104 protein-coding genes, 1 tRNA gene and 1 pseudogene are annotated in these 105,842 nt (G+C 32.2%); 41 read left to right on the top strand and 65 right to left on the bottom strand.

Annotated features, from left to right (window positions below):
- Positions 1-42: 42 nt before the first annotated feature.
- A tRNA-Asn gene (locus tag AC15TD_RS02195) sits at positions 43-116 on the bottom strand.
- Between the two features lie 166 nt (positions 117-282).
- On the bottom strand, positions 283-1,629 hold the full coding sequence (gene rseP, locus AC15TD_RS02190; protein ID WP_484450499.1) for an RIP metalloprotease RseP: 1,347 nt from the start codon (positions 1,627-1,629) through the stop codon (positions 283-285).
- Positions 1,630-1,795: 166 nt separating this feature from the next.
- On the opposite strand from rseP, the gene AC15TD_RS02185 reads away from it, so the two are divergent.
- The 4 genes from AC15TD_RS02185 (at position 1,796) to AC15TD_RS02170 (ending at position 5,052) form a co-directional block, all read left to right on the top strand.
- Positions 1,796-2,470, top strand: a complete 675-nt coding sequence (locus AC15TD_RS02185; RefSeq protein ID WP_484450498.1) for an SCO family protein — start codon at positions 1,796-1,798, stop codon at positions 2,468-2,470.
- Positions 2,471-2,542: 72 nt separating this feature from the next.
- On the top strand, positions 2,543-2,779 hold the full coding sequence (locus AC15TD_RS02180; RefSeq protein WP_484450497.1) for a FeoA family protein: 237 nt from the start codon (positions 2,543-2,545) through the stop codon (positions 2,777-2,779).
- Positions 2,772-4,871, top strand: a complete 2,100-nt coding sequence (feoB, locus tag AC15TD_RS02175) for a ferrous iron transport protein B (RefSeq protein ID WP_484450496.1) — start codon at positions 2,772-2,774, stop codon at positions 4,869-4,871. Before AC15TD_RS02180 ends, feoB (AC15TD_RS02175) begins: the two co-directional genes overlap by 8 nt.
- A gap of 43 nt (positions 4,872-4,914) precedes the next feature.
- Positions 4,915-5,052, top strand: coding sequence for a FeoB-associated Cys-rich membrane protein (locus tag AC15TD_RS02170; RefSeq protein ID WP_484450495.1), 138 nt, complete (start codon positions 4,915-4,917; stop codon positions 5,050-5,052).
- 183 nt (positions 5,053-5,235) lie between these two features.
- Here AC15TD_RS02170 and AC15TD_RS02165 read toward each other — a convergent pair whose 3' ends face one another.
- A complete protein-coding gene (locus tag AC15TD_RS02165) occupies positions 5,236-5,418 on the bottom strand; it encodes a hypothetical protein (protein WP_484450503.1) in 183 nt (60 codons plus the stop codon).
- A 168-nt stretch (positions 5,419-5,586) separates the two neighbouring features.
- Positions 5,587-5,697, bottom strand: a complete 111-nt coding sequence (locus AC15TD_RS02160) for a hypothetical protein (RefSeq protein ID WP_484450502.1) — start codon at positions 5,695-5,697, stop codon at positions 5,587-5,589.
- Between the two features lie 133 nt (positions 5,698-5,830).
- Here AC15TD_RS02160 and AC15TD_RS02155 point away from each other — a divergent pair, with 133 nt between their 5' ends.
- A complete protein-coding gene (locus tag AC15TD_RS02155) occupies positions 5,831-8,077 on the top strand; it encodes a TonB-dependent receptor (protein WP_484450494.1) in 2,247 nt (748 codons plus the stop codon).
- A 98-nt stretch (positions 8,078-8,175) separates the two neighbouring features.
- Here AC15TD_RS02155 and feoB (AC15TD_RS02150) read toward each other — a convergent pair.
- The 3 genes and pseudogenes from feoB (AC15TD_RS02150) to AC15TD_RS02140 all read right to left on the bottom strand — a co-directional run bounded on the left by feoB (AC15TD_RS02150) (position 8,176) and on the right by AC15TD_RS02140 (position 12,049).
- Positions 8,176-10,375 (bottom strand): annotated as a pseudogene (gene feoB, locus AC15TD_RS02150) (ferrous iron transport protein B).
- 1 nt (position 10,376) lies between these two features.
- On the bottom strand, positions 10,377-11,399 hold the full coding sequence (locus tag AC15TD_RS02145; RefSeq protein WP_484450493.1) for a metal-dependent transcriptional regulator: 1,023 nt from the start codon (positions 11,397-11,399) through the stop codon (positions 10,377-10,379).
- Positions 11,396-12,049, bottom strand: coding sequence for a metal-dependent transcriptional regulator (locus AC15TD_RS02140; RefSeq protein ID WP_484450492.1), 654 nt, complete (start codon positions 12,047-12,049; stop codon positions 11,396-11,398). Before AC15TD_RS02140 ends, AC15TD_RS02145 begins: the two co-directional genes overlap by 4 nt.
- A gap of 135 nt (positions 12,050-12,184) precedes the next feature.
- Between AC15TD_RS02140 and AC15TD_RS02135 the strand changes: the two genes are divergently transcribed.
- Positions 12,185-12,544 carry a YraN family protein gene (locus AC15TD_RS02135; RefSeq protein ID WP_484450491.1) on the top strand — a complete coding sequence of 120 codons (360 nt, stop codon included), beginning with the start codon at positions 12,185-12,187 and terminating at the stop codon, positions 12,542-12,544.
- A 134-nt stretch (positions 12,545-12,678) separates the two neighbouring features.
- Positions 12,679-13,251 carry a hypothetical protein gene (locus AC15TD_RS02130; RefSeq protein ID WP_484450490.1) on the top strand — a complete coding sequence of 191 codons (573 nt, stop codon included), beginning with the start codon at positions 12,679-12,681 and terminating at the stop codon, positions 13,249-13,251.
- An 80-nt stretch (positions 13,252-13,331) separates the two neighbouring features.
- Here AC15TD_RS02130 and AC15TD_RS02125 read toward each other — a convergent pair whose 3' ends face one another.
- Genes AC15TD_RS02125 through mfd form a run of 3 tightly spaced genes read right to left on the bottom strand, consistent with a single transcriptional unit; the run spans position 13,332 to position 18,445 of the window.
- Positions 13,332-14,648, bottom strand: a complete 1,317-nt coding sequence (locus AC15TD_RS02125) for a peroxiredoxin family protein (protein ID WP_484450489.1) — start codon at positions 14,646-14,648, stop codon at positions 13,332-13,334.
- 50 nt (positions 14,649-14,698) lie between these two features.
- On the bottom strand, positions 14,699-15,067 hold the full coding sequence (locus AC15TD_RS02120; protein ID WP_484450488.1) for a hypothetical protein: 369 nt from the start codon (positions 15,065-15,067) through the stop codon (positions 14,699-14,701).
- 3 nt (positions 15,068-15,070) lie between these two features.
- The gene (gene mfd, locus AC15TD_RS02115; RefSeq protein ID WP_484450487.1) at positions 15,071-18,445 is read right to left on the bottom strand and encodes a transcription-repair coupling factor; all 3,375 of its coding nucleotides are present in this window, start codon (positions 18,443-18,445) and stop codon (positions 15,071-15,073) included.
- A 280-nt stretch (positions 18,446-18,725) separates the two neighbouring features.
- On the opposite strand from mfd, the gene AC15TD_RS02110 reads away from it, so the two are divergent.
- Positions 18,726-19,157: a tellurite resistance TerB family protein gene (locus AC15TD_RS02110; protein ID WP_484450486.1), complete on the top strand. Its 432-nt coding sequence runs from the start codon at positions 18,726-18,728 to the stop codon at positions 19,155-19,157.
- Positions 19,158-19,905: 748 nt separating this feature from the next.
- Here the strand turns inward: AC15TD_RS02110 and AC15TD_RS02105 are convergent.
- The 6 genes from AC15TD_RS02105 to metG all read right to left on the bottom strand — a co-directional run bounded on the left by AC15TD_RS02105 (position 19,906) and on the right by metG (position 27,171).
- A complete protein-coding gene (locus AC15TD_RS02105) occupies positions 19,906-22,029 on the bottom strand; it encodes a Tex family protein (protein WP_484450485.1) in 2,124 nt (707 codons plus the stop codon).
- Positions 22,030-22,279: 250 nt separating this feature from the next.
- Complete coding sequence (locus tag AC15TD_RS02100) at positions 22,280-22,801, bottom strand: ferritin (protein ID WP_484450484.1); 522 nt, start codon at positions 22,799-22,801, stop codon at positions 22,280-22,282.
- A gap of 101 nt (positions 22,802-22,902) precedes the next feature.
- On the bottom strand, positions 22,903-23,532 hold the full coding sequence (locus tag AC15TD_RS02095; RefSeq protein ID WP_484450483.1) for a class I SAM-dependent methyltransferase: 630 nt from the start codon (positions 23,530-23,532) through the stop codon (positions 22,903-22,905).
- 110 nt (positions 23,533-23,642) lie between these two features.
- Entirely contained in the window at positions 23,643-24,347 is a 705-nt protein-coding gene (locus AC15TD_RS02090; protein WP_484450482.1) for a YiaD family glycine zipper/OmpA-like lipoprotein, read from the bottom strand.
- A 22-nt stretch (positions 24,348-24,369) separates the two neighbouring features.
- On the bottom strand, positions 24,370-24,840 hold the full coding sequence (locus AC15TD_RS02085) for a lipocalin family protein (RefSeq protein ID WP_484450481.1): 471 nt from the start codon (positions 24,838-24,840) through the stop codon (positions 24,370-24,372).
- A 201-nt stretch (positions 24,841-25,041) separates the two neighbouring features.
- Positions 25,042-27,171 (bottom strand): methionine--tRNA ligase, encoded by a 2,130-nt coding sequence (gene metG / locus AC15TD_RS02080; RefSeq protein ID WP_484450480.1) that lies wholly within the window; start codon positions 27,169-27,171, stop codon positions 25,042-25,044.
- A 126-nt stretch (positions 27,172-27,297) separates the two neighbouring features.
- Here metG and AC15TD_RS02075 point away from each other — a divergent pair, with 126 nt between their 5' ends.
- Complete coding sequence (locus tag AC15TD_RS02075; protein ID WP_484450479.1) at positions 27,298-28,278, top strand: S66 peptidase family protein; 981 nt, start codon at positions 27,298-27,300, stop codon at positions 28,276-28,278.
- Between the two features lie 19 nt (positions 28,279-28,297).
- Here the strand turns inward: AC15TD_RS02075 and AC15TD_RS02070 are convergent, their stop codons facing one another.
- From AC15TD_RS02070 to AC15TD_RS02060, 3 genes are all read right to left on the bottom strand, one after another.
- Positions 28,298-30,052, bottom strand: coding sequence for an energy transducer TonB (locus tag AC15TD_RS02070; protein ID WP_484450478.1), 1,755 nt, complete (start codon positions 30,050-30,052; stop codon positions 28,298-28,300).
- A gap of 11 nt (positions 30,053-30,063) precedes the next feature.
- Positions 30,064-30,603 (bottom strand): RNA polymerase sigma factor, encoded by a 540-nt coding sequence (locus AC15TD_RS02065; RefSeq protein WP_484450477.1) that lies wholly within the window; start codon positions 30,601-30,603, stop codon positions 30,064-30,066.
- 72 nt (positions 30,604-30,675) lie between these two features.
- Positions 30,676-31,419, bottom strand: a complete 744-nt coding sequence (locus tag AC15TD_RS02060) for a TerB family tellurite resistance protein (protein WP_484450476.1) — start codon at positions 31,417-31,419, stop codon at positions 30,676-30,678.
- Between the two features lie 209 nt (positions 31,420-31,628).
- Between AC15TD_RS02060 and AC15TD_RS02055 the strand changes: the two genes are divergently transcribed.
- The 5 genes from AC15TD_RS02055 (at position 31,629) to AC15TD_RS02035 (ending at position 35,020) form a co-directional block, all read left to right on the top strand.
- Positions 31,629-32,039, top strand: coding sequence for a BrxA/BrxB family bacilliredoxin (locus tag AC15TD_RS02055; protein ID WP_484450475.1), 411 nt, complete (start codon positions 31,629-31,631; stop codon positions 32,037-32,039).
- Between the two features lie 104 nt (positions 32,040-32,143).
- Positions 32,144-32,542: a hypothetical protein gene (locus AC15TD_RS02050; protein WP_484450474.1), complete on the top strand. Its 399-nt coding sequence runs from the start codon at positions 32,144-32,146 to the stop codon at positions 32,540-32,542.
- Positions 32,543-32,568: 26 nt separating this feature from the next.
- The gene (locus AC15TD_RS02045) at positions 32,569-33,306 is read left to right on the top strand and encodes a lysophospholipid acyltransferase family protein (protein ID WP_484450473.1); all 738 of its coding nucleotides are present in this window, start codon (positions 32,569-32,571) and stop codon (positions 33,304-33,306) included.
- A gap of 9 nt (positions 33,307-33,315) precedes the next feature.
- Entirely contained in the window at positions 33,316-34,308 is a 993-nt protein-coding gene (locus tag AC15TD_RS02040) for an acyl-ACP desaturase (protein ID WP_484450472.1), read from the top strand.
- Between the two features lie 58 nt (positions 34,309-34,366).
- Positions 34,367-35,020 (top strand): HD domain-containing protein, encoded by a 654-nt coding sequence (locus AC15TD_RS02035; RefSeq protein ID WP_484450501.1) that lies wholly within the window; start codon positions 34,367-34,369, stop codon positions 35,018-35,020.
- Here AC15TD_RS02035 and AC15TD_RS02030 read toward each other — a convergent pair.
- Positions 35,017-35,904 (bottom strand): AraC family transcriptional regulator, encoded by an 888-nt coding sequence (locus tag AC15TD_RS02030; protein WP_484450471.1) that lies wholly within the window; start codon positions 35,902-35,904, stop codon positions 35,017-35,019. The two genes, AC15TD_RS02035 and AC15TD_RS02030, sit on opposite strands and share 4 nt — an antisense overlap.
- Before the next feature lie 197 nt (positions 35,905-36,101).
- Here AC15TD_RS02030 and AC15TD_RS02025 point away from each other — a divergent pair, with 197 nt between their 5' ends.
- The 3 genes from AC15TD_RS02025 to AC15TD_RS02015 all read left to right on the top strand — a co-directional run bounded on the left by AC15TD_RS02025 (position 36,102) and on the right by AC15TD_RS02015 (position 37,969).
- The gene (locus AC15TD_RS02025) at positions 36,102-36,707 is read left to right on the top strand and encodes a hypothetical protein (RefSeq protein ID WP_484450470.1); all 606 of its coding nucleotides are present in this window, start codon (positions 36,102-36,104) and stop codon (positions 36,705-36,707) included.
- A gap of 287 nt (positions 36,708-36,994) precedes the next feature.
- The gene (locus AC15TD_RS02020) at positions 36,995-37,594 is read left to right on the top strand and encodes a hypothetical protein (RefSeq protein WP_484450469.1); all 600 of its coding nucleotides are present in this window, start codon (positions 36,995-36,997) and stop codon (positions 37,592-37,594) included.
- Positions 37,595-37,696: 102 nt separating this feature from the next.
- Positions 37,697-37,969 (top strand): hypothetical protein, encoded by a 273-nt coding sequence (locus AC15TD_RS02015; protein WP_484450468.1) that lies wholly within the window; start codon positions 37,697-37,699, stop codon positions 37,967-37,969.
- A gap of 267 nt (positions 37,970-38,236) precedes the next feature.
- On the opposite strand, the gene AC15TD_RS02010 is transcribed toward AC15TD_RS02015, so the two are convergent.
- The 9 genes from AC15TD_RS02010 to AC15TD_RS01970 all read right to left on the bottom strand — a co-directional run bounded on the left by AC15TD_RS02010 (position 38,237) and on the right by AC15TD_RS01970 (position 46,558).
- Positions 38,237-39,019 (bottom strand): enoyl-CoA hydratase/isomerase family protein, encoded by a 783-nt coding sequence (locus AC15TD_RS02010; protein ID WP_484450467.1) that lies wholly within the window; start codon positions 39,017-39,019, stop codon positions 38,237-38,239.
- A 44-nt stretch (positions 39,020-39,063) separates the two neighbouring features.
- Positions 39,064-40,194 (bottom strand): Gfo/Idh/MocA family protein, encoded by a 1,131-nt coding sequence (locus AC15TD_RS02005; RefSeq protein WP_484450466.1) that lies wholly within the window; start codon positions 40,192-40,194, stop codon positions 39,064-39,066.
- Positions 40,195-40,258: 64 nt separating this feature from the next.
- Positions 40,259-41,713: a sensor histidine kinase gene (locus AC15TD_RS02000; RefSeq protein WP_484450465.1), complete on the bottom strand. Its 1,455-nt coding sequence runs from the start codon at positions 41,711-41,713 to the stop codon at positions 40,259-40,261.
- A 61-nt stretch (positions 41,714-41,774) separates the two neighbouring features.
- Positions 41,775-42,323, bottom strand: coding sequence for a CopD family protein (locus AC15TD_RS01995; RefSeq protein WP_484450500.1), 549 nt, complete (start codon positions 42,321-42,323; stop codon positions 41,775-41,777).
- A 24-nt stretch (positions 42,324-42,347) separates the two neighbouring features.
- Positions 42,348-43,697: an MATE family efflux transporter gene (locus AC15TD_RS01990; RefSeq protein ID WP_484450464.1), complete on the bottom strand. Its 1,350-nt coding sequence runs from the start codon at positions 43,695-43,697 to the stop codon at positions 42,348-42,350.
- 11 nt (positions 43,698-43,708) lie between these two features.
- Positions 43,709-44,722 carry a ferrochelatase gene (gene hemH / locus AC15TD_RS01985; protein ID WP_484450463.1) on the bottom strand — a complete coding sequence of 338 codons (1,014 nt, stop codon included), beginning with the start codon at positions 44,720-44,722 and terminating at the stop codon, positions 43,709-43,711.
- 9 nt (positions 44,723-44,731) lie between these two features.
- Positions 44,732-45,442 carry a ThuA domain-containing protein gene (locus AC15TD_RS01980; RefSeq protein WP_484450462.1) on the bottom strand — a complete coding sequence of 237 codons (711 nt, stop codon included), beginning with the start codon at positions 45,440-45,442 and terminating at the stop codon, positions 44,732-44,734.
- 3 nt (positions 45,443-45,445) lie between these two features.
- Complete coding sequence (locus AC15TD_RS01975) at positions 45,446-45,607, bottom strand: hypothetical protein (RefSeq protein WP_484450461.1); 162 nt, start codon at positions 45,605-45,607, stop codon at positions 45,446-45,448.
- 30 nt (positions 45,608-45,637) lie between these two features.
- Positions 45,638-46,558 carry a helix-turn-helix transcriptional regulator gene (locus AC15TD_RS01970; protein ID WP_484450460.1) on the bottom strand — a complete coding sequence of 307 codons (921 nt, stop codon included), beginning with the start codon at positions 46,556-46,558 and terminating at the stop codon, positions 45,638-45,640.
- A gap of 172 nt (positions 46,559-46,730) precedes the next feature.
- Here AC15TD_RS01970 and hemA point away from each other — a divergent pair, with 172 nt between their 5' ends.
- The 11 genes from hemA (at position 46,731) to AC15TD_RS01915 (ending at position 59,256) form a co-directional block, all read left to right on the top strand.
- On the top strand, positions 46,731-47,990 hold the full coding sequence (gene hemA / locus AC15TD_RS01965; protein ID WP_484450459.1) for a glutamyl-tRNA reductase: 1,260 nt from the start codon (positions 46,731-46,733) through the stop codon (positions 47,988-47,990).
- Positions 47,983-49,560, top strand: a complete 1,578-nt coding sequence (hemC, locus tag AC15TD_RS01960) for a hydroxymethylbilane synthase (RefSeq protein ID WP_484450458.1) — start codon at positions 47,983-47,985, stop codon at positions 49,558-49,560. The genes hemA and hemC overlap by 8 nt, the downstream gene beginning before the upstream one ends.
- A 15-nt stretch (positions 49,561-49,575) precedes the next feature.
- Positions 49,576-50,607, top strand: a complete 1,032-nt coding sequence (gene hemE, locus AC15TD_RS01955; protein ID WP_484450457.1) for a uroporphyrinogen decarboxylase — start codon at positions 49,576-49,578, stop codon at positions 50,605-50,607.
- 98 nt (positions 50,608-50,705) lie between these two features.
- On the top strand, positions 50,706-51,281 hold the full coding sequence (locus tag AC15TD_RS01950) for a GNAT family N-acetyltransferase (protein WP_484450456.1): 576 nt from the start codon (positions 50,706-50,708) through the stop codon (positions 51,279-51,281).
- A gap of 40 nt (positions 51,282-51,321) precedes the next feature.
- Complete coding sequence (hemF, locus tag AC15TD_RS01945; protein ID WP_484450455.1) at positions 51,322-52,224, top strand: oxygen-dependent coproporphyrinogen oxidase; 903 nt, start codon at positions 51,322-51,324, stop codon at positions 52,222-52,224.
- Between the two features lie 64 nt (positions 52,225-52,288).
- Positions 52,289-53,281, top strand: coding sequence for a porphobilinogen synthase (hemB, locus tag AC15TD_RS01940; RefSeq protein ID WP_484450454.1), 993 nt, complete (start codon positions 52,289-52,291; stop codon positions 53,279-53,281).
- Between the two features lie 100 nt (positions 53,282-53,381).
- Positions 53,382-54,467, top strand: a complete 1,086-nt coding sequence (locus AC15TD_RS01935; RefSeq protein WP_484450453.1) for a CNNM domain-containing protein — start codon at positions 53,382-53,384, stop codon at positions 54,465-54,467.
- Entirely contained in the window at positions 54,468-54,941 is a 474-nt protein-coding gene (locus AC15TD_RS01930) for a methylated-DNA--[protein]-cysteine S-methyltransferase (RefSeq protein ID WP_484450452.1), read from the top strand.
- A 78-nt stretch (positions 54,942-55,019) separates the two neighbouring features.
- On the top strand, positions 55,020-56,162 hold the full coding sequence (locus AC15TD_RS01925; RefSeq protein WP_484450451.1) for a serine hydrolase domain-containing protein: 1,143 nt from the start codon (positions 55,020-55,022) through the stop codon (positions 56,160-56,162).
- Entirely contained in the window at positions 56,159-56,872 is a 714-nt protein-coding gene (locus AC15TD_RS01920) for a 3'-5' exonuclease (protein ID WP_484450450.1), read from the top strand. Before AC15TD_RS01925 ends, AC15TD_RS01920 begins: the two co-directional genes overlap by 4 nt.
- Positions 56,873-57,291: 419 nt before the next feature.
- Positions 57,292-59,256 (top strand): acetoacetate--CoA ligase, encoded by a 1,965-nt coding sequence (locus AC15TD_RS01915; RefSeq protein WP_484450449.1) that lies wholly within the window; start codon positions 57,292-57,294, stop codon positions 59,254-59,256.
- On the opposite strand, the gene AC15TD_RS01910 is transcribed toward AC15TD_RS01915, so the two are convergent.
- The 6 genes from AC15TD_RS01910 to trhO all read right to left on the bottom strand — a co-directional run bounded on the left by AC15TD_RS01910 (position 59,253) and on the right by trhO (position 66,011).
- The gene (locus AC15TD_RS01910) at positions 59,253-61,583 is read right to left on the bottom strand and encodes a penicillin-binding protein 1A (protein ID WP_484450448.1); all 2,331 of its coding nucleotides are present in this window, start codon (positions 61,581-61,583) and stop codon (positions 59,253-59,255) included. The genes AC15TD_RS01915 and AC15TD_RS01910 overlap by 4 nt on opposite strands.
- 72 nt (positions 61,584-61,655) lie before the next feature.
- The gene (locus AC15TD_RS01905) at positions 61,656-62,147 is read right to left on the bottom strand and encodes a gliding motility lipoprotein GldH (protein ID WP_484450447.1); all 492 of its coding nucleotides are present in this window, start codon (positions 62,145-62,147) and stop codon (positions 61,656-61,658) included.
- A complete protein-coding gene (locus AC15TD_RS01900) occupies positions 62,137-63,309 on the bottom strand; it encodes a PSP1 domain-containing protein (RefSeq protein ID WP_484450446.1) in 1,173 nt (390 codons plus the stop codon). Before AC15TD_RS01900 ends, AC15TD_RS01905 begins: the two co-directional genes overlap by 11 nt.
- Before the next feature lie 143 nt (positions 63,310-63,452).
- Positions 63,453-63,683, bottom strand: a complete 231-nt coding sequence (locus AC15TD_RS01895) for a ferredoxin (RefSeq protein ID WP_484450445.1) — start codon at positions 63,681-63,683, stop codon at positions 63,453-63,455.
- Entirely contained in the window at positions 63,683-64,927 is a 1,245-nt protein-coding gene (locus AC15TD_RS01890) for a peptidase U32 family protein (protein WP_484450444.1), read from the bottom strand. Before AC15TD_RS01890 ends, AC15TD_RS01895 begins: the two co-directional genes overlap by 1 nt.
- Positions 64,914-66,011, bottom strand: coding sequence for an oxygen-dependent tRNA uridine(34) hydroxylase TrhO (gene trhO / locus AC15TD_RS01885; protein WP_484450443.1), 1,098 nt, complete (start codon positions 66,009-66,011; stop codon positions 64,914-64,916). Before trhO ends, AC15TD_RS01890 begins: the two co-directional genes overlap by 14 nt.
- Before the next feature lie 336 nt (positions 66,012-66,347).
- Between trhO and recA the strand changes: the two genes are divergently transcribed.
- From recA to AC15TD_RS01865, 4 genes are all read left to right on the top strand, one after another.
- A complete protein-coding gene (recA, locus tag AC15TD_RS01880) occupies positions 66,348-67,352 on the top strand; it encodes a recombinase RecA (RefSeq protein WP_484450442.1) in 1,005 nt (334 codons plus the stop codon).
- A gap of 86 nt (positions 67,353-67,438) precedes the next feature.
- The gene (locus tag AC15TD_RS01875) at positions 67,439-67,855 is read left to right on the top strand and encodes a hypothetical protein (protein ID WP_484450441.1); all 417 of its coding nucleotides are present in this window, start codon (positions 67,439-67,441) and stop codon (positions 67,853-67,855) included.
- A 30-nt stretch (positions 67,856-67,885) separates the two neighbouring features.
- Positions 67,886-68,431, top strand: a complete 546-nt coding sequence (locus tag AC15TD_RS01870) for an RNA polymerase sigma factor (protein WP_484450440.1) — start codon at positions 67,886-67,888, stop codon at positions 68,429-68,431.
- Positions 68,428-69,885, top strand: a complete 1,458-nt coding sequence (locus AC15TD_RS01865) for an outer membrane beta-barrel protein (RefSeq protein WP_484450439.1) — start codon at positions 68,428-68,430, stop codon at positions 69,883-69,885. The genes AC15TD_RS01870 and AC15TD_RS01865 overlap by 4 nt, the downstream gene beginning before the upstream one ends.
- An 87-nt stretch (positions 69,886-69,972) precedes the next feature.
- Here AC15TD_RS01865 and AC15TD_RS01860 read toward each other — a convergent pair whose 3' ends face one another.
- Positions 69,973-70,701, bottom strand: coding sequence for a lysophospholipid acyltransferase family protein (locus AC15TD_RS01860; RefSeq protein WP_484450438.1), 729 nt, complete (start codon positions 70,699-70,701; stop codon positions 69,973-69,975).
- Between the two features lie 64 nt (positions 70,702-70,765).
- On the opposite strand from AC15TD_RS01860, the gene AC15TD_RS01855 reads away from it, so the two are divergent.
- Together AC15TD_RS01855 and trpS are read left to right on the top strand one after the other, a co-directional pair.
- Positions 70,766-71,008 carry a GlsB/YeaQ/YmgE family stress response membrane protein gene (locus AC15TD_RS01855; RefSeq protein WP_484450437.1) on the top strand — a complete coding sequence of 81 codons (243 nt, stop codon included), beginning with the start codon at positions 70,766-70,768 and terminating at the stop codon, positions 71,006-71,008.
- A gap of 87 nt (positions 71,009-71,095) precedes the next feature.
- The gene (trpS, locus tag AC15TD_RS01850) at positions 71,096-72,064 is read left to right on the top strand and encodes a tryptophan--tRNA ligase (RefSeq protein WP_484450436.1); all 969 of its coding nucleotides are present in this window, start codon (positions 71,096-71,098) and stop codon (positions 72,062-72,064) included.
- Positions 72,065-72,209: 145 nt separating this feature from the next.
- Here trpS and dprA read toward each other — a convergent pair whose 3' ends face one another.
- Complete coding sequence (gene dprA / locus AC15TD_RS01845) at positions 72,210-73,313, bottom strand: DNA-processing protein DprA (protein WP_484450435.1); 1,104 nt, start codon at positions 73,311-73,313, stop codon at positions 72,210-72,212.
- 104 nt (positions 73,314-73,417) lie between these two features.
- Between dprA and AC15TD_RS01840 the strand changes: the two genes are divergently transcribed.
- The 3 genes from AC15TD_RS01840 to AC15TD_RS01830 all read left to right on the top strand — a co-directional run bounded on the left by AC15TD_RS01840 (position 73,418) and on the right by AC15TD_RS01830 (position 75,190).
- Entirely contained in the window at positions 73,418-74,356 is a 939-nt protein-coding gene (locus tag AC15TD_RS01840; protein WP_484450434.1) for an HU domain-containing protein, read from the top strand.
- Positions 74,357-74,425: 69 nt separating this feature from the next.
- Positions 74,426-74,935, top strand: coding sequence for an acyl-CoA thioesterase (locus tag AC15TD_RS01835; RefSeq protein WP_484450433.1), 510 nt, complete (start codon positions 74,426-74,428; stop codon positions 74,933-74,935).
- 54 nt (positions 74,936-74,989) lie between these two features.
- Complete coding sequence (locus AC15TD_RS01830; protein ID WP_484450432.1) at positions 74,990-75,190, top strand: DUF6515 family protein; 201 nt, start codon at positions 74,990-74,992, stop codon at positions 75,188-75,190.
- A gap of 31 nt (positions 75,191-75,221) precedes the next feature.
- On the opposite strand, the gene AC15TD_RS01825 is transcribed toward AC15TD_RS01830, so the two are convergent.
- The 20 genes from AC15TD_RS01825 to AC15TD_RS01730 form a co-directional block, all read right to left on the bottom strand.
- Positions 75,222-76,451, bottom strand: a complete 1,230-nt coding sequence (locus AC15TD_RS01825) for a murein hydrolase activator EnvC family protein (RefSeq protein WP_484450431.1) — start codon at positions 76,449-76,451, stop codon at positions 75,222-75,224.
- Positions 76,451-77,230 carry a lipoprotein insertase outer membrane protein LolB1 gene (lolB1, locus tag AC15TD_RS01820; RefSeq protein WP_484450430.1) on the bottom strand — a complete coding sequence of 260 codons (780 nt, stop codon included), beginning with the start codon at positions 77,228-77,230 and terminating at the stop codon, positions 76,451-76,453. The genes AC15TD_RS01825 and lolB1 overlap by 1 nt, the downstream gene beginning before the upstream one ends.
- 9 nt (positions 77,231-77,239) lie before the next feature.
- Positions 77,240-78,601 carry a tetratricopeptide repeat protein gene (locus AC15TD_RS01815; protein WP_484450429.1) on the bottom strand — a complete coding sequence of 454 codons (1,362 nt, stop codon included), beginning with the start codon at positions 78,599-78,601 and terminating at the stop codon, positions 77,240-77,242.
- A gap of 56 nt (positions 78,602-78,657) precedes the next feature.
- A complete protein-coding gene (locus AC15TD_RS01810; protein ID WP_484450428.1) occupies positions 78,658-79,677 on the bottom strand; it encodes a sugar phosphate nucleotidyltransferase in 1,020 nt (339 codons plus the stop codon).
- A 97-nt stretch (positions 79,678-79,774) separates the two neighbouring features.
- A complete protein-coding gene (gene dut, locus AC15TD_RS01805; RefSeq protein WP_484450427.1) occupies positions 79,775-80,209 on the bottom strand; it encodes a dUTP diphosphatase in 435 nt (144 codons plus the stop codon).
- Positions 80,210-80,258: 49 nt separating this feature from the next.
- Positions 80,259-81,722, bottom strand: a complete 1,464-nt coding sequence (locus tag AC15TD_RS01800; protein ID WP_484450426.1) for an oligosaccharide flippase family protein — start codon at positions 81,720-81,722, stop codon at positions 80,259-80,261.
- 58 nt (positions 81,723-81,780) lie between these two features.
- Positions 81,781-82,290, bottom strand: a complete 510-nt coding sequence (locus AC15TD_RS01795; RefSeq protein ID WP_484450425.1) for a hypothetical protein — start codon at positions 82,288-82,290, stop codon at positions 81,781-81,783.
- Positions 82,291-82,393: 103 nt separating this feature from the next.
- The gene (gene atpG, locus AC15TD_RS01790; protein ID WP_484450424.1) at positions 82,394-83,254 is read right to left on the bottom strand and encodes an ATP synthase F1 subunit gamma; all 861 of its coding nucleotides are present in this window, start codon (positions 83,252-83,254) and stop codon (positions 82,394-82,396) included.
- 68 nt (positions 83,255-83,322) lie between these two features.
- Positions 83,323-84,903 carry a F0F1 ATP synthase subunit alpha gene (gene atpA / locus AC15TD_RS01785; protein ID WP_484450423.1) on the bottom strand — a complete coding sequence of 527 codons (1,581 nt, stop codon included), beginning with the start codon at positions 84,901-84,903 and terminating at the stop codon, positions 83,323-83,325.
- A 7-nt stretch (positions 84,904-84,910) separates the two neighbouring features.
- A complete protein-coding gene (atpH, locus tag AC15TD_RS01780; RefSeq protein WP_484450422.1) occupies positions 84,911-85,447 on the bottom strand; it encodes an ATP synthase F1 subunit delta in 537 nt (178 codons plus the stop codon).
- A 6-nt stretch (positions 85,448-85,453) separates the two neighbouring features.
- Positions 85,454-85,954 (bottom strand): F0F1 ATP synthase subunit B, encoded by a 501-nt coding sequence (locus AC15TD_RS01775; protein WP_484450421.1) that lies wholly within the window; start codon positions 85,952-85,954, stop codon positions 85,454-85,456.
- Positions 85,955-86,038: 84 nt separating this feature from the next.
- Entirely contained in the window at positions 86,039-86,233 is a 195-nt protein-coding gene (gene atpE, locus AC15TD_RS01770) for an ATP synthase F0 subunit C (RefSeq protein ID WP_166960070.1), read from the bottom strand.
- Between the two features lie 36 nt (positions 86,234-86,269).
- Positions 86,270-87,373: a F0F1 ATP synthase subunit A gene (gene atpB / locus AC15TD_RS01765; protein WP_484450420.1), complete on the bottom strand. Its 1,104-nt coding sequence runs from the start codon at positions 87,371-87,373 to the stop codon at positions 86,270-86,272.
- Between the two features lie 116 nt (positions 87,374-87,489).
- A complete protein-coding gene (locus AC15TD_RS01760) occupies positions 87,490-87,876 on the bottom strand; it encodes a DUF6168 family protein (protein WP_484450419.1) in 387 nt (128 codons plus the stop codon).
- Positions 87,876-88,106 (bottom strand): AtpZ/AtpI family protein, encoded by a 231-nt coding sequence (locus AC15TD_RS01755; protein ID WP_484450418.1) that lies wholly within the window; start codon positions 88,104-88,106, stop codon positions 87,876-87,878. The genes AC15TD_RS01760 and AC15TD_RS01755 overlap by 1 nt, the downstream gene beginning before the upstream one ends.
- A complete protein-coding gene (locus tag AC15TD_RS01750; protein ID WP_484450417.1) occupies positions 88,066-88,485 on the bottom strand; it encodes a bactofilin family protein in 420 nt (139 codons plus the stop codon). Before AC15TD_RS01750 ends, AC15TD_RS01755 begins: the two co-directional genes overlap by 41 nt.
- 13 nt (positions 88,486-88,498) lie before the next feature.
- A complete protein-coding gene (gene porW / locus AC15TD_RS01745; RefSeq protein WP_484450416.1) occupies positions 88,499-91,057 on the bottom strand; it encodes a type IX secretion system periplasmic lipoprotein PorW/SprE in 2,559 nt (852 codons plus the stop codon).
- A gap of 118 nt (positions 91,058-91,175) precedes the next feature.
- Complete coding sequence (locus AC15TD_RS01740) at positions 91,176-91,871, bottom strand: ABC transporter ATP-binding protein (RefSeq protein ID WP_484450415.1); 696 nt, start codon at positions 91,869-91,871, stop codon at positions 91,176-91,178.
- A 12-nt stretch (positions 91,872-91,883) separates the two neighbouring features.
- The gene (locus AC15TD_RS01735; RefSeq protein ID WP_484450414.1) at positions 91,884-93,362 is read right to left on the bottom strand and encodes a DUF5687 family protein; all 1,479 of its coding nucleotides are present in this window, start codon (positions 93,360-93,362) and stop codon (positions 91,884-91,886) included.
- Positions 93,363-93,370: 8 nt separating this feature from the next.
- The gene (locus AC15TD_RS01730; RefSeq protein ID WP_484450413.1) at positions 93,371-93,772 is read right to left on the bottom strand and encodes a DUF2059 domain-containing protein; all 402 of its coding nucleotides are present in this window, start codon (positions 93,770-93,772) and stop codon (positions 93,371-93,373) included.
- Positions 93,773-93,890: 118 nt separating this feature from the next.
- Between AC15TD_RS01730 and AC15TD_RS01725 the strand changes: the two genes are divergently transcribed.
- Entirely contained in the window at positions 93,891-94,949 is a 1,059-nt protein-coding gene (locus tag AC15TD_RS01725) for a 2Fe-2S iron-sulfur cluster-binding protein (protein WP_484450412.1), read from the top strand.
- Positions 94,950-94,975: 26 nt separating this feature from the next.
- Here the strand turns inward: AC15TD_RS01725 and AC15TD_RS01720 are convergent, their stop codons facing one another.
- Together AC15TD_RS01720 and AC15TD_RS01715 are read right to left on the bottom strand one after the other, a co-directional pair.
- A complete protein-coding gene (locus AC15TD_RS01720; protein WP_484450411.1) occupies positions 94,976-95,998 on the bottom strand; it encodes a glycosyltransferase family 9 protein in 1,023 nt (340 codons plus the stop codon).
- Positions 95,999-96,037: 39 nt separating this feature from the next.
- Positions 96,038-96,643: a DUF4254 domain-containing protein gene (locus tag AC15TD_RS01715; protein ID WP_484450410.1), complete on the bottom strand. Its 606-nt coding sequence runs from the start codon at positions 96,641-96,643 to the stop codon at positions 96,038-96,040.
- A 161-nt stretch (positions 96,644-96,804) separates the two neighbouring features.
- On the opposite strand from AC15TD_RS01715, the gene upp reads away from it, so the two are divergent.
- Positions 96,805-97,464 (top strand): uracil phosphoribosyltransferase, encoded by a 660-nt coding sequence (upp, locus tag AC15TD_RS01710; protein ID WP_484450409.1) that lies wholly within the window; start codon positions 96,805-96,807, stop codon positions 97,462-97,464.
- Here upp and AC15TD_RS01705 read toward each other — a convergent pair.
- Positions 97,453-98,376, bottom strand: a complete 924-nt coding sequence (locus AC15TD_RS01705) for a DUF6427 family protein (protein WP_484450408.1) — start codon at positions 98,374-98,376, stop codon at positions 97,453-97,455. The genes upp and AC15TD_RS01705 overlap by 12 nt on opposite strands.
- An 82-nt stretch (positions 98,377-98,458) precedes the next feature.
- Here AC15TD_RS01705 and AC15TD_RS01700 point away from each other — a divergent pair, with 82 nt between their 5' ends.
- Entirely contained in the window at positions 98,459-98,686 is a 228-nt protein-coding gene (locus tag AC15TD_RS01700; protein ID WP_484450407.1) for a DUF6341 family protein, read from the top strand.
- On the opposite strand, the gene purD is transcribed toward AC15TD_RS01700, so the two are convergent.
- The gene (gene purD, locus AC15TD_RS01695; RefSeq protein WP_484450406.1) at positions 98,681-99,952 is read right to left on the bottom strand and encodes a phosphoribosylamine--glycine ligase; all 1,272 of its coding nucleotides are present in this window, start codon (positions 99,950-99,952) and stop codon (positions 98,681-98,683) included. The two genes, AC15TD_RS01700 and purD, sit on opposite strands and share 6 nt — an antisense overlap.
- 38 nt (positions 99,953-99,990) lie before the next feature.
- Here purD and AC15TD_RS01690 point away from each other — a divergent pair, with 38 nt between their 5' ends.
- The gene (locus tag AC15TD_RS01690; protein WP_484450405.1) at positions 99,991-101,352 is read left to right on the top strand and encodes a phenylacetate--CoA ligase family protein; all 1,362 of its coding nucleotides are present in this window, start codon (positions 99,991-99,993) and stop codon (positions 101,350-101,352) included.
- On the opposite strand, the gene AC15TD_RS01685 is transcribed toward AC15TD_RS01690, so the two are convergent.
- Genes AC15TD_RS01685 through AC15TD_RS01670 form a run of 4 tightly spaced genes read right to left on the bottom strand, consistent with a single transcriptional unit; the run spans position 101,336 to position 105,834 of the window.
- Complete coding sequence (locus tag AC15TD_RS01685; protein ID WP_484450404.1) at positions 101,336-102,115, bottom strand: glycosyltransferase family 2 protein; 780 nt, start codon at positions 102,113-102,115, stop codon at positions 101,336-101,338. The two genes, AC15TD_RS01690 and AC15TD_RS01685, sit on opposite strands and share 17 nt — an antisense overlap.
- Before the next feature lie 9 nt (positions 102,116-102,124).
- Positions 102,125-103,534: an exopolysaccharide biosynthesis polyprenyl glycosylphosphotransferase gene (locus AC15TD_RS01680; RefSeq protein ID WP_484450403.1), complete on the bottom strand. Its 1,410-nt coding sequence runs from the start codon at positions 103,532-103,534 to the stop codon at positions 102,125-102,127.
- A gap of 3 nt (positions 103,535-103,537) precedes the next feature.
- Positions 103,538-104,524, bottom strand: coding sequence for a UDP-glucuronic acid decarboxylase family protein (locus tag AC15TD_RS01675; protein ID WP_484450402.1), 987 nt, complete (start codon positions 104,522-104,524; stop codon positions 103,538-103,540).
- On the bottom strand, positions 104,521-105,834 hold the full coding sequence (locus AC15TD_RS01670; RefSeq protein WP_484450401.1) for a UDP-glucose dehydrogenase family protein: 1,314 nt from the start codon (positions 105,832-105,834) through the stop codon (positions 104,521-104,523). Before AC15TD_RS01670 ends, AC15TD_RS01675 begins: the two co-directional genes overlap by 4 nt.
- Between the last annotated feature and the right edge of the window lie 8 nt (positions 105,835-105,842).

Here is a 105,842-nt window from a genome sequence, read left to right as displayed (position 1 = left end):
GCACAAAAAAAGCCATCATTTCTGATGGCTTGTCTAATTTTGCTCCTCCTCTTGGGCTCGAACCAAGGACCCTCTGATTAACAGTCAGATGCTCTAACCAACTGAGCTAAGGAGGAGTGTTATCTTTTCGCTTTTGCGAGCGCAAATATATATATATTTTTATTTACTGCAAAAGGACTTTTACTTTTTAATTAATATTTTTTTTAAAAGTAAAATAAAGTCTTATTCTGGCTTTAATAACCCGTTTTAATTAAAAGCATAAATATAATATTTAAAAAACTTTTAATTAAAAATAGCTTTAAAAATATCGTTGCCATTAGCAAATAAGACTAATGCAATTAATATAATAAACCCAACCATTTGTGCATACTCCAAAAATTTGTCTCCTGGCTTTCTGCCAGATACCATTTCATATAATAAAAACACAACATGACCACCATCAAGTGCTGGAATTGGTAATAGATTTAAAACCCCTAACATAATTGATAAAAAGGCGGTTATACTCCAAAATACTTGCCAGCTCCAAAAGCTCGGAAATATATCATAAATAGCTTTAAACCCACCAACACCTTTATAAGCCCCTGTACTTGGTGTAAAAATAGCTTTAAATTGTGTGATGTAAGAATCTACTTTTTCATAAGCTTTATCTAATCCGACGGGTATGGATTCAAAAAAACCATATTCCTTGGTTTCAAATTTATAATAGCCTAAAGCTTCTAATGTTTCTGGTGTCGATCCGGATGCATATACTAAACCTAATTTACCCTCATTGTTTATAGTTAAAGGAGCTTCTATCTCACTTCCATCTCTTAATATGGCTGCCTTTACACGTTCTCCTTTGGATTGCTCTAAGAACGTTTTTACCTCATCAGCATATTTTGTTTTCGTATCATTAAGTCCAATTATGATATCGCCCTTTCTAATACCACTTCCTATATTATGAGAAGAATCAGGTACTTCAACAATAGCAAATGGTGTTCTTAATTCTATAATACCTCTTTCCTTCGAATCAATTAATTGTGATAAAAAATCTTCAGGCATCTTTACTATTGACTGTTCTCCATTTCTTTCAATAGTAATATCCTTTCCAAAAAGAACTTTTTCAGGAATTTCCCTAAAGGTTTCGATTTTATCGCCATCAACAGCAATAATCTTATCTCCAGTGTATAAACCAGCTTTATTGGCGACCGTACTTTCAATTAATAGACCATCTTTAATATTATCATTTGGTAAAACCTTATCACCATAATAATAACTCATTCCGATATAAATCAATATGGCAAGTAAAAAGTTAACCGTAACACCACCTAACATAATGATTAAACGCTGCCATGCCGGTTTAGAACGAAACTCCCATGGTTGTGGTGGTTTTGCCATTTGCTCAGTATCCATACTTTCATCAATCATTCCGGAAATCTTCACATAACCTCCAAGAGGTAACCAGCCAATTCCATATACAGTATCCCCTATTTTCTTTTTAAACAAAGAAAATTTTACATCAAAAAATAAGTAAAACTTTTCTACCCTTGTTTTAAATGCTTTTGCAGGTAAAAAATGTCCAAACTCATGTAATATAATAAGTAAAGAAAGGCTCAATAAAAATTGAGATATTTTAATAACAAACTCCATATATCTTTGATCAAATTTTTATAATCGCACAAAAGTAAGCTTTTAAAGCAACTTTAAAAAGACAATTGTATTTTGGTGGCCCATTTAACAATATTTTAAGTATGAATAATATTCTATGTGTATGAAATTCATTGTATTTTTGTTATCATCTAAATTTCATCATAACATGTTATCATTTTTCAAGAGCTATAAAACGTTCGGCATTGTTTTTTTAATTATTTCAATCGTTATTCTTTCTATTATTTATAAAAAACTAAATGTGTATCAACCATTACCCATTTATCAGCCTGCAATGGTAAGTAATGAATTGGTAGACAGCACCATTCAATATCAAAAAAAATATCATAAAATAGCCAATTTTAAACTTATAAATCAAAATGGAAAAACCATTACCCAAGATGATTATATAAATAAAATTTATGTTGCCGATTTCTTTTTTACAACCTGCCAGACCATATGCCCAATCATGACAAATCATATGGTTGAAATACAAAAAGAAATTATAAATGATGATGATGTTATGCTGCTATCGCATTCGGTGACGCCACAAATAGATACGGTTGCTCAACTTAAACGATACGCTATTAAAAAAGGTGTTAACGATAAGAAGTGGAATTTAGTAACGGGTGATAAAAAACAAATTTATGAATTAGCACGTAAAAGTTATTTAGCTGTTAAAACGGCTGGTGACGGTGGTCCTTTTGATATGGTGCATACCGAAAATTTTATGCTGATAGACAAAAAACGCCAAATAAGAGGGTTTTATGATGGCACCAATCCTGAAGATATTGACCGCCTACTGGACGAAATAAAAATTCTAAAAGAAGAATACACACAATAGTTTTTTGTTAACTATTTTTTTAGCCTAAAATTTTACATTACTTTTGCTTCTTTAAAATCAATCTAAATAAGCTTGGAAGATAATTTAGCAAATTTAAAACGAGGAGAACGTTGCATAATTACTGATGTATCGTCCATTCACATTCCGCTAAAACTTTTAGAAATGGGGTGTTTGCCTGGAAATTATGTAGAACTTGTTCAAGTTGCGCCTTTTCAAGACCCCATGTACTTAAACATAAACGGGACGCATTTAGCTATTAGAAAAGAAACCGCCATGCATGTTTTAATAAAAAAAATAGCGCATGAGTAAGCAATTAAATGTTGCCTTAATAGGAAATCCAAATACCGGAAAGACTTCGGTTTTTAATGCTTTAACAGGTTTAAACCAAAAGGTTGGTAATTATCCGGGCATTACGGTCGAAAAAAAAGAAGGTATTTGCAAATTACCTCGTGGCGTAAAAGCCCATATTATTGATTTACCTGGAACGTATAGCCTCAACGCCTCTTCTCTTGATGAAAATGTGGTTATTGAATTGCTTTTGAATAAAAACGATAAAGATTTCCCAGATGTTGCTGTTGTAGTTAGTGATGTTGAAAATTTAAAACGAAATCTACTTCTTTACACCCAAATTAAAGACCTAGAAATACCTACCATTTTAGTTATTAATATGGCCGATAGAATGGCTTATAAGGGCATTTCTCTCGATATAGATTATCTTGAAAAACGCCTAAAAACTAAAATTGCGTTAGTAAGTACCAGAAAAAATCAAGGCATTGATGAACTTAAAAGTTTAATTTTTAACTTTAAAGATCTTCCGATTAATCAATGCATTAATCTCTCAGAAATTGACCCTGCTTACTTTGAAAATCTAAAAAAAGCATTCCCAAATCAACTGCTTTACAAACTATGGCTTGTAATTACACAAGATGTAAACTTTGGTAAAGCAGATAGAAACGAAATAGATGCCGTTGCTAATTTTAAGACTAAAAGTAAGGCAGATTTAAAACGATTACAGCAAAAAGAAACTATAAAGCGCTATCAGTTTATTAATGATGTTCTTAAAATAGGGCAGACAATTGATATTGCCAATGCTAAAGATTTGAGAATGAAATTCGATAGAATCATCACTCATAAAATTTGGGGTTATGCCATATTTTTCGTGATTCTATTAACTATATTTCAAGCCATTTATGACTGGTCAAGTGTTCCAATGGATTTTATTGATAGTACGTTTGCTGCATTAAGCGAATGGACAAAAACCCAATTGCCAGAAGGCGCTTTTACCAATTTACTTGCAGAAGGTATTATTCCCGGACTTGGTGGCATCATTATATTTATACCACAAATTGCATTCTTATTTCTATTTATTTCTGTGCTTGAAGAAAGTGGCTATATGAGTCGCGTGGTTTTTCTAATGGATAGAATTATGCGCCGTTTTGGATTAAGCGGAAAAAGTATTGTGCCCCTTATTTCGGGTACTGCTTGCGCTATTCCAGCCATTATGGCCACAAGGAATATAGAAAGTTGGAAAGAACGCCTTATAACAATATTGGTAACGCCTTTTATAACCTGTTCAGCAAGACTTCCCGTTTACTTAATAATCATTTCTTTGGTGATACCAGAAGGACGTATTCTTGGTCTTGGCTATCAGGCATTAACTTTAATGTTTTTATACCTTGTTGGGTTTTTAGCAGCTATCATATCGGCTTATATTTTAAATAAAATATTGAAAATAAAAAATAAAACGTTTTTTGTTGTTGAAATGCCCAATTACAAACTACCATTATTAAAAAATGTAATTATTACAGTTTTAGAGAAAACAAAAGCCTTTGTTTTTGGTGCTGGAAAGATCATTCTAGCCATCTCTATTGTGCTATGGTTTTTAGCATCTTATGGACCAGGTGAAGCATTTAATAATGCAGAAGAGATTACCAAAAAAGAGTACGCAAATCAAAATTTAAGTCAAGACGAACTAAATCAGAAAATAGCCTCTCATAAACTGGAGCATTCTTATATTGGATTAACGGGAAGAGCTATTGAGCCAGCTATAAGACCATTAGGTTACGATTGGAAAATAGGCATTGCTATTGTAAGTAGTTTTGCTGCACGTGAAGTATTTGTTGGTACGCTTGCAACCATTTACAGTGTAGGAAGTGATGAAGAAGAAACCATTAAGAATAGAATGGCTGGTGAGGTAAACCCAATCCTTGGCGGACCCTTATTTAATTTTGCCTCTGGGATTTCTCTTTTGCTATTTTACGCATTTGCTATGCAATGTATGAGCACATTAGCGGTTGTTAAAAAAGAAACCAATAGCTGGAAATGGCCGGCACTTCAATTAATTATTATGAGTGCGTTCGCCTATATCGTAGCGCTTATTGCATTTCAATTGTTGAAATAGCATCTTTTTTGTAAATAAATTCAATTAACTCGACTATATAATTATGAATCCAGTTATTCAAAATGTATTAGCAATTACGGCATTAATTATAGCGCTTGGATTTCTAATCACAAAATTCTTTTTTAAAAAAAAAGCATCAAAAAAAGAATGCGGTGGTGATGACGATTGTGGTTGCCATTAAAATAACATCAATTATTCCTTAATCAGAGTATAACTTTTACAAATAAGTTGTTTGCAATTATATTTTATACTATAAATTCTTTAGTACCAACTTATATGGTTATCGAATTATCAAAAATTTCTTTTTGAAGAATATTTAATTTGATTCCTAAAGCAATATTATTTTTATCTAAATATTTTAAAATTAAGATGATGAATCTTGAACACTTACACATATACAAAAATCTCCTATTAGTCCTTGTGATGATAGTATTTTGTAGATTTTCTTAATATTTCCTGTAGCATCAGATATAGGATCTCTATTTGAATCATGAGTTGGAAACTTTAAAAAAGTATCTAATTGCCTTATCAGCTTTTCTGATTTTATATGTTCTAATTGTTCTGCAACATCATGTATTTCATCCCAATAGAAATTTATTTTTTAGGTAAAAAAACTTCCCATAGCCTATGTCTTATGACTATGCTTATCGTTGCTTCTTTTCCTATTTCGATAAGAGAAACACCCTGATACTTTTTATAATCTACGTAACCTTTATCAGATAATTTTTATTACCATATCTGTTACAGATGACGCTTTTGTTTCAATATTATTTGCAATATCATTGGGGCTAACATTATTTACACCTAGTTTATCTAAGTGATAAATGGCTTTAATATAATTTTATTCTGTAGGGGTAACCATATTTTAGTTATAGATGAACAAAAAATATATAACCTATATAATATTAAAATAATTTTTAGGTAAGACTAAAAATTATTTTATATTTACAAAAAAATAAATGAAGATTTTAATATTAGGTTTTTTAAGTATATTTTCTTTAGGAATAAATGCTCAAACCATATCAGGAAAAATAACGTCTAATAATACCAAATTACCTTATGTTAATATTTATTTAAAAGGCACTCAAAAAGGTGCAGTATCAAAAGAAGATGGGTCGTTTGAAATTTCGAATATAAAAACTGGAACTTATAGCATAATTGCATCATTTACAGGATATCAAACTCAAAAAAAAATAATCACCATAGATTCAGAGAGTCAAATAGTTAACTTTGATTTAACTGAATCTGAAATACTTAACGAGGTAATTGTTACTGGAACGCTCAAGGCTGTCTCTAGATTAGAAAGTCCCGTTCCAGTTGAAATATATTCTTCCACTTTTTTTAAAAAAAATCCAACTGCAAATATTTTCGATGCGCTGCAAAATGTAAATGGTGTAAGACCTCAACTTAACTGTAATGTTTGCAACACAGGAGATATTCATATTAACGGTTTAGAAGGTCCTTATACTTTAGTTTTAATAGATGGGATGCCAATTGTTAGTGGTTTATCAACCGTATATGGTTTATCTGGAATTCCAAATTCCTTAATTGAACGGGTTGAAGTTGTTAAAGGACCTGCTTCATCACTTTATGGCAGTGAAGCTGTTGGTGGTTTAATTAATGTCATTACTAAATTTCCAGAACATGCGCCGCTATTATTTGCAGATGGTTTTGTTAATGGTTGGGGCGAGGCTAATTTAGATATTAGTTTTAAGGCTAAAATTGGTAAAAAAGCAGATATGTTATTGGGAGTGAATTATTTCAATTATTCAAACCCTATTGATAATAATAACGACAATTTTACCGATGTTACATTACAAGACAGAATTTCGATATTTCAAAAATGGAATTTTATACAAAAAGAAAATCGCATATTTTCTCTTGCTGTACGTTATTTTTATGAAGACCGTTGGGGTGGTGAAATGCAATGGAATAAAAGCTTTAGAGGTGGAACCGATGTTTATGGCGAAAGTATTTATACTTCACGTTATGAATTAGTTGGAAACTATCAACTACCTATTAATGAAAAAGTTAATTTTATATTTTCTTACTCAGACCATGACCAAGATTCTTTTTATGGAGATATAGAATATAAAGCACAACAACGCATTGGTTTCGGGCAATTAATTTGGGATAAGCCTCATCTAAATCATGATTTGCTATTCGGGTTGGCCACTAGATATAACTTTTACAACGACAATACCACGGCTACCGAGCAACCAGATGAAATTACTATTCCTTCCATTTTTGTTCAAGATGAAATCACTTTAACAGAAAAACAACGATTATTATTAGGTATGAGATATGACTATGATGACAGGCATGGTTCTATTTTTACTCCAAGGATTGCCTATCGGTTTAAACCAACAGAGAACGATATTATAAGAGTAAATGCTGGTACTGGATTTCGAGTTGTAAATTTATTTACAGAAGAGCATGCTGCATTAACTGGAGCCCGCGAAGTAATTATTACAGAAGCTTTAGAACCAGAACAATCTTATAACATCAACCTTAATTATTTAAAAAAGTTTTACACCAAAAATGGATTAATATTTACGTTTGATGCTTCGATCTGGTATACCTATTTTACAAATGCCATTATTCCAGATTATGATACTAACCCAAATCAAATCATTTATGATAATTTAAATGGAAATTCAATCTCTAAAGGGGCTAGCCTAAACTTAGACGCCATTTTTGGTAGTGGCATAAGTGCTTCGTTAGGAATGACTTTTCAGGATGTTTCTCTAACTGAAAATAACGTAAAAACTAGACAAATTTTAACAGAGCGTTTTACTGGTGTTTGGTCGTTTTCTTATAAACACTATCCTACAAACTTAAAAGTTGATTATACTGGAAATATATACGGACCCATGCGACTTCCATTACTTGGAGAATTAGACCCAAGAGCAGAATTTTCACCAACTTGGAGTATTCAAAACATTCAATTCACTTTTGATGGATTCAATAATTTTGAAATCTATACAGGTGTAAAAAATCTATTAAATTGGACTCCGAATAGAGGTAATCCATTCATTATAGCAAGAGCAAATGACCCTTTTGATAAGGATGTTACTTTTGATGCAGAGGGTAATGCGGTTGCAACTACAGACAATCCTTATACTTTAACTTTCGACCCCACCTATGTTTATGGGCCAAATCAAGGGATACGTTTATTTTTTGGATTACGATATACACTAAACTAAACTAAGAGGGTAAAAAAATGAAAAGCACATTATAGCTAAAAGACACTTATTGTCTTAGAATATTTTTACCTTAAACTACGACTCAATAATGGTATAATTTAAACTATTATTCTCCAAATTTGGGCTACTAAAAACGTAACAATAAAACCTAAAACAACTGGCATTATAGACGCAAAAACAGTCCACTTGACACTTTTTGTTTCTTTATAAATAGTATAAATAGTTGTGCTGCACGGGTTGTGTAGTAAACTGAACAACATTAAATTAATAGCCGTTAATAATGTCCATCCTCCAGCTCTTAAAATATCTGCAGTCGCTGAAACAGAATCAAGTTCAAACATAACACCGGCACCAGCCCCACCAGCAATTCCAGTAACTAAAACAGTTAACATTAAAATAGTTGGAATCACAATTTCATTGGCTGGAATCGCCACAATATAAGCCACTAAAATAACACCATTTAAGCCTAAAAGCCATCCGAAACCATCCAAAGAACTTATCGTCCAAGTGGCAATACTTTCATTACCAATATAAATGTTCGAAATTAACCAGATTACGGCTCCAGCTGGTGCTGCAAAAACTACGGCACGCCATAATACTATTAAGGTTCTATCAATTAAAGACGTATAAATAGTTTTCCAAAAACGTGGTGGTCTGTAAGGCGGTAATTCCAAATTAAAGGTAGACACTTCGCCTTTTAAAACCGATTTAGACAAAACCCATGATACGGTAAACATAAATGCCATACCCAAAACAGCTATTCCAATAACGGCTAATAACGATGCTAAACTTGAAAAAGATTCAGGAACAACGGCACCTATAAAAATAGTAGCTATTAATATTTGAGTTGGCCATCTCCCATTACATAATGAAAAATTGTTTGTAATGATAGCTATTAAGCGTTCTCTAGGGCTGTCTATAATTCTGGTTGCCACGACACCTGCTGCGTTACAGCCAAAACCCATACTCATCGTTAAGGCTTGTTTGCCATGGGCTCCAGATTTTTTAAATAAACTATCTAAATTAAAAGCCACTCGAGGTAAATATCCAAAGTCCTCTAATAAGGTAAACAAAGGGAAAAATATAGCCATAGGAGGCAACATAACGGCGATTACCCAAGCGACTGATAAATACACGCCATCAATTAAAAATCCATCAAGCCACCAAGGCAATCCAATACTTGACGCACCTTGTTTTAAAGCCGGATGAAGCGTATCTAAAAATAAATTCGCCAATAATGATGATGGATAATTAGCTCCAACAATGGTTAACCATAAAACAGTTGCCAAAACGAGAAACATAATAGGAAACCCGAATGCTTTACTCGTTACAATCTTGTCTATTTGAGTATCTAAACGAAAGCGTTTTTTGCTGCTATCAACGTGTACAGAATCTTTCACAATATCGGCAGCATCAGCATAAATGCCTTCGGTTAAATTATCATGAAAATCATCGCCAATTTGCCAACGCAATTCGTTTGATAATTCAATAATATTAGCAATATTTTTTTCTTTACTCATATGAAAATTATGGTTAAACTAACTCTCCTGCTTTTAAAGCATTAATGATACTAGTGTCTCCTTCTAATAATCTGAACGCAATCCAACGGCTATTAGGAATATTCGGAAATTCTTTTTCTATTTCTTTTGAAAGCGAATTCACGGCACTTTCAATATTTTTAGGCACATTTTTTATGCGATGTGGTTTACAGATAATCGTTCCTTTGGCAATCTCACTAATGGTTTGAATTAATTCAGGAATTCCCTGATTAAAACGTGCGCTTGTTGGTACTACTGGGATTCCCAAATCCCTTGCCAACGTGCGTTCATCAATGGTGATATGATTTCGTTTTGCTTCATCCATTAAATTTAAACACAGTACCGCTTTATCTGTAATTTCTAATATCTGAAGCACCAAATTAAGGTTGCGCTCCAATCGGTTTGCATCTGCCACAATCACCGTAACATCTGGTTTTCCGAAAAGGATAAAATCTCTTGCAGCTTCTTCATCTTCTGAGGTTGAAAGCAGTGAATACGTTCCAGGTAAATCCACCAACTTATAAGTTTCTTTATTATACTCAAAACCACCTTCAGCTCTGGTTACTGTTTTTCCTGGCCAATTTCCAGTATGCTGTTTTAAACCTGTTAATGAATTGAAAACGGTACTTTTACCCGTATTTGGATTTCCTGCCAAGGCTACAACAAAATCAAAATTATCCGTTTTAATACCTAATTTTTTTAATCCGTCTGCATTAAAATGAGCACATGTTTCGCAGGCACTTTTTACTTTCGGGTCCATATTAATCTTTTTTAATTAGAATTTTTGCCGCCTGATTTTTACGCAATGCTATTGAAGTCCCTTTAATTAAATACGCATGTGGTTCGCCTAAAGGGTTTAATAAATCTATTTTAACCGTGGCGCCTTTTACAAAACCTAAATCCAATAAACGCCTTCTGCTTTCGCCTCTACTTTCTTTAGATATACCAATAATATGCGCATTTTCATCGGTATTCAAACTGGATAATCTGGTAATATTATCCTCTAGAACAACCTCTTTCTCAAGTAAAGCAACTGTTAAATTGGACGCTACAATTGGAGCTAGCTTAAACTGTTCACCTTCCGATAGAAATACAATTCTGGTAGCATTGTTTTCAATCACTTTTATGAATGACCCTATGTGAATATTTTCAGCTAATATCTGTTTATAGATAATTTCGGGTTCGTCTTCAATATGCGTTATTCTCCCCACTGAATTTACAGGCAATAACGGCAATTCTACACCGTGTACTTTTGCTATTTTACCCGTTTTTGTTGGTATGGGATCACCATGCGGATCAAATTTTGGATTTCCCAATCGGGCTGCTAATTGTTCAGCATCTTCATGGGTTAATTGATGTTCCATCATCTCTGCCCTATCGTGCCACTCTTCCCTTTTAAAGCCTGTTTTATCTGCTAGATACCGCTCCCACAAACGATGTACTCTCACAATTCTAAGCGCATAATCTCTACCGGCATCGGTGAGTTTCAAAACTTCACTATCGAAATAAATTAAGTTATTAATGGTCATTTCTTTTACCGCTTCAATAATGCTTTTATTACTGAAGTTTAAAACCTGAACTAGCGTTTTTGTATCGACTCTACTACCAGAATTCTCAAAGTGATAGAGCTGTTTTAAGACGTCTTCGATAATGGTTTTTTTATTACTCGAAAAATTATTTTTTAATACCCAAAACCATCCTCTTGTTGGTCTAAAAAGAAAAAACAAGAGTCCCGAAATTGCAAAAAAGATAATGAGCGCTGTTACAGGATTATAAGACATCATAAACTTAGATATAAATTTTGTGCGACTTCTTTTGAAATAATCATTTTCTGAGTTTTCGTTTGAATGGTTAAAGAGTTATCAAACGGTTCGAAATCTAAAACCTTTATAGCATCTCCAAGAGCCAGATTATTTTTATTTAAATACTTTAGAAATATATCTGAAGCATCTTTAACAAATGACAAAACGCCTTCTTTTCCAGCTTCGATATCCATAATATTCACACTTTTAACAGGGGAATAATTGCCGTCTTTATCAGGTATAGGATCGCCGTGCGGATCGTGCGTTGGATTTCCTAAAAAATCGTCCAATTCGTTTACTAATTTTAGAGATTTTATATGTTCTAACTGTTCGGCTACATCATGAACCTCATCCCATGAAAAATTTAGATTTTCTACTAAAAACACTTCCCATAGTCTATGTTTTCTAATTACTATAGCAGCGGCTAAACGTCCTTTTTCAGTTAAACTTACACCTTGATATTTTACATAATTAGCTAAGTTTTTTTCAGCCAATTTTTTAATCATATCGGTTACTGATGATGCTTTTGATTCAATTTTTTCTGCAATAGCATTGGTGCTTACGGCAACCATTCCCTGCTTCCCCAAATGATAAATAGCTTTTAAATAATTTTCTTCCGATAAGGTAACCATACTAGAAACTTTTATACAAAGATAGTGTATTTTACTCAGAGGTAAATATTTTTTTAGATAAGACTAAATATATGAATAATATAATGAATAAATTATGTATTTTTAAAGGGCTAAATTGAAGACTAATCATTCTATATGGCACAACACAACGAACTCGGCAAAAAAGGCGAACAACTTGCGGTAGATTTTCTGTTAAAAGAAGGTTACAACATTATTGAACGCAACTATCGTTTTGATAAAGCCGAAGTTGATATTATCGCTCAAAAAGAAGATGTTCTTGCTATTATTGAGGTAAAAACTCGCTCTACTGCAGATTTTGGGAATCCGCAAGATTTTGTAAAACCTAAACAAATACAACGACTCGTTAAAGCTGTTGATGAGTATGTTACTGCAAACTGTTTAGATGTTGAAGTGCGTTTTGATATTATTGCTATTGTAAAAGAAAAAAACCAATTTCACATTGAGCATTTGGAAAATGCGTTTTACCACTTTTAATAATGTAGCTCATCGATTTACGTAAGAATTAACTTTAAATATCTGCCAATTTGTGTCACTCATCGGAAATATGGTGTTTTTATCGTAATATTTTTTAAATTCATACTGATTAACCCCCCCCAAATCATTTAGCTATGAAAAAATTTACTTTTATCTTTTTCATTGCCTTTACCCTGGTATTATCTGGTTGTCATATAGAAAATATTGATAAAAACGCAGCGATGAATCTTAATTCAGATACAAATTCTCAAATTTCAATTGACTTAGATTATCTTGGTGAGGAATGCGTTTCTGTCAATTTAATAGCAGGACAACATCATGTTGCAGGAAGTGTAACGGTTTATAATGATGGTGATAATCTAATTATTGTTTACACTACAAATGATGATTGGACAATTGACCTCACACATTTAAGTATTGGAAATTGTGATGATGACCGGGCTCTACTTACTAGCTCAGGAAACCCAAAAATAGGTAAATTTGAATTTACAGATCCTTATTCTATTAGCGATAATGAAGTAATCTATGTTATACCTTTAGCTGATTTAGATGACTCCTATTGTTTCGCTGCTCACGCTGTAGTGCAAGGGCCGACTGGTGGAGAAACTGCTTGGGCTGATGGCACAGAATTTCCTGGAAATAGTTGGGCAATGTTTGTAGAAGGATTACTATCGAATTGCAGTAGTGACATAGGAAATCCATCCTAATTGTTTAATATAAAAGCAACAAAAGGTGTATTTATTAATGCCCCTTTTGTTGCTATAACGTTTTGTCAATTCTAATATCTTTAATTTTCAAAATATTCTTTTAACTCATTTATATCATCTGGTTTTGCAATAATTTTTTTGTTTTTATCCAGCACAAAATAGGTTGGTGTCGATGACACATTATAACTATTACCAATAGCATTATCCCACTTGCCTAAAGCAAGAACATGGATAAAATCGGGGAGTTCCAATTTCTTTTTATTAAATAACCCATCGTCGTCTTCTAAAGCAATAGCAACAACTTGAATTTTTTCTTTTGATAATGATTTTACATAGGTTTCTAATTCCGGAATTTCATTTAAACAATGCGAACATGTTGTGCTCCAAAACACCACTACATAATATTCTGAAGTTTTTAAATCGCTCAGCCTCTTGCCATTTTCATTGCCATCTAAACTAAAATCTGGCGCCGCACTTTGCAACGAAATCTGTTTAAATTGTATGAGCCCATCAATAAGTACTTGATCTTTTAAAGTCTTTCCTATATTGATTAAATGGTTCTCTGAAATGTAATTAGCAACATCATCGAAACTTGAGTCTGCCATACTTTGCCATAACTGAAGCAATAAACTACTTTGTATTTCTAAAGGAGCGTCTTTCATTGCTAAACAAAATACATCAATATTTTTCTTGTAATTAGCAACAATATCTACTTCGCCCCGACCCATTCCCAACACATAATTATACATGCGTTCGACTAAAAAATCTGAACTTTGTAATGTTGTATTGTTAAAATCAACATAATCGAAAAAATGGCCTTCTAAATTATTAATGTATGTTTCTATATCTTCAAAATGTTCCGGAACATAGGGCTTATTGGCCTTAATAAATGCGAGTGCGATGGTTTCGCTGGCTGCTGCTTCAAAAGATTTTTGAGTGTCTCTTTGCGTTTTAAAAATGTTCATTAACGCTAGCGTATCTGTACTTTTTTGTCTAAAATAATTTCCTATACTTTGACTTATCATCGCCATGCTGCTTGTATAACCTGTAAACAATTTATTCTCTAAAGACTCTTTATAGGTGATACCTGTTTCAGAGTCAAAAGTAAATTCAATATCTTCTTTGGCGTTATAAATAATATCGAAATTGTACTCTTCTTTTGGCATCGCATAGACAATTTTATACATGCCTGCTGTCGCAGCAGAATCTAATCGTATTTCAAAACTCCCACCTTTTTTAATTTCAGAATTTGAAATGTATTCCGAAGAAAGTGGCTTTATTTTATAAAGCAATGCATATTTATAATCATCAGCATGAGTAAATGTTCCTTTTATAGTATGCTGAGAAAAAAGAATACTAGGGAAAAAGAAAACTAAAAAAATAATTCGTTCAAGCATGATATAAATTTATTTAATTCTTGACAATTATTAAGCCAAATTATTATTATTTACAATTTAGATTCAAGTCCCTCTTGCCACTCATCTAGAAACTCTTCAATTTCTTCAATAAATTCATTAGGTTTTTGCGTTCTGCTGATTGTACAATGTAATACTACTTTATTTATTTGTGGTGGATACCCATATGTTATGGTCCAACTTAAAGCATTAGGACAATCCAGCAAACTAAATCTTACGCCTCCTTTAATTTTATTGAAACCAATTATAAACTCTCCCCAAAGCGTCATTCCTTTAAATTCGTGATCATCACCATCAATAAACAGCATAGTATCTGTAAATTCGCTCACAGATTTAGGTGTAATACGCTTTTGGATAATACCTTCTGAAACTTGTTTATTTATACTTCTAAAAAATTCCATTTTTTAAATAATTTGTTGTAGTCTTGATAACGCCTTTTCAATAGTTTTTATGTTTTCAAATGAAAGTAATAAACGCAATCCATTACGCGTTTGAGTCTCTTTCATTTTACAATTATTTGGGTTTGATTTTACAAACTGTAATACTTTTGTAAACGCTTTACTTTGATAAAAACGGCTTTGTTGATCGTTAATAAAATAGCCAACTAGTTTACCATGTTTCATGATTATTTTTTCAAAACCAATCTTGCTGGCAATCCATTTAATTCTTACGCTATTTAATAAATCTATAACTTGAACAGGTAATTCACCAAAACGATCAATAAGCTGCGCCTCGAAGGCTTTAAGCCCTTCCTCATCTTTAATCGTGTTAAGTTGTGAATACAAACTCAAACGTTCTGAAATGTTATTGATATAATTATCAGGAAATAATAATTCAAAATCGGAATCAATGGTAATGTCTTTTACATATTCCTTTTCTACCGAATCATCCTGATATAAATCTTTAAACTCATTTTCTTTTAATTCTTCAATAGCTTCATTTAGTATTTTCTGATAGGTGTCAAAACCAATTTCATTAATGAATCCACTTTGCTCACCTCCAAGTAAATCACCTGCACCACGAATCTCCAAATCTTTCATAGCGATATTAAAACCACTACCAAGTTCTGTAAACTGCTCTAAAGCAGTAATACGTTTTCTGGCGTCATCAGTCATTGCTGAATATTCTGGTGTAATAAAATAACAAAACGCCTTTTTATTGCTTCTACCAACGCGACCACGCATTTGATGTAAATCACTCAACCCAAAATTATTGGCATTATTAATAAAAATGGTGTTTGCATTGGGAACATCAAGTCCGCTTTCAACAATGGTGGTACTAACCAATACATCAAAAGCGCCATTCATAAACGCCAACATAAGTTGTTCTAATTTTTTACCATCTAATTGTCCATGACCAATACCTATTTTAGCATCGGGCACCAAACGCTGGATCATACCGGCAACTTCTTTGATATTTTCTATACGATTATGAATAAAGAAGATTTGTCCGCCGCGCTCAATCTCATAGCTCACGGCATCACGAATAGTTTCTTCATTAAAACGAATGACATGACTTTCAATAGGGTATCTGTTTGGTGGTGGCGTGGTGATAACCGATAAATCACGAGCTGCCATTAAGCTAAATTGCAGTGTTCTTGGGATTGGCGTTGCGGTTAAGGTAAGTACGTCTACATTTTCTTTTAATGTCTTGAGTTTCTCTTTTACAGCAACGCCAAATTTTTGTTCTTCATCAACAATAAGGAGTCCTAAATCTTTAAACTTTACATTTTTATTTACCAATTGGTGGGTCCCTATAATGATATCAACCTTACCGTTTTCAAGATTTTCTAAAGTTTCTCTTTTTTCCTTTGTTGTTCTAAAACGGTTTAAGTAATCTACCGTTACTGGAAAATCTTTTAATCGTTCTGAAATGGTTCTGGAGTGCTGATAGGCAAGAATAGTAGTAGGCACTAAAATTGCTACTTGTTTTCCGTTATCTACAGCTTTAAAAGCGGCACGAATAGCCACTTCGGTCTTACCAAAACCAACATCGCCACAAACTAATCGATCCATGGGACGCTCACTTTCCATATCGGATTTAATATCTGCTGTTGCCGTACTTTGGTCTGGCGTATCTTCATAAATAAAAGATGCTTCCAGCTCATGTTGCATATAACTATCCTGATTATACTGGTAGCCTTTTTCGGTTTTACGTTTTGCGTAGAGCTTAATTAAATTAAACGCCACATGTTTTACGCGGGCTTTAGTTTTGGCTTTTAAGGTTTTCCAGGCATTACTACCTAGTTTATATATTTTCGGTGGCTTCCCGTCTTTACCATTAAACTTGGTGATTTTATGGAGTGAATGGATACTTAGGTATAACACATCGCGCTCTCCATAAACCAATTTAATAGCTTCTTGTTTTTTGCCTTCAACATCTATTTTTTGAAGACCTCCAAAACGACCAATCCCATGATCTATATGCGTGACGTAATCACCAATATCTAAATTAGTGAGTTCTTTTAGCGTAATAGCTTGCTTTTTGGCATAACCATTTTTAAGTTGAAATTTATGATAGCGTTCAAAAATTTGATGATCGGTATAACAAACCAACTTATTTTCATAATCTACAAACCCTTGGTACAAGGATAGTACGATGGTTTTATATGGTTTTACTTCTAAGTGAGAATCGTCAAAAATATCATGAAATCGTTTGGCTTGTTGCTCACTTACGCAAGCAATATAATTGGTAAAACCGTTATCATAATTGGCATTTAAATTTTCAATAAGTAAATTGAATTGCTTGTTAAAAGCAGGTTGAGGCACAGTATTGAAAATAATTTCATAGGGTGGAATATATTGCTTCGTTTCACTCGCAATAACATTATTATTAAAATAGGATGTAGAACCAAACTCAACCAAATTAAAATCTGATAATTGCTTTTTTAGCAGCACAGAATCACAAAATAACTCATTGGGTTCTGCATGTTTAATATCTGAAGACAATGTTTTAAAAGCGTCTTCAGCCTTTGAATAAAAATCATCTATTCTTGAAAAGAACAAGTCGGCATTCTTAAAAAAGACGACAGTTTTTTGCTTACTGTATTTTAAAAAACTCTCTCGTTGTTCATCTAAAAATTTATTCTCAACATTAGGAATAACACCAATTTTTTTAATTTGCTCAAGAGATAATTGCGTCTCAACATCAAATGTTCTAATACTATCAACCTCATCTCCAAAAAATTCTATTCTATAAGGCTCATCATGCGAAAAAGAAAATACATCCACAATACCGCCTCGTACTGAGAATTCGCCAGGTTCTGTTACAAAATCAACTCTTTTAAATTGATATTCAAAGAGCACTTCGTTTACAAAATCAATGGATAGATTATCACTAACCGCTATTTTTAAAGTATTACGCTCAAGTTCTTTTCTGGTGACTACTTTCTCAAAAAGCGCATCTGGGTAAGTGACTATAATGGCTGGCTTTTTACGTGAGTTTATTCTATTTAAAACTTCCGCTCTTAATAATACATTAGCATTGTCTGTTTCTTCAATTTGGTAAGGTCTGCGGTAACTTCCCGGATAAAAAAATACGTCTTTATCACCACATAATTGTTCTAGATCATTCAGATAAAAGGCAGCCTCTTCCTTATCATTAAAAATAAGTAAGAATGGTTTTTCCGCTTGTTTAAAAACACTTGAAATAACAAAGGAAAGTGATGAACCTACTAATCCCTTAAGATGCGTGTTCCCATGGATTTTGGCAATAGCAGTTTGAAGATTTTGCGTTTGCAAAACCCGTGCATAAGTTTGTAACAGAACTGTTTTACTCAACTAATTACGTTTGTTGTGATTAGTATCAATTAATTTTTATTGCTATAGTGGTGCAAATATAGCTTAAGAATTACTAAAAATGAATTTAGATTTGTTATTTTTATAGAAACAATGCGTTAGCGATTGGACCATTTGTTTAAACTCTTTATGTGCTTTAATAAGCATATAAAAGCGAGTGATAAAAGCGTGACATTTTGCTAACAAAATGAAAAGCCCAAAAATATTTTTTGCAAAAAAACGAAAAAAATATGTAGGTTTGCAGCACTAAAAATTAAAGTACATGTCAATTTCAGATTTATTTGATAGCGGATTTAAAAAACGAAATGAAGACCATTTTGCCGCTATTGTGAGAGTAGCCATGGATGATGGTATTATTACTGAAGATGAAAAAGCATTTTTGAATAGATTAGCTCAAAACTTAAATATTAGTGAAGCTGAATATAAAACTATTTTAAAAGATTATCAATGTCATCCTATAAATCCACCGGTGTCTTACGACCTCCGCTTAGAACGTTTATATGATTTAGTGAGAATGGTTCATGTAGATCAGATTCATGGGGATTCAGAACACAGGCTTTTAAATAAAATTGGTGTTGGTCTTGGGTTTCATGCCGTAAACGTAAAATATATAGTTGACAAGGCTTTAACACTTGTGAAAAATGGTGTAGACTTAGATACTTTTATAGAGCAAATAAAGAACATGAATAAATAATATCACATTATTCATATTAAAAAAAGCAATTACAACACTAACAATTAATCCAATATTAACTTTACCTCAATCTTTAGCAATAATAATAATATACGTGTATTTTATATTTTTTTATTTAATAAATATGTTATCGCCAATTCTCTACCAGCGAGAATACCAACAAAAACCCAGTTGAAAACCATTGGCCACTAGCCAATAATGTTTTCTTTTATGCTTATCTAATTTATCGAGTGAAACCACAGACTCTAACTTTTTAGACAAAATGAGGTAAACTAAAATTGAGAAAACAAATGCTAAAGCATAACCATAAACAGACTTTAAAATCATTTTCTCGATAATTACACTCGACGAAAAAACACTCAAAATCATAAATATTGTACTAACAGGTATTCCAAATCGCGTAATAAGTAATAATGTTATTGGAGCTAAGATATACCACCAATTAAGTTGACTAGGTAATGGAATATTATTAAGCCTGCCATAAGATACGTCTCCAGAATAAGAAAACCATCCATAATAAAATGTTACCGTTAAAATACTAGCAGCAAATAGCCATAAAAAATACCATTTAATTTTATGATTAGAAGATATAAATGTACCCAGGATCTGAATTACATCGTTAGCGATAACCGCATAAACAGAAATTAAAAACCCTAATTACCCTATCACCTGTTCCATTTCAAAATTTTATAAAAGTTTTTAACTGTAAAGTGATTTCTAGCAAAAACGTATCTTCATAATAATATTTTTATTTATACAACTTCAATTGAATACGCTTTCGTGGAATATCTACTTCTAACACTCTTACTATAATTTGTTGATGCAAACTTACATGCTCATTCACATCGCTTACAAAAGCATCTGCTATGTTTGATACATGAATAAGTCCGCTTTCTTTTATGCCCACATCCACAAAACAACCAAAGTTAGTGATGTTATTTACAATCCCAGGAAGTAATTGTCCTTCGCGTAAATCATTAATAGTTTTTATGTTTTGATTAAAAGTAAATACTTTGGCTTGCTCACGAATATCGAGACCTGGTTTTTCTAATTCTTTAACAATATCTTCAAGGGTAAGTAGTCCCGCAGCTTCTGAACTATATTTTTTTAAATCTATTTTTTTAAGAAGCTCTGAGCTTCCTATTAATTCTTCAATGGTTTTACTTAAGTCTTTTGCCATTTTCTTAACAATGGGATAACTTTCAGGATGTACTGCCGAATTGTCTAACGGATTCTTAGCATTCTTAATTCGTAAAAATGCAGTACCTTGTTCAAAGGCTTTGTCTCCTAGACGTGGTACTTTTTTAATCTCTTCTCTTGAAGAAAATGCACCATGTTCATTTCTGTATTCAAAAATATTTTCAGCTAGTTTCGGACCAATGCCAGACACATAACTCAACAAACTTTTACTGGCTGTATTAATGTTAACACCAACAGAATTCACACAATTTTCAACGACCATATCTAATGATTTTTGAAGTTTTGTTTGATCGACGTCATGCTGATATTGACCAACACCTATAGATTTAGCATCAATTTTTACTAATTCTGCCAATGGATCTTGTAAGCGCCTTCCAATAGATACCGATCCTCTTACCGTCACATCATAATTAGGGAATTCTTCTCTTGCGATTTTTGATGCCGAATAAATACTAGCGCCTGCTTCGCTCACCACAAATACCTGCATATCGTTTTTAAAACGAATTTTTCTAATTAAGGCTTCGGTTTCTCGTGATGCAGTTCCATTTCCAATGGCTATAGCCTCAATTTTATAAGCATCGGCTAACGAGCTTATTTTTTTCATAGCGCCAATAGCATCACTTTTGGGAGGGTGCGGATAAATGGTTTCGTTATATTTTAACTGCCCTTGTGCATCTAAACACACTACTTTACAACCAGTTCTAAATCCAGGGTCGATTGCCAATACTCGTTTTTCCCCAATAGGTGCCCCTAATAATAATTGTTTTAAGTTTTTGGCAAATACATTAATAGCAGACTCATCGGCATTTTCTTTCGCATTCTGAAGGGCTTCATTTGATAACGACGGAAACACTAAACGCTTGTAAGCGTCTTGAATAGCTAATTCAATTTGCTCCGTACAGGCATTATTAGAACGAATGATTCTGTCTTCAATTTTCGCTAAGGCTTTCTCATGATCAATCTCAATTTTAACTTTAATGAATCCTTCATTTTCCGCTCTTAAAATAGCTAATAATCTATGCGAAGGAATGCGGCCTAACGATTCAGACCAATCAAAATAATCTCTAAATTTTTGAGCGTTTTCATCTTCTATTTTTACTTTTACTACTTTTGTAGAAATGATGGCAAAACGTTCTAATTGGAGTCGAATGTTGTTTCTAACATCGGTACGTTCATTCACCCATTCGGCAATAATATGACGTGCGCCTTCTAAAGCATCTTCAGCAGAATTTACGTCTCCTTTTGCATATTTAAAAGCAATAGATTCAACATCATTGGCATTTTGGCTCATGATGATTTTTGCCAAAGGTTCTAATCCATTTTTTCTAGCCGTTTCTGCTTTTGTTTTTCGACTTTTTTTGAAGGGTAGATATAAATCTTCAAGTGTTATAATATCCTGAGACGATTCAATATTTTGTTTTAATTTGGCGGTTAATACGGCTTGCTCTTCTAAGGCTTTTAAAATAGTTTTTTTGCGTTTTTCTAAGACTTCAAATTGTTCTTTATATTTAACAATATCACCAATTTGAACCTCATCTAGATTACCGGTACGCTCTTTTCGGTAACGAGAAATAAAAGGTATCGTGCAATCATTATTTAATAATTCAACCGTGTTTAAAACAGAACTTGCTGGAAGTTGGGTTTGTTTGACAATAAAAGGTATAAGTTGCATTAACAAAAAAATTAAATCATCTGCAAGTTAGAAAAGTATCTAACTTTAAAGCTTGTTTTTAAAAATTCTTAGGCTACTTTTTTTATCAAATCAAAACAGGGGCACTTAGCGCATCGGTGTCCTTTCTTCTTTTTGTATTTATTACAGCAATCTTTTTTGGTTTTATCTGAGATGATAACTCCAAGTTCTTTTAACTTTTTGATTGCTATCTTTTTCTTTTTTTTTCCCAAAATCCAGTTAAAATTACAATTTAAATACCTGCTTGTGGAGAAGCCGCACTTACAACTGTTAATTGTTGAATATCTCTGTCAAATAAGTATAAACCGCCTTTATCGTTTCCAATGAGATTAATTTTATCTAGAATAGTTCTGGCTACTGCTTCTTCTTCAATTTGTTCAGATACATACCACTGTAAAAAGTTATGAGTCGCATAATCTTTTTCTTTTAATGTAATATCAACTAAATCATTTATGCTTGTAGACACAAAAATCTCATGTTTTAAAAGCAGTTCAAACATATTCTTAATGGTGTCAAATTCTATTTTAGGCTCGGCAAGTTGAGAAATTTTAGCATGTCCGCCACGTTCATTCACAAACTTAATCAGTTTAAGCATATGGTCCCTTTCTTCCTGAGATTGGGTATACATAAAATTAGCAATCCCTTCTAGCCCCTTTACTTCCGACCAGCAAGCCATAGCTAAATAAATTTGAGAAGATTCTGCTTCTATTCTAATTTGATTGTTAAGTGCCTTTTCAATAATTTTTGATAACATATTTTTGTTTTTTTTTATTTAGTAAAATTCATTGTACGCTTTTCTGTTGCTGTGGCTAAAAGTAATACCTTGTTTTTATTTATAACATGATATAAATCAGATTATTGTTTTTGGAAAAGTGTGTAAACATAAGGTCGTTCTCCTCCAGAAGGATTGATAAAGTTATAATTAAAGGTTTTTATTAACTTAAAATCTCCTCCCAATTTATCCTTAAGAATCTCTGCATTGTATCGCTTTAACTGTAAACCGGAACATTTTTCAGCCCCATGTAATGCGAAAACAGCAATAAGAACAAAGCCTTTTTTAGAAACAATTTGTTGAATTAAATTGAAATAAGCCTTTTGTTCTTCTTCCTTTAAAAAGAAATGTAAAACTGCTCTGTCAATCCATAAATCAACTTTTTTAACCTGATTTAATGTTGTTGGATTCGTCAAATCATCCACAATAGTATTTAGTTGATGATTAAACCTTTTTTGGATACGTTTTTTTAGCTTTTCTAATGCAATGTCACTCAAATCATTTGCAGTAATATTGGTATATCCTAAATCTAAAAGTTTATCTATTAATGTTGTTGTTCCTGCTCCCACATTCAAAATTGCGGCATCTTTAGGCAGATTAGTTATAGTAATTAATGAAAGTGTTTTCTTTGGATTAGGTTCATACCAACCAAGTTTTTCATCTTCTTTTTGATAGACTGCATCCCAGTGCCCTTTCAAATTTTGAGTTTCCATACTTAATTCAAATGAAATATATGAAGTAAAGTTACGTTATTTAAATAAAAAATCTCCTTTTCAAAGTAAGATTGAAAACGAGATTTAAAGAATTATTATATTATAATTTTTTAATTTCCAGATTGCGTCTTAGCATCTTCAATCATTTTTTCATTAGGTAAAATAGCCACATTTACGCGTCTGTTTTTAGCACGACCTTCGGCTGTAGCATTATCATGAAGCGGTTGCGCTTCGCCAAACCAGTTGGTTGTTAAACGACCTTGACTAATCCCGTTTTGAGATAAATAATTACTTACCGCATAAGCTCTGTTTTTAGAAAGCGTCATGTTATAATCTTCTGCACCTTGGCTATCTGTATGTCCAACAACAAGAATATTAGTGTCTGGGTATTCTTTAAAAACGCCAATTAATTTATTTAATGTGGTTTGAGATGCTGTATTGATATTATACTTATTAGTATCAAAATATACACCGCTAGTTTCATCAAACGTTACTACGATTCCATTATCAACACGTTCTACTTGAGCCCCTGGAATTTCTTCTTCAATTTTTTGGGCTTGTTTGTCCATTTTGTTTCCAATAAGGACACCAGCAGTACCACCTACAACACCCCCAATAACAGCGCCTAATTCACCATTCCCACCTTTACCAACATTGTTTCCTATAATAGCACCTAAAATAGCACCACCTGTAGCACCAATTACTGCGCCTTTTTGTTTGTTATTTGCATTTTGAACAGCTTTACAATTCGTTAAACTAACCGACAAAATAAGGGCTAAAACGATAATTCCAATTTTATTTATAAGTGTTTTCATGTATATATATTTATTCTTTTTTTTAAAGTTTATTAAAATTCATAGTAATAGTAAATGGTTTTCCATCAACTGATACTGTTTGTTGCCATTGCATGGCTGCCTCAGACAACGATTTTAAGCTCAATCTGAATCCTTGATTGGTATCAGATTTATTCTTTTCGTTAGTAGGTTTTAATAAAAAATCATAAAGTCCTGTTTGCGGATCAATTTCCTGAATTGTAAATACAAAATTACGAACTCCCGTAGAACAACTAGCTTTATTAATAGTATATACGCCTGTATTGTTATTAGGAATAAACTGCCACGAACTTCCTTCAAAACATGTTTTTGATGCATCGTTAAGTAAGGTGACATTGTAGGTTCCTGTTTCGCTATAAGATATAGAGCTTAATGTCCACTCCCCTTTAATGACTTTTTTTGATTCTCTAACGGTTTTTGAAGTTCCACAACTGAATAATCCGATTGCTAAAAAAATTAGTAATATTTTTTTCATAATTATTATGGTTATATTATGTTACAAAGTTCTAAAATTTTTGATGAGTTTACTTTATAAGATTATCTAATTAGTTTATATCATTTCCATTTAGAATCAGCATTATTATCTTTGAAATAATGTAAAAACATATAATCGTTATCGTATATGTTTTAATATACGAATATTATTTCCTGTTAGATGCTAAAAATAATTTTAAGGTTAACTTATCTGCAATCCATTAGCTGTAGATCCATCATCTGGATTTACGAATACTAGTTTACCTTCGGGATTTTCAGTCATTAAAATCATGCCTTGACTTTCAACACCTCGTAAAGTTCTTGGTGCTAAATTAACTAAGACGGTCACTTTTTTTCCAATAACCTCTTCGGCAGTAAAACTTTCAGCAATACCTGATACAATGGTACGCACATCGATGCCTGTATCTACTTTTAAAACCAGCAGTTTTTTCGCCTTGGGCATTTTTTCGGCTTCAAGAATAGTCCCTACTCGAATATCTAATTTCGTAAAATCGTCAAACGTAATCGTATCTTTTTGAGGATCTACGGTTTTATTTTCGGCTTCGTTTGCTTTTTTACTTGCTATGAGTTTATCCATTTGCCTTTGAATGGCGTCATCTTCAATTTTAGAAAATAACAATTCTGCTTCGCCAATTTGATGACCTGAAGGAATTAAAATTTCTTTTGTGGTTACATCGTCCCAACTTAAATCGTCAATGTGAGACTCATTTTTATAAGTCTTGGCATTCTGCTCCATTGAAGAGATCACCACGTCGCTTTGCTCCCCATTATAACGTAAACCAAGAATCTTTTTAAGTTTCGTTGACGTAAATGGCAAAAATGGTTCGCTTAAAGTTGCTAAAGCACTTGCTATTTGTAAGGCGACATACATGATGGTTTGCACTCTTAACGCATCAACTTTAATGACTTTCCACGGTTCTTCATCGGCTAAATACTTGTTTCCTAATCTCGCCAAATTCATTAATTCCTGTTGAGCTTCTCTAAAACGATAACGCTCTATAGAACTTGAAATCATATTTGGATACGTTTTGACAGCAGCCAAGGTGTCTTCATCTACTTGACACAATTCACCTGGTTCTGGAACAATACCCTTGTAATATTTATTGGTTAAGACCACCACACGATTAATGAAATTTCCAAAAATAGCTACTAGTTCATTGTTATTTCTGGCTTGAAAATCTTTCCAAGTAAAATCATTATCCTTAGCTTCAGGAGCATTGGCTGTTAAAGCGTAGCGCAATACATCTTGCTGATTTGGAAAATCTATTAAATAATTTGGTAACCAAACGGCCCAATTTTTTGAAGTTGATAGCTTGTTACCTTCCAAATTTAAAAACTCGTTAGCTGGCACATTTTCTGGTAAAATATAAGAACCTTCTGCTTTTAAAACCGCAGGGAAGATAATACAATGAAATACGATGTTATCTTTCCCAATAAAATGAACCAGTTTTGTGTCTTTGTCTTTCCAATAAGGTTCCCAGTCTTTCCCAACGCGTTTTGCCCATTCTTTAGTTGAAGAAATATAACCAATAGGGGCATCAAACCATACATAAAGTACTTTGCCTTCTGCGCCATCAACGGGCACAGGAATTCCCCAATCTAAATCTCTGGTTACAGCGCGAGGGCGCAAGCCATCATCAATCCAAGATTTTACCTGTCCGTACACATTAGGCTTCCAATCCTTTTTATGACCTTCTAAAATCCATTCTTTTAAAAATGCTTCATATTTATCTAAAGGAAGGAACCAGTGTTTCGTTTGTTTTAAGGTGGGTACATTTCCTGTAATGGCGGACTTCGGGTTAATTAAATCGGTAGCATTCAAACTTGTTCCGCAGTTTTCACATTGGTCACCATAGGCTTCTTCATTGCCGCATTTTGGACATGTTCCTGTTACAAAACGATCTGCTAAAAACTGATTAGCTTCTATGTCATATAATTGTTCTGAAGTTTCCTCAATAAATTCGCCTTTATCATAGAGTGCTTTAAATATTTCGGAAGCTGTTTCATGATGAATTTTTGCTGAAGTACGCGAATAATTATCAAAAGAAATTCCGAAATCTTCAAATGATTGTTTGATAATGGCGTGGTATTTATCAACAACATCTTGAGGTGATACACCTTCCTTTTTTGCCTTAATAGTAATAGGTACACCATGTTCGTCACTCCCGCAAATGAAAGCAACATCATTTCCTGTTAATCTTAAATAACGTGAATAAATATCAGCAGGCACATATACACCCGCCAAATGGCCAATATGAATGGGTCCGTTTGTATAAGGTAAAGCTGCTGTAATAGTATATCTTTTAGACATTGTTGAATATTTTGAAGCCACAAAAGTACACATTTTGAGGGCTATTTAGAAAAAAAATGTACATTTACCAAAGACTAAAAAACCTACTTGTTTTCTATAAATTTTATTCTAATAAAATATTAAAGCATGATATTTAAACGCCTTTTATGTATTCTTTTATGTATAATAACTTCTGAAACGTTTTCACAAGATAAAATGACACAGCCACCCTATTTAAAAGTAGGCGATACTATTGCCATTGTAGCGCCTTCTGGAGTATTAATAAATAAAGACAATAAAATTGAACAAGCCATTACCCTTTTAAAAAGCTGGGGTCTGCATGTTGTTATTGGTGATCATGTTTTTAACGTAAATAATCATTTTGCAGGCACTGATGATGAACGTTGTGAGGATTATCAAAAAGCTTTAGATAGCCCTACAATTAGTGCTATTTTATGTGCAAGAGGTGGATACGGAACTGTAAGGCTTTTAGATAAATTAAATTATTCTGAATTTAAAAAACACCCTAAATGGCTGATTGGGTATTCTGATATTACTGCGCTACATAATCAATTACAAAATGAAGGATTTGAAAGCATTCATGGTTTGATGTGCATGAGCATGCAAGAGGACTTAAGTGAGATTAAAGAAACAATTTCTTCCTTTAAAAATGCGCTTTTTGGGAGGCCTTTAACTTATACTTTAGAAGGTTCTGAATATAATAAAACGGGGACCTCTTCAGGCAAATTAATTGGTGGTAACTTAACCTTATTACACACCATGTTAGGTTCTAAAACGACTATAGATACGTCTGGAAAAATATTATTTATTGAAGAAGTTGGTGAATATAAATACCACATAGATCGTATGCTGCAAAGTTTAAAACGTGCCGGTTATTTTGATAATTGCAAAGGTCTTATTGTTGGAGATATTTCTAATATACGGAAAAACACTACAGAATGGGGTTCTTCAATAGAACAACTTATCATAGACGCACTCTCTGAATATGATTTCCCAATAGCATTTAATATGCATGCCGGTCATGAAGATGATAACAGAGCCATGATTTTTGGAAGAACGGTTGATTTAACTGTTGGTAAAAATCAATCTACAGTTGTGTTTGAGTAGTAAATTATAAACCAGACTATTAATCTAAAATTTTTAATTGCCTTTTTAATTCTTCAATGTTTACCTCCTTAAAATGAAACTCTACACTTGGCTTTGGTTGCGTTTTAGTTTCTACAATATCAACATATAATTTTCCATGATCCTTTTTTATTGCAACGAGTACTATTTCCTCTCCATTCGGTACATTTTTAAAATAAAATTCCCCGTTTATTTTCCTACTTGGAATCACACCAAATATTGACTTGAAAACCATATTTATAATAGTTCCTCGATAATCGTTTATTTTTAGTAAATACTTTATATTGTTACTGCTGTTTACAAATCTATCGCAGTTTATCCAACCTAAATTCGAACTTCTTAAAATGTAATTATTTACGTCGTTAACGCTCACATTAGCGTTATTCTTAGACGTAAAACTTTCTTCAAAGTTTATATTAACGACGGAATCTTGAATGGGATTCGTACCAATAAGCATTGCATTATCACTATTTAGAACTTTTCCGGTGGTTCCATGTACTTGAAAAATAATGGGCAATGAATATAGAACCATTACCCGTTTTCCACGTTGTTTTCCTGGTTGCATTTTTGGTAATAATGAAATCACTCTACTTGCTTCACGCTCTAAATCTGAATAATTTGCTCTAGTTCGAATATTTACGACTTCACCATCTTTGTTAATTTTGAAAATGACATTTATTCGTTGCCTTCCTCTTAAACCAAGATTTGTTATAATTTTCAAATTAAAATTTCTTTGAACAAATTTACTAATAGCTTCAGACATACATCTTTTGCCAGAGGCATTATATAAATTTTCGCAACCAGGATATACGGGAATTTGCTCTATAACAGCAAAAGGCACTTCAATATCTTCTTCAACGACTTCATTTTCAACTATCGGAACGTTTTGTTTTTCTAAAGTCCAATTTATGACTCCTTCTTTCCATTCGCCTGAAAACAGTTGCATATTTTCCTTTTTAACTTTTGAAGGAAATACAATTTCAATACGCGCGCTTTCTTTTAGTTTTAAAATGGCTTCGTTCTGCTTCACTTCAATATGCAGCATGCCGCCAGTCTCTAATAAATTCCCATTAGACGTGGTTGTTAAATTGGCCAACAATATATCTGAAAGATTATAAAATTCGGTAACATTCAGTTCTAAATTACCATGTACTTCGATATTATTACTATTTATAAACGAATTGGCTTTAATCATTAACTTGGTGCCTTCTTTACAAATTAAAGTGGTGTCCTTTTTAGAATTAATAATATATGTTTGAGCTGTTTTTTTAGGAATTACAACCTCAGATAATTCTTCCTTTATCTCTATTTTGCTAGATATAACTTGTTCTTCATCCTTTACTTTTTCTGTTTTTAAAGTATTTTTAACCGCCATTGTGTCTTTCATAACAGGTTCTGGTAACACAGAATCTAAAACTATTTCGGTAGTCGTAATGTTATTTGGTTTCGCTTTGGGTTTTGTAATGGTATCCGTTTTTAAATTGATATAAATCAATACTGAAACAGTTAAAACTAACACCGAAATTCCTAAATATTTAAACCATATATTTCTAACATAAATTTGCTTTGCTTTTTTAATTTCGGTCTTTAAGGTTCGTCGTTTTAAGCCTTCTAAAAAATGAATGTGGTCTTCATACAAACTATTAAATTCGGCATCTGTTTTTAATCGATTTTTAAAGTCTTGATTGTCACTTTTAGATAGTGTTCTATTTAAATAGTTATTAATTAATTCTATATTTTGAATGTAATGTTCCATAATGTTTCGAATTAAGATTGTACAATGTTACTTGTTTGATAGATGTCTTTTGCTTTGGCTAAGCACTTATACTTCTGGTTTTTCGCAATCTTTTCAGATTTAAAATTCATCACGTTTGCAATGTCTTTAAAAGACAATGCTTTGTGATAAAACAGTTGTAAAAGTTGTTGACATCGTTGTCCTAATTCGAGAAATGCACGCTCTGCGCGTTGGTACTTTTTTTCTTCTAAAACGCTATGGAAATATTCTATTTCTGTATCACTAAAATTTTTCAGTTCCTCCTTTGAAAATTTCCTTTGGGAATCTTTCCAAAGAAATCGAGATACTGAATATAAATAGGTATAAAATGAAGAAGTAAGTTTAAATTCTGATTTCTCAAGATTTCTATTGAGGATAATTAAGGCTTCCTGAAACACATCTGAGGCATCTTGTTTTTGTCCACCTTTGGAAATAACTAAAGACTCTATTTTTGGATATAAGGTGTATAATTTACAAAAAGCTTTTTCCCGATGACCTTCTTTAAAAAGTTCTAGAATTTTTTTATCGTTCACAAAACTGGTTTCTTACTTAATGGTCAAACTACGAAAAGGTCTCCTTATTTATTTCAAAATTTTTAAATTTAATTAAAACCCACGTTCCTTCTGTAACTTTTCATAAGCAACTTGTACTTGTCTGAATTTTTCTTCGGCACCTTTCTGGTGCTCTTTGCCTAAGTGAATCACTTTATCAGGATGATATTTTTTAGCCATGGTTCTATAGGCTTTTTTAATCTCGTCGTTAGTGGCGGTTTTATCAATCTCTAGAATTTTATAAGCATTATCTGTGCTATCATAAAACATGGCTTTTATGCTTTCATAATCTCTAGAATTTATGCCCAAATACCCTGCAATAGTATAAATTTGATTGACTTCGTCTTCGGTAACAAAACCATCGGCCTTAGCGATTCCGAATAAAAAATGTACTAATTGCAAACGCGACGCATGTTGCATCATTTGCCTAATCTGAAGACACACTTGCCTAGTGGAAATATTTTTTAGTTTGTTTATTTCTTTAAATAATTTAAAAGCATGATTGGCCCGTTCTTTACCATACATGCCTACAAACTGGTGGCGAACATAGTCTAGTTCGCGTTGGTCTTGTTTACCATCGGCTTTTATAACAATAGAGGCTAATATTAGTAGGCTTACCTCAAAATCTCCTGGCTGTGTTTGCGCTCTTTTTATTGATTGTTGTTCCTTATAAACCGTATTGGAATTTCCATTAGACATTCCATCGACAACACTTCCTAGGGCCAATCCTAAAATAGCACCAATAGGTCCGCCAAACGACCATCCTAACGCAGCCCCTATCCATTTTGAAAAACTCATGTAAGTAAAAAATTTATTTAACGTCAAACCTACATATAAATTCATTCTTGTAAAAGAAGAAATTATATTAACTAGGTTCACTCTAGACAATTTATTAAAATATCAATAATTAAGAGTAAATTAATATTTGTTAGTTGATTGCATGTTGGTTTTGTTACACAATTGATATATTTGCAATCATAATTAGTTAATTTTAAAAATATAAAAATATGTATCCAGCAGAATTAGTAAAGCCAATGCGCGAAGATTTAACCAAAGTTGGTTTTGAAGAATTACATAGTGCCGAAGCTGTAGATGCAGCTTTAGCAAAAGATGGAACAACCTTAGTGGTTGTAAATTCAGTTTGTGGTTGCGCCGCAGCCAATGCACGTCCAGGAGCAAGAATGAGTTTACAAAACGTTAAAAAACCAGAACATATAGTAACTGTTTTTGCAGGTGTTGATAAAGAAGCTGTTGATCAGGCCAGACAACATATGGTTCCTTTTCCTCCAAGCTCTCCATGTATCGCTTTGTTTAAAGATGGTGAATTGGTTCATATGTTAGAGCGTCACCATATTGAAGGTAGGCCAGCTGAAATTATTGCTGAAAACCTCATGGATGCTTATAATGCGCATTGCTAATATCTCAAACTTAAAAAATAAGAACCACGATTTATTCGTGGTTTTTTTATTGTTTAACACAACCATTATAAAAATATCACATCTAACAAATAAATTGTTAAAAGATGAAGAAATCAATCTCCAAATTTATTTTAGTACCACTATGTTTGTTTTTGTTTTCTACACAATGTGACGATGATATTGAACCTTTTACACAAGAACAAGAAACGCAAGAATTATCCTTATTAAGACAATCTATTGAAAACTTAGCCTCTCAATCTGTTTGTAATGAATCTACAGAATGTGCTTATATTGCTTTTGGTAGTAAACCCTGCGGAGGCCCTTGGAGTTATTTAGTTTATTCTAATTCTATTAATACCGAAGAACTAGAAAGTATGGTTGAAGGTTATAACCAAAAAGAAGCCCTTTACAACACAAGTTGGAATATTATCTCTGAATGCTCTATTGTAAATCCACCTTCAAGTTTGATATGCGAAAATAACACCTGTATTGCTGTATATTAAAACTAAGTTTTTACTTATTTTTGAACATGTTAAAATTATTATCATACCCACTTACGGTTATATATTATGCCCTTTTTTTATTGACCCTTGTCATTTTTCATCCTATTCAATGGGTTTGTTTTAATGTATTTGGTTATCAAACTCACAAATTAAGTGTGGATGTTTTACAATTGTGCTTAATGCGTTGCGCCAATATTTTAGGAACCCGTTTTACCTTTACAAATATCCATAATATTGATACCAATCAACCCTTAATTATCGTTGCCAATCACCAAAGCTTTCACGATATCTATCCGCTTACCTGGTATATGCGCAAATATCACCCTAAATTTATTAGTAAAATAGAATTAGGAAAAGGCATACCTAGCGTCTCTTATAATTTACGTCATGGTGGTGCCGCATTAATAGATAGAAAAAACCCAAGACAATCTTTGCCTGCACTCATGAAGTTTGGTGAATATATTGAATCTAATAAGCGAAGTGCTGTTATTTTTCCGGAAGGAACAAGAAGTAAAAACGGTGTTCCAAAACCATTTCAAACGAAAGGATTGGAAATTTTAATTAAAAAAATACCGTCTGCTTTAATCGTTCCAATTTCTATAAATAATTCGTGGAAAATGTTTCGTTATGGGAAATTTCCTATGGGTTTAGGCACCCATATTACATTTACTGTTCATAAGCCCATAAAAGTTAGTACCTTTACAAATAAAGAAGAGCTTATTCATACAGTAGAAGCTACTATCAAAAAAAATATACAACCATAAATAATATATATGTCATTAAAAAATGTCCGTTTAGAAGTCATGAAGTTTTTGGAAAAAGATGTCGATTCCTTAATTGATAAATACTTAATTCCAATTGAAAAAATATGGCAGCCAACAGATTTTCTACCAAACTCAGAAAAACATACTTTTTTTGAGGATGTTAAGGAAATAAGAGAATTGTCAAAAGAGTTGCCCTATGATTTTTGGGTGGTGTTGGTAGGTGATATGATTACTGAAGAAGCCTTACCAACTTATGAATCTTGGCTCATGGATGTTGAAGGAATTGATCAAGTTGAAGGTCAGAATGGATGGTCTAAATGGATACGTCATTGGACCGCCGAAGAAAATAGACATGGCGATGTGCTTAATAAATACTTATACTTGTCGGGTCGTGTAAATATGCGCGAAATTGAAATAACCACCCAACACCTTATTGCCGATGGTTTTGATATTGGTACCGATAGAGATCCTTACAAAAATTTTGTGTATACCAGTTTTCAAGAATTAGCAACCTATATTTCTCATAACAGAGTGGCTAAAATTGCTAATAAAAATGGTAATAAGCAATTGGGGAAAATGTGTAAAATTATTTCTGGGGATGAAATGAGACATCATCATGCCTATTCAGAATTTGTTGAGCGTATTTTTAAAGTTGATCCAAGCCAGATGATGATGGCTTTTCATTACATGATGAAACAAAAAATCACTATGCCAGCGCACTTCTTAAGAGAATCTGGTGATAAAATAAGTACCGCATTTGAAGAATTTTCTAATACAGCACAGCGAATCGGGGTTTATACATCAAGAGATTACGTAGATATTTTACAAAAACTAATTGTGCGATGGGAAATTGATAAGATTACAGATCTTAACGATGAAGCTGAAAAAGCAAGAGATTATCTTATGAAATTACCAGACAGAATGTTACGAATAGCAGACAGAATGAAAATTCCTGAAAATTCATTTCAATTTAAATGGGTTGAACCAGCAGTTATTAGGTAATTTGAAATATTAAAAAATTCCTTTCCAAAACGAAAGGAATTTTTATTTTTATACCATGATGACTCCGCAGGAACAAATAAATAAAACAAAGGCTTTTGTAAAAGAACAATTAGCAAATGCCGAAGGCGGTCATGACTGGTTTCATATAGAACGTGTTTATAATAATGCTTTACTTATTTCTAAAAATGAAGCAGTAGATGCATTTATTGTTGCCCTTGGAGCCTTATTACATGATATTGCCGATAGTAAATTTCACAATGGTAATGAAACCATTGGCCCTAAGATTGCTCGTGAGTTTTTATTCAAACTGAATGTAGATTCAACCGCAATCGAGCACGTTATTAACATTATTAAAAACATTTCTTTTAAAGGTGGAAACGAGGCTCAAAAATTTCACTCACCAGAATTAAGTGTGATACAAGATGCTGATAGATTAGATGCTATTGGTGCCATTGGTATCGCGCGCTGTTTTAATTACGGAGGTTTTAAAAACAGGCCACTTTATAACCCGGATATTAAACCAAACTTGAATATGACTAAAGCGGAATATAAAGCTTCAACGGCACCTACCATAAATCATTTTTACGAAAAATTACTTCTTCTAAAAGATAGAATGAATACTCAAACTGGTTATAAAATAGCCTTAGAAAGACACCAATATATGGAAAGCTTTTTAAAGGAATTTTATAAAGAATGGCATGGTATTAATTAAACAAGTGTTGTCTGTTCAATAATTTTTTTAATTTCTTTTCTGTAGTTAGAAGCGCTTTTTCCAGTAATCTCGTTAAACTGTTTATTAAAATGAGAAAAGTTATTAAAGCCACACTCGTAACAAATATCTGCAATACTTAATTGGCTTTCATTCAACAATTTCGTTGCATGTACCACCCGATATTCATTCACAATCTCTGTAAATGTTTTCCCGGTAGCTTTTTTAAAAAATCTACAAAATGCAGGTACCGTCATACTCACTTTATCGGCAATCTCTTCTAAACTTATGTGGCGCTGAAAGTTACTATTTACAAACTTAAAAATTACATCAATTTTTGAACTGTCTTGTGGTTTCGTCTCAAATGCAAATCCATCTGCATTTAACAAGGTATAATCTTCTGATTTTGCTAAGTCATTTAAAACTTCAAGTAACTTTAAAATTCTTTCAAACCCTTCTAATTCGGGTAAACTCTCAATTTTAGGTCCCACTAATTTTTTTGCTTCTGGTCTGTAAAGAATTCCTTTTTTAGCGCGTTCAAATAAGGTTGCAATCCCATTCATCTCAGGTGCATTAAAAAATCCTTCCCCTAAAAAATCAGGTTTAAACTGTATAACAGTTTCTGTACCATTAGCGGTAAGTCTATCTGTAAATCCGTTATGAGGAAGATTAGACCCTAATAATATTAATTGACTGTTATTAAAATATGAAAGATGATTTCCTATATGTCTTTTTCCCTTACCTTGATTAACGTATACCAGTTCTAACTCTGGGTGAAAATGCCAAAAGGCAAAGTTATTCTCCCGTTTTTCAGTATGTTGCTTAATTAATAAAGAACTACCAAAACTAGGGCTTACTTTTTCAAATGTAGGTTTCTTGTTAGGCATATTATTTTTGTACAAATTTACAACATATATTTTTTAAAAGATATATTGTATTAACAAAATTATATGCTATTTTATCTTAACAATTTGTTAACTATAATTTTACAGTTAAAATAACACATAATTTGACTAAAATGGATGTTTTTTAACGATTCAATACAAGATACATTTGTCATGTTGAACATTAAAAAAACCAAATCATGAAAAAAGTAATTAAAAAAAGTTTTTTAACAGTAGTTATGTTTACTTCTATGTTAAGTAATGCCAATGAAGGGTATTCTTTTATTCCTAAAAAAGATAAAGGTGTTGCAAGGACAGTAGTCACTATAAAAGATGTTAGAGAAGGTCAGAAATTAGTCATTAAAGATTTAAATGGGATTGTTCTCTATAAAGAATTAATAGAAGAAAGCGGGATTTACTCTAAAACATTTGATTTAACTGAGTTACCTGACGGTGACTACTTTTTTGAATTAGATAAGGATTTACAAATAAAAATGATTCCCTTTAATGTTGTTTCTAATAAGGTAACTTTTGACAAAGATAAGGAAACAACAATTTTTAAACCCTATGTACTATTAAAAGGTAATTACATCTATCTTAATAAATTATCACTCAGTGAAGCCCCTTTAGATATAAAACTATTTTATTCTGGAAATAACGACTCTTCAGAGCTAATATATTCTGAAACCATTAAAAACACGAAAAACATAGGTAAGGCTTACAAGCTATTAGATGATGCTACAGGTATATATAAGGTAGTAGTAAACACAGATAGCAAAATATATTATGAGTTTTTTACTCTATAATTATTAATAAATAAACACTTTTTTGTGACTCTTTTTATATATAGATCTAAAATTTGATATCGCTATAATTAATACAGATAGTCGTAACCGATTAATATTACATGGATTTTAAAAACAACTTTTATAAACATATATTAATTTATCATATATATATGCTAAATTAACTTAACATTAAATTAACATAGACAATAATGATAATTTAGAACATATATTAGCTAAAATTGATGTTTTCAACCATATACATGCACCATATATTTGCCGTGTAAAAACTTACAAAAATCCAAATCATGAAAACAAGAAACACAATAATTAGAAAAAGTATATTAACATTAGCAATGGTTACTGCAATGTTAAATAATGTAGCAAACGGAACTAATATCGAGCCTACAAGTAATTTAAAGAAAACAACACTTACTTTAAACCGTGTTAAACTAGGTGATCAAGTCGTTATTAAGGATTTAAGTGGTATTGTACTTTACAAAGAAGAAATTAAAAACTCTGGAACATATTCAAAAGGTTTTGATTTAAGTTCATTACCAACTGGATCATATGTCTTTGAATTTGAAAAAGATTTTGAAATTAAATTATATCCTTTTACTGTAAATACCAATCAAGTGATTTTTGATAAAGGAAATAAAACTGTATTTCACAAACCGTATCTAACATCAAAAGAAAACTATATTTATCTGAACAAATTATCTTTAAACAATGAGCCTTTACATGTTAAAATATACTACGCAGATGGCGGGAAATTAATCTTTTCTGAAAAAATTGAGAACACTAAATCTATTCAAAAAGCCTATAAACTTTCGGCCTATGAAAAAGGTGATTATAAAATAGTATTAACATCTAATGGAAGAGAATATTACGAATATGTGACCTTATAATGATAAATGTCATCACACAATTTAGTTTAGTTTAGTTTGTTAAAAGGTGAGTATTTCTGTAAATCTCACCTTTTATTTTTATTAAAATTTAAAAAATATATTATGGAAATGATTCTTAACTTTTTAGAAAATCAAGTTTTTAAAAAATCAAGTTTTGATTTTTATATCTCCTGGAAATTAAAGCGCATCATATTAAACATTGTATGGGGGCTACTAAATATTTTTGTTTTTATATCTGTTACCAATCTTATGGTTCAAATGGGTTTAGAAGTATTATGGCTGGCTCTTTTAATCGTATATGCTTCAATATATTGGATAATTTCTACACTCATATTTGATACGATAATAGGCGATGAAATTGACAATAAGCTTTAAAAGCAATAATCATCAATTCACTTAAATATGTGTTATTTTAAACTTAAAAAAATGTTAAAATTTCAAATAGGGATAATATAGCATATAAATTTGTCAATTTTGATGTTTTCAATTACTTCCATTCGCAGTAATTTTACATTGAATTTAGAGTTGATAAAAATATCATCAGATACAAATGATGTATTAATTAGTTTAGTTTAGTTTGTTTTAAAAAGTGAGTATTCCCATACTCACTTTTTTATTTATAACAGGTTTTGAATATTATATTTATTTTCCAGGAAATTCAGCTTTTCGTTTTTGTAAAAAGGCCGTTGTTCCTTCTTTGAAATCTTCGGTACCAAAACAATTTCCAAATCCTTCAATTTCAACTTTAAAACCATTAATTCCGTCTTTATCATTTGCATTAATCGCTTTAATGGCTTCAGCAATAGCGACTGAGGAATTTCTTAAAATTTTACTCGCTATGTTCTCGCAATAAGGTATAAGTTCTTCTAAACTAGTCACGTGATTTACGAGACCATATGATAATGCTTGATTTGCATCAATCATGGTTGCTGTCATAATCATTTCCATAGCACGTCCTTTACCCACTAAGTTTGGCAAACGTTGCGTACCTCCATAACCAGGAATTACACCTAGCGATACTTCTGGTAACCCCATTTTTGCATTATCGCTTGCCACTCTAAAATGGCATGCCATCGCTAATTCGAGTCCACCACCAAGCGCAAAACCATTCACGGCTGCAATAACAGGCGTTGATAGGTTTTCTATAAAATCAAACAATATTTTTTGGCCTTTAGCCGCCAACTTTTTACCTTCTTTTACACTAAAATCGGCGAATTCACTAATATCGGCTCCTGCAACAAAGGCTTTTTCACCACTTCCAGTAATAATTATGACTTTAATCTGTTTACCGGCTTCTAAACTTTCAAAAGCATGATGCAATTCTTTAATTGTTACCTTATTTAATGCATTAAGTTTATTAGGTCTGTTTATTGTAATGGTTGCGATACCATTAGATTCTTTAATTATTACATTTTTATAACTCATAATTTTAAATTTTTGTAATGTGAATGCGATTAAGTTAAGGTTTATTATCCTTTTACAATGCCCATATCACCTAAATTAAGAGGTATTGTTGTACCTCCTTCTTTAATAGATTTATAAATAGCTTCTACGATAATCATGTCTCTCTTTCCCATCTCACCAGGAGCAACATTGGTACTTCCTGTTAAAATGTGTTTTGCAAAATCATCCATTTGAAGCATTTGCTGACTTTGATATGGAAATGTAATGGCTTTTCCATCTGAAGTTGTTCCCGCTAGCGGCCCATAGCTATGGCAAGGATTTAACTCTGCCCAGCCATTTTCGAAGTTAACGATAAGTCTATTTGCTCTTGCATTATGAGACGTAAACATTTGACCCACCACACCATTTGGAAACTCCATCTGAGCCATTATGGTTTCATCTGTATCTTTAAAATAGTCTGGTCTGGTACTAAACTCTTGTGCAGAAACTGAAATAGGGTTGTTTCCACATCCATAAATAGAACTTTGAATCGCATAAACACCCATATTGACAAGAGCTCCTCCTCCAGAAAGTTTTCGATTTAACCGCCATTGATTAGGATTCCCTCTAGAAATATATGCAGCGTCTGAAGATACATAGCACACGTCACCATAAGGCTTTTCTTTAACCAGCCACTTTATTTCATTTGTGTACGGATCTGATTGCATTCTGTATCCAACACTCAATTTAACTCCTGATTCTTTACAAGCATTAATAATGGCATCGCATTCTTCAACCGATACCGCCATAGGTTTTTCACAAATAACATGCTTGCCTGCTTTAGCCGATCTAATGCTGAAATCGGCGTGCATACTATTGGGCAATACCACATATACAATATCAATAGCATCATTATATGCAATGTCGTCAAAGTTATCATAGTTATATACATTCATTTTTGGAATGTTATAGGTTTCCATCCATTCCTTTTCCTTCGAAGGTGTACCCGTTACAATGCCTGCTAAATAACAATACTTAGCATTAACTAATCCAGGTGCTAATTGTCTATTACTATACGATCCTAAACCAACCAAAGCAATTCCTAACTTTTTATTCCTTTTATTAAATTCCATACCATAGGTAAAAGGAAAACTAGACAGTAAGGCTGCACCAACAACACCTTTAGATATTTTAGAATTAAATATCCTCCTGCTCATATTTTTCATGTCAAACTTATTTTGAATTATTAAAAGACATTTAAATTTACAAATAAATTTAGGACTATTTTACTTTAGGAATAGTCACTATGAAGCTAGTTCCTATATTCTTTTGAGATGTAAAACTTATGGTACCATGGTGCATTTCAACAATATTTTTTACCATCGCGAGGCCAAGCCCCATACCACTCGATTTAGTTGTAAACTTAGGCTCAAACACTTTATCTTTATTCTCTTGAGAAACACCAGTTCCGTTGTCCTCTACTTTAATAATAACATGATCGCTATCTGATGACACATTAACCAATATTTTAGCTTCTCTATCATTTGGAATGGCTTGAATACCATTTTTAACTAAATTAGTCACTACTCTAATAAGTTGTGTCCTATCAAACTTTGCAATAATTTCTTTCGACTCTGAAGAAAACTCAATGTAGCCTTCATTAAAAATATCTAATGCAAGTTTTACAATTTTAACCACATTCAAAGTTTCACTTTGTTGAGCAGGCATTTTTGCAAAATTTGAAAAGGCTGATGCAATAGAACTCATGGTGTCAATCTGCTGAATCAAAGTTTTACTATATTCATCTACTTTTTTATAAATATCGGCATCTTCAGGATTAAATTTCCTTTGAAAATTTTGAACCGTTAGTCGCATGGGGGTTAATGGATTCTTGATTTCGTGGGCCACTTGTTTTGCCATTTCTCTCCATGCCTGCTCACGCTCAGATGTTGCCAACTTTACGGCACTTTCTTCAAGTTCATCAATCATACTATTATAAGAATTTACCAAAATAGATATTTCTTCACTTGTATCTCCTATTTCAATTTTCTCGTTACTTTTTTCCAGACGTGTCGTGTTAATTTTATCACTAATGGTCTTTAAAGATTTTGTAATATATTTTGACAAAATAAAGGCAATTACAACAGCCATTAGAAGCACAAAGGAATAGGCATATAATAAACGCAATAAAAATTCATTTAACTCTTTTGAAAGAAACTCATCACTTTCTAAATATGGTAAATTTAAAATGGCTAATGGCTTTGATTTTTGATCAGTTATATACGAATATGACGATTGAAATATTTCTCCATTTTCTTGACTTTTTTCGATATAATGATGCGCTGCTTTATTTGATAGTTCGTTTAAAATGTCTGTGCGTATACAAACTTGTATAGTGTCTAAAGTAAAAGTAGCTCTTGAGGTTTTTAAAAGAGTTCCATCTAAATCATAGAGATTTAATTGAAGTGAATGTACATCGGCAATCTTATAAATTTCATCTTTAAAAATAAGTGGGATTTCTTGGGTAGTAACAGGATACGATGTTTCTTTTAAGACAAAATTTATATGACTTTGTATCGCTTTTTCTTTACGTTCTAATCGTTGCTTATGATAATCTTGTGTTTCTTCTTTGTATTGGTAAATAGCAACAAGCGCAATTAAAACAGATGCCAAAAGCACTAACAGTATCATACCAATAAAGATACGTGTACGTAAAGACAGCTTTTTTAAATTCATATAGATATATTATTTATCAATACCCTTAAAGATAGCAATAATTGAACCAATATTATTTATTCTAAGCATCAGGGTTTTTATATCTAATATTCTTATACATCTTAAAGCCTAACATAATAAGAACGCCTAAAAGGACTAAACCAACAATACCATAAATCCAATTAATAGCATTTTTTAAAATTACCAAAAACACCACTGCAAAAAGAATAAAGGTGGCTCCTTCGTTCCAAATACGCATAAAACCAGATGTTTTTTTAATATCATTAATTTGAAGTTGTTTAAAATATTGATGTGTTTTTAAATGATACATAATAAGAAGCACCACAAAGCACAACTTAACATGCATCCATGGTTGCTCTAACCAAAAAGGTTGTAAAATAAGTAACCAAATAGCAAAAATAGTCGCCAAAATAGCCGATGGCCACGTGATAATATACCACAAACGTTTAGCCATTAATTTAAGTTGTTTTCCTAAAATTTCTTTTTCGGGAGATGGCTTATGAAACGATTCGATTTGATAAACAAACAATCTTGGAATATAAAACAACCCAGCAAACCATGTAATAACAAATATAAGATGAAACGATTTAATGTAATTATAAAACTCCAGATTCACGGTTTTTATGCTATAAAATTAGTCATTATTGATTAACTCTTTTCTTACTTCTTTATTTAAAAAATAGGCTGTTACGGCCGTCGATAGCACATCAGAAATTGGAAATGACATCCAAACACCTAATTCTCCATAAAATTTTGGAAGTATTAAAATTAAGGGGATAAAAAATAAACCTTGGCGTAATAAGGTTAAAAGCAATGCTGGAATGGCCTTTCCAATCGCTTGAAAATACGCTGCTCCAATAAGCTGAATAGCGATAACTGGTGTTGCAGCAAAAACCCATCGCATATCGCTTGGTGTTTTACTAATTATGGTCATATCTGAAGTAAACATTCTGGTAATTTGTTCTGGGAATACCATCAATAAAATAAATACCGCAGTAGCCATAATCATCGCATATTTTATAGCAATATTAATAGTCTTTCTGACGCGTGTATAGTTTTGAGCACCATAATTAAACCCTGCTATTGGCAAAAATCCTTGCGTAAGTCCTAATACCGGGAACATAGCAAACATAAGTAATCTCGCCACAATAGCGTAAGAGGTCACAGAGGTTTCACCTCCTAAATCAAACAGAATATTATTCATGAATAAATAGGTAATACTCACTACTGCTTGTCTCGCCAACGTTACAAACCCAAGAGATCCTATTTCTGAAACTATAGTCTTTTTCAATATAAAATGAGATATATTTATTTTCAATTCGGAATTCTTCGATAAGAAAAACCAAAAAATAAACACAAAACAAATCGCATATGAAATAGTTGTTGCCCAAGCAGCTCCTTGCATGCCATAGTCTAATACATTAATTAAAAGATAATCTAAAAGTAAATTACTAACAGAAGGAATCATCATAGCGTACATGGCAAATTTTGGTTTGCCTTCAGCTCTTATCACGGTGTTCCCCATCATACAAAGTGCTAAAAAAGGAACCCCATAAAGCACAATGGTATAATATATTTTCGCAGGATTAAAAATATCGCCTTTCCCACCAAATGATAAAACAATATCATCTTTAAATGATAATCCTACAATAACTAATGTTACTGTGAATAATAGGGTTAAGGTTATTTGATTACCAAAAGTATGTAATGCTTTTGAGTTGTTTTTAGCTCCTAAAGCACGTGAAATAATGGATGAGCCACCAATACCAATTGACATCCCTAGCGCTGCTATAAAGAATGAAACAGGTAATACGACGTTAATGGCAGCAATAGCAACAGAACCAATCCAGTTTCCGACAAAAATAGTATCTACTAAAATATTTAGAGACATGACCAATATCCCTATTGATGCAGGTACAGCTTGCTTAATAAGTAATTTGCTTATGGGTTGCGATCCCAAATCCTGGGAAGATATTCTTGCCATATTTTATCGGCTTAAGCCCAGTTTTTAATCCATTTTGATAGCAAGTTTACCCATGGATCATCATCGTTTAAACATGGAACAGTCGTAAATTCATTACCTCCCATTTCATGAAATATTTCTTCACCTTCCATAGCTATTTCCTCTAAAGTTTCCAAACAATCACTCACAAAAGCCGGGGTAACAATCGCCATGTTTTTAATACCTTCTTTTCCTAATCGCTCAATAGTTCTATCGGTGTAAGGTTGCAACCAAGGATCGAAACCTAAACGAGATTGAAATGAGGTTGAAAACATACCTTCGTCTAATTTAAGGTTTTCACCAACTAATCTAGTAACTTCATAGCATTGATGTCTGTAGCAAAATTCATGTGCTTTTGATGGTGTTGAACAACAACTTCCATCAATCTTACAATGTGATTTTGTGACATCACTTTTTCTGATATGCCTTTCGGGAACACCATGATATGAAAACAAAATATGCTCATAAGATTTTTCTTTTAAATGTTTTTTTATAGAATTAGAAAGAACCTCAATATAATCAGAATCATTATAAAAGGGAGGTAACGATTCTATTTTTAAATTAGGAAAATGTGCTTTCTGGATATCATTTGCTAAAACAACAATGGTTTCTGTAGTCGCCATAGCAAATTGAGGATATAGTGGTATTAACAACACCTCATCTACGCCCTTATCAACTAAATTCTGAAGCCCTTTTTGTATAGACATGCTTCCGTATCGCATAGCAAGACCTACAGGTATATCAACTTGTTTTTGAACTTTTTCCTGAAGCCGTTCTGATAAAACAATTAGCGGGGAGCCTTCTTCCCACCAAATTTTTTTATAAGCTGCTGCCGAGGCCTTTGGGCGCGTATTTAATATAATGCCCTTTACTAATAATGTTCTTGCCCAAAGTGGAACGTCGATTACGCGTTCGTCCATTAAAAATTCACCTAAATATTTCTTGACATCTTTTGGCTCTGGACTATCTGGAGAACCCAAATTCACTAATAAAATACCTTTTTTCATTTGCAATTTTTATAATTTTCTATCTAATAAATACAAAATACCACCAAGTATATGTTGCTTAACTGCTGGTTCTTTATATGATTCTATGGAGTGACCTAAACCTGTATAAAATGACTTTCCTCCTTCAAATTCTTGATACCAAGCAATAGGATGAAAACTGCCGTTCTTTCCTCCTTCATAAGACGATTCATCTAAGGTTAAAAGTACATCAATGTTTTTACTTATCGATTTAAAATTATACCATTCGTCGAAACGTGTCCACTTTTTAGGCAAATGTTTAGTTGATGTATGATTTTTAACAATTCTCTTTATAGTAGCTGTACTCTGTTTTGGATGATCTAAAAAATAAGCCCCAACTAGTTTTCCATACCATGACCAATTAAATTCTGTGTCAGAAGCAGCATGAATCCCCATAAAACTTCCTCTTTCCTTAATGTAATTTTCAAAAGCTTTTTCTTCAATTTCATTCAAAACATCGCCTGTAGTATTCAAAAAAATAACCAAATCGTAGTGTTTCAAATTTTCATTTGAAAACACCTCTGAATTTTCAGTATGCGTTACATTAAAGTTGTTTTCCTTACCTAAATCAATAATGGTTTGAATACCTATTTCAATAGATTTATGCCTAAATCCTTCCGTTCTTGTAAACACCAATATGTTTTCTGTAGCATTACATAAATTGCTAAAAAAAATAATTAGTATAATTAACACTGTCTTCATAAGTCAGTCCTGAGTATTTTCTGCTTTTTGCTGGTAATATAATTTAGGGCGTTCTTCATTATAATCACAATCTTGAAAAATTCCGCAAGACACATTTGATCGCATTAAAGATTTCGTATTGTGGTTTTTTGATAAAGCTTTGATTTCTGGAGTTAAATATTTCATCTCTTTTTTTAAAATCTTGGATTCCTTTTTTTAATTTAATGACATAATATATTTCTTTGGCGTCGTGCCATATTTCCTTTTAAAAGCCGCAATAAAATGGCTAGACGTGCTGTAACCTACTTTTAGGCCAACCTCATTTACATTACTCTCTCCTGATTCTAACATTTTTCTGGCGACTTCCATTTTATAATCAAACAAAAAGCTAAATACGGTAACGCCAAATATTTGCTTAAAACCCTCTTTCAATTTTTTTAAACTTAACCCAATTTCGTCTGCTAACTCTTGTAAGGTAGGAGGCTCAACCATTCTGGATACGATAATTTCTTTAGCTTTTCTTAATTTTATCACGTTAGCTTCATCTTCTAAAAATGGACATTGCTCCGCATTAGTTTCTTCATCTCTATTAAAATACAAGCTTAATATTTCATATGCTTTTCCTCTAAAATAGAGATGCTTTATTGACGGATTAAGGTTGTAGTTGATTAATTGATTTAAAACAATAACCATGGATGGAGAAATCACACCATCTTTATAATATTTTTTCTCTTTATTGTCTTCATCCAAAAAAGAAATATAATCTGCTTCTTGTGAAAATAGAGCATGAAACTTTTTTATTGAGACTAAAACTGAAACAATCCATGAATTTGAATTTATTACAATATGAATTGGCAAATTTTTCTGTGGATTATACAGAAGCAAAGAATTTTCTTCAAGTATATTTAAAACATAAGTACCTTCATTAAATATAAACTTACTAAAGCCTTTTAAACAAAAGTGAAATTGTATATAATCACTCTGAATATTCCTTTTTAATACTTGTGGTTTATTCGTTTCATTTTTATAGGTTAAAACAAAAAAACCGTCATCTACAAAAGATTCGTTAAAAAACCTTTCATCGACATTTTTTTCAACAGAAGCGGTGTTATTAAAATTGTTTTTATTTAGATTCATTCTAAACTAATATTCTATAAGCCTTTCATACTGCTGCAAAAATATGATAATTATCATAAAAAAATAAAAAAAACGTTTTAAAACCTATAATCGACACTAAAAGTTCTTTTAGCGTTGTTTTTTTTAAATTTACATACATACATTTGTTATTCGAAATTTTTGAAACCGACTAATGCAACAATATAATATTTCTAAAAGTAGTTCTTTCTATGCTTTAGGGTTAAGCTATAAAAAAGCAGATGCCGATATTAGAGGGCTTTTTAGTTTAGACGATAGCGCAAAAACGAACCTGTATAATCAGGCAATAGAAAACGGTATTGAGAGCTTAATTGTTACTTCAACATGTAACAGAACAGAAATTTACGGTTTTGCACAGCATCCGTTTCAACTCATACAATTAATTTGCGATAATACTCAAGGTACCGTTGAAGAGTTTCAAAAAGTAGCTTATATCTACAAAAATAAAGATGCCATTTCTCATATGTTTAGAGTTGGTTCTGGTTTAGACAGCCAAATACTTGGAGACTTTGAAATTATTAGCCAAATAAAGAAAAGTGCTATCGTTTCAAAAAAATTCAATTTATTAAATCCGTTTTTAGAACGACTTGTTAACGCTGTTATTCAAGCGAGTAAACGCATTAAAACAGAAACCCAAATCTCATCTGGAGCAACATCGGTTTCTTTTGCCTCTGTTCAATATATTTTAAATACCATTGAAGATGTTTCAAGCAAAAATATTTTGCTTTTTGGAACTGGTAAAATAGGAAGAAATACTTGTGAAAATCTTGTAAAGCATACAAAAAACGAACGTATTACTCTTATTAACAGAACTAAAAACACAGCAGAGCACATTGCAGGAAAATTTAATTTAGTTGTAAAAGATTATGCGAATTTACAAGAAGAAATTAATAAATCGGATATCTTAATTGTAGCTACTGGAGCGCAAAGACCTACAATTGATAAACATATTGTTCAAACTGATAAACCATTACTTATTTTAGATTTATCCATTCCAAAAAATGTAGATAACAACATTGAAGATTTACCTAATGTGACGCTTGTTCATTTAGACGATTTATCTAAAATAACCGATGAAACTCAAGAAAAAAGAAAAGAACATATTCCGTTTGCGGAAGCGATTATTGAAGATGTTAAAAAAGAATTTAATGATTGGCTGGAAACCAGAAAATTTGCGCCTACTATTAAGGCATTAAAACATAAACTACTGGATTTTAAAACTGCTGAATTAGAAGTGCAACGTAAAAAATCGGCTAACTTTAATGAAGAACAAGCGGAATTAATAAGTAATAATATTATTCAAAAAATAACAAACCACTTTGCTCATCACTTAAAGGATGATAATATTTCAACAGATGAGAGCCTTGAGCTTATAAAAAAAGTGTTCCAATTAGAAAATTTAATCGATGTCTAAAATCATACGAATTGGTACTCGCGATAGTGAATTAGCATTATGGCAAGCAAAAACCGTACAACAACAACTTGAAAGTTTAGGCTACAAAACAGAATTAGTTCCCGTTAAATCAACAGGTGACTTAGTCTTAGATAAACCTTTATACGAACTAGGAATTACTGGTATTTTCACAAGAACTCTAGATATTGCTATGTTGAACGAGGATATTGATATCGCCGTTCATTCGCTTAAAGACGTGCCAACCGTGTTACCAAAAGGCATAATTCAAGCAGCAGTCATAAAAAGAGGTAATATTAACGATACCTTAGTTTTTAAAAATAATGAAGAATTTTTGTCACAAAAAGATGCCGTTATTGCTACAGGAAGTTTGCGCAGACGAGCACAATGGCTTAACAGATTTCCTACACATACCATTGTTGATTTACGAGGAAATGTGAATTCGAGAATGCAAAAATTAAATGATAATGACGATTGGAACGGTGCCATTTTTGCCGCAGCTGGTTTGGGTAGAATTGGGATAAGACCAGATGAAGCTATTAACTTAGACTGGATGATTCCTGCGCCTGCACAAGGTGCTGTTATGATAACTGCCCTTAAAGAAAATGATTATGCTGTTACTGCTTGCGCCGAATTAAACCATGAAGAAACAGAGATTTGCACAACAATAGAGCGTGAATTTTTAAATCGTTTAGAAGGTGGCTGCACAGCTCCGATTGGTGCCTTAGCCAAAATAAAAAACGAAGAAGTTTCCTTTAAAGGTGTTTTATTAAGTAAAGATGGCTCTAAAAAAATTGAAGTGACTCGCGTTGAAAAATTAGGCTCTCATGATTCTATTGCCAAATATTGCGCAGATTATGTTATTGAAAGGGGTGGTAAACGCTTGATGGATGAGTTACTTAAATCTGATAAACAAGCAACGGTTTATTCCACAAAAACGTTAACCGAAGATCAGAGACATCTACTAAACCATAAAATATCTGTAAAAAGTTCAGACTTTATTAAAGTAAGTATTAACCGAATTCCAAAAACACTTTTAAAATCAAATCTTAAAAATATTATCATCACAAGTAAAAATGCTGTTGAATCGCTAACAACAAATTTTACTTCGGAAGAATTAAATGTTAATGCTATTTATTGTGTAGGAAGACGAACGAAAAAGTTAATAGAGCAAAAAATTGGGAGAGTAACTCATTCAGAAAATAACGCTAAAAATTTAGCTAATTATTTAGTGGATTATATTGAAGGAACTGAAGTTACTTATTTTTGCAGTAATTTACGTTTAGATGAATTGCCGAATATTTTAAAAGAAAACAATATTACCGTTAATGAGGTAGAAGCATACCAAACGGTACATTCATCTATAAAAGTTGATGAATCTGTTGAAGGTATTATGTTCTACAGTCCTTCCACCGTGCAAAGCTTTATATCACAAAACAAAGCAAAAAAAATAGCCTTTTGTATAGGTGAAACCACTGCAAAAGAAGCAAAAAAACACTTTAAAGATGTTCGTACGGCTAAAGTACCAACGGTTGAAAGTGTAATTGAACTAGTGAATGAACATTATGTGTAAAAAGTAACAACCAATATGATTAAGAACGATTTATTTTTAAGAGCTTTAAAAGGAGAAACTGTTGAACGCCCACCAGTTTGGATGATGCGTCAGGCAGGTCGTTATTTACCCGAATTTATTGCAATTCGTGAAAAATATGATTTCTTTACCCGTTGCAGAACTCCTGAGTTAGCCAGTGAAATTACTGTTCAACCTATTCGCAGATATGGTATGGATGCTGCCATATTGTTTAGTGATATTTTGGTGATTCCACAAGCCATGAATATTGAAGTGCAAATGAAACCTAATTTTGGACCCTATCTGCCAAATCCTGTTCGTGATCAAAAAGGAGTAGATAATGTTATTGTTCCAGATGTAAACGTAGAACTAGACTATGTGATGCAGGCTATAAAAGCAACCAAAGAATTGTTGAATGATGAGATTCCGCTCATTGGTTTTGCAGGTTCACCTTGGACCATTCTTTGTTATGTTGTACAAGGTCAAGGAAGTAAAACTTATGATAAAGCAAAAGAATTTTGTTTTACAAACCCAATAGCTGCACATCAATTATTACAAAAAATAACAGATACAACCATTGCTTATTTAAAGGCTAAAGTAAAGGCCGGTGTTGATGCCGTACAAATATTTGATTCTTGGGGAGGCATGTTATCTCCTGTTGACTATCAAGAGTTTTCTTGGCAATATATCAATCAAATAATTGAAGCTTTAAAAGAGGAAGCTCCAGTAATTGCCTTCGCAAAAGGATGCTGGTTTGCCTTAGAAGATATGGCAAAATCAAATGTCTCTGCATTGGGTGTTGATTGGACATGTTCCCCTAAAAATGCGCGCCAGTTAACAGGGGGAAATATAACCCTACAAGGTAATTTTGACCCAGCAAGATTATTATCCCCACCTTCTGAAATCAAAAAGATGGTTCATCAAATGATTCAAGAATTTGGTAAAGACAAATACATTGCAAACCTAGGTCATGGTATTTTACCTAACATTCCTTTAGAAAATGCTAAAGCTTTTGTTGATGCTGTAAAAGAGTACAAAGAAAAATTATAAAACTTTTTAATATTTTGGATTCAATACTAGGTTTATAGAACCTGACTTTTATATTAAATAATCAGTCTTTGAATAAATTATAGCAAAATTGATGTTGCATGAATTACAACTCAGACACATTTTACATTGAATTCTTAAAAACTGAAGATGCTCTAAATCTCAATAAATTATTGGTATCAAATACGGTTCGTTTTAAACGTTATTTACCTCAAACATTATCTGAAAATAGAACCTTAGATAGCACAAAGGCTTACATTGTAAAGCGTAAAGAGTTGATGTATTCAAGGACAGAATACACTTTTAAAATTAAGGATAAATTGACTAAAAATATTGCTGGCTTAATCATTTTAAAAGCTGTAGATTGGAATATAAATAAAGGCGAGTTTGCTTATTGTATTGGCAAATCTTATGAAAAAAATGGTTGGATGAGCGAAGCCATTCAAGCAGTTTCAAGATTTGCATTTCAAGAACTAAATCTTGAAACGCTTCAGATTATTTCGCATAAAAGCAATATAGCAAGTATTAAAGTAGCAGAAAGAAATAATTTTGTTTGGAAAAAAACTTTAAAACATGAGTTTACTCCTTCTGGAAAACAGCCTCTAGATATGGAATTATATGAATTAACTTATGAAACGGGCGAGCTAAAAAAAGCTTATCACCCGAATAATTCATAGTGAACAGCATGTGGCTATCGAAAAACAATAAAATATACACATGAAAGATAAATTTTACCAATATATTCAAAATCTACAAGATACCATTACATCAAAACTTGAAGCTATTGATGGAAAAGCTACCTTTCAACAAGATATTTGGAAACGCGCAGAAGGTGGTGGGGGCAGAACTCGAGTGATTGAAAACGGTAACATATTTGAAAAAGGAGGTGTTAATATCTCTGGTGTTCACGGTACATTACCAGAAACCATGCAGGCCTATTTTGGAGTTAAAAACGTCGATTTTTTTGCCTGCGGATTAAGTTTGGTCTTGCATCCGAAAAATCCCATGGTGCCAACTGTTCATGCAAATTGGCGCTATTTTGAAATGTATGATAAAGATGGAATCATTGTTGACCAATGGTTTGGCGGCGGACAAGATTTAACACCATATTACTTGTTTGAAGAGGACGCAAAACACTTCCATCAAACTTGTAAAACGGTTTGCGATAAACATCATCCTAATTTCTATAAGGATTTTAAGGAAAAATGTGATTCCTATTTTTATAACACACATCGACAAGAAGCTCGTGGCATAGGTGGTTTATTTTTTGATTACTGTAAAGCTTCAGAAAAAATGACCATGACAAATTGGTATGATTTTGTATCGAATGTAGGTGATAGTTTTCTTGAGGCTTATATCCCTATTGTTGAAAAACGGAAAAATTTATCTTATTCAAAAGAACAAAGAAATTGGCAGGAAATTCGCCGTGGGCGCTATGTAGAATTTAATTTAGTACATGATAAAGGCACCTTATTTGGATTAAAAACCAATGGACGAATTGAAAGTATTTTAATGAGTTTGCCACCTCATGTACAATGGGTTTATAATCATCATCCAGAAAAAGGCAGCATCGAAGAAAAATTAATTGAAGTCCTAAAACACCCTAAAAATTGGATTTAAATTATGATATTGGTATGGTTTAAAAACCTTTTTACTTTGTATTTTTAACTTTTAATTTCACAACATGTATCCACTTAGAAGAAATAGACGTTTAAGAGCCAATGAAGCTATTCGCTCTTTAGTAAGAGAAACCATTATTACACCCAATGATTTTTTAGTGCCCCTTTTTGTTGTTGAAGGTAAAGGAGTAAAAGACGAAATTCCTTCTATGCCTAATTATTTTCGCTTTAGTTTAGATTTACTAGAAAATGAAGTAAAAGAACTTTGGAAACTAGGTTTAAAGTCGGTGTTACTATTTGTGAAAGTGCCCGATCATTTAAAAGATAATAAAGGTGCCGAAGCTTTAAATCCCAACGGATTGATGCAACGCGCTATTAAAACGGTAAAAAATGCATGTCCAGACATGTTAGTAATGACAGACGTCGCACTTGACCCATACTCAGTTTATGGGCATGACGGTATTGTAGAAAATGGGATAATTATTAATGATTCTACTGCCAATTTTTTAGCTGAAATGAGTGTTTCTCATGCAAAGGCAGGTTCCAATTTTGTGGCTCCAAGCGATATGATGGACGGACGCATTTTAACCATCAGAAAAGCATTAGAAGACGAAGGCTTTATCAATACAGGTATTATGAGTTACTCTGCTAAATATGCCTCTTCTTTTTATGGTCCCTTTAGAGATGCTTTAGATTCTGCACCAGTAGATTTAGTTGACATTCCAAAAGATAAGAAAACCTATCAAATGGATTATGGGAACAGATTTGAAGCCATAAGAGAAACTGAAATGGATATTGATGAAGGCGCGGATATTGTTATGGTAAAACCAGGCATATCTTACCTAGATATATTGAGAGAAATTAAAAATGAAGTAGATGTTCCTGTTGCCGTTTATCAAGTTTCAGGAGAATATGCCATGATTAAAGCTGCCGCTGAAAAAGGTTGGCTAAATCATGACCAGGTTATGATGGAAACGACAACGGCATTTAAACGTGCTGGAGCAGATATCATTGCCTCCTATTTCGCCAAAGATGTAGTTAAGTTTTTAAATGGATAAAACAAATAAAACAAAATGTTGTCATCGTGAGCGCCGTCAAAGGATTGTAAAAGATGTTATGAAATTAATTTCGTAATTTCACAATTAAAATTCAACGTTAATGAGTACATTAATTTTTTGGGCAACTATTTCAATATTCTTTTCCTTTTTATGTTCTATTCTTGAAGCGGTATTACTAAGTATTACTCCCACTTTTATAAACGTAAAAAAGGAGGAAAACAAAGACTATGCTTCAAACTTAGAGACCTTAAAAAAAGACGTAGATAAACCACTAATCGCTATATTAACCTTAAACACAATAGCACACACTTTAGGAGCTATGATGGTAGGTATTGAAGCTGAAAAACTACCTTTTAAACTCGAGTTTTTTGGCATTAATACTGTTGGCATTGTGTCTGCAATAATGACCTTCTTAATTTTAGTAGCCTCTGAAATTATTCCAAAAACAATTGGGGCAACCTATTGGAAATTTCTGGCTAATTTCACATCGAAAGCATTAACGATTTTAATTTTCCCACTAAAATATACAGGTATTTTATGGCTTCTTCAGTTAACCACCAAACTTATTGGAGGCAAAGGACACGGTAGTATTTTAAGTCGTGAAAGTTTTATGGTTATGACCGATATGGCCCACAAAGAAGGTGTGTTTTTAGAAAGTGAACGTAAAATGATTAAAAATCTTTTAACCTTTAAAGAGGTTAAGGCAAAAGATGTCATGACACCCAGATCTGTAATGAAAATTGAAAATGAATCTACGACAGTCGAAGAATTTTTTAAAAAAAACTTAAACCTCCGTTTTTCAAGAATTCCTGTTTTTGTGAATACCGAAGATAATATAAAAGGACTCGTTTTTAAAGATGACATTTTTAAAGAAATGGCACTTGATAATAATTCAAAAAAATTATCAGAATTAAAACGAAATATTATCATTGTGAACAGAGATTTACCAATTCCAAATCTTTTTGAGAAACTGATAGAAAGTAGAAATCACATGGCTCTAGTGGTTGATGAATATGGTTCTGTAAGTGGTATCGTCACGATGGAAGATGTTATAGAAACACTTCTTGGCCTCGAAATTATGGACGAAAGTGATAACGTTTCAGATCTTCAGCTTTTGGCCAGAAAAAACTGGGAAGCACGTGCCAAAAAATTAGGTATTTTAGAGGAAGATACCCCTGAAAGATAAATGGAAACGTGCATTATCAAATTGCCATTAGGATACACTAAAATAGTAGGAGATAGTAATGGTATTAGCTCCGTCATTGTCCTAAATTCTAAAGAAAAAATTACAAACATCATTCCTTCAGAACTTGAAGATTGTGCAATTCAACTCAAAGCATATTTTAAAAGTGAACGTAAACAATTTCATTTAAAACTAAATCCGCAAGGCACTGACTTTCAAAAAAAGGTATGGGACAAACTTCTTGAAATACCTTATGGAAAAACGATTTCATATTTAGAGTTATCAAAACAACTAGGAGACATAAAAGCCATCCGTGCTGTTGCAAATGCCAATGGAAAAAATCCAATTTGGATTATTATACCATGTCACCGCGTCATTGGAAGTGATGGTAGCTTAACAGGATATGCTGGAGGTTTACACCGTAAACAATGGCTTTTAGATCATGAAAGTCCTTCTATGCAGCAAACTTTGTTTTAATGATGATTAAGAGAATTCCTCTTTAAATCAAGATTAATTATTATATTTAATACAACTAAACGTTTTAAATATATATTCATGAAAAAGCTTTTAAAAGGTATTCTTATTTTTCTTGCTTTACTTATTGCTGGCCTCTATATTACAGATACAGATTATTTACTAAAAGCGGTAAGAACGATCTATCTTACTGGACATTCAACAGCGTATTTAAAAGATTATACTAAATTCGATAATCAACCTATTGATATAGGAACACCTCAGCCTTGGCCTATACATAACGATTACAATTCTGCAAGGGAAACCGAAAAACTTATAGAAGTCAATAAAGATTGGGGAACCGTAGCTTTTGTCATCATAAAAAATGATAGTATTTGGTTTGAAAATTACTATGATGAATATAATGAAGATTCGAAAAGTAATTCCTTTTCAATGGCTAAAAGTTATGTTTCTGGCCTTATGGGAAAAGCTATTGAAGAAGGTTATATTAAAAGTTTAGATCAACCCGTTAGTGATTTTCTACCAACCTTTAGTGATGGTTTAGCCGCAAAAATGACTGTGGGTGATCTTTCAAGTATGAGCTCTGGGACTAATTGGGATGAAGCTTATTATTCGCCATTATCTATTACTACTAGAGCTTATTTTGATGATGATTTAGAAAAAGTAATGTTAGCATTAAAAGTAGTTGATGAACCTGGAAGAGCTTTTAAATACGCAAGCGGAGATACACAAATGTTGGCTATGGTGATTGAAAAATCGACGGGTAAAAAAATGTATAATTATTTAGAGGAAAGCTTTTGGAAGCCTTTAGGATGTGAAAACGAAACACTTTGGCAAGTTGATAGTGAAGAACATGATTTAGTAAAATCTTACTGTTGTATTGCCAGTAATGCTAAAGACTTTGCTCGCTTTGGAAAACTATACAAAGACCATGGAAAATGGAAAGGAAAACAAATATTAGATTCAGCTTTTGTAGCAAAATCAATTACACCAAGATTTCCAGAAAGTCCAGAATATGGCTATGGATGGTGGTTAAAAGATCATATTGGCAAACACTTTTTTATGATGCGTGGTCACCTTGGACAGTATGTTATTGTTGAGCCCGAAGACAATGTGATTATTGTTAGATTAGGTCATCAAAAATCTCCCGATGGAGGTGTCGCAACGTTTACAAATGATATTTCTATATATATTGAAGAAGCTTATAACATGTTAGAAAAATGATTTCAAAATTAAATCTTGAACATATTTTATTTTTGGATATTGAAACGGTTCCTGAAGTTCAATATTTTTCTGATTTAGACGAAACCAAACAATCCCTTTGGGAACATAAATCGCAATACCAAAGAAAGGATGAATTTACTGCCGAAGAATTTTACGACCGTGCAGGAATCTGGGCTGAATTTGGAAAGATTGTTTGTATCTCAGTTGGCTATTTCAAATTTAATGGAGATCTTAGAAATTTTAGAGTTACCTCATTTTATGGTGATGAAATTAATATTTTAAAAGAGTTCAAAAATCTTCTTATTTCTCATTTTAGCGAATCAAAACATCTGCTTTGCGCACATAATGGTAAAGAATTTGACTTTCCATACATTGCACGTCGCATGATTATTCATAATATAGAACTGCCCTATAAATTAAATTTGTTCGGTAAAAAACCTTGGGAAGTACCACATCTAGATACCTTAGAATTATGGAAGTTTGGTGATTATAAAACCTATACATCCTTAAAACTACTCACTAATGTTTTAGGAATTCCATCGCCAAAAGACGATATAGATGGTAGTGAAGTTTATAGCGTGTATTACAAAGAAAATCAGTTAGACCGCATAATTATTTACTGCGAAAAAGACACCATTGCAGTTGCCCAAATATTTTTAAGGCTAAGAGGAGATATTCTTTTAACAGAAGACGAAATTATTCGTATATAAAAAACATTTGTATGCCTAAAAAAGGTTATAGCATAAAAACCTTCTTTGTTACGTACAATAAACTTTTAAAAAAACGTAAATTCTCACGAAGTGTTTCTTTGAATTTACTATCTGTATTTGTAGGTTGTTCAGGTAGATTTGTAGCAAAATTCATAACTAGTAAGTTTATGGTAGATTCAGGAATCTATTTATATTAATTTGGTTTATTTTGGGTGAATAAAAGTAGAAAAGTTTTTTACATTATCTGATTAAAAACATAAAAAATCGACAAAATACTTATTTTTTTAACTTTTAAGTCGCCTAAACTACGATTTTGCTGTTTTATTCTTCCATACTAAACTGTTTTTTTTAATGAAGTAAAACAACTATTTTCAGTATTTATAGATTGCTTATATTTAGAAATCTAAAAATGATATAAAATGTCTGATAATAAATTATGGGAAGGCTCAACATCTTTTAAAGAAAACAGTCATTTATTTAAATACCAAGAATGGTTGGCCGACAACCTTAATCTGCATTTTAATTCCTATCAAGACATATGGCAATGGTCCGTTGATAACACCAGCGATTTTTGGAAAAGTATTTGGGACTATTTTAATATTATTTCTCATAGTTCCTATGATTCGGTTTTGACTATGACAACTATGCCAGATTTTAAGTGGTTTCATGGTGCAAAACTTAATTACGCCGAACATATTTTTAGACATTTCGAGCCTAAACAAACAGCCATTATTTTCAGTAACGAACAAGGTGAATATTTAGAATTATCCTGGGGCGATTTAAAGCAAAAAGTGACATCAATGGCTGCTTATTTAAAAACAATGGGGGTCTCAAAAGGAGATTGTGTTGTTGCCTTTTTGCCAAACGTTCCAGAAGCAACCATTTCATTTCTAGCTGTAAACTCAATAGGTGCTATATGGTCAAGTACGTCGCCTGACTTTGGAACTGAAAGTGTTATTGATAGATTCGCCCAAATTAAGCCTAAAGTTTTCATAACCGTTGATGGATACTATTATAACGGGAAACCTTACGATAAAACAACCATTGCCATTGATATTGCCGAGGCATTACCAACTTTAGAAAAGGTTATTGTTTTACCTTACTTAAACAAAGAAGATATATCAAGATTTCCTAAAAGTTTTGTAAACATTTATTCAATCTTTAATACGGTTGCTGATAAATTGATTTTTGAACCTGTAGATTTTAGTCATCCTATTTGGGTCTTATATTCTTCAGGCACAACAGGCTTACCAAAAGCTATTGTACACTCACACGGAGGTATTCTTCTTGAACACTTAAAATACATGGCATTTCATAATGATGTGCATCAAGGTGAACGCTATTTTTGGTATACTACCACAGGATGGATGATGTGGAATTTTTTACAATCTGCCTTATTAATGGGAGCCACTATTGTATTATATGATGGTAGTCCAACCTATCCAAGCTTCAATAAATTATGGGAGTTTTCAGATGACCAAAAAATCAATCATTTTGGAACAAGTGCCCCATTTTTAGTGGCGAGCATGAAAAACAATATCACACCAAAAAACGAATACACTTTAAAAACTTTGCGCTCCATAAGTTCTACCGGAGCACCTTTACCACATGAAGCCTTTGAATATGTTTATAATCATATAAAATCGGATGTATGGCTCTGCTCCATGGCAGGTGGAACCGATGTTTGTACAGCCTTTGTTGGTGGCACTCCCTTTTATTCGGTTCATTCTGGCGAAATCCAGTGTAAAGCGCTAGGTGTGTCTTTATATGCTTACGATGATAACGGGCGGGCTGTTGAGGATGATTTAGGAGAAATGGTTATTGATAAACCTATGCCATCTATGCCCATATATTTTTGGAATGACAACAACAACCAACGCTATAAAGCCAGTTACTTTGAACATTTCCCAAATAAATGGAGGCATGGTGATTTTATAAAAATTAATTCTAAAACACATGGGATTGTTATTTTTGGTAGATCAGACGCTACTTTAAATAGACATGGTATACGAATTGGAACGAGTGAAATTTACAGAAGCATCAATAAAATAACATCTATTGAAGATTCTCTTATTGTTAATTTAGAATTAGATGGTGGCCAACACTATATGCCGTTATTTGTAAAAATGAAACCTTCGTATGAGTTAACTGATGATGTGAAAACATCCATAAATCAGCAACTCAAAAAAGAATATACGCCCAGACATGTTCCAGATGACATTATAGAAGTAGCAGACATTCCTTATACAATAAGCGGAAAAAAAATGGAAGCTCCAATAAAAAAGATTTTATTAAAAATGCCTTTTGAAAAATCAATTAATGTAGATTCTATGAAAAATCCAGAATCAGTTAATTTCTTTGTTGAGTTTTCCAAAACGATTTAAAAATCTAAATCATCTGGAACTTTATTCTTAGGATTAGTTTCGTCATTTGCATTTACCGAAGTACCTGAACAATCAACTCTAATAGTTAAATCTACAGGTTCTTCAAAATCTTCTTGAGAGATATTTAAGTCTTTATCTTGATAACAACTCCGCATATATATAGCCCAAATAGGTAAGGCCATCGCAGCGCCTTGCCCATAAGTAATACTATTAAAATGAGTTGCCCGATCTTCTGCGCCTACCCACACACCTGTAACTAAATTTGGCACCATCCCCATAAACCATCCATCGCTTTGGTTTTGTGTAGTTCCTGTTTTACCAGCTATAGGGTTTGTAAATTGATACGGGTATCCTGTAATGATTTCTCTATAATCTGCCCTGTAAGATTCTGCTCCAGAAGTTCTTAAACGAGCTCCTGAGCCAGATCGTGTAACGCCTTCCATAAGCTTTACAGTTACATAGGCCGTTTCTTCACTTAAAACGTCTCTAGTTTCTGGTGTAAACTGATATAATACCGTGTCATTTTTATCTACAATACTTGTTACCATAACTGGCTTTGTATAAACGCCTTTATTGGCAAACGCAGCATATGCTCCAACCATTTCATACACGCTTAAATCTGGTGTGCCCAATGCTATGGATGGTACTGGCAAAACTTCAGATTCAACACCTAATTTTTTTACTAAATCAACTACTGGTTGCGGTCCAACCTTATCCATTACTCTGGCTGTAACCGTGTTAACAGAGTTTGCTAAGGCATCCATTAAAGTCATGGACCCTCCGTAATTACCATCATCATTTCTTGGAGACCATGATTCTGGATTTCCATACTTATTGGCTTCAATAGTTATTTGTGACCTTGGAAGCATATCGCATGGAGATAAATGTAATTGATCAATTGCAGCCGCATAAACAAACGGTTTAAAGGTTGAGCCTACTTGTCGCTTCCCTGTTTTTACATGATCGTATTGAAAATGTCTATAATTCATACCTCCAACCCATGCTTTTACATGCCCCGTTTGTGGATCCATGGACATCATACCTGGATGAAAAAAAGACTTATAATACCTCATAGAATCTATAGGCTTCATAATAGTATCTATTTCTCCTTTCCAGGAAAACACTCTCATTTTTGTTGCCTCATAAAATGACGCCTCTATCTCTTTATCTGAAAGACCATTATTTCTTAATATTCTCCAGCGTTCTCCTCTGCGCATAGACACTCTTAATAAGGTATCGATAGCACCGCGAGTTAAATCTGCAAAGGGCGCCGTTGGATTTCTTTTAGGTGTATTTTGAACAAAAAACTCTGCTTGAAGTCTTGGTATATGTTGTTGAACAGCATCTTCAGCATACTTTTGCATTCTGGAATCTATCGTGGTATACACTTTTAAACCATCACTGTTTAAATTGTATTTTGTTCCATCTGGTTTTGGATTATTATTAATCCAATCTTTCATAAAGGCTCTTAGGTATTCTCTAAAATAAGTAGCCATTCCTTCTCTATGAGATTCTGGAGAATAATTTAAATCTAACTCTGTTTTTTGAAGTGAATCTTTAACTTGATCATTTATAAAACCATACTTTTTCATTTGAGCCAATACAACATTCCGCCTATTTCTTACTCCTATTGGGTTTCTCTCTGGTCTTGGATTGTATAATGATGAGTTTTTAAACATTCCAACCAACATGGCAGATTCTTTTATGTCTAAATTCTTTGGTTCTTTTCCAAAATAAATTCTCGAGGCACTTCTAATACCATCGGCATTATTTCCAAAATCATAGATATTAAAATATTGTGCTATAATTTCTTCTTTAGTATATTGACGTTCTAAACGAATCGCAATAATCCATTCTTTTATTTTTTGAGTTAATCTTCCAAGTGTGTTTTTAGAACCCTCCCCATGAAATAACTGCTTTGCTAATTGTTGTGAAATGGTACTAGCTCCTCCTCCTTTTCCTAATTTCACAAAGGCCCTTAATGTGCCTCTTGCATCAATTCCTGAATGTTCATAATACCTAGCGTCTTCAGTAGCAATTAAAGCGTCTACTAAATGTTTTGGCAACTCGTCATAACCAACAGGTGTTCTATTATCATTTAAATAAAATTTTCCGAGTGTTGCACCATCTGAAGAGATGATTTCTGTTGCTAAATTAGTATTGGGATTTTCTAATTGTGTATGGTCTGGTAGTTCGCCAAATACCCCCCAAGATCCTAAAGAAAAAACTAATATAACTGAAAGTATTCCGGTAGAAAACAGAATCCAAAACCAACGTACGTATTTATCGAATTCTTGATTATTATTTGCTTGCTTTTTTGTTACCATGTAATGTTACTATATAAATTCAGCTCGATTCATTTACAAATTGGGAAATAACTCGATACGATAATTACTATTTTATTTTTGTTCTGTGTCTTCTATTCTAAAACCAACATCAGTGATACCTTCAAGAGATACAATGCCATTTACTTTACCATTCTCTCTCATAGCATGTTGAATATTCACCTTGTAATCGCCAACTTCATTGAAAACAACTTCCTCTTTATACCAAAGTTTATTTTCTTTTACATCCATAATACCTGTTCCTAATAACTTTCCGCTTGGGTCTGCCATTCTGTATTCTAAGGTGTCTTTTATCGTTTTTCCGTGAGGGAAAACCATCTCTACAATTAAATAAATATTACTGTACCTATATGTATTGCTGTTTCTTAAATTCACAAACAAATTATATGGTTTTATTGAATCTGGCGGATGTAATGTAAACGTAATTATTGAATCTTTATTCCATCCGTTTGAAACAGATTTATATTCGTCGTAAACCCGTTTCGAATCACATGAAGCAAAAAGAAAGACACATCCTAAAACCAATAACAATACACTATTTCGCATTATTTTTAGCATTTTGAGGTTTTCTTCTGTTTTTATTGTTTCTTCTCTTTTTACGTTTATTATTTGATTTTGGACTATCAAAACGTGTTAAACTATCTTGACCAACAACGTTTTCAAATTCGTTTTTAGTATCATTAATCAATTCAGACGCATATTCTTCAAGGCTTGAAACTTTTTCATTTTTTTTGTTAAGACTTATGATTTCGTTTGCTTGAGCGGTAGTTATTTTATGCCAATTCATCCATTCGCCTTCATAAGCATACCACATATGCCCTTTAAAAATGTCTGTTTTTTGACAAACAGCAGTTCCCTTTTCTGTTCGAAGTTTTATATCTGTTTTGGGGAAATCTTTTAAGGCATCTAAATACGTATCTAACTCATAGTTTAAACAACATTTTAACTTACCACATTGTCCTGCCAATTTTTGAGGATTTAGTGATAATTGCTGATAACGCGCTGCTGACGTACTTACAGAACGAAAATCTGTTAACCAGGTTGAACAACACAATTCTCTTCCACATGAACCAATACCACCAAGTCTGGAAGCTTCTTGACGAAACCCAACCTGTTTCATTTCTATTCGCGTTCTAAATTCTCTAGCGAAAACTTTAATAAGTTCTCTAAAATCAACACGTTCTTCTGCCGTATAATAAAAGGTTGCTTTACTGGCATCACCTTGAAATTCTATATCAGAAATTTTCATGTGCAATTTTAAATCGATTGCAAACTGACGTGCTTTAACCTTCATGGGTTCTTCTTTATCCCTTGCTGCAGACCAGATATCTATATCTTTTTGGCTCGCCTTTCTGTAGATTTTTAAAATTTCGTCGCCTTCCTGATCAATATGTTTACGCTTCATTTGAACGCGCACTAATTCACCCGTTAAAGTCACCATGCCCACATCATGACCAGCTTGTGCTTGAGTCGCTACAATATCGCCAATACTTAGTGTTAAGTTTTCTGTATTTTTATAATAGTGCTTTCTTCCGTTTTTAAAGCGAACCTCAACCCAATCAAACGGTTTTTCTCCACTTGGAAGCGACATATTCGCAAGCCAATCAAATACTGTTAGTTTATTACAGCTATCTGTACCGCAAGTTCCATTATTTTTACATCCCTTAGGTTGATTGCCATTTTCAGTTGTACAACTGTTACATGCCATAAAATTTATATGTTGAATTCGTTACTATAAAATAGTTCGAATGAAGGTTTATAATTATTTTAAAAGGTAAAGATAAGATTATTATACTTACTTTAAAATAGATAATTTTTTATGCGAATAATACGTTTGATTGTTTCTAGATTTCAAACCATTTTTACACTAATAATTTTTACAGGACAGGCCTTTGAGGCGTTTTTGCAATCTTCTAAAATGACGAGTTCGTTAGATTTTAAAGTAAAGAACCCTTTCTTGTCAACAGATTTTAACAACACCGATTTGCCGTCTTTTTTAGACATTTGAAATTGGTTTGGTGCTAACTCAACACAATAGTTACACCCAATACATTTATTGCGCTGTAGTGTGATAATAACCATTAAGCTTCCACTTTGTTTTCTACAATTTTATACAACTTATCAGATGGCCTAATTCTAAAACCTAACGGAATCGTTATGGAATCGCCTTTAGAACCTTTTGAAGCATTTTTATCGTTTACCATCATCTCTTTAATTTCAATTTCTTGAGCGCCGGTAGTTGGTCCTGTAATTAAAATGGTATCGCCAACCGAAACATCGTACGCTTCAATTTGAAACTCGCCAACTTGAGGCTTTGGAAAGTAATGAACACCTTTACCAATGTAAACTTTCTTTTGGGTAGCGTGTGATCCAGAACCTTCGCTCCATTCTCCTAATTTCTGACCTAAATAATAGCCGTTCCAAAAACCACGGTTATACACTTTTTCAAGCTCTTGCATCCATGAAATTACCTTTTCCTTTTCGTACGTTTTATTTTCTAAACTGTCTATGGCTGCTCTGTAACAAGCAATCACTTTCGCAACATATTCTGGTGCCCTTCCGCGGCCTTCAATCTTTAATACTTTAATGCCTGCATCAGCTACTTGGTCCAAAATATCGATGGCACATAAATCTTTGGGCGACATAATGTATTCATTATCAATCTCCATTTCAAAACCAGTTTCTTGTTCAATAACCGTGTATTTCTTTCTACAATTTTGCTTACAAGCACCTCTGTTTGCTGAAGAATTATACGAATGCAAACTCATATAACACTTACCGGAAACCGCCATACACAATGCGCCATGACCAAAAATTTCAATTTCTACAAGTTTTCCTGATGGCCCCTTTATTTGCTCTTTCGCGATGTCTCCAGTGATTTTTTTAATCTGTCTTAAACTAAGTTCTCTACTCAAAACCATCGTATCTGCAAACATGGCATAAAACTTAACCGTTTCGATATTGGTGATATTAATTTGGGTGGAAATATGCACTTCCATTCCTTCCTCTCTCGCGGTCATGATTACAGCTTGATCCATGGCAATCACTGCCGTAATATTTGATTCTTTGGCTTTTTTGATTAAGGTTTTTACAATCGATAAATCATGATCGTAAATAATTGTATTCAAGGTTAAATAGGTTCTAACACCTTTGTCTTGGCAACGTTTTGCGATTTCGGATAAATCATCTAACGTAAAATTTATAGACGCCCGCGCTCGCATATTAAGTTGTTCCACACCAAAATAAACGGAATCTGCACCATTGTCTAAAGCGGCTTGTAAGGATTCAAAATTTCCTGCCGGAGCCATTAATTCAATCTTCTCCATGGTCTAACTTGTGTTGTTCGTTACCCTTAAAGGTTTCAAAAATATTTCTTAAATCCTTTTTATAGGGTAAATGGTCTGCGCGTCCTTTTTTGAAAATATCGTTGCTATTACCTTGCCCTTTTCTTAGTGCTTTTTGTTCTTCATACGGTAAGTCATGAATCTCTTTACATGTGGTTGAACAGCAATTATTCATGTCTTCTTTACACGTGTCACATTGAATGAATAACAAATGACAGGCATCGTTCGCACAATTGGTATGCACGTCAAAAGGCTCGCCGCATTGATGGCATTGTGCGATTACATCATCACTAATGCGTTCTGCTCTTCGGTCATCGAACACAAAATTCTGTCCTAAAAATTTATTTTCTAAGTTTTTATCTTTTACTTGTCTGGTATATTCAATAATTCCACCTTCAAGTTGATAGACATTTTTAAAACCTTTGTGTTTAAAATAAGCACTAGCTTTTTCGCAACGAATGCCTCCAGTACAATACATCACTAAATTTTTATCTTCCTTATAATCTTTTAAATCGGCCTCAATAATATCTAGCGAATCTCTAAACGTATCGACATCTGGTGTCACCGCATTTTTAAAATGGCCTATTTCACTTTCGTAATGATTTCGCATATCAACAAGAACCGTTTTTTCGTCTTCAATAAGCTCATTGAATTGCTCTGCTGCTAGATGAATCCCTTTGTTGGTAACATCAAACGTATCATCATTTAAACCGTCTGCTACTATCTTATCACGAACTTTAACTTTTAGTTTTAAAAATGATTTATTGTCTTGTTCAACAGCAATATTCAATCGAATTCCTTTTAAAAAACTAATGCAATCAAAGTGTTTTTTAAATTCATTAAACCTGTCTGCCGGAAGTGATAATTGCCCATTAATTCCTTCATGAGCTATGTAAATTCTACCTAGAACGTCTAAAGCGTTCCAAGTGATAAACAAGTGATCCCTAAAAACCTGTGGATTGCCAATTTTGGCATATTTATAAAAAGAAAGTGTTAATCGATTCTGCCCAGCTTCATCGATTAATTGTGCTCTTTCTTTTGCACTTAATGTATTGTACAGTTGCATGCTATACTAATGTTTTAAGATTAAAGAAATATTTAAGCAGCAAAGGTACATTTTTTTAAAAAATCTCAACTATCTCCCATAAAAAAAGCACTTTACGTTTTGCAAAGTGCCTTTTCATTATTTGAATTAGTCAAGATGGGGTTTTAATGTTGAAAATTATGCTAAACAAAACCCTATACTGTAATAAGTTGTTTTAAAATTGGTTCCTTTCATAGCAAAAAATTTCCCGCTTTATCTATAAGATGCAAAATGTATAAAAAGGTTGCGTTATAAAATTGTATTGTGACAAAAGAAGTATTATTTTAGCATGCATAACTTTAGAAATAAAAATTATAGATGAGTAACGAAAAAGAAGCTAAATTAAAAGCACTAAAACTTACATTAGACAAACTAGATAAAGCATACGGAAAAGGAACTGTGATGAAAATGAGTGATCAAGCAGTTGTTGATGTTGATGCTATTTCATCAGGTTCTTTAGGATTAGATATTGCTTTAGGAGTTGGTGGTTATCCTCGCGGACGTGTGATTGAAATATACGGCCCAGAATCTTCAGGAAAAACAACATTAACATTACACGCAATTGCAGAAGCCCAAAAAGCAGGTGGAATAGCTGCATTTATTGACGCAGAACATGCTTTTGATAGATTTTACGCTGAGAAATTAGGTATTGATATCGACAATTTGATTATTTCGCAACCTGATAATGGCGAACAAGCCCTTGAGATTACGGATAATTTAATTCGCTCAGGTGCAATTGATATTGTTGTTATTGACTCAGTAGCAGCCTTAACACCAAAAAGTGAGATTGAAGGCGAAATGGGTGATTCTAAAATGGGGTTACACGCGCGCTTAATGTCTCAAGCCTTAAGAAAATTAACAGGATCTATTAGCAAAACAAATTGTACTGTTATCTTTATTAACCAACTACGTGAAAAAATTGGGGTTATGTTTGGTAATCCTGAAACTACAACTGGTGGTAATGCCTTAAAATTTTATGCTTCAGTGCGATTAGATATTAGACGCTCTACTCAAATTAAGGAAACGGATGGTAATGTAATGGGAAATAAAACGAAGGTAAAAGTTGTTAAAAACAAAGTAGCGCCTCCTTTTAAAACAGCTGAGTTTGACATCATGTATGGTGAAGGAATTTCGAAAGTTGGTGAAATTTTAGATATTGCTGTAGAATACGAAATTGTTAAGAAAAGTGGTTCTTGGTTTAGTTATGACGACACCAAGCTAGGACAAGGAAGAGACGCTGTTAAGGCGCTCATAAAAGATAATCCAGAACTTCAGGATGAACTTGAAAATAAAATTAAAGCCATCTTAAAGGCTTCAAAATAATTTAAAATCCCGATACATCGGGATTTTTTGTTTTAATACGCAACCATTTAACGGTCTTAGCATCTTAAAAGAAAAGCGTTATTAAAATGAAACGATTAATTTTTCTTAGTTTAACACTAATTTTATTTACTTCTTGCAGCATTAATGATAATGATGTAAATTATAATTTTGATTTAGAGGTATTACCGATTGAAAGTGTTGATATCCCCGAAACGTTTACATTAGGGGAAACCTACCCAATAACAGTGAGTTATTTAAGACCTTCAACATGTTATTCTTTCAAAGAGTTTTACTATGTAAAGAACAATAATGAGCGTACAGTAGCGGTTATTAATTATGTTGCTCAAAACGATAATTGTACTGATCTTGAAGATGAATTAGTAGAAGCAACCTTTAATTTTATAGTAATAAGCAACGGTAGCTATATATTTAAATTTTGGCAAGGCGTGGATGAGAATGACGAAGATCAATATTTAATTATTGAAGTGCCCGTAGAAAACTAAACTAAGTATTAATTAATTCGGTTTAAAGTATTGGGTTTAAAGCAACTCATAGAAAAATGTAAGAATAATGATACTCAAGCACAAAGTGAATTATATAAACTCTTTTCGAGTAAACTATTTTCAGTGTGCTTGAAGTATTCAAGAAACTATACCGAGGCGGAAGATAATTTACAAGATTCGTTCTTAACCATTTTTAACAAAATTGAACAATTTAATCACAAAGGGTCTTTTGAAGGTTGGTTAAAACGAATTGCTGTTAATACTGTTTTGCAACGATACAGGCGGGAAAAAGTTTTTGAAATTATAAATGAAGATATTGCTGAAGACCATGAAATAGAATTAGAAGATGAATCTCTTTCTATTGATTATCTTTTAAAAATTATTCAAGAATTACCAGATAGATATCGATTGGTTTTCAATCTTTATGTTCTTGATGGGTATTCTCATAATGACATAGCAAATATGCTAAATATAAATATAGGCACTTCAAAATCTAATCTAGCACGAGCCAGACAGATATTAAAAAAAACTATTGAAGACTATCAAACAAGAAGGCGTTTACAATCGTTATCATGAAAGAGAAAAAACATATAGATAGGTTATTTCAAGAAGGTTTCAAGGATTTTGAAGCCACTCCAAGTGATGCTGTTTGGCAAAATATAGAAGCTAAACTCAATCCAAATAAAAAGAAACGACGCATTGTTCCCATATGGTGGCGCTATGCAGGGGTTGCTGCATTATTAGCGATTCTATTAACGATTGGTAACTTGTATTTTAATAATACAGATACCATTCAAACAAATAAAATTGTTGATTCCGAAGCTCCACTAAATAATTTGTCTAATGATGCCAATAATAATGTTTTAAATGAAACGTCTATAGCCAAAGATATTAATGCAGAAAATGAAATCTCTAATAAGGTGTTACCTAAAAATTCTGAAGTAGTAAGCAACGACACAAACCCGTCAGATGAGACTTCAACTAATGAAACGGCAATTTCTAAAAATGTAAATGAAAGTAATCAACAAGCTTATTCATCTTCAAATAAAATTTCAGAACTTTCAAACACTACATTAAAAACAGAGGCTTCTATTGTTTCTAATCCAGAAGAAAAAAATAATAATCTTATTCAAAAGAATGATACATCGTCTCCTAAATTAATCGTTCCGGAGCTTATTAATGGTTCAGCGAAAAATAACGCACCAGTATTAGCAAATGAAAATTCGAAAGAAGATAATCCGATATTAAACACTTCAAATAAAGAAAATTCAATAGAAGATGCTATTGCCAAAACCGTTAAAGACGATGAAGAAAATTATCTAACCAGATGGACAATTGCTACCAATGCAGCTCCAGTCTATTTTAATAGTCTTGGAAAAGGCTCTTCTTTAGATGCACAGTTTATTGATAATTCTAAAAACGGAGAAGTAACGATTAGTTATGGCGTTAGTGCGAGTTATTCTATTAATAAAAAATTAAGCATTCGCTCTGGTATTAATAAGGTAAATTTAGGATACAATACTAATAATGTTGTTGTTTTTGAAACTGTTGGTGCAAGATCTAGTTTAAATTCTTTAAAGAATGTTAATACTGGCAATAACACTACAGCCGATATTTCTGTAATAAGTGGAGAGAGTTTAGATGTTAACAGCGCCTTAGTTAGAACGTCTGAAACATCTATCAATCAATCTTTTGGTTATATTGAAATTCCATTAGAAATTGAATATGCTATCATCAATAAAAAATTTGGCTTTAACGTTATTGGAGGTTTCAGTTCATTTATATTAAATAATAATGAATTGTTTTCAGAATTTGAAGGAAGACAAACGCGTATTGGTGAAGCTACAAACTTAAATAAAGTGAGCTATAGTGCTAATTTTGGTTTAGGGTTAAATTATAAATTAACTAAAAAATTAGATTTGAATTTAGAACCTCTTTTTAAATATCAAATCAATACATTTAATAATACATCCGGTGATTTTAAGCCTTATTTTATAGGTGTTTATACCGGTATTGGTTTTAAGTTCTAGGTTTTAGTTAGCCTCGATATATCTTTTTGTTTCATACAAAAAGTGTATCAAAAAAAACTGCTCTCTCCCAAGAGCAGTTTTTTCTTTTTACACCTGCAATTCTTTTAAAATAATATTTTTGGATTTATTATTTAGCATTTTCGTGTCATGAATAGTTAAGGTATCTGTGTATAAAAATTGATGTATTTTTACACGCATCTTACCCGGTCCGCCACTAAAAAAGGTATAAGAAAATCGCTCTTTATTATCTAAAAAAGTTATGGGTACAACAGGTGTTTTATGGTTTATAGCCAATCTAAAAGCTCCGTCTTTAAATGTATCTAAAATAATATGCTCTTCAGGAACGCCTCCTTCAGGAAAAATACAAATGCTTAGCCCAGATTGTAATCTCCGTTGCGCTCTCATAAAAACGGCCTGTCTGCTTTTAGGCGAGCTTCTATCTACCAAAATACAGGTTCGTTTATAAAAAAAGCCAAACAATGGAATTCTAGCTAACTCCTTTTTTCCAACAAAGACAAAGGGGTTTTTAATAACGCTAAGCATCAGCATAATATCAATCATAGATGTATGGTTGGCAATTAACATGTAGCTTTTATCCTTTTCCGGAATTTGATACGCCTCAACTTTAACCCTAAATCCCATTCCCATTAAAATAAATTGTGCCCAAAAACGTGCTATCTTAAAAAAGAAAGGGTACCAGGATTCTTTAGAAATGGAAACAAGTAAAACTGGAAAAAGAATTATAATTGGAATTATAACAAGTATATAAAACCAAACTCGGTAAAAAATCCACAATATATATTTAAATATCTTCATGCCTATCAAAAATACCATTATAAATTGATTATCTTTAAACATAGTAATTTAAATAATAATAATTATGGGTTTACTTTATTCGTTATTAATCGGTGCTATTGCAGGGTGGTTGGCAGGTAAATTGATGAAAGGTGGTGGTTTTGGTCTACTACTAAATATTGTGATTGGTATTGTTGGAGGTGTCGTAGGGAACTGGCTTTTTGGTGAATTAAGCATTTCACTTATGGATGGTATTATAGGCGATATTTTAACAGGTGCCATTGGTGCGTCACTAATATTATTTATAGCAGGTTTATTTAAAAAATAATATTTTTTATGTTTTTTATAAAAGTGGCTCAAGCCACTTTTTTTATTGCATAACTTATCTTTAAATTTGCGCATTATACAAAACATCATGGCAAGAATACTCACTGGTATACAAAGTACAGGAACACCTCATTTAGGGAATATTTTAGGAGCTATAATTCCTGCGATAGAAATGGCTAATAATCCTAAAAATGATTCATTCCTTTTTATTGCAAATCTTCATACACTTACTCAAATAAAAGACGCCGAAGAATTAAGATATAACACCTATTCTACGGCTGCCACTTGGCTAGCTTTTGGTTTAGATATAGAAAAAACGGTGTTTTACAGACAAAGCGATGTGCCGCAAGTAACCGAATTATCATGGTATTTAAGTTGCTTCTTTCCATATCAGCGTTTAACCTTAGCACATAGTTTCAAAGATAAAGCCGATAGACTTGAGGATGTCAATGCTGGTTTATTTACGTATCCAATGCTTATGGCTGCAGATATTTTATTGTATGATGCCAACGTTGTTCCGGTTGGAAAAGATCAATTACAACATATTGAAATGACACGTGATGTAGCGGCTCGTTTTCATGCTAAAGTTGGCGAAACGTTTGTTCTTCCTGAAGGAAAAGTTCAAAAAAACACAATGCTTATTCCTGGAACCGATGGTGAAAAAATGAGTAAAAGTAGAGGAAACATTATCAATATATTTTTAGATGATAAAAAACTACGCAAACAAATTATGTCTATTAAAACAGACAGCACACCTCTTGAAGACCCTAAAGACTGGAAAACGTGTAATTGTTTTGCGATATACTGTTTATTGGCTAATGCTGACCAGATTGAAGTTATGAAAACAAATTACGAGAATGGTAATTATGGTTACGGTCACGCTAAACAAGCCCTTTTTGAATTAATCGTTGAAAAGTATGCTACGCAACGCGATCGATATAACTATTACATAAATAACCTTAGTGAGATTGATAAAGCACTCGCTCTAGGAGCTGAAAAAGCCAAACTCGTAGCTAATAGTGTCCTAAAAAGAGTACGAGAAAAAGCTGGGTATTAACATGGGAAACTTATTTGGTTAACGGTTTTATTGGCCCTTTCACAAGTATTTATGATTCTATCTCAGTCCCTATTTGATAAAAGGAATAATTGGAGTTATAATGACTATTGCTATTATGAATAACTTTTTTGTTGCTTATAAAAAGTTAAATAAGCTCAAATAGTTTACCAGGTAATGGTCTAATTACACCTTTAAGTTCCATATTAAGAAGCATCCCAGCAATTTTAAAAATGGGCATATTACAACCTATCGCAATCGTATCTATTTGTTGTTTATTGTTTTCTTTTAGAAATTTATAAATCACTTTTTCTTGATCATTGAGCTCTACAAATAATTGTTTTTGAACGCTTGGTTTTACTTTATCTTCTAATTGCCAATTTAAAATATATGGTACATCTAAAGGGTTGGAGAGTAAATGTGCTTTTTGATATTTTATCAAATTATTACATCCTATACTTTGTGAATCTGTTATTCTGCCTGGAATAGCAAATACATCTCGGTTATATGAATTCGCAATATCAGCCGTTACCAAGCTCCCCCCTTTTTCAGCAGATTCAATAACAATGGTGGCCTCACTTAAGCCCGCTATAACTCGATTTCTTTTTAAAAAATTGTTTTTATCAAACGTATCACTACTCCAAAAATCTGTAAAAAATCCACCATGTTGTTCTACTTCAGCTATATATTTTTTATGAACTTTAGGGTATATTTGATTTAACCCATGCGCTAAACATCCTATGGTTTGTAGGTTGTGTTTTAAAGCTGCTTTATGCGCTGTAATATCCGTTCCGTAAGCAAATCCAGAAACAATAATAGGATTATAAGGAGTAAGCTGTTCAACTAAATTTTCACAAAAAGCAATGCCTTGTGTTGTTATTTTTCGTGTTCCTACAATACTAATAACGTGTTGCTTTTTCAAATTAATGTTTCCAGATTGAAATAATAGCACAGGTCCATCAATGCAATGTTTTAATTTATCAGGGTACATATTATCTTCAAAATATAAACAGGTAATATTATTTTTCTTGATAAATTTAAGTTCTTCTTCGGCAGCTTTATGATGCATCGATTCAAACAAATCACTGATTATCATGGTGCCAATGCCTTCAATTTTCAACAGATTTCGCTTTTTTTCTTTAAAAACAGCCTCTGAGGAACCGCAATGAGATATGAGCTTTTTAGCTGTGATATCACCTACATTTGATACATGTTGCAAGGCTAAAATATAAAGTAGGTCTTTTTCTGTCATTATAAAACTTTGAATTAAAGCATACAAGTAAGTAAATTTTACGATGTTAATAAATAGTTTTCTTAAAATGTTATCTAAAAGCATAATTTTTTAACTTTGTTTCCATGCAACTAGAGACCTACATTAGTGATTTACTATACAGATACGAATGTGTGACTGTTCCTGAATTTGGAGCATTTTTAACACAGCGAGTTTCTGCAACAATTAACGAATCTACCAATGCGTTTTATCCTCCTAAAAAAAGCATTTCATTTAATGAACAAATTCAAAAAAATGATGGTCTATTAGCGCATTACATTGCCGATGTTGAAAAAATTCCTTTTGAGGTTGCCAATAAAAAAATTCAAAAACGAGTTAAAATTTTAAAATCTCTTTTAATGCAAGGAGAAACGCTTACGTTCACCAATATTGGAGATATTGTTTTTAATGACGAAGGTAAAATACTGTTTGAACCAACTTACCACCTTAATTATTTAACTGATGCCTTTGGTTTATCTCAATTGGTATCGCCGTCTGTAGCAAGAGACGTTTATAAAGAAACCGCAGAAGCTATTGAAAAAGAAGTCCCAATTGCATTTACGGCAGAAAAACGAAAATCTATTCCTTATTTTAGATATGCCGCAGTTGCTTTAATCGCCTTAACATTAGGCGGTTATGTTGCTTCAAACTATTATGTAAATCAAATTGAAACTCATAATCAATTAGCTCAAGAAGAAGCGTTTCAACAGCTCGATAATAAAATTCAAGAAGCAACTTTTGTAATTGAAAATCCGCTTCCTGCTGTTACTTTCAATGTCATTAAAAAAACTGGTAATTACCATATTGTTGCTGGGGCTTTTAGAATAGAAGAAAACTGTGATAAAAAAATTACACAGTTAAAAGCAGAAGGCTATAACCCCAGAAAAATTGGTGTTAATAAATATGGCTTACATGAAGTTGTATACAGTAGCCATGAAACTGGAGAGGAAGCACTTATTGCCCTTCGACAAATTAGAAAAATAAGTAATAAAGATGCTTGGTTACTTGTTAAAAAGCTAGATTAATTATCTCTAAAATTATTCTCCTAAAACGCTAAAATCGTTTTACCTTTGCTCTATCGAAAAAACTAGTTGATGGAAGCAAAAACACCTGAACATTCAAAAACCATTATGACAGATTTGGTTCTTCCGGGAGAAACCAACCCTCTAAATAATTTATTTGGAGGTGAACTATTGGCTCGAATGGATAGAGCAGCAAGTATCTCTGCGAGAAGACACTCAAGACGCATTGTTGTAACAGCTTCTGTTAATCATGTAGCGTTCTCTAGAGCCGTTCCGTTAGGAAGTGTTGTCTCTGTTGAAGCAAAAGTGTCTAGGGCGTTTAAAACGTCTATGGAAATATTTATTGATGTTTGGATTGAAGACAGAGAATCTGGTGCCAGAACCAAAGCCAACGAAGCTATTTATACATTTGTGGCCGTTGATGAAACTGGAAAACCTGTTTCTGTTCCTGAAGTTATTCCTGAAACAAAACTTGAAAAACAGCGTTATGTTGCGGCTTTAAGAAGAAAACAACTCAGCTTATTACTGGCGGGAAAAATTACTCCAGACGAAGCAACAGAATTAAAAGCGCTTTTTGCCTAATTAAGCTTTTTTACCTTCTTCAAGTCTTATAGCTAAACCCAAATTTCAAAAGCTATGAGAACGTTATTATTATCCGTTTTTTGTGTTTTATCTGTCACTTCTTGTTCTACATTAGTAGTTGCTAAACCTAATTCAGTCACTATTATTAAAACACCTCCAAAACATTATTCTATAGTAAAAGTTAGAGGAAATAAATACTATTTCTGGAATGGAAAGCACTTTAAAAAAACTCAAAAGAGGATATGTATTTGTTAAAATTTAAGCACGCATTAAACAGCTAAATAATTTACATTTTATAAATCCATGAGGCTGGATCTAAGGTATTTACTTTTTGATCATAAATAACAAAATTTAAAATAGAATCACCGTTAGATGGATTTGTAAAGACTTCACCTATTTCTTGCTTAGTGACTATTTTATCACCTTCTTGTACATAAACCTTTGAAAGGTTTTTATAAGCGGTTATATAGTTACCATGACGAATCATAACGATAGGGTTTAAGTTTTTTAGAACCACAACTCTACTCACTTCTCCACTAAATACAGCACGTACTTTTGCGCCTTTTTCAGTAGCAATGCGTACGCCATTGCTTCTTATAATTAATGATTTATCAATAGGCGATGGCTGTTTTCCGTAACGTAAGGTCACAAATCCTTTTTCTACTGGCCAAGGGAGTTTCCCTTTGTTAGATACAAAATTTGACGCTAATACTTTCTCTTCAGCCGTTAAAGAAAATCCAGAAGATGTTTCAGATTTTCCTGCTTTTTTATTCGACTTTGCAATCACTTCCCTTATAATTCTTTCTAGCTCCCTATCAATTCTATCAGCTTCCCGTTGTTTTGTTCTTATTTGAGCCGAATATATATTGATATTCTTCTTAATAGAAGCCATTAAAACTTGATGTTGTTTTCGTTCTGACTCCAAAGATTTTTGAACCTCCCTGTTTTCAGAAATTAACCGTTGTTTATTCTCTTTTTGCTTCAATAAACTCGTGTTAATCGATTGAAGTTCCTCACTTTTAGCTTTAATTTCCTGACCTTGCTGCTTTTGGTGGTTAGAGTATTGTTTCATGTATTGCAAACGCTTATAGGCTTGCTTGAAATTATTAGAAGACAATAAAAACATAATTCTACTTTGCTGGTTTTTACTTTTATATGATTTTACAATCATCGCAGCATAATCCTCTTTTAAAGCCTTTAACTCTTCTCTTAGCTTGGATATTTTCCTTTGATTGGTATTAATCTCTCTGGTTAAAAAATTAGCTTGCTGATTAGTAACAGTGATTAAATTATTAAGCACACTAATTTTATAATTATAATTTTCTATTAAAGATAATTGTGATTTTTCCTTTGATTTGTTCTCAAGCTGTAACTGATTTATTTTTTTTATTTCCTGCCTCAATTCTTGCCTACGCTGCTCTAGCTCTTGTTGTTTTTTATTTTGAGAAAAGCTATTCACACCAAAAAATAGTGAAACACATAAAATAAATTTAACTATATTTTTTTTTCTAACCATTAAAGCTCAATCTCTTTAAAACCTGAAGGGATTTTATACGGAAAACGCAAATCTTCATTCAAAGATACTGCTTTAAATTCCATCTCTAAAATGAATTCTTCAGCAGTTTCTACTGCCATTATTTTTATATTTTCTGGTAAAATTTGCTTATTAACTTCTTGAAATGATTTGTAATCAATTTGAAGATGCCTTTGCTCTTTTGGTTGAGACAATTGTTGTGAGGTTATTTTAAAATGTGACGGACTTATTAAATAAAATAATTCAAAAAGAGGATTCTGTTTCTTAGGCTGAAGGATATATTCTTTTTCATTAACAGATACTATAAATGACTCATTTTTCAATCCAAATAAAGGGTCTCCTAATAATAAATTTTGAAGTTTGGTAAAATCTAAAGTCGTTCCTAATAAATCACTCAAATACTTAAAATCGCCTTCAAAATACGAATTGTCTAATTTATTATAAAAACTTACTTTTTCTGGGGTAATCAAAGCTTTAACTACAGATATTGGTGTGGACAATAATAAGATTTTCTTATCTTTTTCCATGCGCAGATTGACCGTATATTTCTCTGTTTTATTGCCTTGAAAGATCTCAAGTTTCACGCGTGCAGAAAGTGTTTTAAAAGAAGCTTGCTTTTTTGTGTTTTGCTTTATAAGTTGCTTAGATGACAATCCTAAATTTACTTCTCCAGAACCTAAGGTTTTTGATGTTTTACAACTAATAACAAAACAAAAAGCAACTAATAAAATAAGTACTAGGGAATGTCTTTTAAAGGGCATATAATAAGTCTAATTTGAGATTTTTAATTGTTTTGCTTTGTCACTAAACGTTTTTGCTTTAGTTTCATTGTTTAATAGGGCATATGAAATACTTAACTGGTTATAAAAATCGGCTTCCATTTTGTTATCATTAATAATATAATCTAATCCTAATTCTAAAACATTAGCCGCTTCCTTTGCCATTTTTAGCTTATTTAAGGCCACGCCATTTATTAAGTAGATAATTGGTTGTGAAGGATAATTATCAAGAGCTTTTTTGCTTTTTTCAGCAGCCAAATCGTATTGCATTAAATCGATTTGCAACAATAAAACGTTCCGCAAAACACTAAAATTGTCAGCTTCAATTAACAAGGCATTTTCATAATATTGAAGCGCTTTTTCCTTGTTTCCCTGTGATAAATAATATTGTGCAATTTCAATAAGTGATTGTGCATTTCTAGTGTCTCCTGCTAATGCGGTTGCCTCTATAAGTGCTGATTCATATTGTGGGTTTTTACTAACAAAACCAACAAAATCTGAAAGCACTTTAAGTTTTGCTTCTGGTTTAATTTGAGGACTGTTAATTACAATCTTCATAGATTCTATGGCCTTGTCTGCATTATTATCTTCTAAATAAAACTTGTAGAGAGCTAAATGGACTAACTGAGAGTTTGGATTAGTTTTTAGTAATTCTTTTGCTGTTTCAAATGCTTTATCGTTTTCATTATTCTCACTATACCTATAAATAAGTGCTAAATAATTAGCTTCTTTATCTGGGTTATCATCAACTCGTTTTTCTAAGTTTTTTATTTGATCCTTTTTTCTTCCGGTTGCTTCATAAATTTGATTCCGCATATAATCTCTTGTATATGAGATTCCCAATTCTTCATCTAATTCATCTAACAATTTTAAGGCATCGTTAAACTTTTTTGTCGTCATATAAAGGCCTACTAAATCCTCTTTATAATCTGGATGGTAGCTTACAAGTTCCTTTAAAGTCTTTATAGCTTTATTTAAGTCCTTTTGTTGAACATAAAGACCATAAAGAGCATCTAAATACCATTCGTTATCGGGTTGCTTATTTACGGCTTCTTTTAAAGCGTCTTCAGCGGCTCCAAAATTTTTAAGATGGATATAGTTTTTTCCTAATTCATAATATAAAACAGCTTGTGAATCATCTAATTCTATACATTTTAAAAGTGCTTCTATAGATCGATCAAAATTTTCAATGCCTTTTTGCTTTAGCGCTTCGAAGAAAGATTCTTGAAATTTATCTTCTAAATCTCCTAAGTCGTCATTGGGCTTTTTATTGAAATCAACTTGTGCATACTGATTTTGCGGACATAATAGTATTCCGAAGAAAAAAAATAGTATATAGATGTTTCGTTTCATTTATTAAGGAATCTTTCGACTGTGCTCAAAGTAACATTTGTTTATTTTGACAATAATTATTCCAAAACTGAATAATCTCCAATACTCACCTTTTTGAAGTTTCCGTCATAAGATACATGGTTACCTATCATGGCTTCTTCTAAATTAGCATTTTTAATCGTTGTATTAGTTTGTATTAGACTATTTTTAATACGTGCATTTTCTATAACACAGTTATCTCCAATAGAAACATTTGGACCAACAGTTGCATTATTTAACACAACGCTTTCTCCAATAAAACAAGGTTCAATAATTTTAGAGTTATCATTTTTAATCGACGAGGAAATCATTTCTTCTTCTCCATCTGCTTGTAAAAACCCAAGCATTCTGGTATTGGTCTCAATCGTTACGGCTTTATTTCCACAATCCATCCATTCATCTACCTGACCCGTTTTAAAGACCTTCCCTTTTGTCATCATACCTTTTATACCGTCATTAATTTGGTATTCACCACCATTTACAATATTATTATCTAAAACATGTTGTAATTCTTGCTTTAAAACGCTAACATCTTTAAAGTAGTATATACCGATAACGGCCAAATCACTAACAAAATTTTCTGGTTTTTCGACTAATTCGACAATTTCATTGTTTGCGTTTAATTTTACAACACCAAAAGCCTCTGGTTTATCTACTTGTTTTACCCAAATAACGGCATCAGCTTCTGGGTCTAAAGTGAAATTAGCTCTAATTAGTGTATCGGCATAAGCAATAACCGCTGGTCCAGAAAGGGATTCTTTAGCACACATAATAGCATGTCCTGTTCCTAGTGGTTGATCTTGACGGTAAATAGATGCTTTAGCTCCTAAGCTATTGGCTAATGCTTTTAAACTTGACACGACATCATCTCCAAACCAAGCAGGATCTCCTAAAACAAAAGCAATCTCATCAATTGGCTGATTTAATACTTTAACAATATCTTTAACAAGTCTGTGAACAATGGGTTGTCCTGCAACAGGAATTAATGGTTTTGGCACTGTTAAACTGTGAGGTCTTAATCGGGAACCTCGACCCGCCATTGGTACTATTATTTTCATATTCTAATTGATTCGTTTATTTGATGGGTTATTTATTTGTTTTGCTATGGATTCACGAATGTTTTTAGCAATATATTCTAAAATCGTAATTCGTCATTTACTTAGTTCCTGTACTTCCAAAACCACCTTCCCCTCTTGAGGTTACTGATAGTTCATTCACTTCACTCCATTCAGCTCTTTCGTGTTTGGCAATCACAAGTTGTGCAATACGTTCTCCATTTTGAATTATAAAATCTTCATTAGATAAATTCACCAAAATCACCCCTATTTCTCCTCTATAATCCGCATCAACAGTTCCTGGAGCGTTTAATACTGTAATTCCTTTTTTAGCAGCTAAACCACTTCGTGGACGCACTTGCGCTTCATAACCAATAGGTAGTTCTATAAATAAGCCTGTGCCTACAATACTGCGTTCTAAAGGTTTTAAGGTTCTTGACTCGGATAAATTTGCTCGCAAATCCATACCAGCAGATGCGATAGTTTCGTAATGTGGTAAATCGTGACTGGATTTATTGATTATTTTAATTTTCATGCTTCCCTCTTAATCTCCCCTTAGGGGAGAAATTATTTAGTGATTAATCTTATTTTAGTTTTAATAATTGCTTTAATTCGTTTTTTTCTGAAATAAAAATAATGGTCAAAAATACAATTAACATTGAAATTCCAATGGTATATTGTTCTCTAAATTTATAAAATGAAAGCATCGAAAATCCTACGGAAAGTATTAAATACAGTCCTATTTTTTTTAGATTATACGGAATTGGATAATACTTTCTTCCAAAATAAAAAGATAATAGCATCATAACGCCATAAGCCACCAACGTAGCTATAGCTGATGCCTTATAACTAAACTCTTTTATAAATAAAATATTTATAACCAATGTGATTACGGCCCCAACTATAGATATATAAGCCCCAAACTTTGTCTTATCGGTAATTTTGTACCAGACAGAAAGATTATGGTAAATACCTAAGCAGAAATTTGCTAATAGTATTATTGGCACAACCCACATAGCTTCCCAATAGTCTTCACTTCTTACTATATATGGTTTTAATACATCGGCAAACACAACTACACTTAGAAGTATTATAGAGCCAAAGGCTACAAAAAATTCTAATATTCTAGCATAGTTTTTTTGAGGATTTTCACTTTTTGCATGACTAAAAAAGAAGGGCTCTATTCCTAATCTATAAGCCGTAGCAAAGAGCGTCATAAACAATGCTATTTTATAACATGCAGAGTACATCCCAATATCAGTTTCTGCTATATTAGATGGTAGTAATTCTTTAAGAAGAATTCTATCAAATGTTTCATTAATTGAAAACGCCACACCTGCAATTAATACTGGTAAGGCATAGCGCATCATAGATTTCCAAAGGGTTTTGTTAAATACATACTTTGCCTTAACATAAAAAGGAATTAGTAAAAATAATGTCACGCCACTTGCTATTAAATTGGCTATGAAAATGTAACTGATTTCAAAATTTGGTTTGTAAATACTTTCAAAAACTGAACCTTGAGAAGCGAGATCTTTTAAAGCTAGTAAGAAAAATATATTAAGTCCTAAGTTAATAGCAACGTTTAAAATTTTAATGATGGCATAACGCATAGGGCGTTGTGTAGCCCTTAACCATGCAAAAGGAATAATAACTAAGGCGTCTAAAAGTAAAATCCAGATTACTAAATTGATGTACTTAACATCAATATCAATAAACCATGCCACTTGATTTTGAAAAACTAAAGCAATAACAAAAAACCCCAATGAAGAAACAACTAAAGAGATGGAAGCAGTTCCAGTGACCTGGTTTTTATCGTCTTCTTTATTAAAAAATCTAAAAAAAGCGGTTTCCATACCATATGCCAAAACCACATTAAAAAGCACGAAATAAGAGAATATAACCGATACTTCTCCATATTCGGCAACTGAAGATAATACACCATCAGTTGTGTAAAGAGGTACTAAAATAAAACTTAGCATTCTAGGCAAAACCGTTGCTAAACCGTAAATGAATGTTTGTTTAAATAATGTTTTAAGTACGCTCAATGGCAGGTTATTTATAAGGCTAAAAATACGTTTTTAGCTATTCTAAACCAAACATACACTATTCCTTCTTTTGTGGAGAACTTGGGTAAGCAAGTAACTTCCTTTTTTTAACATCTTCAATCATAAAATATTTAATCTTGCCACCTTCTTTATAACTAATGACACATTGATTGTCCTTTAGCTCGAACGGAATATCCTTTTTAGATTTTCGAATTTGATTACCATACTCTTCTTTTGGATTACTGCTCAAAATCAAATCTTCTCTTTGATTAGCAGTCGTTTTAAAACGTCCAATAAACAGAGAATTATTACCCTCTTCTAGCTTAGAAACTTTACCTTGAAAATAGATACTGTCTAACTCAATATTCTTATTATTTGAAACGACATTAATAAATACATTAATACCCGAACCCCCACCTTGAACACCTGCTACCCAGTGCTGATAATAAACGTCTCCAAACTCAATTGGTATCGAGTTTTGTATTTTTTGTGCTGATGAACAGTTTAAAAATGCTAAGTATAGAAATATTAAATAGACCCAGTATTTAAAAAATTTAATGTCTTTCATGATATTGAATTCTTATTAGTAAAGGTATAGATTCAAAATTAATGCCATAAAAAAAGCCTCACAAATTGTGAGGCTAATATGTATAAATTAATGAAAAGTATACCTAATTATTAAGAGCCTCAGCACCACCAACAATTTCTAGAATTTCATTAGTAATTGCAGCTTGACGCGCTTTGTTATACGTTAATTTTAATTGATCTCTTAACTCAGTAGCATTATCCGTTGCTTTATGCATTGCCGTCATTCGAGCTCCATGTTCACTAGCAAATGAATCTCTAATACCCTTATATAATTGCGTTTTTAATGACTTCGGAATTAATTGCTCAACAATTTCTACTTTTGAAGGCTCAAAAATATAATCTGCATTCTTATTAACACTTCCATCAACAGGAACAATCGGTAAAAATTGCTCAGTCATCACTTCCTGAGTCGCAGCATTTTTAAATTTATTGTAAACAATATCTATTTTATCGAACTCTCCAACTACGAATTTTTGCATTAATGATTCAGCAATATCAGCAACATTTTCAAAGGTTAAATCATCAAAAACATGACTCTCATTACCTATAATCATTTTCTTTTTTGAAAACGCATCGTTAGCCTTTTTTCCAATTGCAAAAACAGATACTTTTTTGCCAGAATATTTATTATCAACTAATTGTTGCACTTGCTTAATAATGTTTGAATTAAAAGCCCCGCACAACCCTCTGTTAGAAGTAATTGCTACTATAAGCACATTATTAACCTCTCGTTGAACTGAATATTTACTTCCAGAATCAGCATCTAACGTTGCGCTTAAACTTTGTAAAAGCTCTGTTAACTTGTCCGCATATGGGCGCATTGCTGTAATGGCATCTTGAGCTTTCTTTAATTTTGCAGCCGATACCATTTTCATGGCACTGGTTATCTGCATCGTTGAAGATACGGATGCTATTCTGTTACGTATTTCTTTTAAATTTGCCATTTTTTAGTTGTTAGTATTGAGTATTCAGTAGTAAGTTCATTAACTCACTACTCAACACTAAAATCTAATTATGCTCTATATTTACTCGATAAATCTTTTGCTACAGCTGTTAATGTGTCTGTAACTTCATCAGTTAATTTTCCTGCTTTTAATGTACTAAGCACATCGGCATGTTTTGCTCTTAAGAATTCTAAATAATCTCTTTCAAATTCTTTAATTTTTTCAACAGGCACATCTCTTAATAAGTTTTTAGATCCTGCGTAAATAATTGCGATTTGATCTTCAACTTTAAAAGGATCATTTTGAGCTTGTTTTAGAATTTCTACGTTACGTTTTCCTTTCTCAATAACATTTAAAGTAGACGCATCTAAATCTGATCCAAACTTGGCAAAGGCCTCTAATTCACGATATTGTGCTTGGTCCAATTTTAATGTTCCAGCTACCTTTTTCATCGATTTAATCTGAGCGTTTCCACCAACACGGGATACCGAAATACCTACGTTAATAGCCGGACGAACACCAGAATTAAATAAATCACCATCTAAGAAAATTTGTCCATCTGTAATAGAAATTACATTTGTTGGAATATATGCCGAAACATCTCCCGCCTGAGTTTCAATAATTGGTAATGCTGTTAATGAACCGCCCCCTTTTACTAATGGTCTTAAAGACTCAGGAAGATCGTTCATATCTTTAGCAATATCATCATCATTAATCACTTTTGCAGAACGCTCTAATAATCTTGAGTGTAAGTAAAAAACGTCTCCAGGATATGCTTCACGTCCTGGTGGTCGACGTAATAATAAAGATACCTCACGATATGCTACTGCTTGTTTCGATAAATCGTCATAAATAATCAATGCTGGACGACCAGTATCTCTAAAGTACTCACCAATTGCAGCACCTGCAAACGGAGCATACACTTGCATAGGCGCAGGGTCTGAAGCATTTGCAGCAACGATAGTAGTATAAGCTAATGCGCCTTTATCTTCTAACGTTTTTGCAATTAAAGCAACTGTTGATGCTTTTTGACCTATAGCAACATATATACAAAATACAGGCTCACCTGCATCATAAAATTCTTTTTGATTTAAGATAGTATCTATACAAACAGCTGTTTTACCAGTCTGGCGGTCACCAATTACTAATTCACGTTGTCCACGACCTACAGGAATCATCGCGTCGATAGATTTAATACCTGTTTGTAATGGTTCTGTAACTGGCTCACGGAAAATAACACCAGGAGCTTTACGCTCTAAAGGTAATTCATATGTTTTTCCAGAGATAGGTCCTTTGCCGTCAATAGGGCTTCCTAAAGTGTCAACAACACGACCTACAATACCTTCTCCAACATTAATAGAAGCAATACGTTTTGTACGCTTTACAATAGATCCTTCTTTAACACCTATTGAAGCACCTAACAATACAATCCCAACGTTATCTTCTTCAAGGTTAAGTACAATTCCTTCTAAACCGCCTTCAAATTCAACTAACTCACCATATTGAACATTTGAAAGTCCATACGCACGAACAATACCATCACCAACAGTTAATACTGTTCCTACTTCGTCTAATGAAGCCGATGCATCAAATCCTGCAAGTTGTTGTTTTAAGATTGCTGATATTTCAGCTGGTTTTACTTCTGCCATCTTATTTTTAATTTAATGTAAATTCTCTTTTTAATTTGTTTAGCTTATTAGAAATACTTGCGTTGTATTGTTTATCACCAACTCTTAGGATAAAACCTCCTAATATGCTATCGTTAACAATATTCTCAACAGTTACTTCTTTGTTAGTAAGCTTTTTTACTTTTTCAAGTACTTTAGATTCTAATTCTTTGGTCATTGGAACGGCAGTAGTTACATAAGCAACCTCTTTCCCGTTTAAGACATCGTATAAATGACTATACTGTATCGTAATTTCATTTAAAATATCAACTCTCTTGTTTGTAATTAATACATCAAACAAATCAGAACTAATCTTATTTAATTTAGGAAATACTGCTAATAAAACTTCTTTTTTTGTTTCAGACTTTATAACAGCATTAGTTAGCATCTCACTTAATTCTGCATTGTTCCCAATACTCTCTGCCATTAACTTCATATCATTATTAACAGCATCAGCCGATTTTTGATCTGTTGCTAAACTCAAAATTGCTTTTGCGTAACGAATTGCTGCTCTTGCTCCTGCCATTTATAATTAGTTTAATTTTGCGTCACCTAACATTGACTCAACCAATTTTACTTGCTTGTCTTTATTAGATAATTCTTCACGAACTACTTTTTCTGCTATTTCAATTGATAAACTTGCTACTTGTGATTTTAATTCTGCAATAGCTGCTTTCTTTTCAGATTCGATAGCTGCCTGAGCTTGTTCAATAAGTTTTGCCGAAGCTTCTTTAGCTTCATCCTTAGCGTCTTCAATCATCCTATTTTTCATATCTCGTGCATCCTTCAACATAGATTCACGCTCTGCTCTTGCTTCTTTTAACAGTTTTTGATTATCTGCTTGAAGGTTTTGCATTTCTAATTTTGCTTTTTCAGCAGAATCTAATGCGTTTTTAATACCTTCTTCTCTATCATTAACTGAATCTAAAATGGGTTTCCAAGCAAATTTTTTAAGCAATAAAATAAGTGCTATAAAGAGTATTGCCTGCCAAACAAACAACCCTAAAGAAAATCCTCCAAATAATTCTTCCATAATAAATTATATTTCTAAAACAACTTCTGTTTAATTTAAAAAAAGCAGCTATAACCAACCGTTATAGCTACTCTTTAGTGTGATTTACTTTGCAAATAAAGCTGCAAAGGCAATACCTTCAATCAACGCTGCTGCGATAAGCATAGCGGTTTGAATTTTTCCAGTAGCTTCTGGTTGACGTGCAATAGCTTCCATAGCTGAACCACCGATTCTTCCGATTCCGATTCCCGCTCCTATTACAATTAGACCTGCTCCTACAATTTCAGGAATATTTCCCATAATATATATATAATTAAAAATTAAACATTCAATTTATTAATGTGCTTCATCATGATGTTCTTCAACGGCCATGCCGAAGTATAACGCTGAAAGCACTGTAAAAATATAGGCTTGTAAAACCGCAACTAATAACTCTAAAATTGCTAATACAAAGGCTAATACAAATGATAATGAACTCCCTATCCAATTATTAAAAATAAACATCATACCTATGATACTCATTAATACGATGTGTCCAGCTGTAATGTTGGCATATAAACGAATCATTAACGCAAATGGTTTTATAAAAGTTCCCAATAATTCAATCGGTGCTAATATAATTTTCATCGGAACAGGCACTCCTGGCATCCAAAAAATATGTTTCCAATAATTTTTATTCCCTGAAAATGTTGTGATAAGATAGGTAATTAGGGCCAAACATAAGGTTACAGCAATGTTATTAGTGACGTTCATACCTATAGGGGTTAAACCAAATAGATTGACTATCCAAACAAAGAAAAATACAGTTAACAAATAACTCATATACTTCTTATAATGTTTTTCGCCAATGTTTGGTATCGCAATTTCATCTCTAACATATAAAACAATTGGCTCTAATATACGCCCTATTCCCATAGGCAAATTATTGTTCTTTTTGTAAGATTGTGCCATACGTTTAAACATAAAAAACAAAATAACAAATACCATGAAAATCAATGCAACATTTTTAGTTATAGAGAAATCTAAAGGCTTTTCATTAGTGGCATGGTGATGTTCATCCTCATTAATCTTTCCATTCGGGCCATCTACTTTATAAATCTTTGAATGATAAACTTTATAAAAATTATCTCCAACTTCAGCCACTTCTTCTCCATGATGGAATTTAGACGACATAAATACTTTTAAACCGTTATCCCAAAGGATTACAGGCAAGGGAAAACCAACATGTTTAGTCTCGCCTTCTTCTGTGGTATATGAATACAATCCAAAATCATAAGAGTCTTTTAAATGATGAAGAATATATTCTTTTATTTCTGTTTCTTTATCAACTTTTGACCCCTCAAGTAAGTGTTCTTCTGAATGACCTTCTTGCCCATACGACATAAAGGTTAATAAAAACAGTAATAATGTAATTGATTTTAAATATGTTTTTATACGCATATCACTCTAACTAATAGTAGCTTAAAAATTGCTGCAAAGGTATGTTTTTATCTCAAAAACAAAAATAAATTTTTATTTTATTTATAACGTTAGATTTGGTAGATATATGGTGGCTTTTAATCTATCTTGTTTAGCCATTTAACAAGGCTAAATGTTTCTAAAATTAAACCTAATCCATACGGCACAAAAAATGCAGCAAACTCTAATTTAGAAATATGCCCATCAAGTTTAAAAAACGGATAGAAAACGATAAAAAACATTCCAAATTTTAGTGCACTTCCTGCAATAAATAAAAACCCCAATTGGTCTTTAAACTTTTTTTTTGAAACATATAAAAATCCAAAAATAAAAACAATCAATGCTAAGTTTACAACATAAGAAAGCACTATTTTGTTTTCAAACAACGGAATTTGAAGACTCTTTAATATTGCTATATGAATACAAAAAGCAACTGCTAAAACAGTAGTTGCTTTTATAGTAAAACGTGTAAAAGGATTACTCATTAATATTTTATTCTATTGACTTGCTTAATAACCGCATATAATGAAATAGCGACTCCTAAAAGCGTCATAATAATTATAAATAGCTTATCACCATTATTATATTTTGTATCTAACCACTTACCAAAAATCACAAACAAGTAGATAGTAACACCCATTTGAATAGCAATTCCAGAAAGAACAGCTATATTTTTAAGCGGTTTTTCCTTCTTCTTGTTGTTTTTGTTGTCCACCCTTATTCATTTCTTTTACCGTGCCTTTCATAGCGCATGTTACATTAAATGTGGCTCCTGGTTCTACTGCTAGTTTACCTGCAACAACTTCACCTTCAATATTAGCTGTAGACTTTAAGGTTAATGTTCCTGATAATGATAATTTACCAGCAAACTTTCCTTCAAAATGGGCATCGGTACCTTGCAAGGTTCCTTTAACAAAACCAGATTTACCAACTACAATTTTGCCTGATGTTTTAATATTTCCATCAAGGCTGCCGTCTATTCTTAAATCACCTTCACTATTAAGGTCGCCTGTAATTTTCGTTCCTTGTGCTATAATGTTTTGACTTGACTTACCTTCTTCCATAGACTTATTTTTTTTATTATCAGAAAACATATTACTATTAATTTTAGTTATTGTAAGAACTTAAATAGGTATCTAAATTCTTGTGAATTTGTATTATTCGATAGTTTGGAGAAGAAATTACAAAGAAAGGTTTGTTAATTTTCTTTATATCTTCTTTGGTTAATAATTGATCAAAGGTTTTAGCTACCACACTATTTTTTAAACCATGCACTAAAACAAATGTTGTGTTTTCGCTATATACATCTTTTGATGATGAAAGATTGTAATACTTGATATTTTTTAACACCTTATTTAAAGTGTCTTGAAATGTGTTGATTATTGAAACTTCAGTATTATCAAGCTGAAAAACAACTTTATAGTTATTAGCAATGCTATCTAACAAAAATTCTTTGTTTTGTAATCGCGGTAAAACATTCGTTTCTATATCTTGAGCTTGTTTTCCCTCAGGTGTATTAGCATAAGTAATGGCTATATAATTAATGGCTTTACTGTAAGATTCCAATCCTAACAGACGCCCTTTGGCAGTAGCCTTTAATAATTCTAATTTAGGAACGATAGGATCACCATCAAATGCATTGATATACGTTTCACATTTCGAAATAACTTCAGCATATTCTTGATTTTCATGTTGCTGATATATGCTTTCGTAAACATTATCTGGGCTATTCTCGTCTTTTATTGATGCTAATTCTGGATTAGTTAAAATAGTAGCATATCGAGAATCTGGAAAATTTGAAATAATATCATTTTTAGCAATATTGGCTTCATCAAGCTGATCTAAAAGTGAATAAATTTTATATAAATTATATTTTGATGGTAGTATCAATCGTTCTTCTGGGTTACTTTCAAGAACCGTATTAAACTTACTTTTTGCTAACTCATATTCTTTAAACTTCTCTTTATAGATAAGTCCTAATTGATAATAAGCAAAGTTTCGTTCTTTAGAAATACTGTCAATAATTTTAGACTCAGACGGAATTTTTGAGATATAGTATTGCGGATTATAAAGTTGATCTTCAGTCGCATCAGCAAATACTTCATTATTTAAAATAGCATTATTCCCACTTGATTTTGATTTACTTGACCATCTCCAATCATCTTCCAAAGTTCTATTGCCCCAAACTTTTACAAATTCATTTTTTCCGTACGCCACTGTAGTAGGGTTGTAAAAATAAAATAAATTAGCTTGACCTGGAACGCCTCTTTGGGTCATTGGATTTGTACCTGCAACATTATTATTGCCTGCGATTAATCCGTTATTTCTTGCGGCAACTTCTTGTCTTTGTTTTTCTTCTTCAGCCTCTTTTTTAAGTGTTTCAATAATTTCTTCAAAAAATGCTATTCTATCTGCTTCAGGTAAATTAACTAAATTTAAAATACTATCGTTTACTTGAGCTATCGCTTCATAGTAAATAACGTCTTCTAAATTGTCCCTTTTTCGTTTAATAATACGATATGGTTTTGAGTTAAGCGTCATATTACTCATGGTACTATCGTAATAAGCACCTGCTTCTTTATATATAGAATTATCAAAACTTATGTCTCCAAGTATTTCATAGTTTCTCGCTCTTAATACCTTATCTCTAGAGTCTGTTCTTAACGATTTGTTATAATAAGAAATAGCTAAATATTCTGATTTGTTATTTAAATGATATTCACCAATTTGATGATAAATTTTATCTAAAAAAGGTCTGTTTTCTCTGTCTTCTTCAAGATTAGTTAACAACTCTAAGCAAGCTAATTTATCACCATTTTCATAATCGAAATTTTTAACTTTCTCAAGATGTGCGCTTATTAAATATATGCGAGGTGTTTTTCTATTAAGTTCAATCACCTTGTCGAAGGCAATGTTAGCGCTATCTTTATAATCTAGGGTATTATAGAGTTGTCCTTGAATAAAACGATATCTTCCGCGCTCATCGTTGTTTTTAGTTGCATTTGAAGCTATTTCTAATTGTGTAATAGCACTATCAATAGATTTTGTGTTTAAATAGGCTTGTGCCAACATAGCGGTAGCATCGGCTAGGTCTTGCCCATCTATTTCTTCTTGTTCTAATAATCGTTTTAGGTTTTTAATAGCGAGCTCATCATTATCTAAACGAATATTAGTCTTTTCCCTCCAAACTTTAGCCTGATTAATTTTATCACTAGCAGGATACTTGTATAGAATATAATTGAAAGCTTCTAAAGATGGCACAAAACGCTGATCAAAATATCTTGCTTTTCCCAATAGCAAATATGCCTCGTCCATTTGTGGGTTTTCTTCTTTCCCATTAATGTTCATGCTATGTTTTTGAATAGCCTTTACTGCCTTCTCTTCAGCTCTATTAAAGTTATCATTTTTTGATTGCCCAGGAAGCATAATCTCTTCACGTATTTGCATACGCTCGATAGGAAGAATATCCCAATAATTATCTTGGTATGCATCATTAAGAGAATTTTTACCTTCTTCTAAAGCTAAATAACCATTATAAAGTGCATTGAATTCTGCTGTAACCGCATGAAAATTTCGATTAATAAACTTGTCTTTTTTTCGTGAACAACTTATCACGAAAAGGGAAGATATAACGACAACTATAATGAATTTAAAAGATGTTTTCAATACCTGCTTATTTGGTCTAATACATAACTACAAACTCTTGCATATATTATGCAAAACGTAAAAATAAGCATCTTTTTTGATTAACCTATAATATTAAAAAAGACTTTTGAATTAACCGCTATCCAGCAAAGTACGCTTCTAATTCTTTTAAAGTTTTAGCATTCGTTTCAAGATCTTTTACAATCTCTCCTTTTTCTAAGACGACAATACGCTCGCAAACATCGGTTACGTGCATTAAATCGTGACTTGAAATAAGTATGGTAACGCCTTTTGTTTCAGCAAGGTCTTTTATAATTTGCTTTAAACGAATCTGGGTGGTTGGGTCTAAATTAGCAAAAGGTTCGTCTAAAATAATAACCTCTAGATTTCCAATTAAAGCTGCTACAATACCTACTTTTTTTTGATTTCCTTTACTTAGGTCTCGTAAATATTTTTTTTGTTTTAAAATTTCACCATGAAAAAGGTCTTCAAACTGACTTACAAAAGAATCAATATCTGCTTTATTTTGTCCACGCAATTCACCAATAAAATAAAAATATTCCTCAGGTGTTAAGTAGCCTATTAAAAAACTTTCATCAATAAAAGATGATGTAAAAGGTTTCCAATCTTCGCTATTATGTACTCGTATTTCATTATTAATTATCTCTCCCGTAGTTGGTCTAATTAAATCTAAAAGCAGACTAAAATAAGTGGTTTTACCAGCACCATTATTACCTACCAAACCAAAACTTTGTCCTTTAGGTATTTCTAGTGACTCTATATTTAAAACGACATTGCCGCTATATTTTTTTGAAAGATTTGACGTTGTTATCATAATTTAAAAAGATTAATTGTCTTGACTAAAGGCGTCAATCATTTTATACTTAGACCTTACATACTTTGCCGTAATAAAAGTCATTAACTTTTGGTGAAACACGATCCCTATTATTCCTAAAATCCCTAACACAAGACACCCTACTTCAAATCCAGCTAAAAAATAACTCAAAACAAAAATACCTAAAGGCAATAACATAAGTGGTATTCCAATAAGCCATTGGACAGCACCTGTACCTTGATAATTAAATGCGGCACGCTGGTTTAAATCTATTTTTTTTCTATTGAAAGAACCGCCCAATAATATAACATGCGTATTCACACCTAAATTATAAATAGCTGCGGCAAAATGCGCTAACAAAATTTTCCAGCCAAAATAAACATATGGAATACTAAGAACAAATAGAATGATGACGCTTAACGCCATGAGCGTAAATTTAGATTTTAAATATTGCTCATACTTTATATTCTGGCTCATGAGTAATTTATAATAACCACTATCCCAAGCAGGAATAAATTGCCCAAAATTAATAAGGAAAATACCTGTTACAAAAATGCCTATAAAAGCAAAAAACCATGGCATGTCTTGATACATTGGTTGCGGATAAAAAAACAAGCCATAAAGAAGCCCGATAATCAATATCCAAACAGATGATTTCGACCGTTTATTTCGCCAAATCAATTTTAAATCCAATTGCATAAAAGGCGCGATATCTCCAAAATTTCTTGTCCATTCTAAATTAGACGCCTGAACTTCTTTTACCACTGTTTTTAAAGAACTGTCTAAAAACAATTTGTTCCTAAGTATTTTGAAGTTAACCATGTAAAGCCCAACTAAGACTAGAACCAAAATAAAAATTAAAGCTGGGGTATTATAAATAGCTTGAAATCCTCCACCTACTAGCTCATTGAATGATATAATTTCAAAATAATCTAACGCGAACAGAGACCCAACGAAAACAATGATAGGAAGAAAAGACAATTCAGTCTCTGCAGAGTAACTTTCGATAATAAAATTTAAAAAATTATTTATTAGTGTCACGAGAACTAACGAGAACATCCATGTAATTGCTGATAAAGCAGGATACCCTTTTATAATTAGTGTGACTCCAAAAGGAATAATGGCAAATAAGGGTAAAAAGTTAAAAAACGAGGTAACCGATTTACCTAAAACATAATTAACAATTTTGCTCGTTTTAATAGGTAATGTAAGCAATGGTTTTGCTAACATTACAGGTAGTTTCTGAAAAAAGAACCTAAACACTAAATCAGCCAAAATCCAATAAAACAAAACGTTATTTAAAATTATTAATGGATCTTGATCTGGAAATACCTTTTTTAAACCTGGAAATAAGGCCACACCCAAGATTAGAAAGATAGCAATAAAATAAAGTGCTAAAAAGCCCATTAAAATTTTTAAAGCCAGTCCTTTTCCAAAACTTGCAGACCTAACAAACGATTTCCACTCGAAACCTATAAACCGAGATATCATAGGCTTTCTTAGTTATATTTCTGTGCAATACCAGACACTTCCATGCCCCAAGACTGACCAAACATCATTGCTTTTTGTGTTAATCCCAGTTGTTTTTCTGCTAATTTTTTTCCTAAGTCTGTATTATAAAATGCTACTAATTCACTAATTTCTTCTTGCGTGAATTCCTCCATGTAAAGTTCAGCCATTTTATCATATAATCCAACTAGTGTACCATTAGCCTCTTTTGTATAGGCCTCTTTATTTTCTTCGGAAACCCCAGCACCAATTTGAGCAATCGCATTTTCAAAAGCAGATGTCGCACCCGTTATTTTTATAAATTCAACCGTTTCTTTTTTAAAGTCGTCATTTTCTTGAGCTTGTGTAGTAACAGCTAACATAAATAAACATACGAGTAAGACTTTTTTCATTATTTTTTATTTTAATGGTTAATGTGATTTAAATATATGTATTAATAGATTTAGAAATGTTACAGACAAAGTTAAAATTTACAAGACAACTTTACTATTTTTGTAAAAAAAAGAATATATGTCTTCATTTTATAAACTTTCCATTCAAGAAATTATTAGAGAAACCAGTAAATCTATCAGTATCACTTTTAATGTTCCTAATAATTTAAAAAAGGTTTTTTCTTTTAAAGCCGGCCAATATATCACCTTAAAAACCCAACTTGACGGGCATGAAGTAAGGCGTGACTATTCGTTGTGTTCTTCTCCTAAAAGCGGACTACTTAAAGTAGCCATAAAAGAAGTAAAAGACGGCACGTTTTCTGCTTATGCCAACAATTCCCTAAAAGTTGGTGACGATTTAGAAGTAGCTCCTCCTAAAGGGCGCTTTATTTTTGAACCTAATGACGCGAAAACTAAAAATATCGCAGCTTTTGCAGCAGGAAGTGGTATTACGCCTGTTTTAAGCATTATAAAATGTGCACTTGAAGAGGAAAAACACAGCAAAGTGATTCTTGTTTATGGAAACAAAACGACGGGAGACACCATGTTCTTAAATGAGCTTTTAAATCTTCAACATCAATATAAGGACCGTTTTGCTATTCAATTTGTATTTAGCCAAGCTCAAGAAGACGATGCTATTTTTGGTAGAATTGAAAAAAGCACGGTTAACCTTATTGTAAAAAATAAGTATAAGCACATTGATATTGATGCGTTTTATCTTTGTGGCCCAGAAGCCATGATTCAAACCGTAAAACATGTATTAACAGATCACGCTGTTGCAGAAGAACGCATTCATTTTGAACTGTTTAAAGCTGCTAAGCCTGCCGACATTGAAAAAAATTCGACTGTTGAATCTGGGAAAACAAAAATAACAGTTATCGTAGATGACGAAGAAACCACTTTTGAAATGTCTCAAAAACAAACCGTTTTAGAAGCTGCTCTTGATGAAGATTTGGATGCGCCTTATTCTTGTCAAGGTGGAATTTGTAGTAGCTGTTTGGCCCGCATAAAAGAAGGGGAGGCAACTATGAGGCAAAATAATATACTAACAGATAAAGAAGTGGCCGAAGGCTTAATTTTAACTTGTCAAGCAAATCCAACAACACCTATATTGGTCGTTGATTATGATGATGTATAAATGAATATTTGCCTAAAAGGGAGACGCTAAATTATAGATTTTATTTTTTTAATAACTGTTTCTGGTAGAATACTTCTTGAGGCTTCTTTATAACCTTCTGGGTATTTATTTCCATAAACAGATGTTGGTATATCCATAAATTTTTCTTTATCTGATAACAACATATAATCACTTGGCTGATTAAAAGGCGCAAACCCAGCATATGGATGCGTAACACCCCAAATAGTAATAACTTTTATTCCTAACATAGCGGCCATATGAGCATTTCCAGAATCCATAGAAAGCATAACATCTAGGTTAGAAATTACATCTAATTCTTCATCAAGCGTTAATTTACCTGCAAGGTTTTTAACGTTTTTAAAATAGGATTCCAAATCATTTAAAATTTCAATCTCTTTGGTTCCTCCGCCAAATAACAAAATGTTATAGTCTTTTGCCAATGTCTGGATAACTTCTTTCATTAAATCTAACGGATACATTTTACCTTCATGAGCTGCAAAAGGCGCAATTCCAATAAGGGTTTTATTGTTAGTTCCTAATACGTCTTTTAGTTTATCGTTTAAAATTGCCTTTTTAGGATATGTAGGATTCGATAAATTAATAGGGAATCCTAATTTTTGAAAAACATCGGCATATCTCTGATGGGTTGTCTTTAAAGGTTCGAAAATAACACCCGATATGAGTGCATCCTTAAGACTTCTTCCTTTGTCAATAAACACAAAGCGTTTATATTTTAAGAAAAATTTTAAAATTCTACTTCTAAGTACATGATGTAAATCGGCAACCGCATAAAACTTATTTTCTTTATTAAGTTGATTGCCTAATTTATAAAGTCCTGAAACACCTTTATGCTTGCCTTTAACTTCAGCCGCGAAAAATGATACATTTTTTAAATCTCGAAAAAAAGATTTGAAAAGTGCTCTTGAAAGTACTGTAATCTTTAATTCTGGATATTGCTCTGTCAAAGCTCTTAACACAGGAACTGTCATCGCAACATCACCCATTGCTGAAAGGCGAATAACAAGAATGTGTTTATCTAATTTTGACATTTCAACAAAGGCAACTAAAATTAATATGTTCTAAAAGACTTATTTTTGAGTACGGAGAACAGGATTTAACTCATCGTCATTATACATTTTCATTTGCTTATAAACTTTCATGTATTTATCACCTTTTTCAATGTCTTTTAACAAGGTGTCAATAGCGGTTGAAAGGTCTACACGTTGTTCTAATAAAATGTCTAACTTTTTCTGACAAGCATCTCTGTGAGTTTCTGTTGCATCTTTACGTGTTGCTTCCTCATTCATATGATAAATTTTCAAAGCTAAAATTGACAATCTATCAATTCCCCAGGCAGGACTTTCCGTATTTATTGTAGCGTTCTCTTTAGGGATAACATCTTTGTATTTATTCAGAAAATAACCGTCAATATACTCAACCATATCCGTTCTGTCTTGATTGGATGCATCTATTTTACGTTTTAATATTAAGGCTTCAACCGGATCAATATTTGGATCTCTTATTATATCTTCAAAATGCCACTGAACAGTGTCAATCCAACATTTTCTATACAATAAATGTTCTAATAAATCACTTTCGTTATACTTGTTGGTAAAAGGTTGATCAACTGTATTTATAATGTGATATTTAGAAATAACCTCTTGAAAAATAGCATTCGCTTTTGTTGTAAACATGATGTATAAATTTTAAAGTGCAAAAATACGGAAATTATATAAGAAACTTGTGTAAACCAAAATTGTAGTTTTGTGTTTTCTTATATTAAAAAATGTAATCTACAACTATATTATACTTCTAATTAGTTAACTTTACTACTCAAAAAATTATCTATTAACGCATGCATATTCATAATTTATCACTACACAATTCGATACTGAATACTTTTATTTCAGAAATTAGAGACATCCATGTTCAAAAAGACAAGATGCGTTTTAGAAGAAATATTGAGCGTATTGGTGAGGTTTTGGGTTATGAAATGAGTAAACATTTGCATCATCATTCAACTAAGGTTACAACACCTTTGGGTTTTTGCAATATGAATATTGTTGATAATGATATTGTTTTATGCTCTATTTTAAGAGCTGGTATTCCTTTGCATAATGGTCTTTTAAATTATTTTGATGATGCCGAAAACGGCTTTATTTCCGCTTATAGGCATCATCTGGAAAATTCTAATGACTTTGAAATTAAAGTTGAATATTTAGCCTGTCCGAATCTTGAAAACAAAACCCTCGTTTTAGCGGATCCTATGCTAGCTACCGGACGATCTATGGTGAATGCTTTTGAAGCTTTAAAACCTTTTGGTAAGCCAAAAACCATTCATTTAGTAAGTACTATTGGTGCCCAAGAAGGCGTTAATTATGTGAAAAATTATTTTTCTAAAGATGTCCATTTATGGATTGCAACCATAGATAATACTTTAAACGAAAAAGGATATATTGTTCCTGGTCTTGGTGACGCTGGCGATTTATCTTTTGGAGAAAAACTACAACATTAATAATGCAAAAGGGGTTATGATTAAAATTGCAATAAAGAGTTCTTTAAACCATTTCTCCTTTATACTTTCAATGTAATTGGTTATCATTATTGACAACGGTGCAAACAAAAATAAAAATTCACTTCCTTGTTTTTCTGGCTCCAAAATGACCACAAAAAACGCCACTAATAACACAATTAATATAATTTTAAATGAAGGCTTAAGGGCATTCTTTTTTTTCTGAACAAGTTTTACATAAAAAATTGAAGACCAAATACCAAATGAAAACAATAAGGTAATTGCTATTAAGTATTGCGGTGTATTGTAATTAATATAATTATAACTAACATCCATTGAAATATTTAATATTTCAAAAAAATTATCATAAAGTACAACAGACAAACTTGATGAAATAATAAAAATAGTGGCAAAACCAATAAATGGAATTATCCAATTTTTTACTCTATTATCGGTATATAATAGTAAGGTACCAAAAATCACAACAAAAAATAAAATGGCCCAAAAATAAAATAGGGCAGCAATAGAAAGCCAAACCGCTGCGTCAAATAATTTTTTTTTAATTTTTGTTTGACTTCTTAAACTTAAGATTCGTCTTAAACCAAGCAGTACAAATATGTTTGCCATAATCATACTTCCATTAGTTGTTGTTTGAGGGAGCAATAAAAAAAATAAACCAAATAACAGAATTTGATAATGATTATTATTCGTCAGGCTATTCTTAGCGACTATAAAATTTAAAAGTAAAATCGAAAAATAACACAGAAGAAACCAAAATGTTTTTTCAAAAAAAGTACTAACCGACATTGATTCTATAAATGGCTTTATATTGGCTATCGAAAAGGCCAAAAGCATTATAAAAAAAACAATGACAAAATTTATTGGTTTTGATTTATTAAAAATACTTGCAATCATTAACTCTTTTTGTATTTTTGCTTTGTAAATATACTAACTAAGGAACGATATGTTTCTTAGTGGATCAAAAAAAAATAAACTTATGAAAGATATCTTTTACGCTATACAAGATTTATTTGTAAATGTCCTTTTTGCTCCTTTCGATGCTTTAAGAGCTTTAGAACTAGAGAATTGGTGGACAGCCAATATAATGTCTTGGTTATTTATAGTGGTTGGTTTTATAGCTATGGTTTATTGGATGCTAGAGCTTAAAAAATTCAATGATAATAATGAGGAAGATAAAAGTATATCTTCTCATTCATATTTATAAGTCGAATCCAATATCCTTACGATAATACATCTTATCAAAATGTAGTTTTTCTATATTCTGGTAAGATTTTTTTATAGCTTCTTGGTACGTCTTTCCATAAGACGTTATCGCCATAACACGCCCACCAGAAGTTACTACGTTTCCATCTTTCATACTTGCACCCGCATGAAATGGAATAGAATCAACAATATTTTCTATGCCCGTAATTTCTTTCCCTTTTTCATACGCTTCAGGGTAACCACCAGACACTAACATAATTGTTGTTGCTGCACGCTCATCAATTTCAATAGTGATTTCATCTAAGGCTCCATTAGCCATAGCTTTCAGAATTTCAACAAAATCATTTTTTAGTCTTGGTAACACAACTTCGGTTTCTGGATCACCCATACGTACATTATATTCAATCACTTTAGGATCGTCGCCCACTTTAATCAATCCAATAAAAACAAAACCCACATACGGTAAGTTGTCCTTTTTAAAACCTTCAATAGTTGGTTTAACAATACGTTCTTCAATTTTATTAAGAAATTCATTTGTAGCAAATGGTACTGGAGAAACCGCGCCCATACCACCTGTATTTAAACCTGTATCCCCTTCTCCAATACGCTTGTAATCTTTAGCTGTTGGTAGAATTTTATAGTTATTACCATCGGTTAATACAAAACAACTAAGCTCAATGCCATCAAGAAACTCTTCAATAACGACTTTGTTGCTCGCCTGACCGAATTTAGCATCTACCAACATGCTTTTCAGCTCGGCCTTAGCATCTTCTAAATTGTTAAGAATAATAACACCTTTACCAGCAGCCAAACCATCTGCTTTTAAAACATACGGCGCGTTTAAAGTCTCTAAAAACGCATAACCTTTTTCAACGGATTCTTTTGTGAAACTTTTATAAGCCGCCGTTGGAATATGATGACGATATAAAAATTCTTTAGCAAATTCTTTACTACCTTCTAATTCTGCCGCTTTTTTTTGTGGCCCAATAACGGCCACATGCTTTAAAGCTTCATCGTTTAAAAAGAAATCATGAATACCTAGTACTAATGGGTCTTCTGGACCAACCACCACCATAGTGATGTCTTTTTCTAATACTAATTCTTTAATCGCCTCAAAGTTTGTGACACCAATATTTACATTCGTAGCTATTTCAGATGTTCCAGAATTACCGGGAGCAACAAATAGGTTGCTGCATAACGGACTTTGTACAATTTTCCAAGCGAATGTATGTTCTCTCCCGCCGGAACCAAGAATTAAAATATTCATTGTGTTGTGTTTTCTTTTGAAGAACAAAAATAAAATTAATGACCCCAATTCACGAATATTTTTTATTTACTTTACAAAAAATATCGATTATTTTGAAATTGTTTGATCTTTCTTTAAAACTTAACGGATTTCCTATAAAAGAGGCTAAAATTGCGTTGAAATCAATTCAAAAAAACACTGATAACGATTTTGAAGCTTACCTTTCTCAAAAAAAAGAAGAGATATTAACTTTTCACTTAACACATAATCCGTTTTATAAATCATTTGCAAGACAGGCTAATCCTAAAGACTGGAATAGTATCCCGGTGATGACAAAGCGCCATTTGCAACAACCTTTAGGCCATCGGCTTTCGGTAGGTTTTAATATAAAAAATATACATATACATAAAACCTCAGGATCTTCTGGTGACCCCTTTATTTTTGCCAAAGATAAATTTTGTCATGCCTTAACTTGGGCTGTTTTTCAAGATCGATTTGGCTGGTTAGATATTGATTTTAATTCCTCGAAACAAGCGCGTTTTTACGGTATTCCATTACATAAAAAAGGATATTATAAAGAACGGATTAAAGATGCTTTGGGTAACCGGTTTCGATTTTCAGTTTTTGATTTAAGTGATACCCAACTTAAAAAAAACCTGATTAAATTTAAAACGACACCTTTCGATTATATAAATGGCTATACCAGTTCAATTGTTCAATTTGCTAAATTTTTGAAAAAAGAAAAAGTTGTTTTAAACAACCTTTGTCCGTCATTAAAATACTGCATTGTTACTTCTGAAATTCTTTTTGAAACCGATAAAAAGCTTCTAGAAACCCAGTTTGGAATTCCTGTAATTAACGAATATGGTGCCGCCGAATTAGGCTTGATTGCCTTTCAAAATAAAAAAAGCGAATGGATTATAAATTCAGACGATTTATTTGTTGAAATACTCGATGATGACAACCGTATTTTGCCCTACGGCGAAGAAGGTCGTGTCGTGATTACCTCTTTGTTCAATAAAGCACATCCGTTTATTCGCTACGATCTAGGTGACCTTGGTGTTCTTTCGAAGAAAAGTACCCTTAAAAAACCTATTTTAGAGACCCTTATTGGAAGAACTAATGATATTGCTGAATTACCTAGTGGGAAAAAAGCAGCTGGTTTAACCTTTTATTACATTACCAAAAGTATTATTGAAGATGATGGAAACGTTAAAGAATTCATTATTGAACAACATACGAAAAGAAGCTTTAAAATTAAGTACAGCAGCGACAGGACACTTTCTTCTGAAGAAATAAAACGAATTACTTCAGGCATAGACACTTATCTTGAAAAAGGCCTTTCCCTAGAATTTGAAAAGCAGGACCCCATAAAACGATCGAAAAGCGGTAAGCTAAAACAGTTTAAGAGTTTTCTGTAGACACCGTTTGTTTTGATTTTATAAAAAAGTGTTCTATTAAAAATATCATTAAATGATAAAAGGATTTATACTCTGAAAATCCTAAGCCTTTTTTATACACCCAATAATTATATTTTAAAAGATTTACCTTGTTTGAAGACACAGAATCTTGTCTAACTCTATAATATGCTAATGATTCCGATAGGCTTTTAGCTGGTTTACCGGACTTTTTAATAGCAGATAGCCATAATAGCCAATCTTGGCGTTTACGTAGATTAGGGGTTGTTATTTTGCCTATAACCTTAGCATTATAGATTCCTGTTAAATTACCAATGTAATTGCTCTTCAAAAGTTTTTGATACGTTAAAGAAGGAAGCGCTTTTATGGTTTTTTGAATTAGCTGTCCATTTTCATTTATCAATTCATAACTAGAAAAACACACATCAAGGTAATGCTTAGTCATAAATTCAATCTGCTTTTCTAATTTTTTAGGTTTCCATAAATCATCCGCATCCAAAAAAGCTATAAATTCACCATTTGCCTCAACAATTCCTTTATTTCTAGAAATGGCTGCACCTGAGTTTGCTTGGTTTTTAAGGAGTTTAATATTGGAGTTTTTATCAATAAATACTTGAACAACTTGAAGTGTTCGATCGGTTGAATCATCATCAATTAGTAATAATTCCCAATTTTTATAGGTTTGATTTAATACGCTGTTGATACATTCGGAAATAAAGGCTTCCGAATTATGCATGGGTGTTATTACAGAAACTAAAGAACTCAATATAAAAAATTAATATGCTTTATCTTCACCTTTAAAGATATTAAGAATTGTATGGAATATTATATTTAAATCTAATAATAGCGACCAATTTTCAATATAAAAAATATCGTATTTAACGCGATTAATAATATCGTTGTCTCTTTCTACTTCACCTCTATAACCTTTTATTTGAGCCAAGCCTGTAATACCCGGTTTTACATGGTGTCTAAATATAAAATTGTATTTATCTATTTTTTTAGAATAATCATCGGTATACGAAGGCATATGAGGCCTTGGACCAACAACAGACATATCTCCTTTTAAAACATTTATAAACTGAGGTAATTCATCTAAATTAGTTCGGCGTAAAAACTTCCCTATAGACGTTAATCTACTATCATTAATTTTTACATAGGTGCCTTTAATCTCTTGGGTGGTTTTTAACGACCTATATTTAAAACAATAAAATTCTTTATAATTAATTCCATTCCTCTTGTGCTTGTAAAATAAGGGACCTTTAGATTCCAATTTTATTAAAATAAATAAAATAATTGAAAGCCATGAAAGGATAAAAATCAATACAAATAATGAAAAAAAAACATCAAAAGTTCTCTTCATCCATTTATTAAAGTTGTTGCTTAATTCCCCTTCTTGTATGGAAAGAACCGGTATGTAAGAATAATAATCTGTACGAAGTCTTTTTGTGTACAGTTTTTCTGTATTTGGGACAAATTTAATATTGCAATGATGTAAATCTGAATATTTAACATACTCATTAACTTCCTTCTCTGTTAATTCGTCAATAGCACAATATATTTCGTCAATATTTTGATTCGTTTCTAAAAAAATAAAACTATCAGCTATCGTTCCTGTAATATTTTTGTTTTTTGTATTACTAAAAATACCTTTCAAATTATATCCTAGATTCTTATTTTTAGCAAATATCTTTTTTAACTCTTCTGAGCTTTGACCACCACCAGAAATAATCACATTTCTCAAATTCCCATTTAAGTACCTGCGAAAGGTTTTTAGCATGTAAAAACTCAACAATTTAATAAGTCCAATTGTACTGAATGAATATAACAAATAAGTAAAGGTAGTTATCGATGGTATTTTTATACTTCTAAACACTCCAAGAAATGCAAAAGTGATTACGCCAAAAACTAAAAATTGTTTTGTTAAAAGAGAAATTATATTTAAAAACGAAGTGTATCTATAAACCTTATAAAAATTTAAAAGTTCCGTAGATACTAACCAAAAAACAACGGAGTAAATAGAATATAATACATACTTATTATTAAGAATTTTGAATGAAAAAAAGTATAAATTTTCATCATTGAAATTTAATAAAAAATATGCAAAGATATTAATAACAAAAAGATCAAAAATAATTAAAATTGGTCTTAATAGCCAAGAGTATCTTCCTCGAATATATTCCATAAGCTATGTGTTTATATAGCCAGTAAAATCTTTATGCTCGCTTTTGAAAAGCTCTTCTTGAGTAAAGCTCTTAAAATAATCAAAGGTAATTTTCATTCCTTCAGCTCTACCAACTTTTGGCTCCCAGTTTAGAAGTTTTTTTGCTAAAGATATGTCTGGTTGTCTCTGCATTGGGTCGTTTACGGGTAAATCTTTATAAATAACCTTTTGAGATGTTCCTGTTAGTTTGATAATCTCATCTGCAAAATCTTTGATTGTTATTTCATTAGGATTCCCAATATTTACTGGATAAGCATAATCACTTAACAATAATCTATAAATCCCCTCAACTTGATCATCAACAAAACAAAACGATCTTGTTTGTGAACCATCTCCAAATATAGTTAAATCTTCTCCTCTTAACGCTTGCCCCATAAAGGCGGGAATAACGCGCCCATCATTCAATCGCATTCTTGGACCATAAGTATTAAAAATACGCACAATTCGTGTTTCTAATCCATGAAATCTATGATAAGCCATCGTAATTGATTCTTGAAAACGCTTGGCTTCATCATAAACACCACGAGGACCAATGGTATTTACGTTTCCATAATAATCTTCCGTTTGAGGATGAACTAATGGATCACCATAAATTTCAGAAGTAGAAGCAATAAGAATTCTTGCTTTTTTCTCTTTTGCCAGACCTAATAAGTTATGCGTTCCTAAAGAACCTACTTTTAAGGTTTGAATGGGTATTTTTAAATAATCAATAGGGCTTGCTGGAGATGCAAAATGTAAAATATAATCTAGTTGTCCATCAATTTTAATAAATTCTGTAACATCGTGTTCAATAAATTCAAAACTACAGGAATTGTTTAAATGTGAAATGTTTTTTTTATCACCCGTAATAAAATTATCCATTCCAATAACTTTATAACCTTCTTTAATAAATCGATCACATAAATGTGATCCCAAAAATCCAGCCGCTCCTGTTATTAAAATTTTTTTCATATTTTTTTTATCTGTCTACCAATTGAACTATAATAAAATCCTTCGTTTTCCATTTCCTCCAAATCATAAAGATTTCGACCATCAAAAATTACGGGTTTATTTAGATTAGATTTTAACTTATCAAAATCAGGGGTTCTAAAAAGACTCCATTCTGTACAAATTATTAAAGCATCCGCATTTATTGTAGCCTCATATTTATTCAACGAATATTTAATTTTATCACCAAATTTTATTTTAACATTAGGCATTGCTTCTGGATCAAAAACATTAATATTGGCTCCTTTATTCAATAAATCTTCTATTATATATAAAGCAGGTGCTTCTCTGATATCATCAGTTTCTGGCTTAAAAGCTAAACCCCAAATAGCAAAATTTTTACCTTCTAATTCATTATTAAAATAGGATTCAATTCTTGGGATTAATATTTTCTTTTGAATATCGTTCACTTTAATAACAGCATTCAATATATTGAAATCATACCCTATATCTTTACCAGATTTATGTAATGCCTTTACATCTTTTGGGAAACACGAACCCCCATAACCAATTCCTGGAAATAAAAATCGCTTTCCTATTCTAGAATCTGTACCCATGCCGGCTCTTACCTTATCTACATCTGCGCCTACCTTTTCACAAAAATTGGCTATTTCATTCATAAAGGTAATTTTTGTTGCTAAAAAAGAATTAGCTGCATATTTAGTAAGTTCAGCAGATTTTTCGTCCATTATAATGATTGGATTACCTGACCTAACAAAAGGCTTATATAGTTTTTCCATTAACTCAATCGCCTTTTCTGAGCTTGAACCTATCACTATACGTTCAGGTTTTAAAAAATCATCAACAGCAAACCCTTCACGTAAAAACTCAGGATTTGAAACCACATCGAATTCTACATTTGTTTGACTAGAAATTGCCTCTATTACTTTTTCAGCTGTTCCTACTGGAACCGTACTTTTATCAACTATTACTTTATAGGTTTTTAATAACTTCCCAATCTCAGTAGCACATCCTAACACATAAGATAAATCAGCTGATCCATCTCCATCTTCAGGTGTTGGCAATGCTAGAAATATAATATTTCCATGCTCTAAACCTTCTTCCAAAGAGGTAGAAAAATTTAATCTACCAGCCTTAATGTTTCTTTGAAATAAGACATCTAAATGGGGCTCATAAATTGGTACAACCCCTTTTTTCATTATATCGACCTTTTTCTTATCAATATCTATACACAATACATTATTGCCCGCTTCTGCTAAACACGTTCCTGTTACCAAGCCTACGTAGCCTGTTCCTATTACTGATACTCTCATTTAACTTT

The organism is Yeosuana sp. (assembly GCF_057126245.1).
The sequence above is the reverse complement of the archived record's forward strand: the minus strand, read 5'-3'. Positions and strand labels throughout refer to the sequence as shown.

What these genes read in the sequence shown, in the direction of transcription:
- AC15TD_RS01740 (WP_484450415.1), bottom strand. Translation starts at nt 91,871, where the DNA reads ATGATAACAACGTCAAATCTTTCAAAAAAATATAGCGGCAATGTCGTT.
- AC15TD_RS01920 (WP_484450450.1), top strand. Translation starts at nt 56,159, where the DNA reads ATGATTTCAAAATTAAATCTTGAACATATTTTATTTTTGGATATTGAA.
- AC15TD_RS01930 (WP_484450452.1), top strand. Translation starts at nt 54,468, where the DNA reads ATGGAAACGTGCATTATCAAATTGCCATTAGGATACACTAAAATAGTA.
- AC15TD_RS01970 (WP_484450460.1), bottom strand. Translation starts at nt 46,558, where the DNA reads ATGAATCTAAATAAAAACAATTTTAATAACACCGCTTCTGTTGAAAAA.
- AC15TD_RS01875 (WP_484450441.1), top strand. Translation starts at nt 67,439, where the DNA reads ATGAAACGATTAATTTTTCTTAGTTTAACACTAATTTTATTTACTTCT.
- AC15TD_RS02010 (WP_484450467.1), bottom strand. Translation starts at nt 39,019, where the DNA reads ATGAGTTATAAAAATGTAATAATTAAAGAATCTAATGGTATCGCAACC.
- AC15TD_RS01700 (WP_484450407.1), top strand. Translation starts at nt 98,459, where the DNA reads ATGAAAGATATCTTTTACGCTATACAAGATTTATTTGTAAATGTCCTT.
- AC15TD_RS01730 (WP_484450413.1), bottom strand. Translation starts at nt 93,772, where the DNA reads ATGAAAAAAGTCTTACTCGTATGTTTATTTATGTTAGCTGTTACTACA.
- feoB (WP_484450496.1), top strand. Translation starts at nt 2,772, where the DNA reads ATGAGTAAGCAATTAAATGTTGCCTTAATAGGAAATCCAAATACCGGA.
- AC15TD_RS01895 (WP_484450445.1), bottom strand. Translation starts at nt 63,683, where the DNA reads ATGGTTATTATCACACTACAGCGCAATAAATGTATTGGGTGTAACTAT.
- rseP (WP_484450499.1), bottom strand. Translation starts at nt 1,629, where the DNA reads ATGGAGTTTGTTATTAAAATATCTCAATTTTTATTGAGCCTTTCTTTA.
- hemF (WP_484450455.1), top strand. Translation starts at nt 51,322, where the DNA reads ATGAAAGATAAATTTTACCAATATATTCAAAATCTACAAGATACCATT.
- AC15TD_RS02090 (WP_484450482.1), bottom strand. Translation starts at nt 24,347, where the DNA reads ATGAAAACACTTATAAATAAAATTGGAATTATCGTTTTAGCCCTTATT.
- AC15TD_RS02135 (WP_484450491.1), top strand. Translation starts at nt 12,185, where the DNA reads ATGGCACAACACAACGAACTCGGCAAAAAAGGCGAACAACTTGCGGTA.
- recA (WP_484450442.1), top strand. Translation starts at nt 66,348, where the DNA reads ATGAGTAACGAAAAAGAAGCTAAATTAAAAGCACTAAAACTTACATTA.
- AC15TD_RS01735 (WP_484450414.1), bottom strand. Translation starts at nt 93,362, where the DNA reads ATGATATCTCGGTTTATAGGTTTCGAGTGGAAATCGTTTGTTAGGTCT.
- AC15TD_RS01900 (WP_484450446.1), bottom strand. Translation starts at nt 63,309, where the DNA reads ATGGCATGTAACAGTTGTACAACTGAAAATGGCAATCAACCTAAGGGA.
- metG (WP_484450480.1), bottom strand. Translation starts at nt 27,171, where the DNA reads ATGTCTAAAAGATATACTATTACAGCAGCTTTACCTTATACAAACGGA.
- AC15TD_RS02075 (WP_484450479.1), top strand. Translation starts at nt 27,298, where the DNA reads ATGATATTTAAACGCCTTTTATGTATTCTTTTATGTATAATAACTTCT.
- AC15TD_RS01760 (WP_484450419.1), bottom strand. Translation starts at nt 87,876, where the DNA reads ATGAGTAATCCTTTTACACGTTTTACTATAAAAGCAACTACTGTTTTA.
- hemH (WP_484450463.1), bottom strand. Translation starts at nt 44,722, where the DNA reads ATGAAAAAAGGTATTTTATTAGTGAATTTGGGTTCTCCAGATAGTCCA.
- AC15TD_RS01675 (WP_484450402.1), bottom strand. Translation starts at nt 104,524, where the DNA reads ATGAAAAAAATTTTAATAACAGGAGCGGCTGGATTTTTGGGATCACAT.
- AC15TD_RS01670 (WP_484450401.1), bottom strand. Translation starts at nt 105,834, where the DNA reads ATGAGAGTATCAGTAATAGGAACAGGCTACGTAGGCTTGGTAACAGGA.
- AC15TD_RS01680 (WP_484450403.1), bottom strand. Translation starts at nt 103,534, where the DNA reads ATGGAATATATTCGAGGAAGATACTCTTGGCTATTAAGACCAATTTTA.
- AC15TD_RS02045 (WP_484450473.1), top strand. Translation starts at nt 32,569, where the DNA reads ATGTTAAAATTATTATCATACCCACTTACGGTTATATATTATGCCCTT.
- hemC (WP_484450458.1), top strand. Translation starts at nt 47,983, where the DNA reads ATGTCTAAAATCATACGAATTGGTACTCGCGATAGTGAATTAGCATTA.
- atpB (WP_484450420.1), bottom strand. Translation starts at nt 87,373, where the DNA reads ATGCGTATAAAAACATATTTAAAATCAATTACATTATTACTGTTTTTA.
- AC15TD_RS02000 (WP_484450465.1), bottom strand. Translation starts at nt 41,713, where the DNA reads ATGAATTTAAAAAAGCTGTCTTTACGTACACGTATCTTTATTGGTATG.
- AC15TD_RS01935 (WP_484450453.1), top strand. Translation starts at nt 53,382, where the DNA reads ATGAGTACATTAATTTTTTGGGCAACTATTTCAATATTCTTTTCCTTT.
- AC15TD_RS02040 (WP_484450472.1), top strand. Translation starts at nt 33,316, where the DNA reads ATGTCATTAAAAAATGTCCGTTTAGAAGTCATGAAGTTTTTGGAAAAA.
- AC15TD_RS02105 (WP_484450485.1), bottom strand. Translation starts at nt 22,029, where the DNA reads ATGCAACTTATACCTTTTATTGTCAAACAAACCCAACTTCCAGCAAGT.
- AC15TD_RS02125 (WP_484450489.1), bottom strand. Translation starts at nt 14,648, where the DNA reads ATGCTTGAACGAATTATTTTTTTAGTTTTCTTTTTCCCTAGTATTCTT.
- AC15TD_RS01720 (WP_484450411.1), bottom strand. Translation starts at nt 95,998, where the DNA reads ATGTCAAAATTAGATAAACACATTCTTGTTATTCGCCTTTCAGCAATG.
- AC15TD_RS02050 (WP_484450474.1), top strand. Translation starts at nt 32,144, where the DNA reads ATGAAGAAATCAATCTCCAAATTTATTTTAGTACCACTATGTTTGTTT.
- AC15TD_RS01835 (WP_484450433.1), top strand. Translation starts at nt 74,426, where the DNA reads ATGGAAGCAAAAACACCTGAACATTCAAAAACCATTATGACAGATTTG.
- AC15TD_RS02145 (WP_484450493.1), bottom strand. Translation starts at nt 11,399, where the DNA reads ATGATGTCTTATAATCCTGTAACAGCGCTCATTATCTTTTTTGCAATT.
- dut (WP_484450427.1), bottom strand. Translation starts at nt 80,209, where the DNA reads ATGAAAATTAAAATAATCAATAAATCCAGTCACGATTTACCACATTAC.
- atpA (WP_484450423.1), bottom strand. Translation starts at nt 84,903, where the DNA reads ATGGCAGAAGTAAAACCAGCTGAAATATCAGCAATCTTAAAACAACAA.
- AC15TD_RS01925 (WP_484450451.1), top strand. Translation starts at nt 55,020, where the DNA reads ATGAAAAAGCTTTTAAAAGGTATTCTTATTTTTCTTGCTTTACTTATT.
- AC15TD_RS02100 (WP_484450484.1), bottom strand. Translation starts at nt 22,801, where the DNA reads ATGTTATCAAAAATTATTGAAAAGGCACTTAACAATCAAATTAGAATA.
- AC15TD_RS01890 (WP_484450444.1), bottom strand. Translation starts at nt 64,927, where the DNA reads ATGGAGAAGATTGAATTAATGGCTCCGGCAGGAAATTTTGAATCCTTA.
- AC15TD_RS01815 (WP_484450429.1), bottom strand. Translation starts at nt 78,601, where the DNA reads ATGAAACGAAACATCTATATACTATTTTTTTTCTTCGGAATACTATTA.
- AC15TD_RS02155 (WP_484450494.1), top strand. Translation starts at nt 5,831, where the DNA reads ATGAAGATTTTAATATTAGGTTTTTTAAGTATATTTTCTTTAGGAATA.
- AC15TD_RS02020 (WP_484450469.1), top strand. Translation starts at nt 36,995, where the DNA reads ATGAAAACAAGAAACACAATAATTAGAAAAAGTATATTAACATTAGCA.
- trhO (WP_484450443.1), bottom strand. Translation starts at nt 66,011, where the DNA reads ATGCAACTGTACAATACATTAAGTGCAAAAGAAAGAGCACAATTAATC.
- AC15TD_RS02130 (WP_484450490.1), top strand. Translation starts at nt 12,679, where the DNA reads ATGAAAAAATTTACTTTTATCTTTTTCATTGCCTTTACCCTGGTATTA.
- AC15TD_RS01980 (WP_484450462.1), bottom strand. Translation starts at nt 45,442, where the DNA reads ATGAAGACAGTGTTAATTATACTAATTATTTTTTTTAGCAATTTATGT.
- AC15TD_RS02140 (WP_484450492.1), bottom strand. Translation starts at nt 12,049, where the DNA reads ATGGTTACCTTATCGGAAGAAAATTATTTAAAAGCTATTTATCATTTG.
- AC15TD_RS01915 (WP_484450449.1), top strand. Translation starts at nt 57,292, where the DNA reads ATGTCTGATAATAAATTATGGGAAGGCTCAACATCTTTTAAAGAAAAC.
- AC15TD_RS01865 (WP_484450439.1), top strand. Translation starts at nt 68,428, where the DNA reads ATGAAAGAGAAAAAACATATAGATAGGTTATTTCAAGAAGGTTTCAAG.
- AC15TD_RS02055 (WP_484450475.1), top strand. Translation starts at nt 31,629, where the DNA reads ATGTATCCAGCAGAATTAGTAAAGCCAATGCGCGAAGATTTAACCAAA.
- dprA (WP_484450435.1), bottom strand. Translation starts at nt 73,313, where the DNA reads ATGACAGAAAAAGACCTACTTTATATTTTAGCCTTGCAACATGTATCA.
- AC15TD_RS01825 (WP_484450431.1), bottom strand. Translation starts at nt 76,451, where the DNA reads ATGGTTAGAAAAAAAAATATAGTTAAATTTATTTTATGTGTTTCACTA.
- AC15TD_RS01975 (WP_484450461.1), bottom strand. Translation starts at nt 45,607, where the DNA reads ATGAAATATTTAACTCCAGAAATCAAAGCTTTATCAAAAAACCACAAT.
- AC15TD_RS02120 (WP_484450488.1), bottom strand. Translation starts at nt 15,067, where the DNA reads ATGGAATTTTTTAGAAGTATAAATAAACAAGTTTCAGAAGGTATTATC.
- AC15TD_RS02015 (WP_484450468.1), top strand. Translation starts at nt 37,697, where the DNA reads ATGGAAATGATTCTTAACTTTTTAGAAAATCAAGTTTTTAAAAAATCA.
- AC15TD_RS01725 (WP_484450412.1), top strand. Translation starts at nt 93,891, where the DNA reads ATGTCTTCATTTTATAAACTTTCCATTCAAGAAATTATTAGAGAAACC.
- AC15TD_RS01750 (WP_484450417.1), bottom strand. Translation starts at nt 88,485, where the DNA reads ATGTTTTCTGATAATAAAAAAAATAAGTCTATGGAAGAAGGTAAGTCA.
- AC15TD_RS02005 (WP_484450466.1), bottom strand. Translation starts at nt 40,194, where the DNA reads ATGAGCAGGAGGATATTTAATTCTAAAATATCTAAAGGTGTTGTTGGT.
- AC15TD_RS02070 (WP_484450478.1), bottom strand. Translation starts at nt 30,052, where the DNA reads ATGGAACATTACATTCAAAATATAGAATTAATTAATAACTATTTAAAT.
- upp (WP_484450409.1), top strand. Translation starts at nt 96,805, where the DNA reads ATGCATATTCATAATTTATCACTACACAATTCGATACTGAATACTTTT.
- AC15TD_RS01860 (WP_484450438.1), bottom strand. Translation starts at nt 70,701, where the DNA reads ATGAAGATATTTAAATATATATTGTGGATTTTTTACCGAGTTTGGTTT.
- AC15TD_RS01855 (WP_484450437.1), top strand. Translation starts at nt 70,766, where the DNA reads ATGGGTTTACTTTATTCGTTATTAATCGGTGCTATTGCAGGGTGGTTG.
- AC15TD_RS01950 (WP_484450456.1), top strand. Translation starts at nt 50,706, where the DNA reads ATGAATTACAACTCAGACACATTTTACATTGAATTCTTAAAAACTGAA.
- AC15TD_RS01795 (WP_484450425.1), bottom strand. Translation starts at nt 82,290, where the DNA reads ATGAAAGACATTAAATTTTTTAAATACTGGGTCTATTTAATATTTCTA.
- AC15TD_RS02095 (WP_484450483.1), bottom strand. Translation starts at nt 23,532, where the DNA reads ATGGAAACTCAAAATTTGAAAGGGCACTGGGATGCAGTCTATCAAAAA.
- AC15TD_RS01690 (WP_484450405.1), top strand. Translation starts at nt 99,991, where the DNA reads ATGACCCCAATTCACGAATATTTTTTATTTACTTTACAAAAAATATCG.
- AC15TD_RS01705 (WP_484450408.1), bottom strand. Translation starts at nt 98,376, where the DNA reads ATGATTGCAAGTATTTTTAATAAATCAAAACCAATAAATTTTGTCATT.
- AC15TD_RS02030 (WP_484450471.1), bottom strand. Translation starts at nt 35,904, where the DNA reads ATGCCTAACAAGAAACCTACATTTGAAAAAGTAAGCCCTAGTTTTGGT.
- AC15TD_RS01910 (WP_484450448.1), bottom strand. Translation starts at nt 61,583, where the DNA reads ATGGTAACAAAAAAGCAAGCAAATAATAATCAAGAATTCGATAAATAC.
- AC15TD_RS02060 (WP_484450476.1), bottom strand. Translation starts at nt 31,419, where the DNA reads ATGAGTTTTTCAAAATGGATAGGGGCTGCGTTAGGATGGTCGTTTGGC.
- hemA (WP_484450459.1), top strand. Translation starts at nt 46,731, where the DNA reads ATGCAACAATATAATATTTCTAAAAGTAGTTCTTTCTATGCTTTAGGG.
- AC15TD_RS02085 (WP_484450481.1), bottom strand. Translation starts at nt 24,840, where the DNA reads ATGAAAAAAATATTACTAATTTTTTTAGCAATCGGATTATTCAGTTGT.
- AC15TD_RS01775 (WP_484450421.1), bottom strand. Translation starts at nt 85,954, where the DNA reads ATGGAAGAATTATTTGGAGGATTTTCTTTAGGGTTGTTTGTTTGGCAG.
- purD (WP_484450406.1), bottom strand. Translation starts at nt 99,952, where the DNA reads ATGAATATTTTAATTCTTGGTTCCGGCGGGAGAGAACATACATTCGCT.
- trpS (WP_484450436.1), top strand. Translation starts at nt 71,096, where the DNA reads ATGGCAAGAATACTCACTGGTATACAAAGTACAGGAACACCTCATTTA.
- AC15TD_RS01990 (WP_484450464.1), bottom strand. Translation starts at nt 43,697, where the DNA reads ATGGCAAGAATATCTTCCCAGGATTTGGGATCGCAACCCATAAGCAAA.
- lolB1 (WP_484450430.1), bottom strand. Translation starts at nt 77,230, where the DNA reads ATGCCCTTTAAAAGACATTCCCTAGTACTTATTTTATTAGTTGCTTTT.
- AC15TD_RS02170 (WP_484450495.1), top strand. Translation starts at nt 4,915, where the DNA reads ATGAATCCAGTTATTCAAAATGTATTAGCAATTACGGCATTAATTATA.
- AC15TD_RS02110 (WP_484450486.1), top strand. Translation starts at nt 18,726, where the DNA reads ATGTCAATTTCAGATTTATTTGATAGCGGATTTAAAAAACGAAATGAA.
- hemB (WP_484450454.1), top strand. Translation starts at nt 52,289, where the DNA reads ATGTATCCACTTAGAAGAAATAGACGTTTAAGAGCCAATGAAGCTATT.
- AC15TD_RS01840 (WP_484450434.1), top strand. Translation starts at nt 73,418, where the DNA reads ATGCAACTAGAGACCTACATTAGTGATTTACTATACAGATACGAATGT.
- AC15TD_RS01715 (WP_484450410.1), bottom strand. Translation starts at nt 96,643, where the DNA reads ATGTTTACAACAAAAGCGAATGCTATTTTTCAAGAGGTTATTTCTAAA.
- AC15TD_RS01905 (WP_484450447.1), bottom strand. Translation starts at nt 62,147, where the DNA reads ATGCGAAATAGTGTATTGTTATTGGTTTTAGGATGTGTCTTTCTTTTT.
- AC15TD_RS02025 (WP_484450470.1), top strand. Translation starts at nt 36,102, where the DNA reads ATGAAAAAAGTAATTAAAAAAAGTTTTTTAACAGTAGTTATGTTTACT.
- atpE (WP_166960070.1), bottom strand. Translation starts at nt 86,233, where the DNA reads ATGGGAAATATTCCTGAAATTGTAGGAGCAGGTCTAATTGTAATAGGA.
- AC15TD_RS02185 (WP_484450498.1), top strand. Translation starts at nt 1,796, where the DNA reads ATGTTATCATTTTTCAAGAGCTATAAAACGTTCGGCATTGTTTTTTTA.
- hemE (WP_484450457.1), top strand. Translation starts at nt 49,576, where the DNA reads ATGATTAAGAACGATTTATTTTTAAGAGCTTTAAAAGGAGAAACTGTT.
- AC15TD_RS01830 (WP_484450432.1), top strand. Translation starts at nt 74,990, where the DNA reads ATGAGAACGTTATTATTATCCGTTTTTTGTGTTTTATCTGTCACTTCT.
- AC15TD_RS02035 (WP_484450501.1), top strand. Translation starts at nt 34,367, where the DNA reads ATGACTCCGCAGGAACAAATAAATAAAACAAAGGCTTTTGTAAAAGAA.
- atpH (WP_484450422.1), bottom strand. Translation starts at nt 85,447, where the DNA reads ATGGCAGGAGCAAGAGCAGCAATTCGTTACGCAAAAGCAATTTTGAGT.
- atpG (WP_484450424.1), bottom strand. Translation starts at nt 83,254, where the DNA reads ATGGCAAATTTAAAAGAAATACGTAACAGAATAGCATCCGTATCTTCA.
- AC15TD_RS01810 (WP_484450428.1), bottom strand. Translation starts at nt 79,677, where the DNA reads ATGAAAATAATAGTACCAATGGCGGGTCGAGGTTCCCGATTAAGACCT.